This is a genomic window from Pseudomonas californiensis (assembly GCF_021147775.1).
In the GTDB taxonomy this organism is placed as follows: domain Bacteria; phylum Pseudomonadota; class Gammaproteobacteria; order Pseudomonadales; family Pseudomonadaceae; genus Aquipseudomonas; species Aquipseudomonas californiensis.
Genome location: NZ_JAGTPK010000001.1, coordinates 341,109 through 450,783, shown reverse-complemented (window position 1 = coordinate 450,783; position 109,675 = coordinate 341,109). Strand labels below are relative to the sequence as shown.

Annotated in this window: 100 protein-coding genes, 3 pseudogenes and 1 riboswitch (1 of these 104 running past the window's edge); of the genes and pseudogenes, 54 read left to right on the top strand and 49 right to left on the bottom strand. The window is 59.4% G+C overall.

What is annotated here, in order from left to right; all coding sequences use genetic code 11:
• Positions 1–614, bottom strand: a pseudogene (locus KDX37_RS02135) (transposase); the annotation flags it as partial.
• A gap of 251 nt (positions 615–865) precedes the next feature.
• On the opposite strand from KDX37_RS02135, the pseudogene KDX37_RS02130 reads away from it, so the two are divergent.
• Positions 866–2,128, top strand: a pseudogene (locus tag KDX37_RS02130) (glycosyl hydrolase family 18 protein); the annotation flags it as partial.
• A 776-nt stretch (positions 2,129–2,904) separates the two neighbouring features.
• Here KDX37_RS02130 and KDX37_RS02125 read toward each other — a convergent pair.
• The 7 genes and pseudogenes from KDX37_RS02125 to KDX37_RS02095 all read right to left on the bottom strand — a co-directional run.
• Positions 2,905–3,191: pseudogene (locus KDX37_RS02125) on the bottom strand (electron transfer flavoprotein subunit beta); the annotation flags it as partial.
• 743 nt (positions 3,192–3,934) lie between these two features.
• Complete coding sequence (gene etfB / locus KDX37_RS02120) at positions 3,935–4,741, bottom strand: electron transfer flavoprotein subunit beta (RefSeq protein ID WP_231650991.1); 807 nt, start codon at positions 4,739–4,741, stop codon at positions 3,935–3,937.
• Positions 4,731–5,951, bottom strand: a complete 1,221-nt coding sequence (gene etfA / locus KDX37_RS02115) for an electron transfer flavoprotein subunit alpha (protein WP_231650990.1) — start codon at positions 5,949–5,951, stop codon at positions 4,731–4,733. The genes etfB and etfA overlap by 11 nt, the downstream gene beginning before the upstream one ends.
• Complete coding sequence (gene dgcB / locus KDX37_RS02110) at positions 5,951–7,912, bottom strand: dimethylglycine demethylation protein DgcB (protein ID WP_231650989.1); 1,962 nt, start codon at positions 7,910–7,912, stop codon at positions 5,951–5,953. Before dgcB ends, etfA begins: the two co-directional genes overlap by 1 nt.
• A gap of 147 nt (positions 7,913–8,059) precedes the next feature.
• Positions 8,060–10,120 carry a dimethylglycine demethylation protein DgcA gene (gene dgcA / locus KDX37_RS02105; RefSeq protein WP_231650988.1) on the bottom strand — a complete coding sequence of 687 codons (2,061 nt, stop codon included), beginning with the start codon at positions 10,118–10,120 and terminating at the stop codon, positions 8,060–8,062.
• 15 nt (positions 10,121–10,135) lie between these two features.
• Complete coding sequence (locus tag KDX37_RS02100) at positions 10,136–10,666, bottom strand: DUF5943 domain-containing protein (RefSeq protein WP_231650987.1); 531 nt, start codon at positions 10,664–10,666, stop codon at positions 10,136–10,138.
• Positions 10,667–10,842: 176 nt separating this feature from the next.
• The gene (locus KDX37_RS02095; protein WP_074814220.1) at positions 10,843–11,820 is read right to left on the bottom strand and encodes a dipeptidase; all 978 of its coding nucleotides are present in this window, start codon (positions 11,818–11,820) and stop codon (positions 10,843–10,845) included.
• A 227-nt stretch (positions 11,821–12,047) separates the two neighbouring features.
• Here KDX37_RS02095 and KDX37_RS02090 point away from each other — a divergent pair, with 227 nt between their 5' ends.
• On the top strand, positions 12,048–12,458 hold the full coding sequence (locus KDX37_RS02090) for a lysozyme inhibitor LprI family protein (protein ID WP_231650986.1): 411 nt from the start codon (positions 12,048–12,050) through the stop codon (positions 12,456–12,458).
• Between the two features lie 54 nt (positions 12,459–12,512).
• Positions 12,513–12,932 (top strand): DUF3010 family protein, encoded by a 420-nt coding sequence (locus tag KDX37_RS02085; protein WP_231650984.1) that lies wholly within the window; start codon positions 12,513–12,515, stop codon positions 12,930–12,932.
• Between the two features lie 169 nt (positions 12,933–13,101).
• Here the strand turns inward: KDX37_RS02085 and fba are convergent, their stop codons facing one another.
• The 7 genes from fba to tkt form a co-directional block, all read right to left on the bottom strand.
• Positions 13,102–14,166: a class II fructose-bisphosphate aldolase gene (fba, locus tag KDX37_RS02080; protein ID WP_231650983.1), complete on the bottom strand. Its 1,065-nt coding sequence runs from the start codon at positions 14,164–14,166 to the stop codon at positions 13,102–13,104.
• Positions 14,167–14,278: 112 nt separating this feature from the next.
• Positions 14,279–14,605, bottom strand: coding sequence for an MliC family protein (locus tag KDX37_RS02075; RefSeq protein WP_231650982.1), 327 nt, complete (start codon positions 14,603–14,605; stop codon positions 14,279–14,281).
• Between the two features lie 54 nt (positions 14,606–14,659).
• Positions 14,660–14,857, bottom strand: a complete 198-nt coding sequence (locus KDX37_RS02070; RefSeq protein WP_231650981.1) for a hypothetical protein — start codon at positions 14,855–14,857, stop codon at positions 14,660–14,662.
• Positions 14,858–14,944: 87 nt separating this feature from the next.
• The gene (locus KDX37_RS02065; RefSeq protein WP_231650980.1) at positions 14,945–15,175 is read right to left on the bottom strand and encodes a hypothetical protein; all 231 of its coding nucleotides are present in this window, start codon (positions 15,173–15,175) and stop codon (positions 14,945–14,947) included.
• Positions 15,176–15,205: 30 nt separating this feature from the next.
• Positions 15,206–16,369 carry a phosphoglycerate kinase gene (locus tag KDX37_RS02060; RefSeq protein WP_231650979.1) on the bottom strand — a complete coding sequence of 388 codons (1,164 nt, stop codon included), beginning with the start codon at positions 16,367–16,369 and terminating at the stop codon, positions 15,206–15,208.
• Between the two features lie 16 nt (positions 16,370–16,385).
• Positions 16,386–17,435 (bottom strand): erythrose-4-phosphate dehydrogenase, encoded by a 1,050-nt coding sequence (gene epd, locus KDX37_RS02055; RefSeq protein WP_231650978.1) that lies wholly within the window; start codon positions 17,433–17,435, stop codon positions 16,386–16,388.
• Positions 17,436–17,593: 158 nt separating this feature from the next.
• Positions 17,594–19,591 carry a transketolase gene (tkt, locus tag KDX37_RS02050; protein WP_231650977.1) on the bottom strand — a complete coding sequence of 666 codons (1,998 nt, stop codon included), beginning with the start codon at positions 19,589–19,591 and terminating at the stop codon, positions 17,594–17,596.
• A 259-nt stretch (positions 19,592–19,850) separates the two neighbouring features.
• On the opposite strand from tkt, the gene KDX37_RS02045 reads away from it, so the two are divergent.
• From KDX37_RS02045 to KDX37_RS02030, 4 genes are all read left to right on the top strand, one after another.
• Complete coding sequence (locus KDX37_RS02045) at positions 19,851–20,846, top strand: ArsR/SmtB family transcription factor (protein ID WP_231650976.1); 996 nt, start codon at positions 19,851–19,853, stop codon at positions 20,844–20,846.
• Between the two features lie 20 nt (positions 20,847–20,866).
• Positions 20,867–22,057 (top strand): methionine adenosyltransferase, encoded by a 1,191-nt coding sequence (gene metK / locus KDX37_RS02040; protein ID WP_231650975.1) that lies wholly within the window; start codon positions 20,867–20,869, stop codon positions 22,055–22,057.
• Positions 22,058–22,210: 153 nt separating this feature from the next.
• Entirely contained in the window at positions 22,211–23,893 is a 1,683-nt protein-coding gene (gene ligB / locus KDX37_RS02035) for an NAD-dependent DNA ligase LigB (protein WP_231650974.1), read from the top strand.
• Positions 23,894–23,943: 50 nt separating this feature from the next.
• A complete protein-coding gene (locus tag KDX37_RS02030) occupies positions 23,944–24,354 on the top strand; it encodes a DUF1090 domain-containing protein (protein WP_231650973.1) in 411 nt (136 codons plus the stop codon).
• A 60-nt stretch (positions 24,355–24,414) separates the two neighbouring features.
• Here the strand turns inward: KDX37_RS02030 and KDX37_RS02025 are convergent, their stop codons facing one another.
• From KDX37_RS02025 to KDX37_RS02010, 4 genes are all read right to left on the bottom strand, one after another.
• Positions 24,415–24,816 (bottom strand): MAPEG family protein, encoded by a 402-nt coding sequence (locus tag KDX37_RS02025; protein WP_231650972.1) that lies wholly within the window; start codon positions 24,814–24,816, stop codon positions 24,415–24,417.
• Positions 24,817–24,826: 10 nt separating this feature from the next.
• Positions 24,827–25,666, bottom strand: a complete 840-nt coding sequence (locus KDX37_RS02020) for an EamA family transporter (RefSeq protein WP_231650971.1) — start codon at positions 25,664–25,666, stop codon at positions 24,827–24,829.
• Between the two features lie 117 nt (positions 25,667–25,783).
• Positions 25,784–27,175: a heavy metal sensor histidine kinase gene (locus KDX37_RS02015; RefSeq protein WP_231650970.1), complete on the bottom strand. Its 1,392-nt coding sequence runs from the start codon at positions 27,173–27,175 to the stop codon at positions 25,784–25,786.
• Positions 27,172–27,846 (bottom strand): heavy metal response regulator transcription factor, encoded by a 675-nt coding sequence (locus KDX37_RS02010; RefSeq protein ID WP_231650969.1) that lies wholly within the window; start codon positions 27,844–27,846, stop codon positions 27,172–27,174. The genes KDX37_RS02015 and KDX37_RS02010 overlap by 4 nt, the downstream gene beginning before the upstream one ends.
• A gap of 513 nt (positions 27,847–28,359) precedes the next feature.
• Here KDX37_RS02010 and KDX37_RS02005 point away from each other — a divergent pair.
• The 3 genes from KDX37_RS02005 to KDX37_RS01995 all read left to right on the top strand — a co-directional run bounded on the left by KDX37_RS02005 (position 28,360) and on the right by KDX37_RS01995 (position 34,098).
• Entirely contained in the window at positions 28,360–29,595 is a 1,236-nt protein-coding gene (locus KDX37_RS02005; protein WP_231651018.1) for a TolC family protein, read from the top strand.
• A 66-nt stretch (positions 29,596–29,661) separates the two neighbouring features.
• On the top strand, positions 29,662–30,930 hold the full coding sequence (locus KDX37_RS02000) for an efflux RND transporter periplasmic adaptor subunit (protein ID WP_231650968.1): 1,269 nt from the start codon (positions 29,662–29,664) through the stop codon (positions 30,928–30,930).
• 24 nt (positions 30,931–30,954) lie between these two features.
• On the top strand, positions 30,955–34,098 hold the full coding sequence (locus KDX37_RS01995; protein ID WP_231650967.1) for a CusA/CzcA family heavy metal efflux RND transporter: 3,144 nt from the start codon (positions 30,955–30,957) through the stop codon (positions 34,096–34,098).
• Between the two features lie 49 nt (positions 34,099–34,147).
• On the opposite strand, the gene KDX37_RS01990 is transcribed toward KDX37_RS01995, so the two are convergent.
• The gene (locus KDX37_RS01990) at positions 34,148–35,413 is read right to left on the bottom strand and encodes an OprD family porin (RefSeq protein ID WP_231651017.1); all 1,266 of its coding nucleotides are present in this window, start codon (positions 35,411–35,413) and stop codon (positions 34,148–34,150) included.
• A 349-nt stretch (positions 35,414–35,762) separates the two neighbouring features.
• On the opposite strand from KDX37_RS01990, the gene chrA reads away from it, so the two are divergent.
• Complete coding sequence (chrA, locus tag KDX37_RS01985) at positions 35,763–36,980, top strand: chromate efflux transporter (protein ID WP_231650966.1); 1,218 nt, start codon at positions 35,763–35,765, stop codon at positions 36,978–36,980.
• A gap of 34 nt (positions 36,981–37,014) precedes the next feature.
• Here the strand turns inward: chrA and KDX37_RS01980 are convergent, their stop codons facing one another.
• Entirely contained in the window at positions 37,015–37,989 is a 975-nt protein-coding gene (locus KDX37_RS01980; RefSeq protein WP_231650965.1) for a threonine dehydratase, read from the bottom strand.
• Between the two features lie 103 nt (positions 37,990–38,092).
• Between KDX37_RS01980 and KDX37_RS01975 the strand changes: the two genes are divergently transcribed.
• Positions 38,093–38,890, top strand: a complete 798-nt coding sequence (locus KDX37_RS01975) for a helix-turn-helix transcriptional regulator (protein ID WP_231650964.1) — start codon at positions 38,093–38,095, stop codon at positions 38,888–38,890.
• Positions 38,891–39,084: 194 nt separating this feature from the next.
• Here the strand turns inward: KDX37_RS01975 and KDX37_RS01970 are convergent, their stop codons facing one another.
• Positions 39,085–39,306, bottom strand: coding sequence for a hypothetical protein (locus tag KDX37_RS01970; RefSeq protein WP_231650963.1), 222 nt, complete (start codon positions 39,304–39,306; stop codon positions 39,085–39,087).
• Positions 39,307–39,552: 246 nt separating this feature from the next.
• Here KDX37_RS01970 and KDX37_RS01965 point away from each other — a divergent pair, with 246 nt between their 5' ends.
• The gene (locus KDX37_RS01965; RefSeq protein WP_231650962.1) at positions 39,553–39,882 is read left to right on the top strand and encodes a DUF2790 domain-containing protein; all 330 of its coding nucleotides are present in this window, start codon (positions 39,553–39,555) and stop codon (positions 39,880–39,882) included.
• 317 nt (positions 39,883–40,199) lie between these two features.
• Positions 40,200–41,456: a cation:proton antiporter gene (locus tag KDX37_RS01960; protein ID WP_231650961.1), complete on the top strand. Its 1,257-nt coding sequence runs from the start codon at positions 40,200–40,202 to the stop codon at positions 41,454–41,456.
• Between the two features lie 38 nt (positions 41,457–41,494).
• Here the strand turns inward: KDX37_RS01960 and KDX37_RS01955 are convergent, their stop codons facing one another.
• Positions 41,495–42,439 carry a helix-turn-helix domain-containing protein gene (locus KDX37_RS01955; RefSeq protein ID WP_231650960.1) on the bottom strand — a complete coding sequence of 315 codons (945 nt, stop codon included), beginning with the start codon at positions 42,437–42,439 and terminating at the stop codon, positions 41,495–41,497.
• 293 nt (positions 42,440–42,732) lie between these two features.
• Here KDX37_RS01955 and KDX37_RS01950 point away from each other — a divergent pair, with 293 nt between their 5' ends.
• The 3 genes from KDX37_RS01950 to KDX37_RS01940 all read left to right on the top strand — a co-directional run bounded on the left by KDX37_RS01950 (position 42,733) and on the right by KDX37_RS01940 (position 45,840).
• Entirely contained in the window at positions 42,733–44,040 is a 1,308-nt protein-coding gene (locus KDX37_RS01950; RefSeq protein WP_231650959.1) for an ABC transporter substrate-binding protein, read from the top strand.
• Between the two features lie 73 nt (positions 44,041–44,113).
• Entirely contained in the window at positions 44,114–44,887 is a 774-nt protein-coding gene (locus tag KDX37_RS01945) for an L-iditol 2-dehydrogenase (protein WP_231650958.1), read from the top strand.
• 131 nt (positions 44,888–45,018) lie between these two features.
• Complete coding sequence (locus tag KDX37_RS01940) at positions 45,019–45,840, top strand: DeoR/GlpR family DNA-binding transcription regulator (protein ID WP_231650957.1); 822 nt, start codon at positions 45,019–45,021, stop codon at positions 45,838–45,840.
• 189 nt (positions 45,841–46,029) lie between these two features.
• Here KDX37_RS01940 and KDX37_RS01935 read toward each other — a convergent pair whose 3' ends face one another.
• Complete coding sequence (locus KDX37_RS01935; protein ID WP_231650956.1) at positions 46,030–46,320, bottom strand: hypothetical protein; 291 nt, start codon at positions 46,318–46,320, stop codon at positions 46,030–46,032.
• 99 nt (positions 46,321–46,419) lie between these two features.
• Between KDX37_RS01935 and ltnD the strand changes: the two genes are divergently transcribed.
• The 5 genes from ltnD to otnI all read left to right on the top strand — a co-directional run bounded on the left by ltnD (position 46,420) and on the right by otnI (position 51,691).
• A complete protein-coding gene (ltnD, locus tag KDX37_RS01930) occupies positions 46,420–47,325 on the top strand; it encodes an L-threonate dehydrogenase (RefSeq protein WP_231650954.1) in 906 nt (301 codons plus the stop codon).
• Between the two features lie 10 nt (positions 47,326–47,335).
• Positions 47,336–48,625, top strand: a complete 1,290-nt coding sequence (otnK, locus tag KDX37_RS01925) for a 3-oxo-tetronate kinase (protein ID WP_231650952.1) — start codon at positions 47,336–47,338, stop codon at positions 48,623–48,625.
• Positions 48,625–49,263 (top strand): 3-oxo-tetronate 4-phosphate decarboxylase, encoded by a 639-nt coding sequence (gene otnC, locus KDX37_RS01920; protein WP_231650951.1) that lies wholly within the window; start codon positions 48,625–48,627, stop codon positions 49,261–49,263. Before otnK ends, otnC begins: the two co-directional genes overlap by 1 nt.
• Positions 49,264–49,425: 162 nt before the next feature.
• Positions 49,426–50,883 carry a GntT/GntP/DsdX family permease gene (locus KDX37_RS01915; protein WP_231650950.1) on the top strand — a complete coding sequence of 486 codons (1,458 nt, stop codon included), beginning with the start codon at positions 49,426–49,428 and terminating at the stop codon, positions 50,881–50,883.
• Positions 50,884–50,905: 22 nt separating this feature from the next.
• Entirely contained in the window at positions 50,906–51,691 is a 786-nt protein-coding gene (gene otnI / locus KDX37_RS01910) for a 2-oxo-tetronate isomerase (protein WP_231650949.1), read from the top strand.
• An 18-nt stretch (positions 51,692–51,709) separates the two neighbouring features.
• Here otnI and KDX37_RS01905 read toward each other — a convergent pair whose 3' ends face one another.
• Both KDX37_RS01905 and KDX37_RS01900 read right to left on the bottom strand, forming a co-directional pair.
• Entirely contained in the window at positions 51,710–52,105 is a 396-nt protein-coding gene (locus tag KDX37_RS01905; protein ID WP_319941631.1) for an acyl-CoA thioesterase, read from the bottom strand.
• 73 nt (positions 52,106–52,178) lie between these two features.
• Positions 52,179–54,068, bottom strand: a complete 1,890-nt coding sequence (locus KDX37_RS01900; RefSeq protein WP_231650947.1) for a patatin-like phospholipase family protein — start codon at positions 54,066–54,068, stop codon at positions 52,179–52,181.
• A 253-nt stretch (positions 54,069–54,321) separates the two neighbouring features.
• A riboswitch (S-adenosyl-L-homocysteine riboswitch) is annotated at positions 54,322–54,432 on the top strand.
• A 23-nt stretch (positions 54,433–54,455) separates the two neighbouring features.
• On the opposite strand from KDX37_RS01900, the gene ahcY reads away from it, so the two are divergent.
• The 3 genes from ahcY (at position 54,456) to KDX37_RS01885 (ending at position 59,086) form a co-directional block, all read left to right on the top strand.
• Entirely contained in the window at positions 54,456–55,865 is a 1,410-nt protein-coding gene (ahcY, locus tag KDX37_RS01895; protein WP_231650945.1) for an adenosylhomocysteinase, read from the top strand.
• Positions 55,866–56,012: 147 nt separating this feature from the next.
• Positions 56,013–56,858 (top strand): methylenetetrahydrofolate reductase [NAD(P)H], encoded by an 846-nt coding sequence (metF, locus tag KDX37_RS01890; protein WP_231650943.1) that lies wholly within the window; start codon positions 56,013–56,015, stop codon positions 56,856–56,858.
• Between the two features lie 311 nt (positions 56,859–57,169).
• On the top strand, positions 57,170–59,086 hold the full coding sequence (locus tag KDX37_RS01885; protein WP_231650941.1) for a DEAD/DEAH box helicase: 1,917 nt from the start codon (positions 57,170–57,172) through the stop codon (positions 59,084–59,086).
• A gap of 284 nt (positions 59,087–59,370) precedes the next feature.
• Here KDX37_RS01885 and KDX37_RS01880 read toward each other — a convergent pair whose 3' ends face one another.
• From KDX37_RS01880 to KDX37_RS01870, 3 genes are all read right to left on the bottom strand, one after another.
• Positions 59,371–59,949, bottom strand: coding sequence for a YceI family protein (locus tag KDX37_RS01880; protein WP_231650939.1), 579 nt, complete (start codon positions 59,947–59,949; stop codon positions 59,371–59,373).
• Positions 59,950–59,976: 27 nt separating this feature from the next.
• Positions 59,977–60,525, bottom strand: coding sequence for a cytochrome b (locus tag KDX37_RS01875; RefSeq protein ID WP_231650938.1), 549 nt, complete (start codon positions 60,523–60,525; stop codon positions 59,977–59,979).
• Between the two features lie 356 nt (positions 60,526–60,881).
• Complete coding sequence (locus KDX37_RS01870) at positions 60,882–62,786, bottom strand: flavin monoamine oxidase family protein (RefSeq protein ID WP_231650936.1); 1,905 nt, start codon at positions 62,784–62,786, stop codon at positions 60,882–60,884.
• A 211-nt stretch (positions 62,787–62,997) separates the two neighbouring features.
• Here KDX37_RS01870 and KDX37_RS01865 point away from each other — a divergent pair, with 211 nt between their 5' ends.
• Both KDX37_RS01865 and KDX37_RS01860 read left to right on the top strand, forming a co-directional pair.
• A complete protein-coding gene (locus KDX37_RS01865; protein ID WP_231650935.1) occupies positions 62,998–64,404 on the top strand; it encodes an adenosylmethionine--8-amino-7-oxononanoate transaminase in 1,407 nt (468 codons plus the stop codon).
• A 105-nt stretch (positions 64,405–64,509) separates the two neighbouring features.
• Positions 64,510–65,229 (top strand): 16S rRNA (uracil(1498)-N(3))-methyltransferase, encoded by a 720-nt coding sequence (locus tag KDX37_RS01860; RefSeq protein ID WP_231650934.1) that lies wholly within the window; start codon positions 64,510–64,512, stop codon positions 65,227–65,229.
• A 59-nt stretch (positions 65,230–65,288) separates the two neighbouring features.
• On the opposite strand, the gene KDX37_RS01855 is transcribed toward KDX37_RS01860, so the two are convergent.
• Positions 65,289–65,693 carry an NINE protein gene (locus KDX37_RS01855; protein WP_231650933.1) on the bottom strand — a complete coding sequence of 135 codons (405 nt, stop codon included), beginning with the start codon at positions 65,691–65,693 and terminating at the stop codon, positions 65,289–65,291.
• A 250-nt stretch (positions 65,694–65,943) separates the two neighbouring features.
• Here KDX37_RS01855 and KDX37_RS01850 point away from each other — a divergent pair, with 250 nt between their 5' ends.
• Positions 65,944–66,624: a C40 family peptidase gene (locus tag KDX37_RS01850; RefSeq protein WP_231650932.1), complete on the top strand. Its 681-nt coding sequence runs from the start codon at positions 65,944–65,946 to the stop codon at positions 66,622–66,624.
• A 66-nt stretch (positions 66,625–66,690) separates the two neighbouring features.
• Here the strand turns inward: KDX37_RS01850 and KDX37_RS01845 are convergent, their stop codons facing one another.
• On the bottom strand, positions 66,691–67,725 hold the full coding sequence (locus KDX37_RS01845; RefSeq protein WP_231650931.1) for a type IV pilus twitching motility protein PilT: 1,035 nt from the start codon (positions 67,723–67,725) through the stop codon (positions 66,691–66,693).
• 55 nt (positions 67,726–67,780) lie between these two features.
• Here KDX37_RS01845 and KDX37_RS01840 point away from each other — a divergent pair, with 55 nt between their 5' ends.
• From KDX37_RS01840 to KDX37_RS01800, 9 genes are all read left to right on the top strand, one after another.
• Complete coding sequence (locus KDX37_RS01840; protein WP_231650930.1) at positions 67,781–68,467, top strand: YggS family pyridoxal phosphate-dependent enzyme; 687 nt, start codon at positions 67,781–67,783, stop codon at positions 68,465–68,467.
• A 20-nt stretch (positions 68,468–68,487) separates the two neighbouring features.
• Positions 68,488–69,306, top strand: a complete 819-nt coding sequence (gene proC, locus KDX37_RS01835; protein ID WP_231650929.1) for a pyrroline-5-carboxylate reductase — start codon at positions 68,488–68,490, stop codon at positions 69,304–69,306.
• A 26-nt stretch (positions 69,307–69,332) separates the two neighbouring features.
• On the top strand, positions 69,333–69,923 hold the full coding sequence (locus tag KDX37_RS01830) for a YggT family protein (protein WP_231650928.1): 591 nt from the start codon (positions 69,333–69,335) through the stop codon (positions 69,921–69,923).
• Between the two features lie 477 nt (positions 69,924–70,400).
• Positions 70,401–71,540 carry a homoserine O-succinyltransferase MetX gene (metX, locus tag KDX37_RS01825; RefSeq protein WP_231650927.1) on the top strand — a complete coding sequence of 380 codons (1,140 nt, stop codon included), beginning with the start codon at positions 70,401–70,403 and terminating at the stop codon, positions 71,538–71,540.
• A gap of 7 nt (positions 71,541–71,547) precedes the next feature.
• On the top strand, positions 71,548–72,168 hold the full coding sequence (gene metW, locus KDX37_RS01820) for a methionine biosynthesis protein MetW (protein ID WP_231650926.1): 621 nt from the start codon (positions 71,548–71,550) through the stop codon (positions 72,166–72,168).
• A 24-nt stretch (positions 72,169–72,192) separates the two neighbouring features.
• On the top strand, positions 72,193–72,627 hold the full coding sequence (locus KDX37_RS01815; protein ID WP_231650925.1) for a DUF4426 domain-containing protein: 435 nt from the start codon (positions 72,193–72,195) through the stop codon (positions 72,625–72,627).
• Positions 72,624–73,220, top strand: coding sequence for an RdgB/HAM1 family non-canonical purine NTP pyrophosphatase (rdgB, locus tag KDX37_RS01810; protein WP_231650924.1), 597 nt, complete (start codon positions 72,624–72,626; stop codon positions 73,218–73,220). Before KDX37_RS01815 ends, rdgB begins: the two co-directional genes overlap by 4 nt.
• On the top strand, positions 73,217–74,431 hold the full coding sequence (hemW, locus tag KDX37_RS01805; RefSeq protein ID WP_231650923.1) for a radical SAM family heme chaperone HemW: 1,215 nt from the start codon (positions 73,217–73,219) through the stop codon (positions 74,429–74,431). Before rdgB ends, hemW begins: the two co-directional genes overlap by 4 nt.
• 9 nt (positions 74,432–74,440) lie before the next feature.
• Positions 74,441–74,764: a DUF3392 domain-containing protein gene (locus KDX37_RS01800; RefSeq protein WP_231650922.1), complete on the top strand. Its 324-nt coding sequence runs from the start codon at positions 74,441–74,443 to the stop codon at positions 74,762–74,764.
• Between the two features lie 67 nt (positions 74,765–74,831).
• Here KDX37_RS01800 and trmB read toward each other — a convergent pair whose 3' ends face one another.
• The 4 genes from trmB to KDX37_RS01780 all read right to left on the bottom strand — a co-directional run bounded on the left by trmB (position 74,832) and on the right by KDX37_RS01780 (position 77,085).
• Entirely contained in the window at positions 74,832–75,479 is a 648-nt protein-coding gene (gene trmB, locus KDX37_RS01795; protein ID WP_231651016.1) for a tRNA (guanosine(46)-N7)-methyltransferase TrmB, read from the bottom strand.
• A gap of 97 nt (positions 75,480–75,576) precedes the next feature.
• Complete coding sequence (locus KDX37_RS01790; RefSeq protein WP_231650920.1) at positions 75,577–76,371, bottom strand: thiazole synthase; 795 nt, start codon at positions 76,369–76,371, stop codon at positions 75,577–75,579.
• 51 nt (positions 76,372–76,422) lie between these two features.
• Positions 76,423–76,623: a sulfur carrier protein ThiS gene (gene thiS, locus KDX37_RS01785; RefSeq protein ID WP_231650919.1), complete on the bottom strand. Its 201-nt coding sequence runs from the start codon at positions 76,621–76,623 to the stop codon at positions 76,423–76,425.
• An 81-nt stretch (positions 76,624–76,704) separates the two neighbouring features.
• A complete protein-coding gene (locus KDX37_RS01780) occupies positions 76,705–77,085 on the bottom strand; it encodes a DUF423 domain-containing protein (RefSeq protein ID WP_231650918.1) in 381 nt (126 codons plus the stop codon).
• Positions 77,086–77,165: 80 nt separating this feature from the next.
• Between KDX37_RS01780 and mtgA the strand changes: the two genes are divergently transcribed.
• The gene (gene mtgA / locus KDX37_RS01775) at positions 77,166–77,876 is read left to right on the top strand and encodes a monofunctional biosynthetic peptidoglycan transglycosylase (RefSeq protein WP_231650917.1); all 711 of its coding nucleotides are present in this window, start codon (positions 77,166–77,168) and stop codon (positions 77,874–77,876) included.
• A gap of 116 nt (positions 77,877–77,992) precedes the next feature.
• On the opposite strand, the gene rpoH is transcribed toward mtgA, so the two are convergent.
• The 4 genes from rpoH to ftsY all read right to left on the bottom strand — a co-directional run bounded on the left by rpoH (position 77,993) and on the right by ftsY (position 82,212).
• Positions 77,993–78,847: an RNA polymerase sigma factor RpoH gene (gene rpoH, locus KDX37_RS01770; RefSeq protein WP_024689060.1), complete on the bottom strand. Its 855-nt coding sequence runs from the start codon at positions 78,845–78,847 to the stop codon at positions 77,993–77,995.
• A gap of 115 nt (positions 78,848–78,962) precedes the next feature.
• The gene (ftsX, locus tag KDX37_RS01765) at positions 78,963–79,997 is read right to left on the bottom strand and encodes a permease-like cell division protein FtsX (protein WP_231650916.1); all 1,035 of its coding nucleotides are present in this window, start codon (positions 79,995–79,997) and stop codon (positions 78,963–78,965) included.
• Positions 79,994–80,665, bottom strand: a complete 672-nt coding sequence (ftsE, locus tag KDX37_RS01760; RefSeq protein ID WP_003411930.1) for a cell division ATP-binding protein FtsE — start codon at positions 80,663–80,665, stop codon at positions 79,994–79,996. Before ftsE ends, ftsX begins: the two co-directional genes overlap by 4 nt.
• Positions 80,662–82,212 carry a signal recognition particle-docking protein FtsY gene (gene ftsY / locus KDX37_RS01755; protein WP_231650915.1) on the bottom strand — a complete coding sequence of 517 codons (1,551 nt, stop codon included), beginning with the start codon at positions 82,210–82,212 and terminating at the stop codon, positions 80,662–80,664. Before ftsY ends, ftsE begins: the two co-directional genes overlap by 4 nt.
• 255 nt (positions 82,213–82,467) lie before the next feature.
• On the opposite strand from ftsY, the gene KDX37_RS01750 reads away from it, so the two are divergent.
• The 4 genes from KDX37_RS01750 (at position 82,468) to KDX37_RS01735 (ending at position 87,059) form a co-directional block, all read left to right on the top strand.
• Complete coding sequence (locus KDX37_RS01750; RefSeq protein ID WP_231650914.1) at positions 82,468–83,820, top strand: M16 family metallopeptidase; 1,353 nt, start codon at positions 82,468–82,470, stop codon at positions 83,818–83,820.
• Complete coding sequence (locus KDX37_RS01745) at positions 83,817–85,310, top strand: M16 family metallopeptidase (RefSeq protein WP_231650913.1); 1,494 nt, start codon at positions 83,817–83,819, stop codon at positions 85,308–85,310. Before KDX37_RS01750 ends, KDX37_RS01745 begins: the two co-directional genes overlap by 4 nt.
• Positions 85,310–85,894, top strand: a complete 585-nt coding sequence (rsmD, locus tag KDX37_RS01740; RefSeq protein WP_231650912.1) for a 16S rRNA (guanine(966)-N(2))-methyltransferase RsmD — start codon at positions 85,310–85,312, stop codon at positions 85,892–85,894. The genes KDX37_RS01745 and rsmD overlap by 1 nt, the downstream gene beginning before the upstream one ends.
• 127 nt (positions 85,895–86,021) lie before the next feature.
• Complete coding sequence (locus tag KDX37_RS01735; RefSeq protein ID WP_231650911.1) at positions 86,022–87,059, top strand: hydrolase; 1,038 nt, start codon at positions 86,022–86,024, stop codon at positions 87,057–87,059.
• Between the two features lie 7 nt (positions 87,060–87,066).
• Here KDX37_RS01735 and KDX37_RS01730 read toward each other — a convergent pair whose 3' ends face one another.
• The gene (locus KDX37_RS01730) at positions 87,067–87,924 is read right to left on the bottom strand and encodes a sulfurtransferase (RefSeq protein WP_231650910.1); all 858 of its coding nucleotides are present in this window, start codon (positions 87,922–87,924) and stop codon (positions 87,067–87,069) included.
• Positions 87,925–87,978: 54 nt separating this feature from the next.
• Entirely contained in the window at positions 87,979–88,641 is a 663-nt protein-coding gene (locus KDX37_RS01725) for a TetR/AcrR family transcriptional regulator (protein WP_231650909.1), read from the bottom strand.
• 129 nt (positions 88,642–88,770) lie between these two features.
• On the opposite strand from KDX37_RS01725, the gene KDX37_RS01720 reads away from it, so the two are divergent.
• From KDX37_RS01720 to KDX37_RS01710, 3 genes are all read left to right on the top strand, one after another.
• Positions 88,771–90,198 carry a coniferyl aldehyde dehydrogenase gene (locus tag KDX37_RS01720; RefSeq protein ID WP_231650908.1) on the top strand — a complete coding sequence of 476 codons (1,428 nt, stop codon included), beginning with the start codon at positions 88,771–88,773 and terminating at the stop codon, positions 90,196–90,198.
• A 168-nt stretch (positions 90,199–90,366) separates the two neighbouring features.
• Positions 90,367–90,846, top strand: a complete 480-nt coding sequence (gene coaD, locus KDX37_RS01715; RefSeq protein WP_231650907.1) for a pantetheine-phosphate adenylyltransferase — start codon at positions 90,367–90,369, stop codon at positions 90,844–90,846.
• 101 nt (positions 90,847–90,947) lie between these two features.
• Positions 90,948–91,199 (top strand): YfhL family 4Fe-4S dicluster ferredoxin, encoded by a 252-nt coding sequence (locus KDX37_RS01710; RefSeq protein WP_231650906.1) that lies wholly within the window; start codon positions 90,948–90,950, stop codon positions 91,197–91,199.
• A gap of 56 nt (positions 91,200–91,255) precedes the next feature.
• On the opposite strand, the gene KDX37_RS01705 is transcribed toward KDX37_RS01710, so the two are convergent.
• The 3 genes from KDX37_RS01705 to KDX37_RS01695 all read right to left on the bottom strand — a co-directional run bounded on the left by KDX37_RS01705 (position 91,256) and on the right by KDX37_RS01695 (position 93,367).
• Positions 91,256–91,594, bottom strand: coding sequence for a multidrug transporter (locus KDX37_RS01705; RefSeq protein ID WP_231650905.1), 339 nt, complete (start codon positions 91,592–91,594; stop codon positions 91,256–91,258).
• Between the two features lie 102 nt (positions 91,595–91,696).
• The gene (gene mutM / locus KDX37_RS01700) at positions 91,697–92,509 is read right to left on the bottom strand and encodes a bifunctional DNA-formamidopyrimidine glycosylase/DNA-(apurinic or apyrimidinic site) lyase (RefSeq protein WP_231650904.1); all 813 of its coding nucleotides are present in this window, start codon (positions 92,507–92,509) and stop codon (positions 91,697–91,699) included.
• A 45-nt stretch (positions 92,510–92,554) separates the two neighbouring features.
• The gene (locus KDX37_RS01695; protein ID WP_231651014.1) at positions 92,555–93,367 is read right to left on the bottom strand and encodes an HDOD domain-containing protein; all 813 of its coding nucleotides are present in this window, start codon (positions 93,365–93,367) and stop codon (positions 92,555–92,557) included.
• A gap of 237 nt (positions 93,368–93,604) precedes the next feature.
• Between KDX37_RS01695 and KDX37_RS01690 the strand changes: the two genes are divergently transcribed.
• The 4 genes from KDX37_RS01690 to ilvD all read left to right on the top strand — a co-directional run bounded on the left by KDX37_RS01690 (position 93,605) and on the right by ilvD (position 98,366).
• On the top strand, positions 93,605–94,144 hold the full coding sequence (locus KDX37_RS01690) for a type 1 glutamine amidotransferase domain-containing protein (RefSeq protein ID WP_231650903.1): 540 nt from the start codon (positions 93,605–93,607) through the stop codon (positions 94,142–94,144).
• Between the two features lie 81 nt (positions 94,145–94,225).
• Positions 94,226–95,422 (top strand): class I SAM-dependent rRNA methyltransferase, encoded by a 1,197-nt coding sequence (locus tag KDX37_RS01685; RefSeq protein WP_231650902.1) that lies wholly within the window; start codon positions 94,226–94,228, stop codon positions 95,420–95,422.
• A gap of 240 nt (positions 95,423–95,662) precedes the next feature.
• Positions 95,663–96,178, top strand: a complete 516-nt coding sequence (locus KDX37_RS01680) for a hypothetical protein (protein ID WP_231650901.1) — start codon at positions 95,663–95,665, stop codon at positions 96,176–96,178.
• Between the two features lie 340 nt (positions 96,179–96,518).
• Complete coding sequence (gene ilvD, locus KDX37_RS01675) at positions 96,519–98,366, top strand: dihydroxy-acid dehydratase (protein WP_231650900.1); 1,848 nt, start codon at positions 96,519–96,521, stop codon at positions 98,364–98,366.
• Between the two features lie 101 nt (positions 98,367–98,467).
• Here the strand turns inward: ilvD and KDX37_RS01670 are convergent, their stop codons facing one another.
• Together KDX37_RS01670 and KDX37_RS01665 are read right to left on the bottom strand one after the other, a co-directional pair.
• The gene (locus tag KDX37_RS01670; protein ID WP_231650899.1) at positions 98,468–99,526 is read right to left on the bottom strand and encodes an HAD family hydrolase; all 1,059 of its coding nucleotides are present in this window, start codon (positions 99,524–99,526) and stop codon (positions 98,468–98,470) included.
• Between the two features lie 190 nt (positions 99,527–99,716).
• The gene (locus KDX37_RS01665) at positions 99,717–100,229 is read right to left on the bottom strand and encodes a dihydrofolate reductase (RefSeq protein WP_231650897.1); all 513 of its coding nucleotides are present in this window, start codon (positions 100,227–100,229) and stop codon (positions 99,717–99,719) included.
• 110 nt (positions 100,230–100,339) lie between these two features.
• On the opposite strand from KDX37_RS01665, the gene KDX37_RS01660 reads away from it, so the two are divergent.
• Positions 100,340–101,719 (top strand): DUF2868 domain-containing protein, encoded by a 1,380-nt coding sequence (locus tag KDX37_RS01660; protein ID WP_231650895.1) that lies wholly within the window; start codon positions 100,340–100,342, stop codon positions 101,717–101,719.
• Positions 101,712–103,100: a DUF3482 domain-containing protein gene (locus tag KDX37_RS01655; protein ID WP_231650894.1), complete on the top strand. Its 1,389-nt coding sequence runs from the start codon at positions 101,712–101,714 to the stop codon at positions 103,098–103,100. The genes KDX37_RS01660 and KDX37_RS01655 overlap by 8 nt, the downstream gene beginning before the upstream one ends.
• Positions 103,101–103,157: 57 nt before the next feature.
• On the opposite strand, the gene KDX37_RS01650 is transcribed toward KDX37_RS01655, so the two are convergent.
• From KDX37_RS01650 to rpmE, 3 genes are all read right to left on the bottom strand, one after another.
• On the bottom strand, positions 103,158–104,426 hold the full coding sequence (locus tag KDX37_RS01650) for a malic enzyme-like NAD(P)-binding protein (protein WP_231650893.1): 1,269 nt from the start codon (positions 104,424–104,426) through the stop codon (positions 103,158–103,160).
• 183 nt (positions 104,427–104,609) lie between these two features.
• The gene (locus KDX37_RS01645; protein WP_231650892.1) at positions 104,610–105,404 is read right to left on the bottom strand and encodes a thermonuclease family protein; all 795 of its coding nucleotides are present in this window, start codon (positions 105,402–105,404) and stop codon (positions 104,610–104,612) included.
• 13 nt (positions 105,405–105,417) lie between these two features.
• Positions 105,418–105,639 (bottom strand): 50S ribosomal protein L31, encoded by a 222-nt coding sequence (gene rpmE, locus KDX37_RS01640; RefSeq protein ID WP_122315860.1) that lies wholly within the window; start codon positions 105,637–105,639, stop codon positions 105,418–105,420.
• Between the two features lie 166 nt (positions 105,640–105,805).
• On the opposite strand from rpmE, the gene KDX37_RS01635 reads away from it, so the two are divergent.
• The 3 genes from KDX37_RS01635 to argS form a co-directional block, all read left to right on the top strand.
• Complete coding sequence (locus KDX37_RS01635) at positions 105,806–108,025, top strand: primosomal protein N' (protein ID WP_231650891.1); 2,220 nt, start codon at positions 105,806–105,808, stop codon at positions 108,023–108,025.
• Between the two features lie 90 nt (positions 108,026–108,115).
• Positions 108,116–108,289: a hypothetical protein gene (locus tag KDX37_RS01630; protein ID WP_231650890.1), complete on the top strand. Its 174-nt coding sequence runs from the start codon at positions 108,116–108,118 to the stop codon at positions 108,287–108,289.
• Positions 108,286–109,675 carry the 5' portion of an arginine--tRNA ligase gene (argS, locus tag KDX37_RS01625; RefSeq protein ID WP_231650889.1) on the top strand. The gene runs 347 nt beyond the window's last position, so only the first 1,390 of its 1,737 coding nucleotides appear in the window; it begins with the start codon at positions 108,286–108,288; its stop codon lies off the right edge, out of view. Before KDX37_RS01630 ends, argS begins: the two co-directional genes overlap by 4 nt.

Below are 109,675 nucleotides of genomic sequence, written 5' to 3'. Positions count from 1 at the left end.
CCGCTTCACATTGATCGGGGCCAGTAACTGGACTTCACGCTCGCGGCGCAGCAACCCCCAAACCCGGCGGTAGCCATAACTTGGCAACTCGCTGACTTGCTGCTTAATCTCGGCGACCAACTCCGTATCGTTCACGAGCCGACGTCGCCGTACTTTGGGCGATGCCGATTGCTTGATTCGAACCGTTAATTGCGAGCGCGACACACCGAGACAATCGCTGACCAGTTTCACTGGTCGTCCCCCGGCAACAAGGGTGAGTGCGCAATCCATTTTCGCGACCGGGCGATCTCCACGGCCTCTTTCAGGACTTCGGCTTCCATCGTCTTCTTGCCCAGCATCCGCTGCAATTCGCGGATCTGCTTGAGCGCGTCGTTCAGCTCCGACGCTGGTACCACCGCTTCGCCAGCACTCACCGCCGACAGGCTTCCGTCCTGGTACAGTTTGCGCCATAAGAACAGCTGGTTGGCATTGATGCCGTTGCGCCGGGCCACCACGGATACACTTTGTCCGGGTTCGAGGCTCTCGCGAACCATGGCCAGCTTCTGGTCGGTGCTCCAGCGGCGTCGGCGTTCCTGGCCGAGCAGCTCGCCACCCTTATCGTTGCTGTTAGTCATAAACATACCCGTTTGCCTATCCCTTATCTTAAGGGGGGAACGGTGTCCTGTCTTTCATGGGGCTCGTTCAGTTCGTTTCGTCGCACTCCCCCTTGCTCCCTCCACCTGTCGTAAAATCATCCAATTGCGGTGATGTGGCTGCCTATTCAGTGCGTACCCACTATAAAAAGCTACGCTTACTTTCAAAGTGGAACGGAATCCATACCGTGCACGGCTGCTGCGTGTACCTACCCTGAAAGGAAGCAATCACTATGTTCAGACCTCAAGCGATCAAACGTTATAAAAACCACATCACTGATGCGGCATCAGGAATGACGGATCTGTCCGGAAAAAATGTCCTCATGGGCTTCTGGCATAACTGGACACCGGGACCCGGGCAGGGTTATCAGCAAGGCATGTTTACAGAGATGGAGCTCACCGATATACCCGAAGCGTATAACGTTGTAGTGGTGGCCTTCATGAAAGGCAAGGGTGTGCCAACGTTCAAACCCTACAAACATACCGATGCCGAGTTTCGCGCCCAAGTGGGTGAGTTGAATGCACAGGGACGGGCGGTGCTGATTTCCCTGGGCGGGGCTGACGCTGAAATCCACCTCAACCCAGGCAGTGAAGAGGCATTGGCGTATGAAATCATCAGGCTCGTGGAAGTCTATGGTTTCGACGGGCTGGATATCGATCTTGAGCAAAGCGCTATTGATGCAGGCGCCAACCAGACGGTGCTGCCTGCGGCACTGAGAATGGTGCGCGAGCACTACGAACAGGAAGGCAAACACTTCATCATCAGTATGGCGCCAGAGTTTCCGTACTTGCGAGAAGACGGCAAGTATCTGGCCTATATCGAGGCACTGAGCGACCTGTATGACTTCATCGCACCTCAATATTACAATCAAGGAGGAGACGGCATATGGGTCGACGAAATCAGTGCATGGATCCCGCAAAACGATGATCTGTTCAAGGAAGAATTTCTTTACTACCTGACTGACAGCATCATTAACGGTACTCGTGGATTTTCAGCGCTTGCGGCCGACAGGTTTATCATTGGTTTACCTACCAACGATGATGCGGCGGCAACGGGTTACGTCATTGACCCCGACGACGTCAAAGGAGCGATGGCATTACTCAAGGAGGACGGCAATCCCATTCGCGGACTGATGACATGGTCGGTGAACTGGGATAACGGAAAAGACAAGAATGGCGTGCCCTATGGGTGGGAATTCGTCAAACGTTACGGCTATATCACCGAAGGTGAACCTCTTCCCGAATTGCCGTCGATACCCTCCGGGTTTGGCTCCAGAGAACAGACCTCAACGTCCGTGACATTGTTGTGGCAGCTGTCGCAAGGACCCCATCCGGTGCGCAGTTACGAACTTTTCCGGGACGGCGTATCGGTGGGTATCATCGACCATCCTCCGTTCACCGACACCAACCTGACGCCCCGCACTACGTACCGCTACCAGATCGAAGCTATCGATGATCAAGGCACCCGCTCGGGACTTTCGGCAGCGATCAACGTAACGACGCCGGCAGGTACCTCGGGCGGTGTTCCCGTACCTGTCTGCAAGGCAGGCATCAGAATCAAGGTGAAAAACCTTGTCATCAACCTGAATGGGGATCTGAATTACACCTGCCCTCAGGATCACCCCTGAAACAGTAGCTGGGCGTGAGTAACAGGATCCTCCCAGCACTGATCAGAAACGACTTACCCACAACATGATGGCTGTGCACAGGTGGGTAAGTCGTTTCGCCAGTGACAGGGATCTTGAGCAACCGCGACTTATTCACAAGCGTATGTCACACAGCAAGGTGTTTGTTTTTTGATCAAATCTCTGCAGGTCACGTTTTAAAGGGCCTACAGCGGATCGCGAACACGTTATCCACAGAAAGGCCAACAGACTTTTGGTACAACTTCCTTAAAGTCGGTGCAGACTGTGGAAAACCCGCTGAATGCCCTAGCGACTAAGGATATCGACAATCAAAAACGCCCAGGGTCAGAATTTGATCGTTTTTTAACCAGCCCTCGGAAAGCCTTGTACTCCGATGGCTGCAGCTGATCATGAACAAGTTGTCCACAGAGCCGCCAACAGAGATTGTGGGCAAAATAAATGGATTCATGCTCTATCGGGGTATTTATCCACATATGAAAAGCCTGTAGAAACCGTGACTTAGGCTGGCTGTTTTTTGATCATAGCTTCAGGACCCAAGGTTTACGCGGGTTGCAGCAACCCGCAAACACGTTATCCACAGGCAGACGCACAGGGAATGTGCGTAAGTAAATGATCAGGATACGATTTCAGCGAATCACACCCTCTTCCACCAGCAATTTCAATATCGCCGCTGCGCCCTCTTCCGGGCTCAAGCCTTTAAGCACTTGCCCACCGCCGCCACTGGCCTTGGCCGTTGCGGCCTTCATGCGGTCGGCGCCGCTCTTGGCCTTGATGACCTTCAAGCGTTTGGGACGCGGCTTGGCCGGTTGCAGAGACGCGCCTGTGAGTAACGTGTCCACAACTACCTCGACCTCCTCTACAGCCAGCGTGCCGGGCCGTAAGCACTCTGACGAGGTTTTGAGGCCGCGTTTTCCCAGATGAGGCGACAGTTGCCGCAGCATCGCAGATTTAATTACAAGAGTGACGGTGTAGGTGCAGACCAGCCCCCTCCTAGAGGAGATGATTTTGAGGGCAATTCGTCACATCAGACGACACAGAAATGCCTTACCCCCCTACATCTGTCGGGTTGCCCGAGTGCGTGACATACCCGACCCTACAGCAGGTAAACTGTATGGCAAGACTTGAATGACGAGTCCAATTTCACAGATTCCTTTATCCTTATGGAACAACATGCATTTCTTATGCAACGACGGCGCTATGATTTTCCTTATGGGGTGCTGCGCTTTAATAGCGACCTACTACCCTGCTATTTATAAACTACGCACACAGTCAAAAAGCGTTATAACCGAGCTTAAGAAGCTGATCTTTTTAGTAGCTTTTATGCTATGCACGATTTCTCTAAGTAGCGTTATAAAAAATTACTTTCTGCGTTGCTCGATTTACTAGCTTCAATACTGCCGTAGGTTAGCGGACCGAACGGCAGTCATACATTGTGACGTACGCACTAACCATTGGCACACTTTATACATATGCCAGCGCGCTACTGAGTCGCCGTACTTTCAGTCGTGACTTTGACAGCAAAAAGCACTTCCGGTGACTTGGGCCTCTCAGCAGCAGCCGCTACGTCTCTGTGTGTCTAAACCGCCAGAGTTTTGCACCTGCCTTCAGGTTTGCTGCCAGATACCTCTAACAAGCTCACCCTTATCACGCTAGGCCTTACCTAACCACACCCTCTTCCACCAACAATTTCAATATTGCCGCTGCGCCCTCTTCCGGGCTCAAACCTTTGAGCACTTGCCCACCGCCGCCACTGGCCTTGGCCGTTGCGGCTTTCATGCGGTCGGCGCCGCTCTTGGCCTTGATGACCTTCAAGCGTTTGGGACGCGGCTTGGCAGGCTGCAATGACTGGCCTGTGAGTAACTCATCCACAACCACCTCGACATCTTCTACGCCCAAAGTGCCACGCTGAGCCGGGCCGTAGGCGCTCTGACGCGGTTTTGCAGCGGCGTTATCCACAGTCGCAAGAAATGGCAGGCGCACTTTGAGACGACGGCGCTGGCCGCGAGGCAGGGCTTGCAGTACCAACGCCGTACCGTTATCCAGCGATTCGACTTCGGCAAGCCCGGTTACCAACGGCCAGCCAAGTTCTTCAGCCAGCAGGAACGGCAACATGCCAGAGCCTTCCCCGGTTTCCGCCTGGCTACCGGCTAACACCACTTGCGCAGCGGAGTGGCGAATATGATCGGTCAGCACAGCCACAGCGTCAGCACCGGGGGGCTGTTCCAGTACGTGCAGCTCGCTCAGGCCCATGCCGAGGTAGGCGCGGAGCGAGGCCTCCTCAGCATTGCCGGCATGCACCACCTGCAAGTTATCCCCAACCAGTTGCAGGCCGAGTTCTACAGCACGTGCATCCTGCTCGGCACGTCGTGGGCGCCCCGAGGTGGGGTGAGCGCCTACTGACACCAGGCTGATGACCTGCACGGCTGACTTGTCCACAGACGATTTATTCACTTCAGGCCGCATCACGTTTCTCCCGGTTGCGCCAGGCTTCGACGGCTGCGACAAGCGCCTTCAGGATGGCCGCGCTTTCGCCAATCACGGAAAGATCGGCACGTTTGACCATGTCACAACCGGCGTCCAGATTGACCGCCACGACCTTGTCGCAGGCGCCAATGCCTTGCAAATGCTGGATAGCCCCCGAAATGCCGACGGCCATGTAAACCCTTGCCGTGACCCAGGTACCGCTGGCGCCAACCTGCCGTTCGCGGCCCATAAAGCCGTCGTCGACCGCCACGCGAGAAGCGCCTTCAGTCGCGCCCAGCGCTGCTGCAGCGTCATGGAACAAGTTCCAGTCCTTGACACCGTTGCCGCCCGACAAAATGAATTCAGCTTCTGCCATCGGGATAACCGCCGGATCGACCGTCACGGCACCCAGATCCTCGATGCGCGACAAGCTGCGCGCCACGCTTGTGGATAACTCGACGGGAAGGACCTCGTGACGAGTGTCGCTAACAGGCTCGGCACACTCCACCGCCGCCAGAATCAGCCGTGCAAGCGGGCGGACCAAGTCTTCGCGTCCGGCACCTGCGCGACCAATGCATTGATCACCCTTGACCTGCCAGACTCGGGTAGCAGGACGCTCCCCCACACTGGCGGCAAAACGTCGTCCCAACTCGCCACCGCCGGTGCGGCTGTCGGGCAGCAGCCAGTGACGTGGGGTGAACTGGTTATCCACAGCTCGCAAACCCTGGACGCGTTGTTCTGGGGAATAGCCGCTGAACTCGCTACCGTCGAGCAGCAACAGGCGATCGACGCCAGCGGTGTCGAAACCGGTTTCCTTGTGCTCGCCGAAAACCACAGCCAGCACCGCACCATCCGAGCCTGCCAATTGCCGGGCAAGGCCGAACAGATCTCGGTCATGACTGCTCAGACGGCCACCGACCATGTCGGGAACCACACTGATGTAAAACGCGGGTTCCGGCACTTGATGCAACGGCAACTGCACGTCGGCGGTGGCGCTGCGTTTGACGGTGCCGCCTTGCTGCGCGCCACTGCGGTCGATGCGCTTGATCCCGTTCGGACCGATGAAACCGAGACCATGGACGTTCTTGCGCATCAGGCCGTTAGGCCCCATCCAACTGGTCTGCGCGGGTTGCATAGCCGCATGCAGCGGGTGCAGGCGGTTGCGGGCAATCCACTCGGCACGCGGGTCGCGGCGAATAATGTCGCTCATCACAGCACCTCCGCAGGTTCACGTCTGGTGGGCGCCGATGAGCTGGGGATAACTTCTTCCAGCAAGGCGTCAGCCACCAGTTCGGCAATGTCTTTGATCAACGGTCGGGGTTCAACCACGCCTTCGAGCATTGCGGTGCATTGTGGACAACCGACAGCGACCAGTTCGGCGCCCGTTTCGCGTATGTCTTCCATGCGCATATCGGGGATACGCTGCTTGCCGGGAATGTCGGTGATTGGTGCGCCGCCACCACCACCGCAGCAGCGAGAGCGGAAACCCGAGCGTTGCATTTCCTTGATCTCGATACCCAGCGCACGCAGCACCTCGCGCGGCGCCTCGTATTCGCCGTTGTAGCGGCCCAGGTAACACGGGTCGTGATAGGTCACGCTGGAGCCTTTATGCTGGCCAAGCTTGAGCGCACCGCTCTGAACCAGTTCAGCCATGAAGGTGCTGTGGTGCTGCACCTGATATTCGCAGCCAAACGCGCCGTACTCGTTTTTCAGCACATGGAAACTGTGCGGGTCGCAGGTGACGATCCGTTTGAAACTGTATCGGGAAAGGGTCTGGATATTACGTCCGGCCAGCATCTGAAAGGTCGCCTCGTCGCCCAGACGTCGGGCCACATCGCCACTGTCGCGCTCTTCCAGACCCAGCACGGCAAAATCGATACGCGCAGCTTTCAGAACTTTGACAAAGGCACGCAGGGTGCGCTGATTACGCATATCGAACGCGCCATCACCGACCCAGAACAGAACGTCTGTGGTCTTTTTCTCACTGAGCAGATTGAGGTTCAGGTCCGCAGCCCAGTTCATTCGACCGCCAGGTGCAAAGCCGCGGGGGTTGTCGGTCGCGATCAGGTTATCCAGCACTTCGGCGCCCTTGTTCGGGGTTGCGCCCCTTTCCAGCGTCAGATGACGACGCATGTCGACGATCGCATCGACGTGTTCGATCATCATCGGGCATTCCTCGACACAGGCGCGGCACGTGGTACAGGACCACAGCGTTTCAGCGTCCACCAGGCCGTTGACGATGGGCTGATGCGGGTTGCCGCGGTGCTCGCCGACAGGCTTGCCTTTGCCGTCAATGGACGGGTAAGGGCTGCCGGCAAATTTCGCATCGGTACCGCCCGCCAGACCCACGACCATGTCCTGAATCAGCTTCTTGGGGTTGAGCGGCTGGCCTGCAGCGAACGCAGGGCAAGCGGCCTCGCATTTGCCGCACTGCACGCAGGCATCAAAACCCAGCAACTGGTTCCAGGTGAAATCCTTGGGTTTTTCCACGCCCAGCGGTGCAGTCGGGTCGCTCAGGTTCAGCGGTTTCAGACCGGTCGAACGTCCGCCGCCGAAGCGTTCGGCGCGACGATGCCAGGCAAGGTGCAGGGCGCCGGCAAACGCATGCTTCATCGGCCCGCCCCAGGTCATGCCGAAAAACAGTTCACTGACGCCCCACAACACGCCCAGACCCAGAATGGCCACCAGCACCCAACCACCAAAGTGCTCGGGGAGAATGCCCGCTATTGGCAGTGTCACCACAAAAAAACTTGCAGAGAAAGCCATCAGGCTTTTCGGCAGGCGCATCCAGGGGCCTTTCGACAGACGCGCAGGTGGGTTGAGCCGACGCAGATACATGAACACCGCACCCACGAACATCACCGCCGTCATCAGCAGCAATGCATACCCCAGCAACCGGTTATGCAGGCCAAAGCCATGCACCAGAATCGCCAGTACGATGGAGGCGACGGCACCGCCTGCGGTAGCGACGTGCGTATTGGCAATGTATTTGTCGCGGGCGACCACATGGTGCAGATCGACCATGTAGCGCTTGGGCATGGCCAGCAACCCGCCGAGCAGATCGACTTTCGACGCCCGTCCTGCACGCCACAGGTTGGCACGACGCACCGCGCCAAGGACGGCAAGACCCAAGGCGGTAAACAGCAGAATGGGGAGAAGGGTGTTCAGCATAGGTGAAGCTCCCAAAGACCTCGGGTCTTGCAGGTCAGGATGTCTTGCTCGATGCCCGTGGGGAGCGAGCTTGCTCGCGAATGCATGTCCTCAGTCGACGTGGGTCAACTGACTCACCGCTATCGCAGGCAAACCCGGTCCACAGGATCAAAAGTCTTTACACAAGCGCAGACCGTCATAAATCGCAGCGTGGGTATTACGCTGCGCCACGCAGTCGCCGATCCTGAACAGCAGGTAACCATCACCCGGCTGACTCAGCGAAGGCTGCGGCTGAATGGCGAACAGCGCGTCGATATCGATCTGGCCCTTGTTGCGCGAACCTTCCTTGAGCGCGTAGTAGATCGCTTCGTCCGGACGCACACCGTTTTCAACCACCACCTGATCGACCACCCGCTCCTCTTTGGCACCGGTGTATTCGTTCTCCAGCACGGCCACCAGCTTGTCGCCCTCGCGATAGACCTTTTCCAGCATCATGTCGCCGGTCATGATCACTTCCTTGGGGTACATGCTGCGGTAGTAGGTCGGGAACGAGGTGCCACCAATCGCGACACCCGGCTTGATGTCGTCAGTGACGATCTCGACTTGGCTGCCCTTGTCGGCCAGGAAGTCAGCAACCGACATGCCGGTAAACTCGCAGATGGTGTCGTAGACCAGTACGTTCTTGCCCGGTGCAACCTTGCCATCCAGCACGTCCCAGCTACTGACAATCAGCCCTTCGGCTGCGCCCCAGTGTTCGTTCTGCTCGACGAATGGATGACCGCCCACCGCGAGCACCACAATATCGGGCCGCAGGTCGAGAATGGTCGCAGCATCGGCCGCTGTGCCCAGTCGCAAATCAACATTCAGACGGGCCAGTTCCAACTGGAACCAGCGCGTGATACCAGCGATTTGGTCACGCTGCGGCGCTTTCGACGCGGTCGTGATCTGCCCGCCAATAAATTCCTTTTTCTCGAACAGCGTCACGTCGTGGCCGCGCTCGGCAGACACACGCGCCGCCTCCATACCGGCAGGACCGGCACCGACGATCACCACCTTGCGTTTCGGTCCGGTGGACTTTTCGATAATGTGCGGCACGCCCATGTATTCGCGGGACGTTGCGGCGTTCTGGATGCACAACACATCCAGGCCCTGGTACTGGCGGTCAATGCAGTAGTTGGCACCGACGCACTGCTTGATCTGGTCGATCTGGCCCATCTTGATCTTGGCGATCAGGTGCGGATCGGCAATGTGCGCGCGGGTCATGCCGACCATGTCGACGTACCCACCTTCCAGAATGCGCGTCGCCTGATTGGGGTCCTTGATGTTCTGTGCATGCAGCACCGGCGCCTTGACCACTTCCTTGATACCGGCCGCCAGATGCAGGAACGGCTCCGGTGGATAACTCATGTTCGGAATGACGTTGGCCAGGGTGTTGTGCGTATCGCAACCCGAACCCACCACACCCAGGAAGTCGATCATGCCGGTGTCGTCGTAATACTTGGCGATCTGTTTCATGTCCTCATGACTGAGGCCATCGGGATGGAATTCATCGCCACAGATACGCAGCCCAACGCAGAAGTCAGGTCCGACTTCCTTGCGTACGGCCTTGAGCACTTCCAGACCGAAACGCATACGGTTTTCGAAGCTGCCACCCCACTCGTCAGTGCGTTTATTGACACGCGGGCTCCAGAACTGGTCGATCATGTGCTGGTGCACTGCCGACAGCTCGACGCCGTCCAGCCCACCGGCCTTGGCCCGTGCCGCTGCGCTGGCGTAATTGCCGATCACGCGCCAGATCTCTTCCGGCTCGATGGTCTTGCACGTCGCGCGGTGCACAGGCTCACGGATACCCGAGGGCGACAGCAGGGTCGGCCAGTGATCGCCATCCCAGCGCGAACGCCGTCCCATGTGGGTAATCTGAATCATGATCTTGGCGCCATGCTTGTGCATGGCGTCGGCCAGATTCTGAAAATGCGGAATAATCCGGTCGGTGGCCAGGTTGACCGATTTCCACCAGCCTTGCGGGCTGTCGATGGCCACGCTGGAAGAGCCGCCACAAATTGCCAGCCCGATGCCGCCCTTGGCTTTCTCTTCGTAATACTTCACGTAACGGTCGGTGGTCATGCCGCCATCGGTGGCATAGACCTCAGCGTGCGCAGTACTTAGCACGCGGTTGCGGATCGTGAGTTTGCCGATCTGGATCGGCTGGAACATCGCTTCGAAAGCCATAACGCGAACCTCGACTTACAGCGGTTTGACGATGAACAGCCCGTCGTCGTGACCTTCTTCAGAACCGCCGTAGACCTGTTCGGCCACGGTGCGAACGGCACTGCCCCGGGCAGCAAGGATCTGGTCCATGGCACCCGCGAACCAGCCGGTGAACATGTAATCGACCTTGCGTCCCACCTTGCCGTAGACGTACACGAAACAGGAATGCTCCAGTTTGACGCTGGCGGTACCGGCCTCCAGGTCGATGTCCTGGATCTTGAACAGGCCCCAGCCACGTTGCGACAGGCGCTTCATGTAGTGCTCGAACACCGCTACGCCTTCCAGACCATGGCATTCGGCTTCTTTCTCGCACCAGTGCCAGGCCGACTTGTAACCCGCCTTGTACAGAATTTCGGCGTAGGCATCGGCGCCCAGCACTTCTTCGATACCCATGTGGTTGTTGACGAAAAAGTGACGCGGGACGTAGAGCATCGGCAGCGCATCAGAGGTCCAGACACCGGTTTCGCTGTCGACTTCGATGGGCAGTTGCGGGGCGATTTTGGCCATGGGGACAAACTCCAGATATTCGTAGTGTCAAACAAAGCCTTTGCTTTGCTTTTGATTAAACAAGCCAAATGATGGGGGTCTGGAACTGCCGCCGACGGGGGAGCAATGGAGGCCTTACACGGAGCGCGTGAGGACCTTGAACAGCTATCGACGGGGGCAGCGGGCTCCAGAAGCGATCATTCGCCCCAGACGTCAGCCAGCACATTCACCCAATTTTCGCCCATGATCTTGCGCACCACGCGCTCGGGATGACCGCGTTTGAGCAGGGTTTCAGTGAGGTTCGGAAACTCGCCCACGGTACGAATACCCAGCGGGTTGATGATCTTGCCGAAGCTGGTCAGGCGACGTGCGTAGCCTTTGTCATGGGTCAGGTACTCGAAGAAGTCCTGGCCATGCCCCTGGGTGAAATCGGTGCCGATGCCGATGGCGTCTTCACCGACAATATTCATGACGTATTCGATGGCTTCGGCGTAATCGTCGATGGTCGACTCGATACCCTTGGCCAGAAAGGGCGCAAACATGGTCACACCGACAAAACCGCCATGGTCGGCAATGAACTTCAGTTCAGCGTCGGACTTGTTGCGCGGATGTTCCTTGAGACCGGACGGCAGGCAGTGGGAATAGCAGACCGGCTTCTTCGACTCGAGAATGACTTCTTCGGAGGTTTTCGAACCCACGTGGGACAGGTCGCACATCACGCCGACACGGTTCATCTCGGCGACGATTTCACGACCAAAGCCTGACAGGCCGCCGTCACGCTCGTAACAGCCGGTGCCGACCAGATTCTGGGTGTTGTAGCACATCTGTACGATGCCCACGCCCAGCTGCTTGAAGATCTCGACATAGCCGATCTGGTCTTCGTAGGCGTGCGCATTCTGAAAGCCGAAGAGGATGCCGGTCTTGCCCAGCTCCTTGGCCTTGCGGATGTCGGCAGTGGTGTGAACCGGCATCACAAGGTCACTGTTTTCACGCATCAGCTTCTGGCTGGTGCAGATGCTGTTGATGGTGGCCTGGAAACCTTCCCACACCGAAACGGTGCAGTTGGCCATGGTCAGACCGCCTTTGCGCATGTCCTCAAACAGCTCGCGGTTCCACTTGGCAATGATCAGCCCGTCGATAACGATGCTGTCGGCGTGCAGTTCGGCTGGGCTCATCAGGCTGTCCCCTTTTAGGTTTTCGCGCACCGAATCGGCTGTCGGCGCTATTGGGGTCAGCATATGCCGGAGGGTCGGGCGAGCCGGGTGCAAAAACGACAGAGGGCTTGCCGAAAGCGTCAAGAAGCGACAAAGGTCGACAGCGCACGACCAGGCTGTGTCGTAAACCTGTTCATTACTGCGCGCTTGAGACAGAATTCATGCAATCAATGGATCGGAGCGACTCAATGAAAACGATTTTCCTGACCCTGGCCCTTGCGGCGACGGTCGCGACAGGCGCACAAGCCGCTCAAAACCCTGACAGCACGCCGTGTGACGGCGTCGACAGCGACAACCAGACCCTCGAGTGCTCGACCTACAGCCGACACACCGCGGAGGAGCTGCTCAAAGAAAACTTCCAGAACCTGCTACAGCGCGTTCAGTCGCAGTTCGTCGCCAACAAGACACAGTTCAACGACTTCACCAGCAAACTCAAAACCGCCCAGCAAGCCTGGGAGAAGCTGCGTGACGCCGATTGCGCGGTGGAAGTCTTTCCATCTGCCGCAGGCAGCAAGGCGTTCACCATCAGTGAAAACGACTGCGTGGCACGCATGAGTGACGAGCGCTCGGAATATCTGGAGTCGATTGCACAGGAATAACGCCTACGATGAGATAACCTGTTTCTTTTATGAATCACTTTTTCAGGTTTTCTCATGATCATTTGCGGCGTAGAAATCAAAGGCAGCGAGGCCATCTTTGCTTTGGCCACCCGACAGAGCAGCGGTATCGCGCATCTGCCATTGGCGACAAAGAAGATTGCACTGGACGATGACGATGAGTCGGCAAACGTCAAAGCGTTCTCGACCCGGATCGCCAGCTTTGTGCGCGAGAACGGCATCAGTCATATCGCGATCAAGAAACGCAGCAAGAAAGGCGAATTCGCAGGCGGCCCGACCACGTTCAAGATCGAAACTATCTTCCAGTTGCTGTCCGACTGCAACGTGGTGCTGATCTCGCCACAGACCATCAACGCCCAGAACAAAAAACACGATTTCGCCCTGCCCGAGACACTGAACAAGTATCAGCACGAGGCATACAAAGCGGCGTGCGCAGGCCTGATGAAAAGCGCATAGCCATTTTCGGGCACGCTGGGAAGGGCGACGCACAGGCTGACGAAGAGGGCCTTGCATTCAATCAGGATTCAGCGCCTGTTCAGCAGCCTCTTGAGTACACGTGATCACACTGAACAAGCAGGCAAAAAAAACCCGCATCGCTGCGGGTTTTCTATCACTGGATCAACACTCAGTTGATCTTGGCATCCAGTTCGCCGCGCGCGTAGCGCTCGAACATGGCGTCAAGCGAGATAGGCTTGATCTTCGAAGCGTTGCCGGCAGTGCCGAAGGCTTCGTAGCGGGCGATGCAGACGTCACGCATGGCCACGACTGTCTTGGCCAGGTATTTGCGCGGGTCGAACTCGCTCGGGTGCTTGGCCATGAACTCGCGGATGGCACCCGTGGACGCCAGACGCAGGTCAGTGTCGATGTTGACCTTGCGCACGCCGTGCTTGATACCTTCAACGATTTCTTCGACCGGCACACCGTAGGTTTCTTTGATGTCGCCGCCGAACTCGTTGATGATCTTCAGCCATTCCTGTGGAACGGACGAAGAACCGTGCATGACCAGGTGCGTGTTGGGAATGCGCTTGTGGATTTCTTTGATACGCTCGATCGCCAGAATGTCGCCAGTCGGCGGCTTGGTGAACTTGTAAGCGCCGTGGCTAGTGCCGATGGCAATCGCCAACGCATCGACCTGGGTCTTTTTGACGAAGTCAGCGGCTTCTTCCGGGTCAGTCAGCATCTGGCTGTGATCCAGGATACCTTCTGCGCCAACGCCGTCTTCTTCACCGGCCATGCCGGTTTCCAGCGAACCCAGAACGCCCAGCTCGCCTTCCACGGACACGCCACAGGCGTGAGCGAACGCGACGACGCGACGGGTCACGTCAACGTTGTATTCGTAGCTGGCCGGGGTTTTGCCGTCTTCACCGAGCGAGCCGTCCATCATCACCGAGCTGAAGCCCAACTGGATCGAGCGCTGGCAAATGTCAGGGCTGGTGCCGTGATCCTGGTGCATCACGACCGGGATGTGCGGGAATTCTTCGATGGCTGCGAGGATCAGGTGACGCAGGAACGGGGCACCGGCGTATTTACGGGCGCCGGCCGAAGCCTGGACGATCACCGGGGAGTCGGTCTTGTCGGCCGCTTCCATAATGGCGCGCATTTGTTCCAGGTTGTTTACGTTGAAAGCTGGAACGCCATAGCCGAACTCGGCTGCGTGGTCCAACATCTGGCGCATGCTGATAAGTGCCATTGTCTGTTTCTCTCCCGGTAGGGTCGTTAATCGTGCAAGCCTGCCGTAGTGGCGGCTGCTGTTCAAGTTTTACGCAGGCCATGGACCTTGCGTGCAGTGCATCGGCTGCGACTTATCTGGCCTTGCAGCCGCGACCGATCAAATCGTTGGTAGCGTCCCAGTAAACCAGGCCTTCGCTACCTTTGTTGGCAAATGCCAGCACATTGTTGCTGTAAAGCGTACCGCTGGCAGCGCCCGGTTCGGCTTTGAGCCTGAACACTTGATCGCTCTGGTTCAAACGTACATCGACTTCTTTTTTGGCCGAGTCCACGTAACGCCAATTGACCTCGGCGTTACTGTCGCAGACCCAGCGGTTCCACGGATCGTTCTGCTGCGGTGTGCTCATGCTCGAACAACCGCCCAGCACCGCCAATGCCCCAAGGACAATCAAGCCTTTCATGACTTCTCCTGGCCTGCCCTGCGAAACCCGGCGCGTGCCTGCGGTTTCGGTGTGTCAGGGACAGTTCTGTTCCTGATTACGATCATCGGCCGGTTCACCCGTGACGCGCGCTTCGACCCGTTGCGTATTCTCGGTCGTTGGCACATCGACGGATGCCGGGCTGAATACTTTGCAGGCTTTGTCGTGAGAGCCTGTACCGGCACATCCAGCCAGTGCCATACAACTGACCAGTGCAAGCGTAGCGATCTTCATGGCGAAACTCCTTCTCAAGAAAAAATATCCACCACTTAATGACCGCTTGCGCTCGTGTATGTTGCCAGAAACAGGCTATCGCCAGGTTCAGGGGCAACCGACCTCACCCGCCTTGGGCATGAAATCGTAACGATCCCACACCTCCTGACCGCCGCGCTTGTAAATGACCGGCACAGTCTCAGCCTGCCAGCCTGCCTGATAACAACTCAAATGAAGCACATGAGTCAGGGAGGCGCTCTCCGCCTCCTCGGCTTCGGGTTTGCTCGCGCAACCGCCCAGCAAACCTGCAATGAGAACCAACGGTAACCCCCTGACCATTTGTTGCTGCTCCTTGCCCAAGCCTGGCATTCAGGCCTTGGCGCGTTGTTCAAGCACTTCAACCGCGGGCAGAACCTTGCCTTCCACGAACTCCAGGAAAGCGCCGCCACCGGTGGAAATGTAGGAAATCTGCTTGGCCACATCGTACTTGTCGATGGCGGCCAGTGTGTCACCACCGCCTGCGATGGAGAACGCCGGGCTTTCGGCAATGGCCTTGGCCAGGGTTTTGGTGCCTTCGCCGAACTGATCGAACTCGAACACGCCGACCGGGCCGTTCCACAGAATAGTCTTGGAAGATTTCAACAATTCGGCAAAGTGCGCAGCCGTCTGCGGCCCGATGTCGAGAATCATGTCGTCGTCGGCGACATCGGCAATCAGCTTGACGGTGGCCGTGGCGCTTTCCGAGAATTCCTTGGCAACCACCACGTCGGTTGGCAACGGGACGCTGACCTTGGCGGCGATTTCACGCGCAGTGTCCAGCAGGTCCGGCTCGTACAACGACTTGCCGACCTTGTGACCGGCCGCAGCCAGGAAGGTGTTGGCAATGCCGCCGCCGACGATCAACTGATTGCAGATCGAGCTCAGGCTGTTGAGCACGTCCAGCTTGGTGGACACCTTGGAACCGGCAACGATGGCGGCCATCGGTTGCGCAGGTGCGCCCAGCGCCTTGCCCAGTGCATCCAGCTCGGCGGCAAGCAACGGGCCGGCAGCAGCGACCTTGGCGAACTTGGCCACGCCATGGGTCGAGCCCTCGGCGCGGTGAGCAGTGCCGAAAGCATCCATCACGAAGATGTCGCACAGCGCGGCGTATTTTTGCGCCAGCTCATCAGCGTTCTTCTTCTCACCCTTGTTGAAGCGCACGTTCTCGAACAACACGACATCGCCCGGCTTGACGTCAACGCCGTCCAGGTAATCGGTGACCAGCGCAACCTCACGGCCCAGCGCCTTGCTCAGGTAGTCAGCGACAGGTTTGAGACTGTTCTCGGCAGAAAACTCGCCCTCGGTGGGACGGCCCAGGTGCGAACACACCATGACGGCAGCCCCTTTCTCCAGCGCCAGCCTGATGGTCGGCAGCGAAGCAAGAATACGTGCATCGCTGCTGACAACACCGTCCTTCACCGGGACGTTGAGGTCTTCGCGAATCAGTACACGTTTACCTTGCAGATCGAGGTCGGTCATCTTCAACACGGTCATGAGGCGTTCCTGTTTTTTACTGTTGTTGGTCAGCGACGCGCAGAAAGTGGTCCGCGACGTCGAGCATTCGATTGGCAAAACCCCATTCGTTATCGAACCACGCCAGCAGGTTGACCAGCCGGGGGCCTGACACGCGGGTTTGACTCGCATCGACAATCGCCGAATGAGGGTCATGATTGAAATCGCAGCTGGCGTGCGGCAACTCAGTGTAAGCCAGCAAACCCTTGAGCGGCCCGCTGGTGGCGGCCTCGCGCAGAATACGGTTGATGTCTACGGCATCGGTGTCGCGCGCCGTCTGCAATGTTATGTCCAGACAGGACACATTGACGGTCGGTACGCGAACTGCTTTGGCCTGAATTCGGCCGGCAAGTTCCGGAAGCAGTCGCTCGATTCCTCGGGCGAGCCCTGTGGAGACCGGAATGATCGACTGAAAAGCCGAGCGTGTGCGACGCAAATCTTCATGGTGATAAGCATCGATCACCGGCTGATCGTTCATCGCCGAATGGATGGTGGTGATGGTGATGTACTCAAGCCCCAGGGCCTGGTCCAGCAGCCGCAACAGAGGCACGCTGCAGTTGGTGGTGCAGGACGCGGCCGATACCAGCAGCTCCCTGCCGGTCAGTTGCTGTTGGTTGATACCGAACACAACCGTCGCGTCGACATCGCGCTCGCTGGCCATGGGTTGTGAGAACAGCACACGCGGCGCGCCGGCATTGAGAAAGCGCTGACCGTCTTCGCGTGTGTTGTAGACACCGGAGCACTCCAGCACCAGATCGACTTCCAGGCCCGCCCAGTCGATGCCTTCGGGCGTGGCACTGCGCAGCACCTTGATCCGGTGATCGTTGATGTGCAGGTATTGCCCTTCGACCCTGACCTCGCCGGGAAACCGGCCGTGGGTGGAGTCAAAGCGCGTGAGGTATTCGAGGCTGGCCATGTCGGCCAGATCGTTGATGGCGACCACTTCAAAACCCGCTTTCGCCCCTCGTTCGCACAGCGCACGCACGACGCAACGACCGATACGGCCATAGCCGTTCAGCGCAACTTTATAGGGACGGTGTTGAGGCATGAGTGCTCGCCAGCAGATGAATCAGCGGAAGATAAATCAAAATGTATAAACCTTGAGGGAGCGGGCCTGCTGGCGAAGGCCGCTTGCGGCGTGCATCACACACCGAAAGCCGACTTCACCCGCAAACCCGCTCCCATCAAGGCCGGTCACTGCATCAATCAGTCTTCGAGCAGCTCTTCAGCGGTGCTCAGAACATTTTCCAGCGTGAAACCAAACTCTTCGAACAGCGCAGGCGCAGGCGCCGACTCGCCGAAGGTGGTCATGCCGATAACGCGACCTTCCAGGCCCACGTACTTGTACCAGTAGTCGGCATGCGCAGCTTCAATGGCGATACGGGCACTGACCTGAAGCGGCAGAACATCCTGTTTGTACAGGGCATCCTGAGCTTCGAAGACGCTGGTGCATGGCATGGACACCACACGTACCTTGCGGCCCTGCTCAGTCAGCTTGTCGTACGCCTGAACGGCCAGACCGATTTCCGAACCGGTGGCGATCAGGATCAGCTCAGGCTCGCCAACGGAGTCGCGCAGCACGTAACCACCGCGGGCAATGTTGGCCAGCTGGGCTTCGTCACGCGCCTGGTGAGGCAGGTTCTGGCGCGAGAAGATCAACGCCGATGGACCGTCGTTGCGCTCGATGGCGTACTTCCAGGCCACCGCCGATTCAACCGCATCCGCCGGACGCCAGGTGTCCAGATTCGGCGTAGTACGCAGGCTGGTCAACTGCTCGATTGGCTGGTGAGTCGGGCCGTCTTCGCCGAGACCGATAGAGTCGTGGGTGAATACGTAAATGATGCGCTTCTTCATCAACGAGGACATGCGCACAGCGTTGCGAGCGTATTCCATGAAGATCAGGAAGGTCGCGCCGTACGGCACGAAGCCACCGTGCAGGGCGATACCATTCATCATCGCGCCCATGCCGAACTCACGCACACCGTAGTGCAGGTAGTTGCCGTTAGGGTCTTCGCCGGTGATGCTCTTGCAGCCTTTCCAGATGGTCAGGTTGGAACCGGCCAGGTCAGCCGAACCGCCAAGGATCTCAGGCAACAATGGGCCCAGTGCCGACAGTGCGTTCTGGCTGGCCTTGCGGCTGGCGATCGTTTCGCCCTTGGCGTTGACTTCAGCCACGTACGCGGCCGACTTCTCGGCGAAATCAGCGGGCAGCTCGCCGCTCATGCGACGGATGAACTCGTTGGCCAGCTCCGGGTGGGCAGCCGAGTAGGCAGCGAAACGCTGGTCCCATTCAGCTTCAGCAGCCAGGCCTTTCTCCTTTGCGTTCCATTCGGCGTAGATATCAGCCGGAATTTCGAAAGGACCGTGGTTCCATTTCAGCGCAGCACGGGTCAGGGCAATTTCGTCAGCGCCCAATGGAGCGCCGTGGGATTCTTCCTTGCCCTGCTTGTTAGGCGAACCAAAACCGATGGTGGTCTTGCAGCAGATCAGGGTCGGCTGATCGCTCTTGCGAGCGGTGTCGATGGCGGTCTTGATTTCGTCGGAGTCATGGCCGTCGACGTTGCGGATCACCTGCCAGCCGTACGCTTCGAAACGCTTCGGGGTGTCATCGGTGAACCAGCCTTCGACTTCGCCGTCGATGGAGATACCGTTGTCATCGTAGAACGCGATCAGCTTGCCCAATTGCAGCGTACCGGCCAGCGAAGCGACTTCGTGGGAGATACCTTCCATCATGCAGCCATCGCCCATGAACACATAGGTGTGGTGATCAACGATGGAGTGGCCTGGACGGTTGAACTGTGCGGCCAGTGTTTTCTCGGCGGCAGCGAAGCCGACAGCGTTGGCAAAACCCTGACCCAGCGGGCCAGTGGTGGTTTCCACACCTGGGGTGTAGCCGTATTCGGGGTGGCCCGGGGTGCGGCTGTGCAACTGGCGGAAGTTTTTCAGATCGTCGATCGACAGGTCATAACCGGTCAGGTGCAGCAACGAATAGATAAGCATGGAACCATGACCGTTGGACATGATGAAACGGTCACGGTCGGCAAACGCAGGGTTGGCCGGGTTGTGCTTCATATAATCGCGCCAAAGAACCTCGGCGATATCCGCCATGCCCATAGGGGCACCGGGATGGCCGCTGTTGGCTTTTTGCACGGCATCCATGCTGAGTGCACGAATAGCATTGGCACGCTCACGACGGCTTGGCATCGCTGATCTCCTGGGAATATAGGATTTGGGATCGGAAAAAAGACGGCCATTTTCCCTCAGGGACAGGCCGGGGGCAATCACAGATAGTGGACCATAGGCTTTTTTCCTGCATTACGGACATTATTTGTCCCGTAGAAACTGGATCATCATCTTGCAGGGCAAGTTCACGCGGATCGACAAACGCTGCGCAAGGGCAATATCAAAACTTTTTGATATTGCCCTTGCGGCATGCGGAATCGCTCACTAGACTGCGGACCCTATGAACTTGCGTGTACCTGCCATTCGCCACGATGCATGCGACGACCTCTCTGCATTGTGCAAGGCCGGCGGCGACCCTTTGCGACTGAATGTTCTGCGCGCGCTGACCAACGATTCGTTCGGTGTACTTGAGCTGGCGCAGATATTCGCCATCGGACAGTCTGGCATGAGTCACCACCTCAAGGTGCTGGCGCAGGCCGACCTGGTGGCTACCCGCCGCGAGGGCAATGCGATTTTCTACCGTCGCGCGCTGCCCCACACTGACTTGCCGGGTGGCCGGTTGCACGCCGCATTGCTCGATGAAGTGGACACGCTCGCACTGCCGGATGACGTGCAGGGCCGCATCGGTCTGGTGCATCGGCAACGCGCATTGGCCAGTCAGGATTTTTTTGCCCGCACCGCCGAAAAGTTTCGTGCCCAGCAGGACCTGATTGCAGGTCTGGCCCAGTACAGCGAAAGCTTGTTGTCGATGCTCGATAAACTAAGCTTCGGGGCTGACGCAACAGCGCTTGAAGTAGGCCCCGGCGACGGTGGCTTTCTTCCGGAACTCGCGCGACGTTTCAAGCAAGTGATCGCCGTGGACAACAGCCCGGCGATGCTGGACCTGGCCCGTGACGTCTGCGAACGCCGAGCCCTGACTAATGTCGAGCTCACACTGGCCGATGCCCTGACAGACAGTAAAGTCCGCGCCGACTGCGTCGTCCTGAACATGGTGCTTCATCATTTTGCCGCGCCGGCCGAAGCCCTGCGGCAACTGGCCGAATGTGTAAGACCCGGCGGTAGCTTGCTGGTAACAGAGTTATGTAGTCATGACCAGAGTTGGGCCAGGGAGGCCTGTGGCGATCTCTGGTTAGGTTTTGAGCAGGAAGACCTGGCCCGTTGGGCCATCGCTGCGGGGCTAGTTCCCGGGGAAAGCCTCTACGTAGGCTTACGTAATGGTTTCCAGATCCAGGTTCGCCATTTTCAGCGACCGGCTGGCAACACTCACCATCGGTAAAATGAAGGAAACCCGTAGAGATGAGCGAATACTCACTTTTCACCTCCGAATCCGTGTCCGAAGGGCATCCGGACAAGATCGCCGACCAGATTTCCGACGCGGTTCTGGATGCGATCATCGCTGAAGACAAATACGCCCGTGTGGCGTGCGAAACACTGGTCAAGACCGGTGTGGCGATCATCGCGGGCGAAGTGACGACTTCGGCCTGGGTCGACCTGGAAGACATCGTACGTAACGTCATCCTCGACATCGGCTACAACAGCTCCGACGTCGGCTTCGACGGCGCGACCTGCGGCGTGATGAACATCATCGGCAAGCAGTCAGTGGACATCGCCCAGGGCGTTGACCGCAGCAAGCCTGAAGATCAGGGCGCTGGCGACCAGGGCCTGATGTTCGGCTACGCGAGCAACGAAACCGACGTACTGATGCCGGCACCGATCACCTTCTCGCACCAGTTGGTCGAGCGTCAGGCACAAGCACGCAAATCCGGCCTGCTGCCTTGGCTGCGCCCGGATGCAAAATCCCAGGTCACCTGCCGCTACGAAAACGGCAAGGTGGTTGGCGTTGACGCTATCGTTCTGTCGACTCAGCACAACCCGGATGTCTCGTACGCCGACCTGCGCGAAGGCGTGATGGAGCTGATCGTCAAGCACGTGATCCCGGCGCATCTGCTGCACAAGGACACCCAGTTCCACATCAACCCGACCGGCAACTTCATCATCGGTGGCCCGGTTGGCGACTGCGGTCTGACAGGTCGCAAGATCATCGTCGACACCTACGGCGGCATGGCCCGTCACGGCGGTGGCGCATTCTCCGGCAAGGACCCATCGAAGGTTGACCGCTCGGCTGCCTACGCAGGTCGTTACGTGGCCAAGAACATCGTTGCTGCTGGTCTGGCAGAGCGTTGCGAGATCCAGGTGTCCTACGCCATCGGCGTTGCACAACCGACCTCTATCTCGCTGAACACCTTTGGCACCGGCAAGCTGTCCGACGACAAGATCATCAATCTGGTCCGCGAACACTTCGACCTGCGTCCGTATGCGATCACCACCATGCTCGACCTGCGGCACCCGATGTACAAGGCCACTGCGGCCTACGGCCACTTCGGCCGTATCCCGGTTGAAATGACCGTTGGCGATGACACCTTCACCGCCTTCACCTGGGAAAAAACAGACCGTGCCGACGCCCTGCGCATAGCTGCCGGCCTGTAAAGCCCCACCCAAAAAGCCCCGCACGGCCTGGTCGTGCGGGGCTTTTTTGCGTCTACTCAAACCAAGCCCGGTAAAATCCGGTAACCATGCAGACCGCCGATGGCGCCTGTCAGCGACTAGCCTCGTGAAGCCTACCCAAGCAAGGATGCTTCGATGTTGCCTGTTGCCCGCCTGATGATCTGCAGCCTGCTCACCGCCCTCCCCACCGTCAGCCACGCTGATGACTGTCCCGACTGGCCTTCCGCGAAAGCACAAAAGGAAGTGCAGGCCCTGCAACAGCAGATCACAGGTTGGGACGACAGTTATCATCGCAAAGGGGTTTCGCCGATTGCCGATGAGCTATACGACCAGTCACGCCACACACTGAGCGTCTGGCGCAGCTGTTTTGCGCTCGCGACTGTCGACGACAACCCACTGCAGACCTCCGGCGGTCCGTTGCCCCACCCTGTTCCGCACACCGGAGTCAGCAAGCTCGCAGACGAAAAAAGCGTGAAGACCTGGCTCAAGGATGGCACTGCCTTGTGGATCCAGCCCAAGGTGGACGGCGTGGCGGTCACGCTGGTGTATGAGCAGGGCAAGCTGACCCGAGCCATCAGCCGCGGCGATGGCCTCAGCGGCCAGGACTGGACGCAACAGGCACACCTCATCAACGCCATCCCCCAGCAATTGCCTGTGCCTGAAAATCTGGTACTGCAAGGCGAACTTTACTGGCGCCTGACCGATCATGTGCAAGCGACTTCCGGCAGCGTCAACGCACGCAGCAAGGTTGCAGGCCTGATGTCACGGCAGACCATCAGCCCGGAACAGGCCGACGCTATCGGTCTGTTCGTCTGGGACTGGCCCGCTGGCCCCGCCGACATGCACCAACGCATGAGCGGACTCAAAGCGCTGGGTTTCATTGACAGCGCAGCCTACACGCAACCGTTGGACAGCTTTGCCCAGGCCGCCACGTGGCGCGAATACTGGTATCGCGGCCCATTGCCTTTTGCGACCGACGGGGTGATTTTGCGCAAGGGCCAGCGCCCGCCCGCACAGCGCTGGCAAGCCAGGGCGCCGTATTGGATTGCTGCGTGGAAATACCCTTTCGCCCAAGCGCTCGCCGAGGTACGTCACGTCAATTTCACCATCGGGCGCAGCGGCCGAATCACGCCGGTGCTGGAGCTTGCGCCGTTTCAACTGGACGACCGCACCATCACCCGAATCAGCGTCGGTTCGCTGCAACGCTGGCAAGCACTGGACATTCGTCCCGGCGATCAAGTCGCGGTGAGTCTGGCTGGGCTCACGATTCCAAGGCTCGACGATGTAGTGTCACGCAGGCTTGAGCGAGCCGAGCTGAGCGTGCCACTGGCCAGCGATTACCATGAACTCAGTTGCTGGCAGCTGACGAAAGGCTGTGAGAGTCAGTTTCGGGCACGGCTCGTCTGGCTGAGTGGCAAGAAAGGTCTTGGTCTGCCGGGCGTCGGCCCGGGCACTTGGGACAGGCTGATCGAAAGCGGTCAAATCGCCGGATTGCTCGATTGGATGCCCCTGGAACAGGCTCAGCTTGCTAACATTCCCGGCTTCGCCGAGCGCAGCAGCGCTAAACTGTTTCACAGCCTGCAATCCGCCCGGCAACAGCCGTTCCAGACATGGCTCAAGGCTATCGGACTTCCTCCGTCAGGAAGCGCTGCGCTGGGAGATCAATGGGATGCGCTGGCGGCGCGAAGTGCAGAGCAATGGCAAGCCGAACCGGGTATAGGTTCGGGACGCGCCGCGAAACTCAGGGCGTTTTTTCAGGATCAGCAAGTGCAGGCACTGAGCCAGCAATTGCGATCTCAAGGTATTTCAGGTTTTTAGTGTCGGGCTTTCATTTTTCCGCCCGGATTTCATTTTCAAAAGGAGTTCATATGAAGTTTTTTTTGTCGCCGCTGATTGTCTTCGCCAGCTGCACATTGCTGGCCACACCCCTGCTGGCGGCTGAACAGGCGCCGCCGTCAGAGTGCCTGCTCAAGAGTCAGGAAATCAGCAGCAAGATTCAGGATGCCAAAACCGAAGGCAACAAGGCCGAACAGGCGGGCCTGGAGAAGGCCCTGAGCGAGGTCAATGCCAACTGTACGGAAACTTCGCTGCTCAAGCAGCGCGAGCAGAAGGTGCTGGACGCCAAGCGTGAAGTGAGCCGCCGCCAGACCGACCTGAACAAGGCCATGGACAAGGGCGATCCGGAGAAGATCAACAAGCGCAAGGACAAGCTGGCCGAGTCACGCAAAGAGCTGCAGGACGCGCAGACCGAACTCGAGAAAGTCCAGCCCGACGAGTGATCGCATCTTGAGCAACGCTGTCATGACTACAGCGTTGCAGACGGCTCTTCAGGCAGGTTGTCAGGACGCAGCCGGGAAAGCCGATACACCGAACAGCGCAATGATCAGACCCATACCGACCAGCCAGATCAGCGAGCGCAGTGCCGCGAGGTCGGCCAGATAGAAGATGATGTACAACAGGCGACTGGTGATGAACAGCACCGCCAGTACATCAATGGTCACCAACTGCGCATTGCCCGCGATGTGGGCAATGATCACCGCAGCCGCGAACGCCGGAATGGCCTCATAGCTGTTGAGTTGAGCCGCGTGCGCACGTCTCGGGAAGCCTTCAAGCTTGTCGAGAAATGCACGCGGGTCGTGATTGTTCCCCGAACCGAACTTGCCGCTGCCGAACTTGGCAATGCCCGCACACACAATCGGTAGAAGGATCGCGACCAATACGCACCAGAAAGCAACTGTCATACGTCCATCCTTATAGTTTCAGCTTCATCAGAAGCATGCCGAGCAAGACCAGCCCACAGGCTAAGAGCCGGGGACGGCCGAAAGGTTCTTTCAGATAATGCATGCCGAACAGGACCACAAGCACCACGCTGATCTCCCGAAGCGCTGCCGCTTCAGCCACCGACCCGATCTGCATTGCCCACAATACCAGCGCGTAGCTGAACAATACGCACAACCCGACTGCCAGCCCAAGCCGCCACTGCTCACGCCAGAACAGGGTGAATGCCGACCGTCTGTAACACATTGCCAATGCAGGAAAGGGCCAGGCGCTGACCAATGTCAGCCAGACCAGATAATCCAGGGGCAGTGCGCCCAGTTTGAGGGCCTGACCGTCGATCCAGGTGTAGCTGCCGATGCAGATGCCGATCAGCCCGACGACAGGAAGCATCGACCAAGGCAATCGCGCTCCGCCGCCGCCCTGCCATAACAGACAGATCATGCCGCTGGGGATGAGCAGGATACCCAGTATTTGCTGAGTGCTCAGGTGCTCGCCAGCAAAGGTCAACGTCAAACCCAGCACCACCAGTGGTGAAAGCCCACGCATGAGCGGATAGACCAGCCCCAGATCGCCGACTCGATAGGCTTGAATGAGCAACACGCGGTACAGCAGCTCGAAAAGCGCAGACGCCACCAGCCAGGGCCAGACGGCAGGGGCTGGTGGCGTGACGAATGCGACTGCGCAGACGGCAAACAGCAGTGCCACCGCATCCATGCTTGCGATGACAAGCACGCGCTCGCCGCTGAACTTGACGAGCGTGTTCCATGTGGCGTGCAGCACGGCTGCAATCAACACCAGAACCGTTGCCAGCACTGATCCACTCCTTGACGTTCAGGTTATGTAAACCGAGCGCCGAGCATACCGGATCAACGTCCGGCCAAGTCGGTTCAATGCCGTTCTGGACTCATGCGCGGCGTACCTGGTACCGGCTCAGGCCAGTCGGGGGAACAACAGACGGAAGGTGGTGAACGCTCCCGGCTGGCTTTCAACCGTGACCTGCCCTTCGTGCAGGCTCATGATCGAGCGCACGATGGCCAATCCCAGCCCTGTCCCGCCCTTCTGACGGGCGCGGCTGACATGCACCCGATAGAAGCGGTCGAACAGACGCGGCAAGTGCTCAGCCTCTATCCCGTCGCCCGCATTGCGTACCGCCAGCGACACTTCATTCGCGTTGTGGGCGAGTGTGACGGTGATGGCACTGCCCGCCGTTGCGTGCCGGATGGCGTTGGAGAGCAGGTTCGAAATGGCACGCTGGATCATCAGTCTGTCGCCCATGGCCACTGCATCGCCCCTGACTTCAATGTCGATGGCGCGCTCTTCGGCGGAAGACGAAAACAGCTCGATCACTTTTTCCGACTCTTCGCGAAGGTCCACGGCCTCGAAAGACAGCGGTGCCGCTGGCTGGCTCACGCTGGCCAGAAACAGCATCTGGGAAATCATCCGCGACATGCGTTCCAGCTCTTCGGTGCAAGACTCAAGCGCCTGCTTGTAATCTTCTGCTGGCCGCTCTCTCGACAATGTGACCTGAGCCTTGCCCATCAGGTTACTCATGGGCGAGCGCAGTTCATGGGCCAGATCGTCCGAGAACTGCGACAACTGCTGAACATCCCCATCCAGCCTGTGGAGCATGAAGTTCACCGCGTGGGCCAGGTCGCGCAATTCGTCCGGCAGGCCTTTGACTTTCATGCGGTGCGACAGGTCGCGGGCCGAAATCAATGAAGTGACTTTTCTGAACGCATCCAGCGGCCTCAGTCCACGACGCACTACCCACCAGGCACCGAGCCCGACCAGCAACAGAATCACTGGCAGCACCACGAACGTGGACATGACGTACGCATGCAGCAGCGTTGCATCGTTCTGTCGGTCCATCGTCAGCAGGACCAGAATATTCTCGTCGGTCTTGAGACGCAGGTATCGGTAGCCCATCAGGATGCGGTGACCTTCGACCGACTCCAGTTGCCGAAAACCCTGAGACTGACCGTCCGCGTCGGGGATCGGCAGATCCATGTCTTCATCCTTGCCCAGCGCCATCAGTCGTTTGCGAGGGGTGCCAGCATCGAGAATGATCAGCGACAGACTGTCGTGGCCGATGATCTGGTCACGCACGGTATGCGGGTAATAGGTGATGTCCGAGACCGACAGAAAGCCTTCGCTCATGGCGTGCTCGATCTGCGCAAACTTCTCGTTCACGTTGTCTTCGGCGCGCAGGTCCAGTTGGCGTGAAATAGCCGCGTAGGCAAACACCTCCATCACCAGCACCAGCAATGCCATCAAGGCGGTGACGGTGAGCCCCAGCCGCGTCGAAAGACGGGTCGGTCTCATTCGCGAACTTCCAGCACGTAGCCGACGCCGCGCAGGGTGTGGATCAGTTTGCTCTCGAAGGGGTCGTCGATCTTCGCGCGCAGACGCCGGATCGACACCTCCACCACGTTGGTGTCGCAGTCGAAGTTCATGTCCCAGACCAGAGAAATGATCTGAGTCCGGGACATGACCTCACCGCTATGGCGCATCAGCAAGTGCAGGAGCGCAAACTCCTTGGTGGTCAGGTCGATGCGCTGCTTGCCCCGGAACGCGCGATGCCGACCCTGATCCAGTTCAAGGTCGCCGACCTGCAGCACCTTAGGTGTGGTGAGTGGCTCGCAGCGACGCATCAGCGTACGAACCCTGGCCAAAAGCTCGGGAAACTCGAAGGGCTTGACCAGGTAATCGTCCGCGCCCATTTCCAGCCCCTTGACCCGTTCTTCAAGGCGGCCTCGTGCAGTGACCATCATGATGCGGGTGTTGACGGTTTTTCTGAGCCGGGCCAATACCTCCCAGCCGTCCATCTCGGGCAGGTTCACATCGAGAATCACGACATCGTAGGCTTGATGCTGAGCAAGATAGAGCCCGTCGAGCCCGGTATTGGCAATATCAACGACATAACCACTTTCGGTCAGACCCTGATGCATGTACTCGGCAGTTTTCGGCTCGTCCTCGACGACAAGGATGCGCATGGAGAGGTTTCCTGTTTGATTGACCGCTGATGCCGGGTGACTTCACACATGACGGGGGACGGTATTCGCCACCTCGTCAAAAGACCTTTCATCAACAGCCCGATTGAGTCACTGGACCCTGCAACCGATATCGGCTTCAGGGCCAAACGCTTGATCCCACAACATCATCTGTTCAGGTCTGAAAGCGACGTCATGTCATGCGACCCAAATCCTGGATAATCCCCGGAAAAACACCAGCGCGAAGCTTCTCGCACACTTGGTTTTCAGCCACGCGACGGGGGCCGCAGTGTAGTGGATATGAAAAGTGTATTGGAAAAGAAGCCGGGTCATTCTTTAATAACGATATTGTAATTTTGCGGCAATCCCTCTGATAACTCCCTTTGCATAAAGTCCTCGTATTCAAGTTCGGCAGCCCTCCAGGGGCGTCGATTTTTTTTATTGAATCGGGGTGTTTTATGCAAAGGGAGTGTCACGTACGTGCCTGGGTCTAAAGTGTTTTGCGCGACGTCCCGCATGAGCCAGGGCGTGTTCGTCCTGTTATTGCCATTGATCATGGCCAGCACGGCACAGGCCCAGAGCATGAGCCTGCCGCAGGCCCTGCAAGCGGCCTTTGCCCAAAACCCTGAGCTTGCCGCAGCACAATGGGAAATCGGCATTTCCGAGGGTGAGCGCCAGCAGGCGGGGCTGATTCCGAACCCGGTGCTTTCGTGGGAAACCGAAGACACGCGGCGTGAAACCAGCACCACCACGGTCATGCTCAGCCAGGCGCTGGAACTGGGTGGCAAACGAGGAGCGCGTATCGACGCCGCGAGCCGGGGCCGGGATGCTGCCGGGATCGAACTGGAGATGCGCGGCAACGAATTACGCGCCCAAGTAACTCAGGCGTTCTACGCAGCCGTGCGTGCCCAGGCAGGGCTGGATCTCGCGAAGCAATCGCAGACGCTCGCTGCACGTGGCCTGCAAGTGGCCGATGGACGGGTTCGCGCCGGCAAGACATCGCCCGTCGAGGCCACGCGTGCGCAGGTTCAGTTGGCTGAAACGGACCTGCTGGTACGCCGCGCTGAAACGCAGAAAGCCAACAGCTACCGCGAGCTCGCGCGGGCGACAGGCTCGCCAACGGCTACGTTCGAGCGACTTCATTACCAAAATCTGTCACCGGGTAAATCCCTTCCTGCGCCACGCCTGTTGAGCGCCGTCAATCAGACCGCCGAGCTGCGCCTCGCGCACGCGCGCATCGAACAGCGCGAAGCCTCGCTGGGCTCGGAGCGGGCCAAGCGTATCCCCGACCTGACCGTCAGCGTGGGCAGCCAGTACAGTCGCGAAGAGCGTGAGCGTGAGCGTGAGCGTATCAATGTGGTGGGGCTGTCGATGCCGATCCCACTGTTTGATCGTAATCAGGGCAACGTTCTCTCGGCATCACGCCGGGCAGATCAGGCCCGCGACCTGCGCAACGCCGCTGAACTCAAGCTGCGCACCGAAACCCAGTCGGCGCTTGATCAATGGGCGACCGCGGCGCAGGAAGTGGAGTCGTTCAATCAGGTCATCCTGCCCGCTGCGCAGCGAGCCGTGGACACCGCCACACGCGGTTTCGAGATGGGCAAGTTCGGTTTCCTCGAAGTTCTGGACGCACAGCGAACACTGATTTCGGCCCGAGGCCAATACCTCGAATCGCTGGCGACCGCCACCGAGGCCAGCGTGACTATCGAACGCATTTACGGCGATCTCGACCGGTTCAGCATCACCCCCTGATAGCCCCTTTCCGTACCAATCGAGCGTATTGCGATGTGCGCGTGAACGTGATCGCCGGGAGCACTCATGAATAAACAACGAAGCCTTGCCATTGCTTTGGCAGTGGTCGCACTCATTGGTCTGGGCAGCGTGACGGTGGGGGATCAGTTATCGCCATTCACCGCCAAGGCCCAGCCAGCCAGCAAAGAACACACAGACGAATCCCCTGACGACCATGCCCAGGAGCAGGGGCACGACGAGGACAGCCACGACAATGAAGCGAAACGTCCGGACACCGCCCCGTCCGAGGCAGCCCACGAGGAAGAAGAAGGTCATATCGAGCTGACAGAAGCACAGGTCAAGGCGGCCGGAATCGAACTGGTCACTGCTGCGCCTCGGCAAATGGGCAGCACCGTGACCTTTCCCGGTGAAATCCGCTTTGACGAAGACCGCACGGCGCACGTCGTGCCGCGCGTGGCCGGGGTCGTCGAATCGGTCAAGGTCGACCTCGGGCAGACGGTCAAGAAAGGCCAGGTGCTGGCCGTGATCGCCAGCCAGCAGATTTCTGATCAGCGCAGCGAGCTCGACGCGGCACAGCGACGGCAGGAACTGGCGCGGCTGACCTTGCAACGCGAGAAGAAGCTGTGGGAGGACCGGATCTCGGCCGAACAGGATTACCAGCAGGCTCGCCATGCGTTCCAGGAAGCCGACATCAGCCTGGCCAACGCCCGGCAAAAGCTCAGTGCCATTGGCGCAAGCCTTAAACCCTCGGCAGGCAACCGGTACGAACTGATTGCCCCGTTTGACGCCACGGTCGTGGAAAAGCACCTCGGCATCGGCGAAGTGGTCAACGAAGCCAGCAATGCCTTCACCCTGTCGGACTTGTCACGGGTCTGGGCGACCTTCGGCGTCGCGCCCAAAGACTTGGACAAAGTGGTGGTCGGCCGACCGGTGATGGTCAGTGCGCCCGACCTCAATGCCAGGGTGGAAGGACGGGTGGGCTATGTCGGCAGCTTGCTGGGCGAACAGACCCGCGCCGCGTCGGTCCGCGTGACGCTCGCCAACCCACAGGGCGCCTGGCGTCCCGGCCTGTTCGTGTCGATCGACGTGGCGGCCGAGCAGACCCTTGCGGCGGTCAGCCTGCCCGAGTCGGCAATCCAGACCGTCGAAGACAAACCGTCCGTTTTCGTTCGCAACGCCGAAGGCTTCCAGGTGCTGCCCGTGACGGTCGGGCGTCGCGATGGCGGCTACGTGGAAATCCTTCAAGGCCTGGCCGTCGGCACCCAAGTGGCCGCTGCGGGCAGCTTCATCCTCAAGTCAGAGCTGGGCAAAGGCTCCGCCGAGCACGCCCATTGATCTGCTTCACGAGGGAGCCTTTCCATGTTTGAACGGTTGATTCAATTCGCGATTGAACAACGCATCGTCGTCATGCTCTCGGTCCTGCTGATGGCAGGGCTGGGCATCGCCAGCTATCAAAAGCTGCCGATCGATGCAGTGCCTGACATCACCAACGTACAGGTCCAGATCAACACATCCGCGCCAGGCTTTTCACCGCTTGAAACCGAGCAGCGGATCACCTTTGCCATCGAAACCAACATGGCCGGGCTGCCCGGCCTGCAACAGACACGCTCGCTGTCCCGTTCTGGCCTGTCACAGGTCACGGTGATTTTTGAAGACGGCACTGATCTGTTCTTCGCCCGCCAGCTGGTCGGCGAGCGGCTGCAAATTGCCAAGGATCAGTTGCCCGAAGGCGTCGACGCGATCATGGGGCCGATCTCCACCGGGCTTGGCGAGATTTTCCTGTGGACGGTCGAGGCAAAGCCCGGCGCCCTGAAGGAAGACGGCACGCCCTACACCGCCACCGACCTGCGGGTGATTCAGGACTGGATCATCAAGCCGCAGTTGCGCAACGTGCCGGGCGTGGCCGAAATCAACACTATTGGCGGCTTTGCCAAGCAGTACCAGATCGCCCCGGACCCCAAGAAACTTGCGGCCTACAAGCTGACCCTCAATGACCTGGTCGCTGCACTGGAACGCAACAACGCCAACGTGGGCGCAGGCTATATCGAACGTGGCGGTGAACAACTGCTGATCCGCGCACCGGGTCAACTCGGCACCCTCGATGATATCGCCAACATCGTGATTGCCAATGTTCAGGGCACGCCTATCCGGATCAGCAGCGTGGCTGACGTCGGCATCGGCAAGGAAATGCGTTCTGGCGCTGCCACCGAAAATGGCCGTGAAGTGGTATTGGGCACAGTGTTCATGCTGATCGGCGAAAACAGCCGAACCGTGTCGCAGGCCGTTGCCGCCAAACTCGCCGACATCAACCGCACATTGCCCAAGGGCATCGAAGCGGTAACGGTCTATGACCGCACCAACCTCGTTGAAAAGGCCATCGCGACCGTCAAGAAGAACCTGGTCGAAGGTGCGATTCTGGTCATCGCGATTCTTTTTCTGTTTCTTGGCAACATCCGCGCGGCGCTGATCACCGCGATGGTGATACCGCTGGCGATGCTGTTCACCTTCACCGGGATGTTCACCAACAAAGTCAGCGCCAACCTGATGAGCCTCGGCGCATTGGACTTCGGCATTATTGTTGATGGCGCGGTGGTGATCGTCGAGAGCTCGATTCGGCGGCTCGCCCATGCGCAGCAAAAACACGGGCGCATGCTGACCCGTGCCGAGCGCTTTCACGAAGTGTTTGCTGCCGCAAAAGAAGCCCGTCGGCCGCTGATTTTCGGCCAGTTGATCATCATGGTCGTCTACCTGCCGATCTTTGCCCTCACCGGCGTGGAAGGCAAGATGTTCCACCCGATGGCCTTCACTGTGGTGATCGCTCTGCTCGGCGCGATGATCCTGTCGGTCACTTTCGTACCCGCCGCCATTGCCATGTTCGTCACCGGCAAGGTCAAGGAAGAAGAAGGCTTTGTGATGCGCACCGCACGCCAACGCTATGCGCCCGTATTGACCTGGGTGCTGGGGCATCGCTGGATCGTGTTCACCCTGGCCTTCGTGCTGATCGTACTGTCGGGCTTCACCGCAAGCCGCATGGGCAGCGAGTTCATCCCGAGCCTGAGCGAAGGTGACTTTGCCTTGCAGGCGCTGCGCGTGCCCGGCACCAGCCTGACCCAGTCGGTGGACATGCAGCAGCGGCTTGAAAAAGCCGTGCTCGAAAAAGTCCCGGAAGTGCAGCGCATGTTTGCGCGGACCGGCACCGCAGAAATTGCCGCCGACCCGATGCCGCCGAACATCTCCGACAGCTACGTGATGCTCAAACCGCAAAGCGAATGGCCAGACCCGGACAAATCCCGCGACACCCTGATCGCGGAGCTGCAACAGGCGGCCGCCAGCGTGCCCGGCAGTAATTACGAACTGTCCCAGCCGATCCAGTTGCGCTTCAACGAGCTGGTGTCGGGCGTGCGCAGCGATGTGGCCGTCAAGGTGTTCGGTGACGACATGAACGTGCTGAACCAGACCGCCGCCAAAATCGCCACTGCCTTGCAGAAAGTGCCGGGCGCCTCAGAGGTCAAGGTCGAGCAGACCACCGGCCTGCCAGTACTGACGATCAATATCGACCGCGACAAGGCGGCTCGCTATGGCCTGAACGTGGCCGATGTGCAGGACGCCATCGCCATCGCTCTGGGCGGTCGTCAGGCGGGCACGTTGTATGAAGGTGATCGTCGTTTCGACATGGTGGTGCGTCTGTCCGAATCACTGCGCACCGACGTGGCCGGGCTGTCGAGCCTGCTGATCCCGGTACCTGCCAGTGCGGGCGCCGCCAATCAGCAGATCAGCTTCATTTCACTGTCGCAGGTCGCCAGCCTGGACCTGGTGCTGGGCCCGAACCAGATCAGCCGCGAGAACGGCAAGCGCGTGGTCATCGTCAGCGCCAACGTACGGGGTCGCGACCTGGGTTCATTCGTCGAGGAAGCGGGCGAAACCATCAACAACGGCGTGCAGATCCCGGCGGGCTACTGGACCAACTGGGGCGGTCAGTTCGAACAACTGCAATCGGCAGCCAAGCGCCTGCAAGTGGTCGTGCCGGTGGCCCTGCTGCTGGTGCTGACGCTGCTCTTTCTGATGTTCAACAACCTCAAGGACGGGCTGCTGGTGTTCACCGGCATCCCGTTCGCGTTGACCGGCGGCGTCATGGCGCTGTGGCTGCGGGACATTCCCTTGTCCATCTCCGCAGGCGTCGGCTTCATCGCACTTTCGGGCGTGGCCGTGTTGAACGGGCTGGTGATGATCGCCTTCATTCGCAGCCTTCGCGAAGAAGGCCATTCGCTGTACGACGCGATCAACGAAGGCGCCCTCACCCGCCTGCGCCCGGTCCTGATGACCGCGCTGGTCGCCTCGTTGGGGTTTATCCCCATGGCGCTCGCCTCCGGCACCGGCGCCGAGGTGCAACGGCCACTGGCGACCGTGGTGATTGGGGGAATTCTCTCGTCCACAGCGCTGACTCTGTTGGTGTTGCCGGCGCTTTATCAGTGGGCACATCGGCGAGAGGAAGAGCTGACCTGAAACAGTTTTCCTGCCCCAGCAAAAAGCGCCCCTCGGGGCGCTTTTTTCATTACAGAACGTTTAGCGGATACTCGACGATGACCCTCACTTCATCCAGGTCAGACTCGAATGCAGTGGCTCGGGTCGTGGCCTGACGAATACGCAGTGACAGGTCTTTCAGGTTGCCGGTCTGGACGATGTATTTGGCCTCGATATCACGCTCCCAACGCTTCTGGTCGGTCAGCGGGTTGCCCTGTGCATCGCGGCGCATGTAGGTGCTGTTGGCGTTGGAGTAATCCGCATCGGTGCCTTTGCCGTAGCGGGTCATGAACGACAGACCGGGCACGCCGAAGGTGGACATGTCGAGGTTATAGGTGACCATCCACGAGCGCTCTTTTGGCGAGTTGAAATCGCTGTACTGAATGGAGTTGGCCAGATAGATCGAGTCGGATTGCCGCAGGTAATCGAAGTCATCGTCGCCTTCGTTGCGCTGGTGCGACAGCGACACGGTGTGCGCGCCGTATTGCAGGGCGACTTTGGCACTCCAGATGTCGTTGTCGAATTCGCCGAGGAGTTTTTTGCCCTCGTCGGTCGCGTTGTAATAGTTGAGGCTGCTGGTCAGCGAAAGCTCATCGGTGAGCGGCAGCACGTAGGAGCCTGAGGCGTATTTCTGGTCCCACGCATCTTTCAATCGGCTGGTGTAGAGCGCCAGGCTCAAGCGGTCGGTGGCCTGGTAATCGCCGCCGAAATACGCCACCCACGGCGAGTCGACCGCACCGGCGTAAAACGTGGCGAAGCCGTCACGCATGTTGCTGGAGACCGGCTGACTCATCGAGTGCAGACGGCCGCCTTGCAGGGTCAGGCCACTGATGCTGTTATTGACGGCGGTGACGCCTCGAAAGCTCTCCGGCAACAGACGAGCATCGCCGAACGCGACCACCGGTGTGGAAGGGAATACATCGCCCACATTGACTACGGTGTCGAAGGCCCTGGCCTTCAGCGAGCCACCCACTTTGCTGTATTCATCACGGGCGTTGCCCTCACCGTCGACCGGCATGACATCGAATGCACTGCGCCCGCCATTGCGGCCATCCCCGGTGTCGAGCTTGAGACCCACCATGGCGAATGCATCCACACCAACGCCAAAGGTGCCCTGGGTGAAACCCGACTGAAAGCGGCCGATGATGCCGTGTGCCCAGGCTTCGGAATAACCATTGCCGGTCGGGCTTGATTCACCGTTGCGGTGGTCGCGGTTCATGTAGAAATTGCGGTTGAGCACCGTAAGCGTGCTGCCCTCGATGAAGCCTTCCTTTTGCTCTTCAGCAAAAGCGGCCATGGGCGTGACGCCCGCCAGGGTTGAACACAAGGCGAAAGAGAATTTTCCAAAAGGATTCATGTGCGCTCCGTCCGATTCGGCAGATTGTTTTAAACGCGAAGAGCTGGCGTATTCTTTTTATAAATCCGAGCGCGGCCAGTCGTGCACAATCTTGAAGCGGCGCAGATAACGCCGAGGTGACGGGAAAATTACAAATATGAAAGAACGGCAGTTTCAAGTCCCTGCGCTGGAACCGATCACGTTCCGCATACTCGCCACCTGCTGCGCGGATGAGCCGTTGAGCCGTTGAGCGGGCTTGCAGAACAAAACAGCTGAACTGTCCGGGGCATCTTTTTCAAGGAGCACAGCATTGCCAGCAAAGTCTGATGCCAACACTGACAAGACCGACTCTGCATGGTCGGTGCTTTTGATATTCCTTCGCCTGGGCCTTACCTCATTTGGTGGCCCGATTGCGCACCTGGGTTACTTTCGCGAAGAGTTCGTGGCCCGTCGCCAATGGCTCAGCGAGCGCAGCTATGCCGATCTGGTTGCGCTGTGCCAGTTTCTTCCGGGCCCGGCCAGCAGTCAGGTCGGTATCGGGCTGGGTCTCTCGCGCGCTGGTTATTCTGGTGCGCTGGCGGCATGGGCCGGCTTCACGCTGCCGTCGGCGCTTGTGCTGGTTCTGTTTGCACTGGGCTTGTCGTCGTCGGGCAGCAGCTTTCCAGAGGGCGTATTGCATGGGCTGAAGATTGTCGCGGTAGCGGTTGTCGCTCAGGCGGTCTGGGGCATGGCGCGTAACCTGTGCACCGATGTGCCGCGCGTGATGATTGCGATTTTCGCTGCCTGCGCGACGCTGCTGTGGCCCAACGCAATGGGACAGATTGGCGTGATCATCGCTGCCGCCGTCATTGGCCTGCTGCTGTTCAAACCGGCCCACGTCACACCTGCGGAGTCGCTGCCGATTTCGATCAGCCGCAAGACCGGCATCGTATCGCTGGTGCTGTTTTTCGGTGTGCTGATCGGGCTGCCGCTGTTGATACAGGTCTGGCCAAGCCAGACACTGGCCATGATCAACGCTTTCTATCGGGCGGGCTCACTGGTATTTGGCGGCGGACACGTCGTACTGCCGCTGCTCCAGGCCGCCACGGTGCCCAGTGGCTGGGTCGACAACGACACCTTTCTGGCCGGTTATGGACTGGCACAAGCGGTGCCGGGGCCGCTGTCCACGTTCGCCGCCTTTCTCGGCGCGTCCATGGCCGAGCAACCTTCCGGCTGGCTGGGTGCTGCGGTCTGCCTCGTGGCTATATTCGCGCCCTCATTCCTGCTGGTCATCGGGGTGCTGCCCTTCTGGGAGCAACTCAGGCACAGCGTGCGTACCCGCTCGGCACTGGCCGGCATCAACGCTGGCGTGGTCGGGCTGCTGCTGGCGACGCTGTATAACCCGGTCTGGACGAGCGCGATCTTCACACCGCTGGATTTCGGGCTGGCGCTGCTGGCGCTCGTGGCGCTGATGTTCTGGAAGCTTGCGCCATGGCTGGTCGTACTGGGCAGCGGCCTGACGGGATGGGCGCTGAGCAGCTTCATGTGAGGCTGCTCAAAACGCCTCAAGAGGTGCGGTCAGGTCAGGCAGGCGACAACTGCCCCCTCATGATCTGGGCATAAATGTCACGATCGACGTTTCCGCCGGACAGGATAATGCCGACCTTTTTGCCTTTCATCTGCTCGCGTTCCAACATCAGGGCGGCCAGCGCGGCAGCCCCGGCGCCCTCGGCCAGGTTGTGAGTGTCGGTGTAATAGACGCGCATCGCTTCGGCAATCTGCGCATCGTTCACCGAGACGATTCGCGCCGCGCCTGCCGCATAGACGCTGAACGCTTCGGCAACAGGTTTTCGCACCGCCAGGCCGTCGGCAAAGGTATTGGCTGACACGGTTTCGCGCAAATCACCCGCTTCGAACGACAGCTTTGCCGCTTCGGCTTCGGTAGACACCACGCCGACCACTCGCGTGTTGAGCTGCAGCGCATCGCGGGCGGCGATCACGCAGCAAATACCGGACCCACAGCCAATCGGCACATAAACCACATCCAGGTCTGGTACTGCGCTGAAAAGCTCCCAGGCATAAGTCGCCACGCCCCTGACCAATTCCCGGTGATAGGGCGGCACCAGATAAAGCTCGTGCTGCTGCGCCAGCCGCGCGGCCTCTTCGCGGGCTTGATCGAAATCATTGCCGGACTCAACCACCTCGCCGCCAAAACCGCGCATGGCGTTGTTCTTCTCCAGCGAGTTGCCATGTGGCACGACGATCAGCGCTTTCATGCCCTGCGCACGGGCGGCAAGCGCCAGGCTCTGGCCGTGGTTGCCACGGGTGGCAGTCACGATGCCTTGCGTCTCGGGATGAGTGCGCTTGAGCCAGCGCATGAACGTAATGCCTCCACGCACCTTGAAGGCGCCGGTCGGCGTGTGGTTTTCATGTTTGACCCACACCGTGCAGCCCAGGCGCTGAGCCAGCAGCGGCCACGCATATTGGGGTGTGGCGGGCATGACTTGATAAACCTGATGCGCTGCGTCCTCGATATCGTCCCGGGTCAATCCGTGCATGGTTCTGGTCTCCGACGTTTTACGCAGGGTGATCAAAAATTGAGCGGCTGGCTTTCAAAAAACTGACCTGACCTTTGCCGGAACGGTGAGTAAGATGATGCCTATGAAATCTCCAGCCCTGGACACATCAGCGTTGCTCGTCGAGCCGGTCCGTCGTCTCGAGGCAGGGCCGTGGATGATCGAATTACTGGCGCCCTCGCCCTATGAGGCACGCTATGTGGCCAGCCAATCGGCGGTCGGCTTTGCCTTCGACAGCCAGCGTGGCACACACGCGATTGGCAGCGACCGGATCAGCCCCTTTCAGGCCATTGCCAATGGCCTGGCATTTGTACCCAAAGGCTGCGACGTGTTTTCCAGCTCGGCGCAGGGCGGCGAATACTTGCGAGTCATACGCACCGACGGCATGCAGCTGATCGGCACGCGCCCGTTCAACAACCTTGTTGATCCGCAAGCGATCCTCATCGCACAACGTATGCGCAAGGCGTTTTTGAATGCCGCTGTTGAAAACGACTGGGAAAACTGGGCGTGGGCTCTGGCTGAGCGGGCGAGCGGTATTGATGCAGTGGCAGAACCATCGCGTGGATCAATCACCGCAAGGCGGCTGCAACAGCTTGATGAGTTCATCGACGCAGGGCTTGAGAGCCCGCTGAGCGTACAGGCCATGGCCGCGCTGCTGGGCTTGTCCGAAGGCTATTTCATACGCGCCTTTCGTGAAGCAACGGGGCAAAGCCCGCACAGTTACCTGATTGATCGACGTCTGGCACGTGCCCGATACTTGTTGCGCTGCACAACGAAGCGTGTGGTGGATATTGCGCAAGCCTGCGGTTTTTCATCTCAGGCCCATATGACCACGGTATTTAAACAGCGCCTGGGAACAAGCCCGACAAAGTTACGGGGTTAGAGGCAGCTTATAAACACCTGACATGACGGTTATCATTTTAAAAATAAACAGAAGTGGCGATGCCTGTTAAAGACGCGCCGTCAACTTGCGACAAAAAAAAGCGTCCCGAAGGACGCTTAAAAGATTCGCCTCAACCAAAGGAGCCGCGGAGCTACTCAAGGCGAATGGGGTTGCTGTGCAGCGCATATCGGGCATCAGCTTTCGGACTTGGTCGACTGCTCCGGCTTGGCCTGCTCGTCGGCATTGACGAAGCGTTCGTTCTGGCTACGGCTCTGCTCCTGGAAGCGCAGTTCCTGCGCAAGGCGCATCTTGTCAGCAGCCGGGGTGGCGAAATCACTGCCGTCGTCGGCGAAAGCAGCAGTACTCGACAGAGCAATTACAGTCAGGGCCATCGATTTGATCAGTTTCATCATCATTACCTCTTTAGACTGAAAGGGACCTGCGAAACGCTCAGCGCTCGTCAGGGATGAGCCAATCTTACGCAGGGGCAGTTAACAGGAAGGTGAGCAGAGAATGACAATATTGTTAGAAAGAGAATGTGCCGCTAGAAGTAACGCGAGTGATGGACCGTGATGAACATTTCAATATTGTAATGTGGCTGTCACTTTGCGGTTAGCGCCCCACTGTTAACGTTTGATCACACCCAACGGAGACAGAAGAAAATGCGTACCGCCAAATCGTTGTTACTTGCCCTGGTCATGCTTTCCCCAGTGGCAGCATTTGCCGCCATTGATGACGATGCAAGAGCTGCAACTATCATTAAAGACCACCAGGCGAGCGTGCAAAAATACGCCACCACCCACAACAAACCGATGCCAGCCATCACCGAATACAAATACGGTGTGAAACTGGACGTGGCCAAGGTGATCCGCAAGTCTCCCGACACACAGTCCTGCCGGGTGATGCCAAAGCTGATGACGTATGAAGACTCCAAAGGCGAGCTCAAGACAGTTCAGTACCAGATCCTGAGCGGATGCAGAAACAGCCAGTGAGATAAGTCATGCACGGATGCCATTCAAACCCACTTCGTTGACCCGTTTGGCCATCTATCACGGCCCTGCGGGCTAACGTCGTTTGTATTCCCTGCCACACCTCTTCACACCTCTCCCCGCCTCATCCCTTCGATTTTCTGCCGTCCATTTCTCGCTTTTTTGCAACACCGTCGCCGTTGCATGGTCAACGCAAATCCTGTCGCGTCTTGTCGTGATGTGTCTGCACACCCGTCCAGCCCATCAAACTCAGGCTCGGCACGGGTCAACAATGCCCGCCGGGCAGGAATTGAACTGGACCACGGATTTTGGAATGACGGATGCTTGAACTTGCTGCTGCTTTGATTTGCCTCACCTCGCTGCTGACTTACGTAAACTTTCGTTTCGTAGGCCTGCCCCCCACCATTGGCGTGATGGTGACGGCGCTGATGTTCTCGCTGATTCTGCAGGGCCTGAGCTTTCTGGGCTTCCCCGGGCTTGAAGACCGTGTGCAACAGCTGATCAGCCAGATCGATTTCGGCGACCTGTTGATGAACTGGATGCTGTCGTTCCTGCTGTTCGCGGGCGCGCTGCACGTCAACCTTTCTGATCTCAGAAGCTATCGCTGGCCGATTGGCCTGCTGGCCACGTTTGGGGTCGTGATTGCGACCATGATGATCGGCGCACTGGCCTACTGGATTTTCGCCCTGTTCGGCTGGCACGTAAGCCCGCTGTACTGCCTGCTGTTTGGCGCGCTGATTTCACCGACCGACCCCATCGCGGTATTGGGTGTGCTGCGCACCGCCAATGCTTCCAAGCCACTCAAGACCACTATCGTTGGCGAATCGCTGTTCAACGACGGCACTGCCGTGGTGGTGTTCACCGTCTTGCTGGGTATCGCGCAACTGGGCGAAACCCCGACGGTGGGCGAAACCGCCTGGTTGTTCATTCATGAAGCGATCGGTGGCGTGTTATTCGGTGGGCTGATTGGCTACGCCGTCTACCTGATGATCAAAAGCATCGAGCAGTATCAGATCGAGGTGATGCTGACCCTGGCGCTGGTCATCGGTGGCTCGGCCATGGCGTCGGAGCTGCATGTGTCAGGCCCGATCGCCATGGTCGTGGCAGGACTGATCATCGGTAACATGGGACGCAACCTGGCGATGAACGACATGACGCGTCGTTACATGGACGGTTTCTGGGAGCTGCTCGATGACATGCTCAACGCATTGCTGTTTGCGCTGATCGGCATGGAGTTGCTGTTGCTGCCGTTCTCGTGGCAGCACCTGACGGCCGCCAGCCTGTTGGCGGTGGCGATTCTGTTGTCGCGCTTTGTCACCGTGGCGCCGGCCATTCTGCTGCTGCGCCGCTGGCGCCATGTGCCACACGGCACCATCCGCATTCTGACCTGGGGTGGCTTGCGTGGCGGCGTGTCGGTCGCACTGGCGCTGGCCCTGCCCAACGGGCCGGAACGCGACCTGCTGCTGAGCATCACCTACATCGTGGTGCTGCTGTCGATCCTGCTGCAGGGTCTGAGCATCGGCAAACTAGTGCACGCGGTCACGCGCAGTCCGCAGAGCAAAGAATCAACCCATTGAGAAGTCACTGGCCTGCTGCTCGCTCGGCAGGCCGGCTTTCAGGCCCGAGACCTTGAGTCAGCATGAGCCGCGCGCTGGTTGAACGCGGCCACCGCTGCGGCGCCTCTGTATTCGCTGGGCGTCTGGCCTGTTTCCACGCGAAAGTGCCGGTTGAAGTTGGACAGGTTGGCGTAGCCCACTTCAAAGCAGATATCCGAGATCGACATCCGGGTCTGCAATAACAGCCGACAGGCGCGCTGAACCCTCAGTTTGCGCATCAGATCAATGAAGCCATGCCCGGTGATCCGCTTGAAAAAGCGCGAAAAACCCGGGTCGGTCATGTCCAGCCGACGGGCGATCACCGACAACCTGATGTCGCTGGTCAGCTCACTGAGCAGGTAATCGAACGCCTTGTTGATCCGCTCGGAGCTGCGCGCATCCAGAGTCGGCGCATAACAGGTGCTGGCCAGCAGACGGGCCTCCTGTGCAGGCGCCTTCATCAGCGTATTGATCAACTGCAAAAACAGAATCAAACGTTCCAGACCCTGCGCGGTGCCGATCTTTTCCAGCAGCCGGGCGGCCTGCACCGCCGTTGCGCCGGTGAATTCCAGACCACGGCGCGCCTGCTCGAACAAATGCTGCAGATCCCCCAGCTCAGGCAACGTGTTGCGCAGGGCCAGCAATGCCGCGCCGTCGAACTGCAACACCACGTCACGCCCGGACAGATGCTCGCCGGGCGCCAGATCACCAATCCAGTCATGCGGCAGATCAGGCCCGATCAGGGCGACATGCCCCGCATCGAATGCTCCGATGTAATCGCCGGCTACCAGCTTGCCGCTGCCTCGACGGATGAGGTGGATCTCGAATTGCGGATGATGATTCCAGCGGGCCAGCGCATAGGGGTAGTCGTGCTCGTACCAGCGAAAGCAGTGGTCAGGCTCAGGAAGGATGACCTCGAGTTCGGCAGGACGCTGCTCGAATAAAGCGGATCGGCTGTCAGGCATTTCATGCGCCTTTTATCGTTATGGAGGCGTCGTGGACGCGCCAACATACGCCGTCACGACGAGCTCGGGCTAGAGCCGGTTTTACGCCGCACTGATACTTTTTTGATTTCGGACGACCGGCGGGCCGTCGGTTAAAAAAGTATCAGCCCGCCCTCCGTCATGCGTTTGTCCGGACCTTTTCGGACTGATGTAATCAGGTCGTCCGCCATGGCCGCTCAGGCGCAATGCCTGGCCGTGGTCCACAACAAAAATAATAGCTCCCGCCACACAGGCGCGGGGCGGAGAGCACTTCAATGAAGATAAACACAGCGCTGATCCTGTCCGCTGGCCTGTCCTTCGCCCTGGTCAGCCATGCCGCCGAAACCGTGACCATCGCCACCGTGAACAACGGCGACATGATCCGCATGCAACGACTGTCCAAAATCTTCGAACAACAGCATCCCGACGTGAAACTCAATTGGGTGGTGCTGGAAGAAAACGTTCTGCGCCAACGCCTGACCACTGACATCGCCACCCAGGGCGGACAGTTTGACGTGCTGACCATCGGCACCTACGAGACGCCGCTGTGGGGCGCCAAACAATGGCTCGAGCCCATCACCGGTCTGGCGCCGGAGTACGACCTGGAAGACATCTTCCCATCAGTACGCCAGGGGCTGTCCGTCAACAACACGTTGTACGCGCTGCCCTTCTACGGCGAGAGCACAATCACCTATTACCGCACCGACCTGTTCAAACAGGCGGGCCTTAGCATGCCCGAGCATCCCACCTGGACGCAGTTGGGCGAATTCGCAGCCAGGCTCAATCAGCCGGACAAGGGCCTGTACGGCATGTGCCTGCGCGGCAAGGCCGGCTGGGGTGAAAACATGGCGCTGCTCAGCACCATGGCCAACGCCTTTGGCGCGCGCTGGTTCGACGAACAATGGAAGCCGGAGCTGACCAGCCCGGAATGGACCAACGCAGCGAACTTTTACGTCGACACCCTGAAAAAATACGGGCCGCCCGGTGTTACCAGTAACGGCTTCAACGAAACCCTGGCGCTGTTCAACAGCGGCAAGTGCGCCTTGTGGGTAGACGCCAGCGTGGCGGGCTCATTCACCACTGACAAGGAGCAGAGCAACGTGGTCGACAGTGTCGGCTTTGCGCCGGCGCCGACCGAAGTCACCGACAAGGGCTCGTCGTGGCTGTACGCGTGGTCACTGGCGATACCGGCCACGTCCAGACACAAGGATGCTGCAAAAGCGTTCATCACCTGGGCGACCTCCAGGGAATACATCCAGTTGGTGACCGAGAAAGACGGCATCAGCAACGTGCCACCAGGAACCCGAACGTCGACCTACAGCGAGGCTTACCTGAAAGCCGCGCCGTTCGCCAAGGTCACGCTGCAAATGATGCAGCACGCCGACCCTGCGCATCCGTCCGCCAAACCAGTGCCTTATGTCGGCATCCAGTACGTGACGATCCCCGAGTTCCAGGCCATCGGCACCTCAGTGGGCAAGCTGTTTACCGCAGCGCTGACCGGGCAGACCACGGTCGAGCAGGCGCTGGCCTCGGCACAGTCGGTGACGGAACGGGAAATGAAGCGCGCTGGCTATCCGAAGTAAGCACCGCGAAGGGCTTGCGTCCAGAGCAAGCCCGCCGCCTGCACAGGTCATTTATTGAACGGACGATGAACCCATGAAACGACTCGAAGGTAAAAGCGCGCTGATCACCGGATCGGCACGCGGAATAGGGCGCGCCTTTGCGCAGGCGTACATTGACCAAGGCGCGACAGTCGCCATTGCCGACATCAACCTGGAGCGCGCCCAGGCCACGGCACTGGAACTGGGGCCGAGCGCCTATCCGGTCAGGATGGACGTGACCGATCAGGTGTCCATCGATGAGGCGATGGCCGCCGTGGTGACGCACACCGGCAAGCTGGACATCCTGATCAACAACGCCGCACTGTTTGATCTGGCACCGATTGTCGACATCACTCGCGACAGCTTCGAACGGCTGTTTTCGATCAACGTGTCCGGAACCCTGTTCACCCTGCAGGCGGCGGCGCGACAGATGATCAAGCAAGGCCATGGCGGCAGGATCATCAACATGGCCAGCCAGGCCGGGCGTCGCGGTGAAGCGCTGGTGGCGGTCTATTGCGCGACCAAGGCAGCGGTGATCAGCCTGACTCAGTCGGCCGGGCTGGACTTGATCAAGCACGGCATCAACGTCAACGCGATCGCCCCCGGCGTGGTGGACGGCGAACACTGGGACGGCGTCGATGCGATGTTTGCCAAATTCGAGAATCGGCCATTGGGTGAGAAGAAAAAACTGGTCGGCGAGCAGGTGCCTTTTGGACGGATGGGCACGGCACAGGATCTGACCGGCATGGCCGTGTTCCTGGCCTCAAGCGACGGCGAATACGTGGTGGCGCAGACCTACAATGTTGACGGCGGCAACTGGATGAGCTGACGGGCGAGTGCTCCAACGATGAGTCGCCTGGCGAACAAAAGGCCAGCCACCACTTCCATTGCCGAAGCGATTGGCTAAGATGCCCGGACCGCCAGCCCTCAACGGCGGCTCATCGATGCACAGGAGCAAGAATGTCCACTGAAGAGGAGATCGCCATTTCCGGCGGTACACCGATGATCCCCGATCAGCGCCGTGAGCTGATGCTGCGCCAGTTGCGCAAACATCAGGTGCTCAGCGTTCATCAGTTGATGGAGATGTTCGACTGCTCGCACATGACCATCCGCCGTGACATCGCCCTGCTGGAGCAGGAAGGCCGAGCCTACTCAGTGACCGGTGGCGTGCGCATTGCCAGTCAGGTGCACAGCGAGCCCAGTCATCAGTCCAAGGCCGTTGTGGAATTGCCGCAAAAGCAAGGCATGGCAAGACTGGCTGCAGGCCTGCTGCACCCGGACATGACGATCTATCTGGATGCAGGCACCAGCACTCTGGAAATCGTGCCGCACATCGTGGCGCTGTCGGGCATGACCGTGGTCACCAATGACTTCGGCGTGGTGCATGCGCTGGCTGATGCCGGGCATGTGGACGTGATTCACACCGGCGGGTTGCTTGACCACCCTAACCGCTCGAGCGTCGGCGGGCTGGCGGCCGCGACCCTGCGCCAACTGGCAACGGACGTGGCGTTCCTGTCCACCAGCTCGTGGGACTTGCAACGGGGTACCACCACGCCTTCGGCGCTGAAGGTCGAAGTCAAACAGGCTGCCATGCAATCTGCTTCACAGACCGTGCTGGTCGCAACCAGCTCCAAGTACGGCACATTCGGCATGTACAAGGTCGCGGGACTGGATCAGTTCGACACCATCATCACCGACGCCGCCCTCGCCGAAGCCGCCGCCGACGGCATCCGCAAACAACGCATCGAACTGCTGCTCGCCCCGGTGGCCGGCAAGCGCTGAGCCTGAGCCGCACCTCAGTAAGCCTTCGCGAACAAGCTCACTCCCACGAGGACACACTTCACCATCCGTAAGTGTGTGAAATCTGTGGGAGCAGCCGCGCGGCGTTCCGTTTACTGACGAAGAGGTCGGGATGCTCACTGAAAACTTCGGCTCGATATCAAAGCAAAACCACGACTAGAATCGAACAACTCAAACGCCGGCACGCCTAAAAACAAACAGCGCCTTTCCAACGCAATAGCCGCCACACCACTCAATGCGACGCAAGGTGCAGGCTGAGTGCTGGCGCTGATCGGGGGCAATCGGCAGGGATGCCGATTGAGCTGCACCGGGCCATGGATGGCCCCCCTCTAATACCCGCTCACCTTCAAAAACCTCAAAACATCCACACCCTGCATCCATGATGCCGACCCGGGTGCTTTCTCGCGCTTGATGAAAAAAGACTATCGATGTTAATTTTTGTGAAAAATAAAAATACTTCACATTTTTTATTCATTGATCCACTATCCGATTCACAGATCAGAACAATAACGCTCGATGGCCAGCCCCACAGGCATCGGCACTGACTTCAAGGATTACGGCATGAACACTAAAAATGTTGGCGTTATCGGTTTGGGTGCGATGGGTCTGGGCATTGCCCGCTCGCTGCTGCGCAGTGGTTTCAACGTGCACGCCTGTGATGTGCGCACCAGTGTCACCGAAGCGTTTGCACAAGAAGGTGGTGTTGCGTGTGAATCCCCCGCCAGCATGGCAGCTGCCTGCGACGTGATCATTACCGTCGTGGTCAATGCCGAGCAGACCGAAACCGTCCTGTTCGGTGAAAACGGCGCCATTGGCGCACTGCGCCCTGACAGCCTGGTGATTGGATGCGCGACGGTTGCACCCACCTTCGCCGTTGAACTGGGCGAGCGTCTGGCCGCACAGCACCTGCTGTACCTCGACGCCCCGATCTCTGGCGGTGCAGCCAAGGCCGCCGCTGGCCAGATGACCATGATGACCTCCGGCCCGGCTGATTCTTACGCCAAGGCCGAAGCCATCCTCAACGGCATGGCGGGCAAGGTCTACCGTCTGGGTGACGTCCACGGGCTGGGCTCGAAAGTCAAAATCATCAACCAGTTGCTGGCCGGCGTGCACATCGCTGCCAGTGCCGAAGCCATGGCGCTGGGCCTGCGTGAAGGTGTCGACGCCGACGCCCTGTACGAAGTGATCACCAACAGTGCCGGTAACTCGTGGATGTTCGAGAACCGCGTGCCGCATATTCTCAAGGCTGATTACACGCCGCTGTCGGCTGTGGATATCTTCGTCAAGGACCTGGGCCTGGTGCTGGATACCGCACGCAGCAGCAAATTCCCGCTGCCACTGTCGGCCACCGCACACCAGATGTTCATGCAGGCGTCGAGTGCCGGTTTCGGTCGTGAAGACGATTCGGCCGTGATCAAGATTTTCCCGGGCATCGAGTTGCCGAAAGCCAAGCCAGAACAGGCCTGAGGAGCGCACGATGACCCTGACTTCCTCTCGCCCGTTGCTGGGCTGCATCGCCGATGACTTCACTGGCGCAACCGACCTGGCCAACATGCTGGTACGCGGCGGCATGCGTACCGTGCAAAGCATCGGTATTCCCAGCGCCGAAACGGCAGCGGACCTGGACGCCGACGCCATCGTTATCGCCCTAAAGTCGCGCACCACGCCAGCAGCGGATGCCGTTGCCGAGTCGCTGGCGGCACTGGAGTGGCTGCGCGAGCGCGGTTGCGAACAGATTTTCTTCAAGTATTGCTCGACCTTCGACTCCACCGCGGCAGGCAACATCGGCCAGGTCAGCGACGCCCTGCTGGAGAAGCTGGGCAGCGACTTCACCGTGGCCTGCCCGGCCTTCCCGGAAAACGGCAGGACGATCTTTCGCGGCCATCTGTTCGTGCAAGACCAGTTGCTCAGCGAATCGGGCATGCAGAATCACCCGTTGACGCCAATGACCGACGCCAATCTGGTGCGCGTGCTGCAAGCCCAGACTTCCAGCAAAGTGGGCCTGCTGCGCTATGACAGCATTGCGCAAGGCGTCGAAAGCGTGCGCAACAAAATCGCTGACCTGCGTGCCGATGGCGTGCGCATGGCGATTGCCGACGCCGTATCGGATGCCGATCTGTACACCTTGGGCGAAGCCTGCGCCGACCTGCCTCTGTTGACCGGTGGCTCGGGCATGGCGCTGGGCCTGCCTGGCAATTTCCGCAAGGCGGGCAAGCTGCGCGACATCGACGCCGCGAAGCACGTTGCAGTCGGCGGCGGTGAAGTGGTGCTGGCCGGCAGTGCGTCAGTGGCCACCAACGGCCAGGTCGCAGCATGGCTGGAAAGCAATCGCCCTGCCCTGCGCATCAATCCGCTGGAGTTGGCCGCTGGCAAACCGGTGGTCGAACAAGCGCTGGCCTTCGCCAGAGATGCCGGGCAAACCGTGTTGATTTACGCAACCAGTACGCCGGATGAAGTCAAAGCCGTGCAGAAAGAACTGGGCGTCGAGCGCTCCGGTGCGATGGTGGAAGACGCGCTCGGCGAGATCGCCAAAGGCTTGCTGGACGCAGGCGTACGCCGCTTCGTTGTCGCCGGTGGCGAAACATCCGGTGCCGTGGTTCAGGCCCTGGGTGTGCAACTGCTGCAGATCGGCACGCAGATTGATCCCGGTGTACCGGCCACTTTCAGCGGCGGCGACGTCCCGCTGGCACTGGCGCTGAAATCCGGCAACTTCGGCGCGCGCGACTTCTTCGCCAAGGCCCTCAAGCAACTGGCGGGGGAAGCCTGATGATTGATGAACAGGCCCTGCGTCAGGAAATCTGTGATGTCGGTCGGCTGTTGTACGGTCGAGGTTACACCGTGGGCAGCGCGGGCAACATCAGTGCCCGCCTCGACGACGGCTGGCTGATCACGCCGACCGACGCTTGCCTGGGCCGCATGGACCCGGCCGATATCGCCAAGGTCAATCTGGCGGGCGAATGGGTGTCGGGCAGCAAGCCCTCCAAGACCCTGGCCCTGCACCGCGAAGTCTACGACCGCAACCCTGAGGTCGGCGGCGTTGTGCACACCCATTCGACGCATCTGGTGGCGCTGACGCTGGCGGGTGTGTGGCAGCAAGACGACATCCTGCCGCCTCTGACGCCGTATCAAGTCATGAAAGTTGGCCACATTCCCCTCATCCCCTATGAACGTCCGGGCTCGCCGAAAGTCGCCGAGCGCGTCGCGCAATTGGCCAACAGCGTGCGTGGCGTGATGCTCGAACGGCTGGGGCCGGTGGTCTGGGAAAGCTCGGTGGCCAAGGCCTGCTACGCCCTGGAAGAACTGGAAGAAACCGCCCGTCTGTGGCTGATGACCAACCCCAAACCCGAGCCGCTGGCAGCAGAGGCTCTGGAAGAACTGCGTCAGGTGTTCGGCGCCAAGTGGTAACTGAAACGTATTGATCGGGGGGCGTTGCACGCCTCCTGGCCAGACCCGGCCCTGCCGGAAAACAATAACAACAGGAATGAAGAGCATGAATTACCCCAACCCCGCTTTTGTCCGGATTTGCTCGCAATTACCCCTTGTCGCCCTTGATGGGAGCGCACAGGCATGACCCCTCTCATGTTGATGGTCGTGGCCGGTGCGGGCATCGCACTGCTGTTGTTCCTGGTCCTCAAGTACAAGTTTCAGCCCTTTGTCGCCCTGATGCTGGTCAGCATCATCGTGGCACTGGTCGCAGGTGTTAAGCCTGCCGATCTGGTAGCCACCATCGAAGGCGGTATGGGCAAAACGCTCGGTCACATCGCGATCATCATCGCCCTGGGCGCAATGATCGGGCGAATCATCGAACTGTCAGGCGGTGCCGAAGCGTTGGCCAAGACGCTGATCAACCGCTTCGGCAACAAGCGCACGCCGCTGGCGCTGACCGTCGCGGGTTTCATGGTCGGCATTCCGGTGTTCTTCGAAGTCGGCGTGATCATCCTGATGCCATTGGCTTATGGCGTGGCTCGTGCTGCTCGCAAACCTCTGCTGATCTTCGCGCTGCCGATGTGCGCCGCCTTGCTGGCCGTGCATGCGTTCCTGCCGCCGCACCCTGGCGCTGTCGCCGCTGCCAGCCAGTTGGGCGCTGATCTGGGCCGTGTGCTGATGCTGGGTATCCCGATTGTCGCCGTGCTGTGCATGATCGGTTATTTCGTCGCCGGCCGCATGACCCGCAAGACCTACCCGATGACCGATGACATTCGCGCCGAAGTCTACGGCCCGCACGTCACCAACGAAGACCTGGAAGCCTGGGCGCGCAACGACTACTCCAACGTCCGTGAAGCAACCGAAACCCGCGCACTGGGTGCAGAAGAAAGCGCCAGCAGCCTGGCGAGCAAACTGCCGCCAGCGCCTGCGCCGGGCTTTGGTCTGATCATCGCGCTGATCCTGCTGCCGATCGTGCTGATTCTCATGGGCACACTCGCCACCACTCTGCTGCCCGCGACGTCCACGCTGCGTGCAGTGCTGACTGTGCTGGGTGCACCGCTGGTTGCCTTGCTGATCGATACATTGCTGTGCGCCTGGCTGCTGGGTTCGCGTCGTGGCTGGAGCCGCACACAGGTGTCTGATGTGATCGGCTCGGCGTTGCCGGGCGTGGCCATGGTGATTCTGATTGCCGGCGCCGGGGGTGTTTTCGGCAAGGTGTTGGTCGATACCGGAATTGGTGCTGTGGTCTCTGAAGCGCTGCGCAATACCGGCCTGCCCGTCCTGGCGCTGGGCTTCTTGCTGACCCTGCTGCTGCGTGCGGTTCAGGGTTCGACCACCGTTGCACTGGTGACCACCGCAGGCATTCTCAGCCCGCTGATCGCCACGCTTGACCTGAGCGCCAACCATCTGGCCCTGCTGTGTCTGGCCATGGGCGGTGGCGGTCTGGCAATGTCGCACATCAACGATGCCGGTTACTGGATGTTCACCAAGCTGGCGGGCCTGAACGTCGCCGACGGCTTGCGCACCTGGACCGTACTGGTCACGCTGCTGGGCACACTGGGCTTCGTGATTACCCTGCTGCTTTGGCCATTCGTCTGACCCTTTGAAGACTGGAGTTAACATGCCTCGTTTTGCCGCCAACCTCAGCATGCTGTACCCGCAGCATGATTTTCTCGAGCGCTTCGCCGCAGCCGCAGCCGACGGTTTCGACGCGGTCGAGTACCTGTTCCCCTACGCGTACAGCCCGCAAGAACTCAAGCAGCGCTTGAGCGACAACGGGCTGGTGCAGGCGTTGTTCAACGCGCCGCCGGGTGACTGGGACGCATGCGAACGAGGCATTGCGACGCTACCGGGTCGTGAGGCGGAGTTTCGCAGCGGGATCGAACGGGCGCTGGAATACGCGCACGTGCTGGGTAATGACCGGGTTCACGTCATGGCGGGTTTGCTGCCAAACGAGGACCTGCGTCAGCGCCATCAGGCGGTCTATCTGGAGAACCTGGCGTTTGCTGCCAAACAGGCCAAAAGCGCCGGGGTCACGATTCTGATCGAGCCGATCAATACGCGCGACATGCCCGGGTTCTTCCTTAATCGTCAGGATCAGGCGCAGGAAGTCTGCAAGCTGGTAGGCGCCGATAACCTGAAAGTCCAGTTCGACTGCTACCACTGCCAGATCGTCGAGGGCGACCTGATCACCAAGTTGCGCCGCGACTTTGCAGGTATCGGCCATATTCAGATCGCCGGGGTGCCGGATCGCAACGAACCCGACCTGGGCGAGCTGAACTACGAGTACCTGTTCAAGGTGATCGACGAGCTGGGCTATCAGGGCTGGATCGGCTGCGAGTATCGCCCCAAGGGCGATACCAGCGAAGGCCTGGCCTGGTTACGCCAACTGCAATCGAAGGCGTGACCAGACGCTGCTCAAGGATCATTCAGGAAGATCGAACTGATCCTTGATGTAGCGGATTTCTGTACGGCCATGCGGCGCAGGCTGGCCGTCTTCCCCCAGATTGACGAACACAATCTTGTCGACCGTCAGGATGCTCTTGCGCGTGATCTTGTTGCGCACCTGGCACTTCAGAGTGATCGACGTGCGGCCGAATTCGGTTGCCGTGATGCCCAACTCGATGATGTCGCCCTGACGCGAGGCGCTGACGAAATTGATTTCCGAAATGTACTTGGTCACCACACGCTGATTGCCCAACTGGACGATGGCGTAGATCGCGGCCTCTTCATCGATCCAGCGCAACAGACTCCCACCGAACAACGTACCGTTGGGGTTGAGGTCTTCGGGCTTTACCCACTTGCGGGTGTGGAAATTCATATTCACTCCTGACCGTCCTGCCAATTGAGACACGCATGATGGCAGAGCCAGCGAGCCACGCCCATGCCTGTGCTCATTGTGACTCTTTATCGCCGCGATTGATCCGCCAGGACCGGGCCAGCTCCACCACGTGGGGTGTCCACCATTGACCTGCAACCGGCGCGCGCGAGCTGTAACCTTCAATGATCGTGTCCAGAGTGCGGTTGATCTCGTCGTCGGTGGTTGCTTTGAGCAACAGCTGATCGGCACGCAACAGCAGCCCGGTATTGGCAGCGGTCTGCATGAACAGATGAAGCGACGGAAAAATCACTGACTTTCTGATGTTGCCGGCGATGACACGAATCTCGCGCACGCGTTTTTCAATCAATGCAGCGTTGAGCACCGGCGATTCGACCGTTTCATTACGCATGGCTTCGAGCAATCGGACGCAGGCAGGCCTATCGAATCGATTGAGCTGCAATGCCAGCCATTGCACGTGCGCCGGGCTGACAGCCATCGTGTCCAGTTCGTCGAGCGCGCTACGGATGCCGTCAGTCATGTGCAATCGGCTGCCCGCATCGACAGCCCTTACCGCGTCCTCCAACGCTACCAAGGCATCGTCCGCCGCCGCACGCCAGGCCAGCACGCCGCTCACTGCGCTCTCCGGAGCCTTGACCCAGATGCTGCCCAGCATGTCGTCATCCATGCTCAGCAACGCCTCATCCACCGTAGCAAAAACGTAGCGCTCACGTTTTTCAGCACGCAAGACGAGGTGCTTCTCGACGGCTTGTTGCAGACGTTCCTGCAGGTGGTTCTTGATGTCTGCCGTCATGGTGAAATTAAGCGTGCCGCTCAGAGTGCTGGTGAAATCGCCCATTTCCGTACGCAACGGGACCACCACAGTCTGCTGCTCGAACGCCTTGAGGTTGAGGTTTTGCCGTTCAAGCTCCGCAGCGACCGGCGTGCCGGTCAGCCAATCGGTCAAAAGCGCCATGAAACCACCTCGGTTGCTGGCAGCCTGTTGTTGCTCGAACTGCAGGATCAGCATGTCCGAGCCAGACAGCAAGTCTGTGACCAGGCCGGGGTCCATCAACTGAGGCACCGGCGTATTGAGCAGAACGCCACCGTCCTGAAAGAAGGTCAGTTCGTCCAGTTCCTGAAACGCCAGCCCCTGCCCGGCGGGTCGTTTGAATACCACTGGCAGCGCAGCCGAAATATGAGCTGCCAGTGCGATGTCCATATCCGGCGTCAAAGCCGCACTGAACACCACCAGTTGCGGCTGCCCGCCAAACATCACCGTACCAGTGATATTCAGGCTCTTGATCTGCGGGATGTAACGACCGAGCAGCGCCAGATCGGCGAAGATCACGGCGCCGTCGGCCAACAGCCGCTCACGAACGACAAGTACTTCTGCTGGGTGTTCATCACGGATACGGCCCAGCAATGCCGCCCGCGCCGTGTCGCGAATGAGCGTCTGCAAGGGTTGTGCGTTGGACTGCACGCGCGGCAAGACGCTGAGCAGCAGGCGTGTAACGTTACCCACGGTGCCTGGCAACGCCTTGTCGGCCAAGGTCCCCGCGCTGGAAAACGCTTTCTGAATCCAGCCCGTGTTCTCGTCCGGGCTGTCGAGCAACGAGAGCAGATGAGTGTTGTCACTGAGCGCATCGAACTGGTCTGCGTCCATGCCAGAGGCAATCAACGCCGCCATGATCGCCCCCGCAGACGAGCCGTAAAGGGCATCGATGCCTTCCAGAGCGCCTTGGCGCTGCAAGGCCGTAATCGCTCCGGAATAGGCAACGCCTTTGGCGCCACCGCCACTGAGGATCAGTTTGGCGATGGGCGCAGGAGCCAGCTGGAGTTCGGTCACCCCGTTTTCATGCTCTACAAGGCTCAGCCTGCGCTGGCCAACCTGCTCGACAATGACAGTTGCCCGTCCTTCGGGCACAGGGACAGAGGATTCGAGTCCATTCGAGATATTGTTCATTACCGCTCCCTGGAAGGTCAGCCCACGCCGGGGCCATACCTGATGTGTCTGTTTTTCAAAGAAAACGACCGTTACGCCGTTCGGAACGTCGAGATTAAGCGGCGATTGGAACGATGGTGCGGTAAAAGAATATTCTTTAAAAAGGCGCTTCACAGGCGGGCAAACCGACAGAAAGCCTTGGGAAGACGCGCCAGCGCAGCTATACTGCCCTCCGATTCAAACGGCCATCCGCGCGTGATGCCGTTCCCGCCACCTGTCCGAGGGGCGCTGCAGCAGGTTTTCCCTGTCAGGCTCGGATGGGGCGTTGCTTGATCGGTTGATCCTCAACCGGCCAGCCTTAAACGCACAACGGCGCCCATTCGCATTTTTATGGAATGGAGACTCTCAATGAGTGCTGTAATCTCGCCCGCAGAATTTAACGACTACAAGGTTGCCGACATTTCCCTGGCTGCATGGGGCCGTCGCGAAACCATCATCGCCGAATCCGAAATGCCTGCCCTGATGGGCCTGCGCAGCAAGTACGCCGGTGAGCAGCCGCTCAAGGGCGCAAAAATCCTTGGCTGCATCCACATGACCATTCAGACCGCCGTGCTGATCGAAACCCTGGTTGCCCTGGGTGCCGAAGTTCGCTGGTCGTCGTGCAACATCTTCTCGACTCAGGATCAGGCCGCTGCCGCTATCGCTGCTGCCGGTATTCCTGTGTTCGCCTGGAAAGGCGAAACCGAAGAAGAGTACGAGTGGTGCATCGAGCAGACCATCCTCAAGGATGGCCAGCCCTGGGACGCCAACATGATTCTCGACGACGGCGGCGACCTGACCGAGATCATCCACAAGAAATACCCGGCGATGCTGGACAAGATCCACGGCGTCACCGAAGAAACCACCACCGGTGTTCACCGTCTGCTGGACATGCTGGCCAAGGGCGAGCTGAAAATCCCGGCCATCAACGTCAATGACTCGGTGACCAAGAGCAAGAACGACAACAAGTACGGCTGCCGTCACAGCCTGAACGACGCCATCAAGCGCGGCACCGACCATTTGCTGTCCGGTAAACAGGCATTGGTCATCGGTTACGGCGACGTGGGCAAGGGCTCGGCCCAGTCCCTGCGTCAGGAAGGCATGATCGTCAAAGTGACTGAAGTCGACCCGATCTGCGCCATGCAAGCGTGCATGGACGGTTTCGAAGTGGTTTCTCCGTTCATCGACGGCGAAAACGACGGCACCGAAGCCAGCATCGACAAGGCTCTGTTGGGCAAGATCGACCTGATCGTGACCACCACCGGTAACGTCAATGTTTGCGACGCCAACATGCTCAAAGCGCTGAAAAAACGCGCTGTGGTGTGCAACATCGGTCACTTCGACAACGAAATCGACACTGCTTTCATGCGCAAGAACTGGGCATGGGAAGAAGTGAAGCCGCAGGTTCACAAGATCCACCGTACCGGCGCTGGCGCATTTGACGCTCAGAACGACGACTACCTGATCCTGTTGGCCGAAGGCCGTCTGGTGAACCTGGGTAACGCAACCGGCCACCCAAGCCGCATCATGGACGGCTCGTTTGCCAACCAGGTACTGGCCCAGATCTTCCTGTTCGAGCAGAAGTACGCTGATCTGGCACCTGCCAGGAAAGCCGAGCGCCTGACCGTTGAAGTACTGCCGAAAAAACTCGACGAAGAAGTGGCCCTGGAAATGGTCCGCGGTTTCGGCGGCGTCGTGACCAAACTGACCAAGACTCAGGCCGACTACATCGGCGTGACCGTTGAAGGTCCGTTCAAGCCACACGCTTACCGTTACTGATTGCTTCGGACCAGCCCTGGTCCTGTGCGGAGGGCGCGGTGTTTCTGACACCGCACCCTTTCGCAACTGGCAGATGACCTGGGGGCGGACTTGTCCGCTTCCATGGCATGCGACCACCCCGTTCGCCTTCAGATGAGATCGGCCTCCATGAGCCAAGAACGTCGCTACAGCTTCGAGTTCTTTCCGACCAAGACCGACGCTGGACATGAAAAGCTGCTGACTGTTGCTCGTCAGTTGGCCACGTACAACCCGGATTTTTTCTCCTGCACCTATGGTGCCGGTGGTTCCACCCGCGACCGCACGCTCAACACCGTGTTGCAGCTGGAAAACGAAGTCAAAGTACCTGCTGCGCCGCACCTGTCGTGCGTTGGCGACAGCAAGGAAGATTTGCGCAGTCTGCTGGCCCACTATAAAGAAGCTGGCATCAAACGCATCGTAGCGCTGCGCGGCGACCTGCCTTCGGGCATGGGCATGGCCAGCGGTGAGCTGCGTCACGCCAATGACCTGGTGAAGTTCATCCGGGAAGAAACCGGCAGCCACTTCCATATAGAAGTCGCCGCTTACCCGGAAATGCACCCACAGGCCCGCAACTTCGAAGACGACCTCAAGCATTTCGTCAACAAGGCACAGGCCGGTGCCGACAGTGCGATCACCCAGTATTTCTTCAATGCCGACAGCTACTTCAACTTCGTCGAGCGCGTCGAGAAAATGGGCGTGAACATCCCGATCGTGCCGGGCATCATGCCGATCACCAACTACAGCAAGCTGGCGCGCTTCTCGGATGCCTGCGGTGCGGAAATCCCGCGCTGGATCCGCAAGCAGCTGGAAGCCTATGGCGATGACGTGCAAAGCATCCAGTCGTTTGGTGAAGAAGTGATCACGCAAATGTGCGAACGCCTTCTCCAGGGCGGCGCACCGGGTCTGCACTTTTACACATTGAATCAGGCTGAACCGAGCCTGGCGGTCTGGAACAACCTCAAACTGCCACGCTGAAGCCGCTGCAACCCTGCGATCTCTCGGGATTTTTCCGGGAGATCCAGGCGCAATACACCGTTGGGCAGCAGGAAAGCAGCGCGGCGCGCTCGCTCTGTTATACTCCAGCCTTCCCGCCAGGCTTACGCCCGGACGCTCGGTCTTGCAATCGTCACCTCGCTCACGTCAACAGCGCACTTTCCAACACGCGCAGACGTCACGAGATGCACTGAAGACCCCGCAGGACCGGACGGGATCGCGTTGTCGTTACACGCCATTCGCGCCAGGCAAGACATCCCTTGAGCTTAAGCTCCAACAGAACAGGATTACTCATGTCCTTTGCTTCCCTCGGTCTCTCCGAGGCTCTAGTTCGCGCCATCGAGGCAGCGGGCTATACCCAGCCTACTCCGGTGCAACAGCGGGCTATCCCCGCCGTGTTGCAAGGTCGTGACCTCATGGTTGCGGCACAGACAGGTACTGGTAAAACCGGCGGCTTCGCCCTCCCTATTCTGGAGCGGTTGTTTCCCAATGGTCACCCGGACAAATCCCAGCGTCACGGCCCGCGCCAACCGCGTGTACTGGTCCTGACCCCGACTCGCGAACTCGCCGCGCAAGTGCATGAAAGCTTCAAGATCTATGCCCGCGACCTGAAGTTCGTGAGTGCCTGCATCTTCGGCGGCGTCGGCATGAACCCACAGGTTCAGGCCATGTCCCGCGGTGTAGACGTACTGGTTGCCTGCCCAGGCCGCCTGCTCGACCTGTGCGGCCAAGGCAGCGTCGATCTGTCCCACGTTGAAATCCTGGTGCTCGATGAAGCAGACCGGATGCTCGACATGGGCTTCGTGCACGACGTCAAGAAAGTCCTGGCCCGCCTGCCTGCCAAGCGCCAGAACCTGCTGTTCTCGGCAACGTTCTCCAATGACATCACCGCATTGGCCGGCAAGCTGCTGCACAACCCCGAGCGCATCGAAGTCACGCCGCCGAACACCACGGTCGAGCGTATCGAGCAGCGGGTGTTCCGTCTGGCCGCCAACCACAAGCGTTCGTTGCTGGCTCACCTGATCACCGTCGGTGCCTGGGAACAGGTGCTGGTGTTCACGCGTACCAAGCACGGCGCCAACCGCCTGGCCGAGTACCTGGACAAGCATGGCCTGAGTGCCGTCGCGATCCACGGCAACAAGAGCCAGAACGCGCGTACCAAAGCACTGGCTGACTTCAAGGCTGGCGAAGTACGCATCATGGTTGCGACCGACATTGCCGCTCGCGGTCTGGATATCGACCAGTTGCCTCACGTGGTCAACTTCGAGCTGCCTAATGTCGATGAAGACTACGTGCACCGCATTGGCCGTACCGGTCGTGCCGGTCGCTCCGGCGAAGCCATTTCGCTGGTCGCGCCCGACGAAGAGAAGCTGCTCAAAAGCATCGAGCGCATGACCAAGCAGAAGATCCCGGACGGCGATCTCATGGGCTTCGACATTACGGCAGTCGAGGCTGAAAAGCCTGAAGTACGTGAGCGCCCTGATGTTCGTAACCCACGTGGCGCACGCCCGGCACGCGGTGATGGCGACAAGAACAACGGTGGTCGTCGCGACAAGGGCAAGGACAAAGGCAAGGAAAAACCGGCTGCAGCCGCCGCTGCCACTGGCGAGCGCCCTGCCCGTCAACCACGCGAAAAAAAACCTCGTGAAGGCACACCTCGCAGCGAGCAACGCTCTGCACAGGCCGCTGCACCGCGCCCTGCCTCGGATCGCGCCCCTGACGAGTTCCTGGATGACGAAGTGGATAACTTCGGTAACCGCGCCGATTACGTCAGCCCTTATCAGGGCAAAGGCCAGAACCGTGGTCGTCGCCCTGCAGCGGCACCTGGTGCAGCTTCTGGGTCGGCGCCTGCTGCTGGCGGCGCGGCACGTCCGGCCAATCCGGGTCGTACCGGTGGCGGCGCACGGACCGGTTCCGGCACTGGTGCACCCAAGCGTAATGGTGCAGGTGCAGGTGCAGGTGCAGGTTCGGCCCCTCGCTCACGCGACGGTCAGCCACGCAACCGCCGTCCGGCACGCGACGACCAGGCACCACGCGAAAGCAGCGAGGCACCCGTCGTGCGCAGCCAGCGCGATGGCCAGCCACAGCCGAAGATCGTTCACAAAGAGTCAAAGATCGACCGCTTCCCGTCGGCTGAACAACTCGACCAGTTGCCAGCCCGCCCACGCGGCGAAAAACCGGCCCTGCTGACCCGCAACCGCGACAGCTGACAGCCGCGCCACACACAAAACGCCCCGACTGGTTAGGGGCGTTTTTGTGTGCGTCAGAGATTCAGAGCTGGTGTTCTGTTTATCGCCGATTGCCGGCTGTCAGGCACTGGACTCTCGTTGTCTTCACTGACTTCTTCGTCAGCAAGCTGACTTCCATAGAGGCACGTCAGATGAAGGGCGCCCCAAAAGCTGCGCAGCTTACGATTCGCTATCGTAGCTTTCTTTTTCGCAAGACAAATAAAAACGCCGACCCAAAGGCCGGCGTTTCTTGATCAGAAGAACACTTACTTCTTCTGTACACCTTCGAAGGTGATGTCCAGATCCAGCGTCTGCGACGTTGGGCCTGGGCCTTTGATGCCGAAGTCGTTCAGGTTCAGCGTCGAAGTACCGTTGAAGCCGGCACGGTAGCCGCCCCACGGATCCTTGCCTTCGCCATTGAAGGTCGCTTTGATCACGATTGGCTTGGTCACGCCGTGCAGTGTCAGGTCACCGGTCACGTCAGCGGTTTTAGCACCGGTGGATTTAACAGCGGTCGATACGAACTTGGCCTCTGGGTATTTGGCAACGTCCAGGAAGTCCTTGCTCGAGATGTGCTTGTCGCGCTCAGCGTGGTTGGTGAACAGGCTGGCGGTTTTCAGCTCGACCGAGATCTTGCTGGCTTCAGGCTTGGCAGCGTCGAAGCTGAACTCGCCGTTCCAGTCCTTGAACGTACCGTGGATGAAGCTGTAGCCCAGGTGGCTGATCTTGAAGTCAACGAAAGCGTGCTGACCTTCTTTGTCGATAACATAATCAGCAGCCATGGCCTGGCCAGCAGACAACAGCGCGGTACCCAGAGCCAGTGCAGCAAGAGACTTCTTCAACATGCTTTTATTCCCGTTTTGGTTGAACAATCAATGACGACCCAACATACGTTTGAGGGTCACATCGCGATCGATAAAGTGATGTTTGAGTGCAGCGAGGCCATGAAGCACCGCGAAAACCACGATGAGCCACGCCAGGTAAAGGTGAATCCAGCCAGCATTTTCTGCCTGGGCAGGTAGCCCCGTAACCAATGCAGGTATTTCAAACAGGCCAAACACCGGTATACCCACACCATCAGCGGTGGAAATGAGGTAACCGGCAAACATCACGGCAAACAGCGCCACGTACAAAAACACATGGCCAAACGCTGCGCCGATGCGCGTCATCCTGCTGTAACTGGCCAGCGGTGGCGGCGCTGGGCTGAGCAGGCGCCACACCACGCGAAACAGCATCACCGCGAACAGCGTGATCCCGATGCTTTTATGCAGATCAGGACCTGCCTTGCGCCAGGTATCGTAGTAATCCAGCCCGACCATCCAGAGCCCCAGCGCGAATAAACCAAACACGACCAACGCCACGCTCCAGTGCAGTACAACGCTGACCAGACCGTATCGAGAGGATGAGTTACGTAGCTGCATTGCCGTTACCTTGTCAGAAGTGTTCCAAGACTAGCTTTTTATCTATCGAATGAAAGCGCAAAATTTCGCTTTGAAGCATCGAATAATCAGATCTATCAGAGATCGATTTCTGAGTGCTTATAGCTCTTCACGGTGCGGAACAGGCGCGTGCGCATCAGTTTTCTACAACCGGATACATCTTGCTGATGCAGCATCCCGATAAAATCAGTGCTGTAACACTTTGCCAGGACCGTCGGCCCTCGGATGCCGATGAACGGCACTCAGTTCGCCTCCCGTCTGTCAAAGAGCCGAGACAAGCCCCTAAAAAAGGGGGCTCGGTATGAACCGCCCCCCCTTTTCAGTCAGCTATTGGCCGGTCAGTTCTTGACGTCGGCCGGTGCTGCGTCGGTAGCATCCTTCGCCGGAGCCTTTTTGGCGGGCTCGGTTTTGGCCGGAGTCTTGGAGGCGGCAGCTTTCGCCGCAGCCTTTTCCTTGGCGGTCGGCTCTTTCTTCACCGGTTCCTTGGCGGTCGGCTCTTTCTTCACCGGTTCCTTGGCGTGCGGCTTTTTCGCAGGCTCTGCCTTGGTCACAGGCTTTTTCGCCGGTTCGGCCTTGACCGCTGGCTTGGCAGGCTCAACTGCCGGTGCAACCACTGGCGCAACGGGAACAGGCGCAGGCGCTGGAGCGGGCTCTGGCGCTTTCTCGGCTGGCGGCGGAGTCGGCGCAGGCGCCTCGGAACCACCAAACATCCGCGAGAAGAAGCCAGGCTTGTCGGCTTGCGGCTTGGCAGGCTCAACGGGCTTGTCGGAAGACCCGCCAAACAGGTTGCTGAAGAAATTGCCTCCGGATTTTTGCTCGACTGGCGCAGGCGCCTTGGGCGGTGCCACTTTGACAGGCTCGAAGGACTTGCCAGCCGCCAGATCCTGCACTTGGCTGGCTGCACGCTGACCACTGCGCAAGGCGCCTTCCAGCGTGCCAGGGTACAGCGTGTCAGTGTGCTCACCGGCGAAGGCTACGCGCTGAATCGGCCGTTCCCACAAGCGCCAGTACTTGCTGATCTGGCCTGGACCGAAGGCCAGGTAAGAGCCGCCGGTGGACGGATCGACGCTGTAACGACGGATTTCGTAACCGGTGTAGGCGCCACGCGCTTCAGGGTAGAACGCGTGCAGACGGATCAGCACCTGATCGACCATCTGCTTGTCGCCAAATGCCTGCATGATCCGCGCGTTGTCGCCGGACAGGTTGATCACCACGTTGGCGCCGCCTTTCAGTGCAGGCTCGACCCAGAGCATACCCAGGCCGGTGTTGCTGAACACTTCACCGGACATGCGCGCCTTGCTGTCCCAGACAGGGGTCTTGAACTTGAGCATGATCTGGTCGCGCCAGCCGTAGTTGGTGCTCTTGATCGCGCCCATGTGCTGCGCATCCAGCGCAGGGGTCATCTGGATCTTGCCCAGCGAACGCAACGGCACAGCAACGACCACATAGTCAGCTGTGTAGCTGGCTGCGCCCGCCTTTACCGTAACGTGGTCCTTGTCCTGAATGATTGTCGAGACCGGAGAGTTGGTCTTGACGGTTTTCAGTTGTTTGACGAAGGCTTGTGTCAGCACCGCGCTGCCACCAGGCAGACGCGCTGCACGCAAATCGCGCTCTTCTACCTTGCGATAGACACTGGACTGCTGAGCGAAATACAACAGCGACAGACGCGAAGGCTCGTCGTAGCGAGTACGGATCTGCTGATTGATCAACTGGCGAGCCGTTGCAGGCAAGGACAGACGATCCAGCCAGTTGGCGACGTTGATCTGGTCCAGCGCGAACAGCGTGCTGTTGGCAGCCGGGTTTTGCGGGTCATCAATGGAGCGCGCCAGATTGTCCAGCGTCTCGTTGTAACGCTTGATCGCTTCGGCCGTGGCGGGCTGTTTTGCAGCAAGGTCAGCCTGAGTGAAGTACACGCCATCAATCAGGTAGCTGGGCGTACGCACGAACTCAGGCGCAGGCACGCTGCCGATCTTGAAGGTTTCCAGATAACGGTTCAGCACCGGCTGCGCCTTGGCGTTGCCGATCCACTCGCTGCTCGCAAGACCGGAGCGCCCGCCCATGGCAGGCTTGGCCTCAAGAACTGTGACCTGCCAACCTTTGGTCTGCAGCTCGTAAGCCGCCGTCAGACCTGCCAGACCACCCCCGACCACGATCGCCGTTCGTTGTTTTTCATCGGCGAGCGTCGAAACGCTGACCAGCCCTGCCACTATCAGCGCACACGCGCGCAGCCACCCAGAAAGCATTCCGCGAACTCCGAAAAAAACATGGGGAAGGTTGGGCGAATCAGCCCGGAACATCGAATAGCGGAGCAGGATACGCCAGCCATCAAAAGGCCGCCAGCAATGTCCGTCGACCGTTAAAACTGCATCAAAGGTTGTTCCATGGCCGGGCATTGCATAGGCTTGCGCGATTGTTCGTCCTCGCACCACGCGAGTCGCTACCCGGAGATTGCAAATGGGCCTGAATGACCAGTGGATGCAACGTGACCTCAAGGTCCTGTGGCACCCCTGCACCCAGATGAAAGACCACGAAAACCTGCCATTGATACCGATCCGGCGCGGCGAAGGCGTCTGGCTGGAGGACTTCGAAGGCAAGCGGTATCTGGATGCCGTCAGCTCCTGGTGGGTGAATGTGTTCGGCCACGCCAATCCACGCATCAACCAACGGATCAAGGATCAGGTCGATCAACTGGAGCACGTCATCCTTGCAGGTTTCAGCCATCAGCCGGTGATCGAGCTGTCCGAGCGCCTGGTCAAGCTGACACCGGAAGGGCTGACGCGGTGTTTCTACGCCGATAATGGTTCGTCCTGCATCGAAGTTGCGCTGAAAATGAGCTTTCACTATTGGCTAAATCGCGGCCAGCCGGCCAAGAAACGCTTCGTCACGCTGACCAACAGCTACCACGGCGAGACCATGGCTGCGATGTCGGTGGGCGACGTTCCGCTGTTCACGGAAACTTACAAGGCGCTGTTGCTGGACACTATCAAGGTGCCAAGCCCTGACTGCTACCACCGCCCCGAAGGCATGAGCTGGGAAGAACACTCGCGCAACCTGTTCGCCGCCATGGAACAGACCCTTGCCGAACACCACTCAACAGTCGCCGCAGTGATCATCGAGCCGCTGATTCAGGGCGCGGGCGGCATGCGCATGTATCACCCCATTTATCTCAAGCTGCTGCGCGAAGCCTGCGACCGCTATGGCGTGCACCTGATCCACGATGAAATTGCCGTGGGCTTTGGTCGGACCGGCACCATGTTCGCCTGCGAGCAGGCTGGCATCCGCCCTGACTTCCTGTGTTTGTCGAAGGCGTTGACTGGCGGTTATCTGCCGTTGGCAGCCTGCCTGACCACTGATGACGTTTACGAAGCCTTTTACGACGATTACTCCACGCTGCGTGCGTTCCTGCACTCGCACAGCTATACGGGCAACCCGCTGGCCTGTGCCGCTGCGCTGGCCACGCTGGATATCTTCGAGCAGGACAACGTCATCGAGAACAACAAGGCGCTGGCACAACGCATGGCAACGGCCACCGCCCATCTGGCGGACCATCCGCATGTGGCCGAGGTGCGTCAGACCGGCATGGCCATCGCCATCGAGATGGTGCAGGACAAGGCGACCAAAACCGCTTACCCGTGGCAGGAACGCCGCGGCATGAAGGTTTTCCAGCATGCACTGGAGCGCGGTGCACTGCTGCGGCCACTGGGCAGCGTGGTGTACTTCCTGCCGCCGTATGTGATCACCCCGGAGCAGATCGACTTTTTGGCCGAAGTGGCCAGCGACGGCATTGATATCGCGACGCGCACCAGCATCAGCGTTGCGGTACGCGAGAACTTCCACACCGACTTCCGGGATCCGGGCTAGCCCTGACCCAACGACCGCCCGACCATCATCTTCGCAAGCATGCTCAACCCGGTGCTCGCGAAGTCGTCCTGAAGACCACATCACGTACAGCTACCGAGACACACCATGAGACTGTCCCGCTTTTTTACCGACACGCCGCTGAGTCTGGGCGAACACGAACTGCCTGAAGCCCAGGCGCATTACATCAGTCGCGTGCTGCGCATGTCCAAAGGCGATGCTCTGCAGCTGTTCGATGGCTCGGGCACGGAGTTTCGCGGCACACTGCTTGAAGTCGGCAAAAAGCGCGTGCGGGTGCAACTGGGCGAAAGCTTCGCCGGGCAGGTCGAGTCCGGCTTGCACATCCATCTTGGTCAGGGCTTGTCTCGAGGTGAGCGAATGGACTGGGCCATTCAAAAGGCCACGGAACTGGGCGTCAGCGAAATCACGCCCATCGTCAGCGAACGCTGTGAGGTGCGACTCAAGGACGAACGCGCCGAAAAGCGGCAGGCACATTGGCAACAGATCGCAATCAGCGCCTGCGAGCAATGCGGGCGCTCCGTGGTACCCGTCATACATCCGCCTATGCCATTGGCTGACTGGATCAAGCAAACCGAGGCTGATCTCAAACTGGTGCTGCACCCTGTGGCAGAACCGCTGACCAGCCACGCCAAACCCGCCAGCCTCGCGTTTCTGATTGGTCCGGAAGGTGGTTTGAATGACGCAGAGGTGGACCAGGCTCAGAGCGCAGGCTTTCACGCCGCCCGCCTTGGCCCGCGCGTACTGCGTACTGAAACCGCACCGGTGGTGGCGCTGAGCGTGGCTCAACAGTTGTGGGGCGATTTCTGACGCTGAAGTGATGCCCACCTTGCGCGGGCACCCACTCGCATCACTTGCCTGGCAGGGAGTTATCCGCGCTGTGCGTTCTTCATGGAGATCTGATCATTGAGGGTCCAGAAGTCGTACAGGATACCTACCAGAAACAGCCCGCCGGTCAGCAGGTAGATAACCCCTGTGATCCACTTGCCCTGGTACATGCGGTGCACGCCAAACAGGCCAAGAAAGGTCAACAATACCCACGCCACGCTGTAATCAGTTGATCCGGGCGTGAAGCGCAAATCGGCCTGGCGGTCCATCGAAGGAATCAGGAACAGGTCGATCAGCCAGCCGATACCGAACAGACCGAACGTGAAGAACCAGATCGTGCCAGTCACGGGCTTGCCGTAGTAAAAACGGTGCGCCCCGAGAAAACCCAGAATCCACAGCAGATAACCCATGACCTTGCTGTGTGTGTCAGAACGATAGGCGTTCATTTGGAGCCTCTTCAAGCTGATAGAAAAAAATAAGTAACACTTTTGTGACTTCTGTTGTCTCTTCCGACGTATGGCACACGACCCTTTATGGGGCACTCAAACCCTTGTCAGCAAAGGGATTAACGCGAAAAGAGAAAGAGTCTCTCGCACAAAACGTAATGCTGCCAGTGTGATCCACTCGACAAATGGGGTCAGGTTTTTCGAAAAAGCTGTTATAAAGTTGCGCGCTGACCACTATGAGCCCTGCCGAATGCGTCCTTTTTTCAAGACATGGCTAACCATTTGCCTATTTATGCCACTGGCCGCCCACGCCACCAATCGTGAGCAACAGCTTCCTGCGAGCTTCTCGGGCTACACCGCCAAGAGCCACCTTTCGCCGACCATCGCGACTCGCAATGCACCCCAGGAAGCAGCTTCAGTCCCTCTCAAGATTCACAACGGCCGCGCTGTTCAGACGCCGGCACCCCGAAAGAATTCCAAGGCTGCTGGCGCTCAAGCGTCCGTTGCCGGTAATGCCAAACAAGGCAACGCCGTTGTAAAACGTGCGCTGCAGGCCGTTGGCACCCCGTACCGCTGGGGCGGTACAACACCGGGTAAAGGTCTGGATTGCAGTGGGCTGGTCAAGTACGCCTTCAGTGACGTGCGTGAAGTCGATCTGCCCCGCACCTCCAACGCCATGGCGCAGGGTCACGGCCAGACAGTGGATCGCAAGGACCTGAAACCGGGTGATCTGCTGTTCTTCAACATCAAGAGCCGCAACATCAATCACGTTGCCATTTATCTGGGCAACTACCGCTTTGTACACGCGCCGCGTCTTGGCAAGGCTGTAACGGTCGATACCTTGAAGAAGCCGTACTGGAACAGCCATTACAAAGTCGCCAAGCGCGTTCTGCCAAAACAGCAGAATCAAATGCGCGTCGTGCAACGCTGATCCTGACAGGCCTGCCTTCTGCGCAGGCCTGCTCCCCTCTTCAACACCGATTCAAGCCAGTGCCGATCAGAAGTTGTCCGGCACCTTGGCCTTCTCTCGTGCGCTTTCGCGGGTAATCAGGCCTTTCTTCACCAGGTCAGCCAAACACATATCCAACGTCTGCATGCCCAGCGAACCACCGGTTTGAATCGCCGAGTACATCTGCGCCACCTTGTCCTCACGGATCAGGTTACGGATCGCAGGAGTGCCCATCATGATCTCGTGAGCTGCCACCCGCCCGCCGCCGACTTTCTTGAGCAGCGACTGCGACACCACGGCGTGCAACGACTCCGAGAGCATCGAGCGAATCATGGATTTTTCCTGAGCAGGGAATACGTCAACCACACGGTCGATGGTTTTGGCCGCCGATGTCGTGTGCAAGGTGCCAAACACCAGGTGACCCGTTTCCGCCGCCGTCAATGCCAGGCGAATGGTTTCCAGGTCACGCAGCTCGCCGACCAGAATCACGTCCGGGTCTTCACGCAGGGCCGAGCGCAATGCCTCCGAAAAACCGAGCGTATCGCGATGCACCTCACGCTGGTTGACCAGGCACTTTTTGGACTCATGCACAAATTCGATAGGATCTTCGATGGTCAGAATATGGTGATGCTTGTTGCAGTTCAGGTAGTCGATCATCGCCGCCAGAGTCGTCGACTTGCCTGAACCGGTCGGGCCGGTGACCAGAACAAGGCCCCGTGGCACATCGGTGATCTTTCGAAAAATACTGCCCATGCCCAGATCTTCCATGTTCAGGATTTTCGAAGGAATGGTTCGAAACACCGCGCCCGCGCCACGATTCTGGTTGAACGCATTGACGCGGAAACGCGCGACACCGGGTACTTCAAACGAAAAGTCTGTTTCCAGATATTCCTCGAAATCCTGACGCTGCTTGTCGTTCATGATGTCGTAGATCAGCGCTTTGACTTCTTTCGCATCAAGCGGTGGCAGGTTGATCCGCCGCACATCACCGTCGACCCGAATCATCGGCGGCAGGCCTGCAGAGAGGTGCAAATCCGACGCGCCTTGTTTGGCACTGAAGGCCAGCAGCTCGGTAATATCCATACAGCTCCTCAATCACATAGAATGCCGCAGACTTTAGCCTTGCTGGCGCAAATCAATGTCTACGATAGCAGCGAACATTTCAACGCTCGAACAGCGAATTCGTACGGCGGCCCTCGCGGCGCACCGTGATCCGGCTTCGGTTGGCCTGCTGGCGGTGAGTAAAACCAAGCCTGCGAGCGATCTGAGGGAAGCTCACGCCGCCGGGCTCCGCGATTTTGGCGAGAACTATTTGCAGGAAGCGCTGAGTAAACAGGTCGAATTGGCAGACCTGCCCTTGTGCTGGCACTTCATCGGCCCCATTCAATCGAACAAGACGCGCGCTATCGCCGAAAACTTCTCCTGGGTGCACTCCGTGGATCGCCTCAAGATCGCTCAACGCCTTTCCGAGCAACGCCCTGAAGGCCTCGAGCCGCTCAACCTGTGCATTCAGGTCAACGTCAGCGGCGAGGCCAGCAAGTCTGGCTGTACGCCGCAAGACCTGCCGCAGCTGGCGGCGGCCGTCATGGCGTTGCCGAGAGTGAAACTGCGCGGCCTGATGGCGATTCCCGAGCCCACAGAGGACCCGGCGGCGCAGGCTGCGGCCTTCGCGACCGTACGGACCTTGCAGGAAAGCCTGAACCTTGAGCTCGACACACTTTCCATGGGCATGAGCCACGACCTGGAAGCCGCCATTGCACAAGGCGCAACCTGGGTGCGGATAGGCACTGCCCTCTTTGGCGCCCGCGACTACGGTCAGCCATAACCCCTACAAGGAACCTATTCATGAGCAAGACCCGTATTGCCTTCATCGGCGCCGGTAACATGGCGGCCAGCCTGATCGGCGGCCTGCGCGCTCAAGGTATCGAGGCGTCGTCGCTCTGTGCCAGCGCGCCCGGCGCCGAGACCCGTGAACGCGTCACGACTGAACATGGCATTGAGGTATTCGCCGACAACGCACAGGCGGTCAAAGGCGCTGACGTCGTTGTCCTGGCAGTCAAGCCACAGATGATGAAAACCGTGGCTCAGGCACTCAAGCCAAGCCTTGAAACTCATCAATTGATCGTCTCGGTAGCCGCTGGCATCACCTGCGCCAGCCTGACAGATTGGCTGGGCGAACGGCCCGTGGTGCGCTGCATGCCAAACACGCCATCGTTGCTGCGCCAAGGCGCCAGTGGTTTGTACGCCACCGACAAAGTAACGGCTGCACAACGTGAGCAAGCCGAGCAACTGGCATCGGCAGTCGGCATCGCGGTCTGGGTCGAGCAGGAACAGCAGATGAATGCGGTCACTGCCGTGTCTGGCAGCGGGCCTGCGTACTTTTTCCTGATGATGGAAGCGATGACCGCAGCAGGCGTGAAACTGGGCCTGCCGGAAGACATCGCCAAAAAACTCACCCTGCAAACAGCGCTGGGCGCTGCATTGATCGCTACCGGAAGCGAGGTCGACGCTGCCGAGTTGCGCCGCCGCGTGTCCTCGCCCGGCGGAACCACTGAAGCCGCCATCAAGGCGTTTCAGGCGGGTCATTTTGAAGCGTTGGTTGAGACGGCGTTAAGCGCCGCGGACCACCGCTCGGCAGAGTTGGCCGAACAACTGGGCAAATAATTTTTCAGGTCTTTTGGAGCACATTAATGATCGGATTGAACACCGCTGCAGTTTACGTTCTGCAAACACTCGGCAGCCTGTACCTGCTGATCATCCTGCTGCGCTTCGTCCTGCAGCTGGTGCGTGCGAACTTCTATAACCCGCTGAGCCAGTTCATCGTGCGCGCCACTCAGCCGCTGCTCAAGCCACTGCGCCGTATCATCCCAAGCGTGTTCGGGCTGGACATGTCGTCGCTGGTGTTGGCGATCATCGTGCAAATGGTTCTGATCGCACTGACTCTGTTGCTGGTATTCGGCACCACGGGTGATCCGCTGCACTTGCTGCTCTGGTCCATCATCAGCGTGACCGCGCTGTTCCTGAAGATTTTCTTCTTTGCCCTGATTATCAGCGTGATCCTGTCGTGGGTCGCACCGGGCAGCCATAACCCTGGCGCGGAGCTGGTCAACCAGATCTGCGAGCCTGCACTGGCGCCGTTCCGCAAGATTGTTCCCAGCTTGGGCGGCCTGGACATCTCGCCGATCCTGGCGTTTTTGGTGCTCAAGCTGCTGGACATGCTGGTCATCAACAACCTGGCCGCCATGAGTGACATGCCAAACGTGCTGCGTTTGCTGATGTAATCAGTCAGCCCCGGTTACACGCCGACCTGCTCGCCAAGGCTGACGGGCGGTTGGCCCATCTGGCGCAATGGTTGGACTCTCTGAACTGTCTACCCAGTGACCTGTGTGATCGACTCAAGTCACTTTTTCGCCCTTACGGCGACCTGCTTTGATGGGGTCAAAGCAGGCAAACCCTCAGGCTCCGGTTGGGTCCGCCTGCGGCAGATTCCTTCTCCCTGACCCTGATCCGGCGGTCGCCGCAACGGGCCATCCATGGCCCGGTGCGGCTCAATCTCCTGAGCAAACGGAACGCCGCCCATCTCACTTTGTAGTCGGGAGACGGACTTTGGTGGGACAGCTTGCTGGACAATGCTGATGAACTGCCAGTACCGCTCGCGAGGATGAATCAAGCTCTCCGGACCGCCACAAACATTCACTTATTGCCGCTGCCCCCCACGGTCTTTAGACTTACGCCTCATTCAAGCGAGAGCAGGGTCGATGCCCACGGTCTTCCCACATGATTCTGTCGGTCTGATCACACCGCAACTGGCGCATTTCAGCGAGCCTCTGGCGTTGGCATGCGGCCGTTCGTTGCCTGCTTACGATCTGATTTACGAAACCTACGGCCAACTCAACGCCACGGCCAGCAACGCCGTGCTGATTTGCCACGCGCTGTCCGGGCACCATCATGCCGCAGGCTTTCATAGCCCTGACGACCGCAAGCCCGGCTGGTGGGACAGTTGTATTGGCCCAGGCAAGCCTATCGACACCAACAAGTTTTTCGTCGTCAGCCTCAACAATCTGGGTGGCTGCAACGGTTCGACCGGCCCAAGCAGCATCGACCCGGACACCGGCAAGCCGTTCGGCGCCAACTTCCCGGTGGTAACCGTGGAAGACTGGGTCAACAGTCAGGCCAGACTGGCCGACGTGCTGGGCATTGCACAGTGGGCAGCCGTCATCGGTGGCAGCCTGGGCGGCATGCAGGCGCTGCAATGGACCATCAGTTACCCGGATCGCGTGCGCCACTGCCTGGCAATTGCTTCGGCGCCCAAACTGTCGGCACAAAACATCGCCTTCAACGAAGTCGCACGTCAGGCCATCCTCACTGACCCCGAGTTTCACGGCGGTTCGTTCCAGGAGCGCGGCGTGATCCCCAAGCGCGGCCTGATGCTCGCGCGCATGGTCGGGCACATCACCTATCTGTCCGATGACTCCATGGGTGAAAAATTCGGGCGTGGTCTGAAGAGTGAAAAGCTCAATTACGACTTCCACAGCGTCGAGTTTCAGGTGGAAAGTTACCTGCGTTATCAGGGAGAAGAATTCTCCGGGCGCTTTGACGCCAACACCTACCTGCTGATGACCAAGGCGCTGGATTACTTCGACCCCGCCGCCAACTTCAATGACGATCTGGCCAAGACCTTCGCCAACGCGACGGCCAGGTTCTGCGTCATGTCGTTCACCACTGACTGGCGCTTCTCGCCTGCCCGTTCACGCGAACTGGTCGATGCGCTGATGGCTGCTCGCAAGGACGTCTGCTATCTGGAAATCGACGCGCCGCAAGGGCACGACGCCTTTCTGATACCGATCCCGCGCTACTTGCAGGCTTTCAGTAATTACATGAACCGGATTTCGTTGTGAGGATGTCATGAGAGCCGATCTGGAAATCATCCAGGAATGGATCCCCGCAGGCAGCCGAGTGCTCGACCTGGGCTGTGGTGACGGCGAACTGCTGACCTGGCTGCGCGATAACAAGCAAGTCACCGGTTACGGGCTGGAAAACGACGCCAATAACATTGCCGAGTGCGTCGCCAAAGGCATCAACGTCATCGAGCAGGACCTCGACAAGGGGCTGGGCAATTTCGCCAGCAACAGTTTCGATGTAGTGGTGATGACCCAGGCTCTGCAGGCTGTGCATTACCCGGACCGAATTCTCGACGAAATGCTGCGGGTCGGACGCCAGTGCATCATCACCTTTCCCAACTTCGGTCACTGGCGCTGCCGTTGGTATCTGGCGAGCAAGGGCCGCATGCCGGTGTCCGAGTTTCTGCCCTACACCTGGTACAACACGCCGAACATTCACTTCTGCACCTTTGAAGACTTCGAAGCCCTGTGCCGCGAACGCGATGCGCAGGTCCTCGACAGGCTGGCCGTCGACCAGCAGCACCGTCATGGGTGGGCGAGTAGGCTCTGGCCTAACCTGTTGGGTGAAATCGGCATTTACCGGGTCACCAGCCCAGGCCTGTCGGACCACAGGATTGCGGTGTAACGTAGCGTCTTCGAGGAGAACGGCATGCGGTGCCTCGCTGTTTCGCTGCTGATGACCAGCCTGATCGGTCCAGCCCTCGCGGCGGACGCGATCAAGGGCAATCGTCAGGAAACGTTTGGTGAGGTCACCGTTCACTACAACACGTTCAATTCGACAGCCCTGCAGCCAGACATAGCGCGCAACGTTGAAGTGCTGCGCAGCAAGCAGCAGGGCGTGATCAGCCTTTCGATCATTCGAAACGGCAAGCCGCAGGTGGCGCAGGTCAGCGGTACGATCAAAACCCTGACAACCGACCCAGTGGCACTGAGCTTCAAGCAGATCCACGAGTACGGCGCAGTCAGCTACATCGCGCAGTACCCTGTACCTCAACAGGAAATACGCATTTTCGAGATCATCGTCCAGACGGGCGGTGACACCCACCGTTTCAGCTTCAATCAGGAACTCTTTCCGGGCCAATGATGAACCTTACTCAACTTGTATTGGCCAGCCACAACGGCGGCAAACTCAAAGAACTGCAGGCCATGCTCGGCGGCAGCGTCACGCTGCGCTCGGTCGGCGAATTCAGCCAGGTAGAGCCAGAAGAGACCGGCCTGTCCTTTGTCGAGAACGCCATTCTCAAGGCACGTAACGCGGCGCGCCTGTCGGGCTTGCCCGCGTTGGCTGACGATTCCGGACTGGCAGTGGACTTTCTCGGCGGAGCGCCGGGCATTTACTCCGCTCGCTACGCCGACGGCCAGGGCGATGCCGCCAACAACGCCAAGCTGCTTGAGGCGCTGAAAGACGTGCCCGACGAGCAGCGTGGCGCTCAGTTCGTGTGCGTGCTGGCGCTGGTGCGGCACGCCGATGACCCGTTGCCGATCCTGTGCGAAGGCCTATGGCACGGGCGCATCCTGCATGCGGCCAGTGGCGGACATGGCTTCGGCTATGACCCGTTGTTCTGGGTGCCTGAGCGTGAATGCTCGAGTGCTGAATTGAGCCCTGTCGAGAAAAACCAGCTCAGCCATCGGGCACGTGCCATGGTGCTGTTGCGTCAGCGTCTGGGCCTGCAATGATCCACGATCCGTCTGCACAGCCGCTGTTTCTCGGCGAGGCCGGCTTCTCGTCCGAGCCCCCGCGGCCTGCATTGCCACACTTGCCGCCTCTGTCGTTGTACATCCACATCCCGTGGTGCGTGCGCAAATGCCCGTACTGCGATTTCAACTCTCACACTGCAAGCCCTGTGCTGCCGGAACAGGAATACGTCGACGCGCTGCTCGCCGATCTGGACCTGGACCTGCCGCATGTCTATGGCCGTGAACTGCAGTCGATATTCTTTGGCGGCGGCACACCCAGCCTGTTCAGCGCCGAGGCGCTGGGGCGCCTGCTCAAGGGTGTGGAACAGCGCATCCGCTTTGCCAGCGACATCGAGATCACGCTCGAAGCCAATCCTGGCACTTTCGAACAGGCCAAATTCAGCGCCTATCGCGCGCTGGGCATCAATCGGCTGTCGATCGGGATCCAGAGCTTTCAGGAGTCAAAGCTCAAGGCGCTGGGCCGCATCCACAATGGCGACGAAGCCATTCGCGCGGCGGACATGGCGCGTCAGGCCGGTTTCGACAACTTCAATCTGGACCTGATGCATGGCCTGCCGGATCAGTCGCAGGACGAAGCGCTGGGCGACTTGCAGCAAGCCATTGCCTTGGCACCCACCCATCTGTCCTGGTATCAGCTGACGCTGGAGCCCAATACGGTGTTCTGGAATCAACCGCCGGTGCTGCCAGAAGACGACATTCTTTGGGATATTCAGGAAACCGGTCAGCAACTTCTGGCCACTCATGGGTATGCGCAATACGAAGTTTCCGCATACGCCCAGCCGGGCAAGCCCGCACGGCACAACCTGAATTATTGGGCATTCGGGGATTTCATCGGTATCGGCGCTGGGGCACATGGCAAGTTGAGTCATCTGGACGGACGTATTTTCCGAACATGGAAGACCCGCTTGCCCAAGGATTACCTCAACCCGGACAAGCCCTTTCAGGCCGGCGCCAAGCTGTTGCCACTGGATGAATTGCCCTTTGAATTCCTGATGAACGCGTTACGACTGACAAATGGTGTAGAGGCTGCATTATTTCGTGAAAGAACCGGTCTAAGCGTCGACTCGCTGGCCAGTGCCCGCAAACAGGCCGAACAACGCGGTCTGTTGCTTGATGATCCGCAACGTCTGGTCGCGACGCCGCAAGGCCAGCTATTCCTCAATGACCTGCTGCAATACTTTCTGATCTAAGGACCCTGCATGGATTTCGTACTTGATCTGCTCGCCACCGTCTCGCGCTGGAGTCGCAGCAACCTTTCGGAAATCGCGCTCGCCCTGGTGGGCTGCCTGCTGGTGCTGTTCGGGTCGGACGTCAAAGGCTGGATCGAACAGCGTATTGGCAGCATGACCGGCGCATTGCGCATCCCGCTCATTGCCTTGCTGTGCACCGTCGGCAGTGGCCTGGCGCTGATCTACGCCACACCTTGGGTGATCCGTGGCCTGAGCCAGTTCAACAACTACAGCCTCGCACCGGTGCTGCTGGTCGTGCTGGTGTTGATCGGGGTGATTGCAGACAGGAAATGATGTCGATGTTGCGGACTGAAAGGCGCTGTTCCAGTCCGCAAACAGTAGATTGTTCAGATGCCAGGCATCAATCGACCTTTTCGAATTTCAAATCCCAGACGCCGTGCCCAAGACGCTCGCCACGGCGTTCGAACTTGGTGATCGGACGCTCGGTCGGACGCGGAACATACTGATTGTCCTCGGCCTGATTGCGATAGCCCGGCGCTACGCTCATGACTTCGAGCATGAACTCGGCGTAAGGGCCCCAATCCGTGGCCATGTGGAACACGCCGCCCACTTTCAGCTTGCTGCGCACCAATGCAGCAAACTCAGGCTGCACGATACGTCGCTTGTGGTGACGGCTCTTGTGCCACGGGTCCGGAAAAAACAGCATCAGTCGGTCGAGGCTGTTATCGGCGATGCAACGGTTCAGCACTTCGATAGCGTCGCAATCGTAGACACGGACGTTGGTCAGGCCCTGAGTCAGCACACCATTAAGCAGCGCGCCTACGCCCGGGTAATGCACCTCGACACCGATAAAGTCGTGTTCCGGCGCAGCGGCCGCCATTTCCAGCAACGATTGCCCCATGCCGAAACCGATTTCCAGCGTGCGTGGCGCGGAGCGGCCAAATACCTGGTCGAAATCGACCGGTGCGTCAGTCAACTCCAGGCCGAACTGCGGGCGCCCCTGGTCCAGACCGCGTTGCTGGCCTTCAGTCATCCGGCCAGCGCGCATCACGAAACTCTTGATGCGGCGGTGATGGCGCTCTTCGCCTTCTTCGGTAGCAGGCGACTCGGGGTGCGGAACGTGCGAATCAGTCATCAACGGGCTCTTACTTGATCAGGCCATCCAGCGGCGAAGATGCGCTGGCATAGAGTTTTCTGGGCATACGCCCGGCGAGGTACGCCAGACGACCGGCAATTACAGCGTGCTTCATGGCTTCAGCCATCATGATCGGCTGCTGGGCATGAGCGATGGCCGAGTTCATCAGTACGGCTTCACAGCCCAGCTCCATGGCGATGGTGGCGTCGGAGGCAGTACCGACACCGGCATCGACCAGCACCGGAACTTTGGTTTCTTCCAGAATGATCTGCAGGTTGTAGGGATTGCAGATCCCGAGGCCGCTGCCAATCAAACCAGCCAGCGGCATGATCGCGATGCAGCCGATTTCCGCCAGTTGACGGGCAATGATCGGATCATCACTGGTGTACACCATCACGTCGAAACCGTCTTTTACCAGCACTTCAGCGGCTTTCAGGGTTTCGATCACGTTAGGGAACAGGGTCTTCTGGTCGGCGAGCACTTCCAGCTTCACCAGATTGCGCCCGTCGAGCAGCTCGCGGGACAGGCGGCACGTGCGCACGGCCTCGACCGCGTCGAAGCAGCCAGCCGTGTTCGGCAGAATGGTGTAGCGGTCAGGCGGCAGTACATCCAGCAGGTTCGGCTCGCCAGGGTTCTGCCCCAGATTGGTACGACGCACGGCAACCGTTACAATCTCGGCCCCCGAGGCCTCAATGGCCAGGCGGGTCTGCTCCATGTCGATGTATTTGCCGGTGCCAACCAACAGGCGCGACTCAAAGGTCCGGCCGGCCAGAACGAATGGCTTGTCGCTGCGAACATTGCTCATCAGGGATCCTCTCAACTTGCAGAATGGGGCATTGCCATGCGGAGCTGCGAACTAGCCGCCGCCAATGGCATGGACCACTTCGACCTGGTCACCTTCGGACAGCACGGTGGTCGCATGCTGACTGCGCGGCACGATATCCAGGTTCAGCTCTACGGCCACCCGGCGTCCGGCAAGGTCCAGACGGGTCAACAATGCCGCGACGGTTTCGCCATCGGGCAATTCAAAGGATTCACCGTTCAACTGAATGTGCATGCGACAGCAGCCATCATTTTAGGGGGCCAGCATTCTAGCCCGATCAGCCGGTATGACCAAGGCAAAGCCACGCCATTCGTCTCAGGGCGCAGAACCGAGTCGCCATGCCGCCAGGCCCAACGTCGCCCAGCCAAACAAAAACGCCAGCCCGCCAAACGGCGTGATGATGCCCAGCTTGCTGATACCGGTCAGGGTCAGCGCATACAGGCTGCCCGAGAACAGCAGAATGCCGAGCGCGAAGGAAAACCCGGCCCAGGTGACCAGCCGCCCCGGAAGCTGAGCTGCCAGTACCGCGACCCCCAGCAATGCCAGAGCGTGCACCAATTGATAGAGCACGCCAGTCTGGAAGATCGCCAGGTATTCCGCAGTCAGACGGCCTTTAAGGCCGTGAGCGGCAAAGGCACCCAGCGCCACGCCCGTGAAGCCGAAGAAAGCGGCCAGCATCAAAAAGCTACGAAGCATCGATAACTCCAGTGAAAAATCGTCCTGAGACGCACGGTCTGTATAATGGCCCGCTCAACGGGTTCGGCCAAGCCATCTCTATGCTGCAGTCTCTCCTTCGTCGCATCGTCAAAGCCCTGCTGTGGTTCGCAGCGGGCAGTGTCATTCTGGTTTTGATCCTGCGCTGGGTTCCGCCACCGGGCACGGCGTTGATGGTCGAACGCAAGATCGAATCCTGGGTCGACGGCGAGCCGATTGACCTGCAGCGCGACTGGCAGCCGTGGGACAAGATTTCCGACAACCTGAAAATTGCGGTCATTGCCGGCGAAGATCAGAAATTCGCAGAGCATTGGGGTTTCGACGTCGATGCCATTCAGGCCGCCATCCTGCACAACGAACGCGGCGGTTCGATCCGTGGCGCCAGTACGCTGAGCCAGCAGGTGTCGAAGAACCTGTTCCTGTGGTCCGGCCGCAGCTACCTGCGCAAAGGGCTTGAAGCGTGGTTCACGATGCTCATCGAGCTGCTATGGTCCAAGGAGCGCATCCTTGAGGTCTACCTCAACAGTGTCGAATGGGACGAAGGCGTATTCGGCGCTCAGGCCGCCGCGCAACATCACTTCAGGGTCAACGCCAGCGCCCTGTCCACTCAGCAGGCCAGCTACCTGGCCGCCGTCCTGCCCAACCCGCGCCAGTGGAGTGCCAGCCACCCCAGCAGCTATGTCTCACGCCGCGCCGGCTGGATCCGCCAGCAGATGCGCCAACTGGGTGGCAGTGACTATCTGGCCAATCTGAACAACAGCCGCCGTTTCTGACGGCCTGCTCTATCTGATTGACCGCTTGCATCTGTTCAAACGCGCATGGGCACCTTTTACTCCCACACACAAAAACGCCCCGATCAGATCGGGGCGTTTTGCGTTGCCGGTTCGCTTCAGGCAGCGATCGACGTCTTGAGCTTGTTCATCGCGCTCTTTTCGAGCTGACGAATACGCTCTGCGGAGACGTTGTACTTCTGCGCCAGGTCGTGCAGCGTAGCTTTCTCTTCAGCCAGCCAGCGCTGATAAAGAATGTCACGGCTGCGCTCGTCCAGTACGTCCAACGCCTGATGCAGATTGGCAGTGGAGTTGTCGGTCCAGTCGGAATCTTCCAACTGACGTGCCGGATCGTAGCGATGGTCTTCCAGGTAATTGGCTGGCGACTGAAAGGCACTGTCATCGTCAGCTTCGGCTGCCGGGTCGAACGCCATGTCGTGGCCGGTCAAACGGCTTTCCATCTCGCGCACTTCACGCGGCTCGACACCCAGGCTTTCGGCGACGCGATGCACTTCGTCGTTGTTCAGCCAGGCCAGACGCTTTTTCTGACTGCGCAGGTTGAAGAACAGCTTGCGCTGCGCCTTGGTCGTGGCGACCTTGACGATCCGCCAGTTGCGGAGAATGAACTCGTGAATCTCTGCCTTGATCCAGTGAACGGCGAACGACACCAGACGCACGCCCATTTCTGGATTGAAACGTTTCACAGCCTTCATCAGGCCGACATTGCCTTCCTGGATCAGATCAGCCTGAGCCAGACCGTAACCCGAATAACTGCGAGCGATGTGCACGACAAAACGCAGGTGAGCGAGGACCATCTGACGAGCTGCGCCCAGATCCTGCTCATAGTAGAGACTCTCAGCCAGTTCACGCTCCTGCTCGGGCGTCAGCAATGGAATGCTGTTGACCGTGTGCACATAGGCCTCAAGGTTCGCACCCGGCACTAAGGCATAAGCAGGTTGCAAAGAAGTGGTCATACGAAAAAACCTCCAGCGCACATGAATGTGCAGTTCAGCATTGCCAAATTGACTTTGGAACCGCTAGACAAGTTCCTACATTTTCATAAGCCAATGGGTGAAACAAAATTTAGCTCTACCGTGGCGCCAGCTCACGCAAGTGGCGGGCGACCGCAATCCAAGCACCGATATACCCTAACAGGACCGCTCCGAGCAAGAGCGAAAGACCATCGCTCATCGGCACGCCCGCCAGCGCAAAATCACTCCCATAAAGACCCGCGAGCCCGACAACCGCGCCATTCAGCCAGTTCAGGCCATACGCAAGAACGCCCCAGGACAGTATCCCCGCGCCAAAGCCATACAGCGCGCCCATATAAAGGAAAGGCCTGCGAACGTAGCTGTCGGTACCGCCCACCAGCTTGATCACTTCGATCTCGGTGCGGCGGTTTTCGATGTGCAGACGTATTGTGTTACCAATTACCAACAGCAAAGCCGATACCAGCAAAACCGTCAAGCCAAAGACGAACCGATCACCCAGCTTGAGGATGGCCGCCAGTCGCTCGACCCATACCAGGTCAAGCTGCGCCTGTTGCACCTTGGGCAATTCGGCCAACCGGGTACGCAAGGCTTCAAGCGCGGGCTTGTCCACTTCATCCGGGGTCACCAGTACGACGCCCGGTAACGGGTTTTCCGGCAGCTCCTTGAGCGCCTCCCCCAGGCCGGACTGCTGCTGGAACTCACTCAAGGCCTGAATGCTGCTGATGTATTCCGCATCTGCGACGCCAGGCATGGCCTTGATCTCATCGCGCATCCGCGTGCCATCAGTGGTACTGGCATCCAGGTCAAGGTAAATCGAGATCTGCGCAGCACGCTGCCAGGAACCGCCCAGGCGCTCGACATTGCTCAACAGCAATGACAGGCCCATCGGCAGACTCAAGGCAATCGCCATCACCAGACAGGTAAAGAAGCTGCCGATGGGCTGTTTGCCCAGGCGGCGCAGGCTGTCCACCAGACTGGAGCGGTGACTCTCGATCCAGGCCGACAGCAATGCACTGAAGTCCGGGCCGTCGTCGTCATGGTCCTGACGCTGTTTTTTCTTTTTGGGCGGAACCGGGTCGGCAGGTTTCGGCGCTACGCGCTCCGACACTTTGGGGCTGCGTGTGGCACTCATACGCCAGCCTCCCCGTCACCGATCAGACGACCGCGTTGCAAAGTCAGCATGCGGTGACGCATACGGGCGATCAACGCCAGATCGTGACTGGCGATCAGCACGCTGGTGCCCAGTCGGTTGATGTCTTCAAACACACCCATGATTTCAGCCGCCAATCGTGGATCGAGGTTACCGGTCGGTTCGTCTGCCAGCAGCAAGGCGGGCCGGTGAACGATGGCGCGAGCAATACCAACGCGCTGTTGCTGCCCGGTGGACAGATCGCCCGGATACAGCTCGGCCTTGTCCGACAGCGCCACACGGTCCAGCGCCGAGTCGACGCGCTTGGCGATTTCAGGCTTGGACAAGCCAAGGATCTGCAGCGGCAGCGCGATGTTGTTGAACACCGTACGGTCGAACAGTAACTGGTGATTCTGAAACACCACGCCAATCTGACGGCGCAGGAACGGAATCTGCGCGTTGCTGATCTGCCCCAGATCCTGACCGGCCAGCATCAGTTTGCCGGTTGTAGGGCGTTCCATGGCCAACAACAGGCGCAGCAGTGTGCTCTTGCCAGCACCGGAGTGACCGGTGACAAACAGAAATTCACCGCGACGTACTCGAAAGCTCAGCTCGTGCAACCCGACATGTCCATTCGGGTAGCGCTTGCCGACCTGCTCGAAACGAATCATGGACGCTCCCGCTCCGCAAACAACGCTTGAACAAAGGGTTCTGCTTCGAAAGTGCGCAAATCGTCGATGCCTTCACCCACGCCGATGTAACGGATAGGCAGCCCGAATTGCTTGGCCAGGGCGAAGATCACGCCGCCTTTGGCCGTACCATCCAGTTTAGTCAGCGCCAGACCGGTCAGCGTGACCGTCTGGTTGAACTGTTTGGCCTGATTGATGGCGTTCTGGCCAGTGCCTGCATCAAGCACCAGCAGGACTTCATGCGGGGCGTCAGCGTCCAGCTTGCCGATCACGCGGCGAACCTTCTTCAACTCCTCCATCAGGTTGTCCTTGGTGTGCAGACGGCCCGCGGTGTCGGCAATCAGTACATCCACGCCGCGCGCCTTGGCAGCCTGCACGGCATCAAAGATGACCGAAGCGGAATCGGCACCCGTATGCTGGGCAATGACCGGAATCTGATTACGCTCACCCCAGACTTGTAACTGCTCGACGGCAGCGGCGCGGAACGTGTCACCCGCCGCCAGCATGACTTTCTTGCCTTCCAGTTGCAGCTTTTTGGCCAGCTTGCCAATTGTGGTGGTCTTGCCTGCGCCATTGACGCCTACGACCAGAATCACGAAGGGCTTGTTCTCGGATTTGATCACCAATGGCTGCTCGACCGGCTTGAGCATCGCGGCCAGCTCACCCTGCAGCGAGGTGTACAGCGCCTGAGCGTCGGTCAGCTGTTTGCGAGCCACTTTCTGGGTCAGGCTCTGGATGATGACCGAGGTCGCCTCGACACCGACGTCTGCGGTAAGCAGTCGGGTTTCGATTTCTTCAAGCAGGTCGTCATCAATTGCTTTCTTGCCCAGAAACAGGCTCGCCATGCCTTCGCCGATGCTGGCACTGGTTTTCGACAAGCCTTGCTTGAGGCGGGCGAAAAAGCCGACCTTTCCGGCTTCAGGTTCTTGAACCGTGGCGGGAGCAGCAGCCAGCTCCTGAGCAGGCTCTATCGGCAACGGAACTGGCTGGGCGGCGACGGGCTCGGGAACTGGCTCTGGCTCTGGCTCTGGCTCTGGCTCTGGCTCGACTTCAGGCTCCAGCAGTATCGGCTCGGGCACGCTGACAGGCACGATATCGTCGACAGGTTCCAGCTCAGGCTCTGCCGGCGCGCGCTCAACCGGCTCGGGTGCAGCCTGAATGTGGCCGTACTGAGGAATCGAAGGCGTTACATGCGGCTCACGCTCATCGCTGAAAGACACAGGCTCTTCGGCAACAGGCAGCGTCAGCCAGGGTTGCGGCGACGGCTCACCCGGCTCGATAGACGGCTGCGGCTCAGCCGGCATGGCGGCGGCAACGTCCACCGGCTGGGGCAGAGGTTCAGGTACGGGCACAGAGGCAGACGCTGGCTCGACCGGCGGCGTCGCTTCAAGCACCGGATCGGGCTGCACCGGCACGGATTCCTGAGTGGCGGGTTCGGCTTCCTGCGGTTTTTTACGCAGCCATCCGAACAGGCCTTTCTTTTCTCCAGCCGCGGCTGGGGTCTTCTTGTCGTCGTTGGAACCAAACATGGAGGACGGCTATCTCAAGGTTGCGGGACGCCCATGGGCGCCTCGGGAAATTCTGGCATGCAAAACAGACTGCGTTCAGGGCCGCTTGTTCACTGGCAGCCCCCTGTACGGGTATCGTTTACCCGCGTTTTCAACAGGTTTCACTCGCATTTGACCAGTGAAGGCTGTTTCTGATGCAAACGGACCAGTATCCTAACACCCCCGCGCCCGCTGACGCTAAGTTCAAGCAGGCCGTCCTACAGGTTCAAACTACGAATGAATGCTTTAGCCCGCCGCGCCGCAGGCCTGCTGCTCAGCACAATTTGTCTGCCTCTGACAGCAATGGCTGCCGACCCGCAACCGACCCATGAATTCACGCTCGACAATGGCCTCAAGGTCGTCGTCCGCGAAGACCATCGCGCTCCCGTGGTGGTCTCCCAGATCTGGTACAAGGTCGGCTCCAGCTATGAGACGCCCGGCCAGACCGGTCTGTCCCATGCGCTTGAACACATGATGTTCAAAGGCAGCAGCAAGACCGGACCGGGGGAGTCCTCACTGATCCTGCGCGACCTTGGTGCTGAAGAGAACGCGTTCACCAGTGACGATTACACCGCCTACTATCAAGTGTTGGCCCGCGACCGTCTGAGCGTGGCCCTGGAACTTGAAGCCGACCGTATGGCAACTCTCAAGCTTCCACCTGATGAGTTCAGCCGCGAAATCGAAGTCATCAAGGAAGAGCGCCGCCTGCGCACCGATGACAAGCCGACTGGCAAGGCTATCGAACGCTTCAACGCAATGGCCTACCCTGCCAGCGGCTACCACACGCCAACCATCGGCTGGATGGCCGATCTTGAGCGTATGAAAGTCGAAGAGCTGCGTCACTGGTACGAATCCTGGTACGCACCGAACAACGCGACTCTTGTGGTAGTGGGCGATGTGAAGCCGGATGAAGTCAAAGCTCTGGCTGAGCGCTTCTTCGGTGCCATACCGCGCCGCGACGTCCCACCGTCGAAAAAGCCGCTCGAACTGGCAGAGCCTGGCGAACGCAAGATCACCCTGCATGTGAAAACCCAACTGCCGAGCCTGATCTACGGTTTCAACGTGCCCAGCGTGGCCACCGCTGACGATCAGCGTTCGATCAATGCACTGCGCCTGATCGCCGCGCTGTTGGACGGCGGTTACAGCGCACGCATCCCGAGCCGCCTTGAGCGCGGCGAAGAACTGGTGTCTGGCGCCTCGTCGCGTTACGACGCGTTCACCCGCGGTGACAGCCTGTTCATGATCAGTGCCACGCCCAATACGCAAAAGAAGAAGACCCTGGCTGACGTTGAAGCCGGTATCTGGCGCCTGCTCGATGACTTGAAAACCAAGGCTCCTTCAGCTGAAGAGCTGGAGCGTGTGCGGGCGCAGGTCATTGCAGGCGTGGTGTACGAGCGTGACTCGATTACCAGCCAGGCCACCATGATCGGCGAACTCGAAACAGTTGGCCTGTCGTGGCGGCTGATGGACGAAGAGCTGGAGGCCCTGCAGAGCGTGACCCCGCAAGACATTCAGAAGGCCGCCAACACTTATTTCACCCGTGAGCGCCTCAGCGTTGCGCACGTTCTGCCTGAGGAGAAAGCCAAATGATCAAGCGCACTGCTCCACGTCATGCGCTGCTTGGCCTGATACTAGCGGCCTCGCTCGGCGCTTTTGCTGCCCACCCGGTGTTGGCAGACGACGCCGCAGCGACCGACCCAGCCCAGGCTGCGCCCGCGCTGGGTAGCCAACTGGAGTCGCTCAAGGAACTGGACGGCAAGGCTCCGGCCCGCCGCGCGTTGAACATTCAGACCTGGAACACCGCAGAGGGCGCCAAGGTTCTGTTCGTCGAATCCCGCGAGCTGCCTATGTTTGACATGCGCCTTATTTTTGCCGCAGGCAGCAGCCAGGACCAGAAAAGCCCAGGTATCGCCCTGCTGACCAACGCCATGCTGAACGAAGGGATCAAAGGCAAGGACGTCAACGCTATTGCCCAGGGTTTCGAAGGCCTTGGTGCTGACTTCGGCAACGGCTCTTACCGGGACATGGCGGTGGCTTCGCTACGCAGCCTGAGTGCTGCCGACAAGCGCGAACCGGCGTTGAAGCTGTTCAGCGAAGTCGTCGGCAAACCTGTATTCCCGGCTGAAGCGCTGACCCGCATCAAAAACCAATTGATCGCCAGCTTCGAATACCAGAAGCAGAACCCTGGCGCGATTGGCAGCAAAGAGCTGTTCAAGCATTTGTATGGCGATCATCCGTATGCTCATCCGAGCGACGGCGATGCCAAGAGCATCAATGCGATAACGCTCGCACAGCTCAAGGCTTTCCACGCCAGGGGCTACGCGGCGGGCAACACCGTCATTGCACTGGTAGGCGACCTGTCACGTGACGAAGCGCAAGCCATTGCGGCACAGGTTTCGGCATCGTTACCAAAAGGCCCGGCGCTGGAAAAGGTTGCCGAGCCTGTTGAACCCAAGGCAGGCACTACACACATCGAGTTCGCGTCCAACCAGACCCACCTGATGCTTGCGCAACTGGGCATCACCCGCAATGATCCGGACTACGCTGCACTCACCGTCGGCAACTCGGTACTCGGCGGCGGTGGCTTCGGCAGTCGCCTGATGACAGAAGTACGGGAAAAGCGCGGCCTGACCTACGGCGTGTCCTCAGGCTTCACCGCGATGCAGGTTCCGGGGCCTTTCATGATCGGCTTGCAGACCCGCGCCGAGATGAGCGAAAACACCTTGAAACTGGTTCAGGAAATCGTGCGTGACTTCCTGGCCAACGGCCCGACCCAGAAAGAACTGGACGACGTGAAGCGCGAACTGACCGGCAGCTTCCCGCTGACGGCGGCCAGCAACTCTGCAATCGTCGGGCAGTTGGGTGCCATTGGCTTCTATGACCTGCCGCTGACCTATCTGGAAGACTACATGGCCGCCGCGCAAAGCGTGACGACCGAACAGGTCAAGACCGCGATGCGCAAGCACCTGGACCCGGACAAGATGGTCATCGTCACCGTCGGCCCGACCGTAGAGCAAAAACCACTGCCTGCGCCCACCGACAAGCCCACCCGCCAACCTGTAGGGGTCCCGGAACACTGATGGCCAATCCACGTCCGAAGGGCCATAACGGCCTGGGTCAGCTTCGTATCATCGGCGGCGAATGGGGCAGCCGTCGCCTGACCTTCCCTGATGCACCCGGTCTGCGCCCGACCCCTGATCGTGTGCGCGAAACACTGTTCAACTGGCTGGCGCCTTACATTGCAGGCGCCAAAGTGCTGGATGTGTTCACCGGCAGTGGCGCGCTGTACTTCGAAGCGCTGTCACGCGGCGCCAGCATGGGCCTTGCGCTAGATAGCAACGCTGCGGCCATTGCCAGCCTGCGCCAGAACCTCACCGCCTTGAATTGCACCACCGGTCAGGTCTCCCAGACAGACGCGTTGCGTCATCTGGAAACCGCCGTTGCGTCGCCCTTCGACGTTGTGTTCCTTGATCCGCCCTTCCATCAGGGGCTGCTGGCCTCGGCCTGTACCCTGCTGGAAACTCGTGGCTGGCTGGCGGAGAACGCCTGGGTGTACACCGAAAGCGAAACTGCCCCGTCTACTACAGGCCTCCCCGCCAGTTGGCGACTGCACCGCGAGAAAAAAGCCGGACAGGTGTATTACGCGCTTTGGCAGCGAGGGTAGTTCGGTCGTTTTCTGTATTCGCCCTGCCTGGATGTTGCGCTGTCTATCTACACCCCCTCTTACATCGCGTGCCACTTAGTGGCACCGTAGGACATGTCAGCCCCTGAACCCGTTACCGAGCAAGGCCGTGCCTACACACCCGTCATCTCTTCCATCTTGCGCCCCTTTCGTCGCTGCATCGGGCTTGGGCAACCCGCATCTGCAAACCCTGTGGGGCCCGCTGTGGCGCAAGAGCACGTTGCTGGAGCGCACGCGTGAGCGCATGTGGCTGGAAGACGGGGATTTTCTCGATCTGGACTGGCATGGACCTCATCAGGTCGATGCGCCGCTGGTGCTGGTGCTGCACGGCCTGACGGGCTCGTCGAACTCGCCCTACGTTGCCGGCTTGCAGAAGGCAATGGCCGCACAGGGTTGGGCCAGCGCGGCGTTGAACTGGCGGGGATGCTCCGGCGAACCAAACCTGCTGTCGCGCAGTTACCACTCGGGGGCGAGCGAGGATCTGGCGGAGGTCGTCACTCATCTGCGCTCACTGCGTCCCCTGGCGCCTTTATACGCTGTGGGGTACTCGCTGGGTGGCAACGTGCTGCTCAAGTACTTGGGCGAGTCCGGCGCGCAGAGCGGCCTGCTCGGCGCGGCTGCGGTGTCGGTGCCGTTTCGCCTGGACGAGTGCGCCGACCGCATCGGGCAAGGGTTCTCGAGGGTTTACCAGCGGCATTTCATGCGCGAGATGCTGACTTACATTCGCGTCAAACAGCATCGTTTCCAGCACGAAGGCCTCAGCGAGGGGCTGGCTGAGCTGGCTGCACTGGGCTCGCTGGAGAACATGCGTACCTTCTGGGACTTTGATGGTCGTGTGACCGCACCCTTGCACGGATTCACAGACGCCCAGGATTACTACCGCAGGGCGTCCAGCCGTTATTACCTCGGGCAGATCCAGACACCAACGTTGATCATCCAGTCCAGTGACGACCCGTTTGTCTTTCCGCACAGCCTGCCGGAGCCCAGCGAACTCTCGTCCTGCACAGAATTCGAACTGCACGCCAAAGGCGGGCATGTGGGCTTCGTCGAGGGTTCGCTGCGTAACCCGAGTTACTACCTTGAACGTCGTATCCCGCTGTGGCTGACCACGGCTCTTGAGCGGGATAAAGGCCTGGGACAAAACTGACGCCGGATCAGCTGGCGCCGGTTGCTACCTCACGTGTCGGATCGGTGATCCACTCACTCCACGACCCTGCATACAAAGTTCCCAACGGATACCCGGCGAGGCACAGGGCAAACAGGTTATGGCAGGCCGTGACACCGGACCCGCAATACGACACCAGGCTTTCGGGCGGCCGATCCTGCAGCTTCTCGGCAAAGCGTGTCTTGAGCGCATCGGCAGGCAGAAAGCGACCGTCCGGGCCCAGGTTTTCGTTGAAAGCTGCGCATTGAGCGCCGGGGATGTGACCTGCGACAGGATCGATCGGCTCGACTTCACCGCGAAATCGCGCTTCGGCACGGGCGTCGATCAAGGTCAGCTCAGGACGGCCAAGGCGGCCGTGCAACCGACTGGCGCCGAGCACCAACGACATATCAGGTTCGCCCGTGAAATCGCCTGGCGCATTGCCTGCGCCATCAAGGCTTAGCGGCAAGCCCGCTGCGTGCCAGGCTTTCAGGCCGCCATCCAGCAGATAGACGCCCTCACGCCTGCCCATCCAGACCAGCAACCACCAGGCACGTGCCGCATACATGCCGGGGCCGTCGTCATACAGCACGACATCGCTGTCGACGTTGATGCCCCACGCCTGAAAACGCTGCAACAAGGTGGCAGGTTCTGGCAAAGGGTGACGTCCGGTCTTGCCTTTGCTGACCGGCCCGCTGAGGTCGCGTTCAAGGTCAGCAAAGGAAGCGCCTTCGATATGCCCCTGGGCGTAACTGCGCTGTCCGTAATCAGGGTCTTCCAGAGCAAAACGACAATCGAGAATCACCAACCCTGGCGTTTTCTGGCGTGCCGCCAGGTGCTCGGGACTGATCAGTTGCGCGATAGACATGACACACTCCTGTGGCAGAAAACTGAATGAACCGGCCCCTTGCCCGCTGTGAACTCATCCCAGGACCTTGTGGATCGGAGCATGGAACGCCTCGCACAATGCCTCGAACTCTTCACGGGACTGAGGAGCAATGAAACCTGATTCGAGCATAAGCGCCTGGTAGACACCTCGTCGAATGGCATCTTGATCGAGCTGTGTGGATTGCTCGCGTGTGGTGCACAGAAACCGCACCCAGGAGGTCAGAACGATCCAGGTATTGAGGCTCATCCATTCGATCTGCGCCTCATTCATTTGCAGAATGCCTGCGTCGATAAACGCCTGATAGATCGCCTTGGCCCGCAACAGACAGTTCTGGCAAAAAAGCCGGTAGCGCGCAGCCAGTTGCGGGTCCGCACTCAGCAGGTGCTCAAGGTCACGGTGCAGAAAGCGATAGCGCCACATGGCATCCAGCACGGCAAGAAAGTAGTCACGTTTACCTGCGATGGTCGGCAGGCGATCCACCGGTAAAACCATGAAGCTGGTCACCAGCGCTTCGTACTCGCCGAACAGCTGGGCGATGATCGCCTGCTTGTGCGGGAAGTGGTAATACAGATTGCCCGGCGAGATTTCCATGTGCGCGGCAATGTGATTAGTGCTCACACTGCGCTCGCCCTGCTCATTGAACAGTTCCAGACTGACCTGCACGATACGTTCACGGGTTTTGGTACGCGGTGCCATGCTGGGCTCTTGTCCTGGTGAGATGCGGGCGATAGTAGCGTAAGCGCTGCTGTAACGGACGAACGGCGGTTGATTGACTTTCTAGAGCACTGACTCTAAAACATTCGAAATACCCCACGGGTTTCGTCGATGCCTGCCCACCTTCCGGTTCAATACTCTCCTATGCCGCCTGATGAAATGGAAGCGGCCTTTGCCGCGCAGCGCGCAGCTTTTGCCGCCAACCCCATGCCCTCCGCGGCGCAACGTTTGCAGTGGCTCGAGCAGTTGGGCGAATTGCTGAGCACTCATCGCCAAGCCCTTATCGAAGCCATCAGCCAGGACTTCAGTCATCGCAGCGCTGACGAAACCCGGTTGGCAGAACTGTTGCCCAGCCTGCTCGGCATCAGAGACGCCCGTAAACAGCTCAAGCGCTGGATGAAACCTTCGCGACGGCATGTTGGACTGGTCTTTCAGCCTGCGTCAGCCAGGGTGGTGTACCAGCCGCTCGGTGTTATCGGGGTGATCGTGCCGTGGAACTACCCGTTGTTTCTGGCGATAGGGCCATTGATCGGGGCTTTGGCGGCAGGCAACCGGGTCATGCTCAAGCTCAGCGAGTCCACGCCTGCGACCGGAGCGCTGCTTCAACAGCTGTTCGCCAAAGCCTTTGCGCAAGACCTGGTCACCATCGTACTGGGCGAGGCCGACGTCGGCATGGCCTTTTCGCGCCTTCCGTTCGACCATTTACTGTTCACGGGAGCGACCAGCATCGGCAAACACGTGATGCGGGCAGCAGCCGAAAACCTGACACCTGTGACTCTGGAACTGGGCGGCAAATCACCGGCCATCGTGTCTCACGATGTGCCGCTGGCAGATGCCGCCGAACGTATCGCATTTGGCAAAACCCTGAATGCCGGACAAACCTGTATCGCACCGGATTACGTGCTGGTCCCTGAAGACCGCATTGAAGACTTCGTCAAGGTCTACAGCCAGACCGTGAAGCGGTTTTACCCTCAGCTGACTGATAACCCTGACTACACAGCGATCATCAATGAGCGTCAGTTGGCGCGGCTGACGCATTATCTCGACGACGCAGCGCTCAAGGGTGCGACTGTCATCAACCTTTATGAGCAGGGACAGGCCAGACGCATGCCGTTCAGTGTGTTGCTGAACGTCAGCGATGACATGCTTGTCATGCAGGATGAGATTTTCGGCCCGCTGCTGCCAATCGTGCCTTACGACACGATCAATGATGCGCTGGCCTATATCAACCGTCGTCCTCGCCCGCTGGCGCTCTACTATTTTGGCTACAACAGAGCGCAACAACAGCATGTGCTGGAACACACCCACTCTGGAGGCGTGTCGATCAACGACACCCTGATGCACGCAGCGCAAGACGATCTGCCCTTCGGCGGCATTGGTCCTTCAGGCATGGGGCGTTACCACGGGCGAGAGGGCTTCCTCACATTCAGTCAGGCCAAGGCGGTGTTCATCAAACAGCGTTTCAATGCGGCGCGCCTGATCTATCCACCTTACGGAAAGGCTCTACAACGCCTGGTGTATAAAATATTTTTGCGCTGAGCCTGTTGACCGCGCCAAGTGTCGATCGCCCCAAAATAGGCGTTGTGGCGCCGATTTTGGCCGATAATCGGCGCAATACGACTTTTTATCACTGTGCCCAGACTTGGCCCGTCGGGAAGGCTGCGATACCATCCGAGTCCCACAACGGACTCCGACCAGGACGACGCGATGAACCGAGTGTTGTACCCAGGCACCTTCGACCCTATTACCAAGGGCCATGGAGATCTGGTCGAACGCGCCTCGCGCCTGTTCGACCAAGTGGTCATTGCCGTTGCCGCCAGCCCCAAGAAAAACCCTCTGTTCCCGCTGGAACAGCGCGTCGAGCTGGCCCGCGAGGTCACCAAACACTTGCCAAACGTTGAAGTCGTGGGGTTTTCCACACTGCTTGCGCAGTTTGCCAAGGAACAGAACGCCAACGTCTTTTTACGCGGCCTTCGTGCGGTGTCGGACTTCGAATATGAATTTCAGCTCGCGAACATGAACCGTCAACTGGCACCGGACGTCGAAAGCCTGTTCCTGACGCCGTCTGAACGTTACTCGTTCATTTCCTCGACGTTGGTGCGTGAGATCGCGGCGTTGGGCGGTGATATCACCAAGTTCGTGCATCCTGCTGTCGCTCAGGCACTGACTGAACGCTTCAAGCAGTAACATCACGCACGATCCTGCAGGTGCACACAGAAGCCTAATGCGGCACAATTCGCCGCATTGGTTTTCATATGCCCCGGCGTCGGCCGCGGCAGGAGCATTTCATGTCCCTTATCATCACCGACGATTGCATTAACTGCGACGTCTGCGAACCCGAGTGCCCGAACGAGGCGATTTCACAAGGCGAGGAGATCTACGTGATCAATCCGAACCTGTGTACCGAATGCGTGGGTCACTACGACGAGCCGCAATGCCAGCAGGTCTGCCCTGTTGACTGCATCCCGCTGGATGAAAATCACGTCGAAAGCAAAGACCAACTGATGGACAAGTACCGGATCATCACCAGCAAGGCTTGATTCCCCAGGCAAGAGCGCGTGCAGCGCTCACTGCGTAACGCCCTGCTCTGAATGCCTTATTCCTGCTTGCCGTAACCATCGCCGGTGCAACCCAGGCAGCGTACGAATGCCGCTTTGCCCGGATCGACCACCAGTGCCTTGCCCGTCGCCCCAAGATTGCCGCCCGCTGCTGCAAACGGCGCGGCGATCACAAACAGGCCGGTGCCAATAATCGTGGCAGCAATCAACAATGGTCGAGCGATGACCAGATCGCCAATCATGGCGTACGCGGGTGGGTTCTGGATGGTGTAGACAGGGTTGCCACTGCCCGCGGGAATACTTGCCGCAAAGGCAGGTAAAGCCTCTAAGCCAACAAAAAGCGCCAGAGTGGCAGCAAGGGTACGAAACGGGCTCATGGCGTGGTCCTTCAGGCGTGGCAGAGAGTTTTGCCCATCACTATAAACAGCGATCAAGCTTAAGCAAGGCCCGGAGCATTTCAAGAACCTGCCAGCAAGCGTCTAACGCTGGCACTTGGGGCAATACACGCTTGCCCGCTGCCCAAGCTTGACCTCCCGCAGCGTGCTGCCGCAGACCTTGCAGGGTTGATCACCCCGGCCATAGACAAACAGCTCCTGCTGGAAGTAACCAGGCTTGCCGTCACCGCCGATGAAATCACGCAGGGTCGTGCCGCCTCGTTCAATGGCATAGGCCAGAATACGTTTGATTTCCAAAGCCAGCTTCAAATAGCGCGCCCGTGAAATGCTTTTCGCTTCTCGGCGCGGATCGATGCCCGCAGCGAACAGCGCTTCGGTTGCATAGATATTGCCCACCCCAACGACCACGGCGTTGTCCATGATGAACGGCTTGACGGCAATCGACTTGCCGCGAGACCGCTCATACAACCGTTCGCCGTCGAACAGATCGGTTAATGGCTCCGGCCCCAGGCGAATCAGCAATTCATGTCCCAGCGGATCAAGGCTCCAGAGCATCGCGCCAAACCGACGAGGGTCGGTGTAACGCAAGGCCAGCCCCGACTCAAGCTCGATGTCCACATGTTCATGCTTGAGCGCAGGCAGACCTGCTTCGACCAGACGCAGATTGCCCGACATGCCCAGATGACTGATGAGCGTACCCACTTCAGCCTTGATCAACAGGTACTTGGCACGCCGACTCACTTCGACGATGCGCTGCCCAGAGAGGCGCACATCAAGATCTTCAGGGATTGGCCAACGCAAACGGCTGTCGCGGACGATCACCCGACTGACACGCTGCCCTTCAAGATGGGGCGCAATGCCGCGTCGGGTGGTTTCGACTTCTGGTAATTCAGGCATGGAAAACTCGGTCGTACGGAAAGAAAAGACCAGCGTCGCGCAGAATCAGCGCGCGCCCAGTTCGCGAATGCTTTCCCTCAGGTATTCAAAGTCATATTCGGACAACCCCACGTAATCCAGCACCAACGCGCCAATGCTGTCCCATTCATGGTCTTCGCCCTGGTTGCCCAGTACACGGTAAGACTGGCAGATGTGCTCGGCCATCTTGAGGGGCGCCAGCAAGTTCTTCAGCGGTGCATTACGGCTGGTGTCGTCCTGAAAAATTGCCAGCGCGTTGTGGTGATTGGCTATCGCCTCGGTCACATGCTCGGGCAGGCGCCATGATTTGGCAGTGTAATAGCCGACCACTGAGTGATTGGTGTCGAAACGGGCATTCTCGGTATCCACGACACGGCATTCAGGCCCCGCGTTGGCGTAAGCCTCTTCGAGCACCGACATGTAGTCCGGGAAGCGCTTGAGCATCAACGGAATGCCGCAATCATGAAACAACCCCAGCGCGTAGGATTCGTCCACTGTTTGTGAGCCGATACGCTTGGCCAGCGTCAGGCTGGTCATCGCAACGTCCTGAGCGGTGTCCCAGAATCGATTGAGCGTAACGATGGTTTCGTCGGTCATCTCGCCTTTGATCGACTGGGCGTTGATCAGGTTGATCACCGTACGACTGCCCAGCAGATTCACCGCTTTCTGAATCGAGGCAATCTTGTTGGAGAGACCGTAATGAGGCGAATTGACGATTTTCAGCAGCGCCCCGGACAGACCAGGATCCTGCGCGATCAGACGGGCAATAGCCCCCAGATCAGGATCAGGCATGTACTGCTCCATCTGTAGATCCACCATGATCTGGGGCTGCGGCGGCACACTGATGCCCTGCAAGGCCTGCTGAATCTGCTCTGAAGTTAGCTCTGGGGACATAGGTATTCACTCGCGGTCAGAGCTCGATTCTGCCCCCTCGGCAGGCAACGGTCCATCATCATTACATGACATTTTCCGGGAACTTCGCCTGAAACAGAGCTTCGGACTCTGTGTAACCAGCGCGTCTGGCGCCCTCACGAAGGCGCGCCACGCGACCCCTGAAGCCCGACAATGGAGGATCCCATGTCCCTTGCACTCACTGGCAAACACGTCGCAATTCTTGTAACCGATGGTTTCGAGCAGGTCGAACTGACCGGTCCCAAAAAAGCGCTGGAGGACGCAGGCGCTACTGTAAAAATCCTGTCCAGCCAGGAAGGCCAGGTCAAAGGCTGGAATCACGACAAGCCTGCCGACGACTTCAAGGTCGATGGCACGTTCAAAGCCGCTAATATCGATGACTACGACGCTGTCGTGCTACCGGGCGGCGTGCAGAACTCCGACACCATTCGTCTGGACAGTGACGCGCAGAATATCGTCAAACGCATCGACGCCTCGGGCAAGCCGCTGGCGGTAATCTGCCACGGCGGCTGGCTGCTGATCTCGGCCAATCTGGTCAGCGGCAAGACCATGACCAGCTACAAGACGCTGAAAGACGATCTGGTCAATGCCGGCGCAAAATGGGTCGACGAGAAAGTTGTGACTGACGGCATGCTGATCAGCAGCCGCCAGCCTGACGATGTGCCAGCCTTCAGCAGCAAGCTGATTGAAGCGCTGTCGCAATAATCGGCTGTGTTAATTCGCGTCATCCCGGCGCACAGCCGGGATGACGCGCTATAATCCCGCTCTTTTTTCAGGAGCGACGTCATGTCCCTGCCTAGCTTGCGCCTCAAAGCCAACGCCGACCGCCGCCTGCGCGCCGGTCACCTGTGGGTCTACAGCAATGAAATCGATGTAGCTGCCACCCCTCTGAACGGCTTTGCGGCAGGCGATCAAGCGCTGCTCGAAGCAGCTGGCGGCAAGCCGCTGGGCATCGTCGCCATGAGCCCCAACAACCTGATCTGCGCACGCCTGCTGTCACGCGACATCAAGCTGCCGCTCGACAAGTCGCTGTTTGTGCATCGCCTGAACGTGGCGCTGTCGTTGCGTGAACGCCTGTTCGACAAGCCGTTCTATCGCCTGGTTTACGGTGACTCCGACCTGTTGCCAGGCCTGGTGGTGGACCGTTTCGGTGACATCCTCGTCGTCCAGCTGGCCTCGGCCACCATGGAAAACCACAAGGAAGACATCGTCGCTGCGCTGGTTCAGGTAATCAAACCCAGTGGCATCCTGTTCAAGAACGACTCGGCCGCACGCGATGCCGAAGGCCTTACCCGTTACGTCGAAACCGTCTTTGGTCTGGTACCGGAATGGGTCGCACTGGAAGAAAACGGCGTCAAGTTCGAAGCTCCGGTCATGGCTGGACAGAAAACCGGCTGGTTCTACGATCACCGCATGAACCGTGCGCGCATCGCTCCGTATGTCAAAGGCAAGCGCGTGCTTGACCTGTACAGCTACATTGGCGGCTGGGGTATTCAAGCAGCGGCCTTCGGTGCCAGCGATGTAACCTGTGTCGACGCGTCGTCCTTCGCCCTGGATGGCGTGGAGCGCAACGCAGCACTGAATGGCTTTGCAGAAAAGCTGACCTGCATCGAAGGTGACGTGTTTGAAGCGTTGAAAGAACTGAAAGCCAGCGAGGAGCGTTTCGACGTGATCGTCGCCGACCCGCCTGCGTTCATCAAACGCAAAAAAGACATGAAGAACGGCGAAGGCGCCTACCGTCGCCTGAACGAGCAAGCCATGCGCCTGCTCACCAAGGACGGCATCCTCGTCAGCGCCTCCTGCTCGATGCATCTGCCGGAAGACGACCTGCAGAACATTCTGCTCACCAGCGCCCGCCATCTGGATCGTAATATCCAGCTACTGGAACGCGGCGGTCAGGGTCCGGACCATCCGGTGCACCCGGCAATTGCCGAAACGCGCTATATCAAGAGCATCACCTGCCGGTTGCTGCCTAACAGCTGATCGGGTGTTCGGGCCGGCAGGGAGCTGGCCCGACAAACGTTTCTGCCCAACATGTCCCGGCGGCTCACTCCGCACTGTATCGAAACACTCCGATACACCCCTTCCCAGACGCGATATATAGATAACGCCGTGCGCTTTTCTCTGCTGATAAATTATCAGCGTCCTGTCAGTAAACACCCACGGGAATACAACCAGGACTTACCCAAAATGGACTTTTTTTGATTTAAATGGATTTGAATCATGACCGACTTTACCTCTATCGAATACGTACACGAATATCTGAACAACGCCTCCGCCGATCAGCTGTCCAAGGGACTGCTTTCTCAAGAAGGCGCGGATCTGATCCAGCACGTCATCTCCGCTCCAGTCGCCTCGGAGGAGGACGGCATTACCATCGGACGGTTCGTCATGCCATTGCATGGCGGTACCACACTGATGCGCCTGTTCGTCATTCGTGGCCCGGCCGGCCAACACATTCTTTACGTACCCGAGCAGCCTGCTTCTCCGGGTGATCGAATTTTCCACGAGAACCACGACTGGACACGCACCTGCTATGTACTGGGTGAGTTTCTGGGCAAGCCGGGGGGTCTGGAGTACATGCTTGACCTGGTCACTGAAGACCAAAAACACCATGTTGCCGATTACTTTGAAGAACTCACTCGCTTGCCGTCCTCCTGGAGCGAAAACGCCTTTGTACTTCTGCCAGCCAGTGGCGAGACTTACCTGCACCAGATCCAGGCCATTGTGAATCGTTGATGGCTCCAGGCAGTCCTGGACACGCCAGCCGCCGACAGCTTCCTGTCGGCGGTCTGCTTTTGCGTCTTCTGTCGGCACGGCTTCAATCACACTCCCACCCGCCCGGCAGTCAGTCGCGTGCAAGAACATCGCTTCACTCAAGCCAACGTTGCCTGACCGGTGTAGAATCGACGCTATTCATCGCCATCATCCCCCGGCGGGTTTATGAGCTCGGGCCGAGTACACGGTGATCCCGTGGTTTTTCGGTTTCTTCGCCGCTTGCGGTCACTGCTGTTTGCGTGCGACGTCAACAGAAGCTCACTCCCTTCCCTGATTAGCCTTATTTTGCCGGAGTGCTCCAATGCCTGATTACCGTTCGAAAACGTCCACCCACGGCCGCAACATGGCCGGCGCCCGTGCCCTGTGGCGCGCAACGGGCATGAAGGATGAAGACTTCAAGAAACCGATCATTGCCATTGCCAACTCGTTTACGCAGTTCGTACCGGGCCACGTGCACCTGAAAGACATGGGGCAACTGGTCGCCCGCGAAGTCGAACGCGCCGGTGGCGTGGCCAAGGAATTCAACACCATCGCAGTCGATGACGGCATCGCCATGGGCCATGACGGCATGCTGTATTCGCTGCCAAGCCGCGAAATCATTGCTGACTCCGTGGAATACATGGTCAACGCGCACTGTGCTGACGCCATCGTCTGCATTTCCAACTGCGACAAGATCACCCCAGGCATGCTGATGGCGTCTCTGCGCCTCAATATCCCGGTAGTCTTCGTGTCCGGCGGCCCGATGGAAGCAGGCAAGACCAAGCTGGCCAGCCATGGCCTGGATCTGGTCGACGCAATGGTCATTGCTGCCGACTCTACCGCCAGCGACGAGAAAGTCGCCGAATACGAGCGTAGCGCCTGCCCGACCTGCGGTTCGTGCTCCGGCATGTTCACTGCAAACTCCATGAACTGCCTGACCGAGGCTCTCGGTCTTGCGCTGCCGGGCAACGGTTCGGCACTGGCGACCCACAGCGACCGCGAGCAACTGTTCCTGCAGGCTGGCCGTACCATCGTTGACTTGTGCAGACAGTATTACAAGGAAAACGACGATTCGGTTCTGCCGCGCAACATCGCCAACTTCAAGGCGTTCGAGAATGCCATGACGCTGGACATCGCCATGGGCGGCTCGACCAACACCATCCTGCACTTGCTGGCCGCGGCTCAGGAAGCTGAAATCGACTTCGACCTGCACCACATCGATCGCCTGTCACGCAAGGTTCCACAGCTGTGCAAAGTAGCGCCGAACATCCAGAAGTACCACATGGAAGACGTGCACCGTGCTGGCGGGATCTTCAGTATCCTCGGCGAACTGGCGCGCGGCGGCTTGCTGCATACCGACCTGCCGACCGTGCACAGCAAGACGCTGGCTGAAGGCATTGCCAAGTGGGACATCACCCAGACTGACGACGAAGCCGTGCACACCTTCTTCAAGGCAGGCCCGGCCGGCATTCCGACCCAGACCGCGTTCAGCCAGTCGACCCGCTGGGAAAGCCTGGATGACGACCGTGAAAACGGCTGCATTCGCAGTGTCGAGCATGCCTATTCGCAGGAAGGTGGCCTGGCCGTGCTGTACGGCAACATCGCGCTGGACGGTTGCGTGGTAAAAACTGCCGGTGTCGATGAGTCGATCCATGTGTTCGAAGGCAACGCCAAGATCTTCGAAAGCCAGGACAGCGCCGTGCGCGGGATCCTTGCCGACGAAGTGAAAGCGGGCGATATCGTGATCATTCGTTACGAAGGCCCGAAAGGCGGCCCGGGCATGCAGGAAATGCTGTACCCGACCTCGTATCTGAAATCCAAGGGTCTGGGCAAGGACTGTGCACTGCTGACTGACGGCCGCTTCTCCGGCGGTACGTCTGGTCTGTCCATCGGTCACGCCTCGCCGGAAGCGGCTGCGGGCGGTGCCATCGGCCTGGTACGCGACGGCGACAAGGTGCTGATCGACATCCCGAATCGCTCGATCAATCTGTTGATCGACGATGCAGAAATGGCAGAGCGCCGCGCCGAGCAGGACAAGAAAGGCTGGAAACCGGTCGAATCGCGTCCACGCAAGGTCACCACCGCCCTCAAGGCCTACGCCTTGCTGGCAACCAGTGCCGACAAGGGCGCGGTACGTGACAAGGCGCTGCTGGACAAACTGGTGCCATAAACCGCATCAGCCACAATGAAAAGCCCGGCAGAGATGCCGGGCTTTTTGCTGTGCGGCTGATTCAGCCTTCGCCAGCAAGCTGGCTACAAAGGAAGTAGCTGTTACTGAATATCGTCCGGCTTGACGATCACCCAGTTCTTGTCGGCAGTGACGGGCAGGTTTTCCTTGGCCTGGGCTTCGGCGTTCGCTTTCATCATGCCGTTGAGCTGGGTCATGTATTTGTCTTTGCGGTTGATCCACAGGTGCACGCCGCCTTTGCTGACATCGACGCCGTGGAACAGCATGTAACCGTCACTGGTCGGGGTATCGCCACCGACCAGCACTGGTTTTTTCCACTGATCGATATAGGTCAGAATCGCAGCCTGTTTGCCGGCCATCCAGGTGGCAGGCGTCCAGAGGTACGGCGTCAGCTCCATCCCCATATTGCTTTTTGCGTCGTATTTACCCGCAGTGATTTGTTTACGTGCTGTGGTCAACGCACCGGTCTTCGGGTCTTTGAGCAGCAGGCTGACGCCGATCACATTCTCGGGTTTGACGTTGTAGCCGTATTTGGGGTCGGAAGCGACCATGCGCACCAGTTCTTCGGAGGCGGCGGTCATCACGTAGACTTCGATGCCGTTCTCCATCAGCTTTTTGTACAGCTCGGTCTGCCCGGTGAATACGCGTGGCGGCTCGACGTTGAGCTGTTTGACGGTATCGCCGTCGTAGTAGGTCGCAGGCACCGGCTTGCCAAGCGCCATCAACTCATCAACGTAGCCTTTGAGTTCCTGAAGGGTAAAACCGGAGAACACCTGCGCGACCCACGGGTAGCACACCATGTCGTCCACTTCGCACAGACGGTAGTAGTAGCTGAACAGGCTTTCCTTGTGATCGGCGGTGTCCTTGAACGGCATCAGCTTCAGTGAAGGGTCGAGCTTTTCGCGCGTGATCAGGCCTTTGTTTTCCATGTACGGCAACAGCGACTCTTCAAGGTCGAAGCGATAGCTGGTGTTGTCCATGTCAAACACCGCGTAATTACCTTTGTTGGCATTCGCAGCGATCATGGCATCGAGCGCCTTGGCGGCCGGCTCGGGCCAGTGCTTCAACTCAGTGGCGGCGAAGGTCTGGCTGGCCAGACCGGCAAAGAGTGCGGCAACCAGCATTTTTGGCGCGAGTTTCATTGGCGTTTTCCCCTTCTCAAAATACCGAAGGGTCAGACCGTAACAAAATATTGTGAAGACAAAAGTGCGTCAGCGACCCGCGCAGGGCCAGAAGACGCCATTTTGTCCACTGTTTACGACAGCAAAACCAAAAACGACATTTTTATGTCATTTTCTTTGCAGCGTTCCACGCCCGGCACTCCAGTGTCTTTCAAGTGCGCTCCCAGACTTCGAAGCTGTAAGCCGGCTTATCGTCGACCGCCGGGTTCTCGACTGTGGATGCCAACGCCCATTGCGCCGGATCAAACTCTGGAAACCACGCATCGCCAGCAGGGCTCAAGGCTACGCGAGTCAGGTACAGCCGATCGGCCTGAGCAAGACCCTGCGCATACAGTTGTGCGCCGCCAATCAGCATGACTTCGTCGGCGCCTTGCTGATCGGCCCACTGCTCGGCGCGCTCTACAGCTGCTTCGAGTGACGCGAAGACTTCCGCGCCTTCAAGTTGCAGATCTGTCTGGCGGCTGACCACCAGATTCAGGCGACCCGGCAACGGGCGACCCAGTGAGTCCCAGGTCTTGCGCCCCATGATGATCGGCTTGCCGAGCGTCGTGGCCTTGAAGTATTTGAAATCCCCCGGCAGGTGCCAGGGCATGGAATTGTCGACACCGATCACTCGGTTTTCACCAAGGGCGGCAATCAGGCTGAGCGGGAGATGAGTTTTCATGGCGGCGAGAATATCAGAGCCCGCTCGGCAAGCCACTGAACTGTTACATGCCGTGCTCAGTCCGATGACAGCGGTTATGCTCACCGCTGAACTCATTGAAGAGACGCCGTGTGACTTCGCTGACCCCACTCGACACCCTCTGGCTGACTGAAGCTGTGCGCCTGCGCGAGCGCCAGGCAGGCACGCTTGATGATCAGGAAGCCAATCGACGCGCCCGCGCCGCCCAAGGCGACCTGACCGCCCGCATTCAGCATCGCGCCTTGTGGCTGGCCGAGCGCGACGGCATGGTTGCGGCGCTGCATCACTGGAAGCAAGGTGCGCGCCTGGCACTGATCGCGCTGGCGATCTTCGCTGTCATCAGCGGCGCGGGCCTGGCGTTCGCAGCGATGGGCGACGGGCAGTCGCCGGTCAACGTGTTCTGGGCGCTTGGCAGCCTGCTGGGCTTGAACCTGGTATTGCTGATCAGTTGGGCGCTGGGCTTTGTGTTTGCCGGGCGCAGCAACAGCGGGCTGGGCCGCCTCTGGCTATGGCTGAGCGAAAAGCTGGCGCGTGACGCCCAGGCCGCTCAACTGGCACCTGCGTTGATCCTGCTGCTGCAGCGCAAACGCCTCAACCGCTGGGTGCTGGGTCTGCTGGTTCACGGGCTCTGGTTGCTGGCCCTGCTCAGCGCGTTGGTGCTGTTGTTGATGCTGATGGCAACCCGGCGCTACGGTTTTGTCTGGGAAACCACCATCCTGAGCAGCGATACCTTTGTCAGCCTGACCCAGGCGCTGAGCACGATTCCGGGGTGGCTGGGGTTCAGCGTGCCGGACGAAACCATGATCCGCGCCAGCGGCAGTGGTGCACTGAGCCTTGAAAGCGCCCGACAAGCCTGGGCAGCCTGGCTGGTGGGCGTGCTGCTGTTCTACGGCATCGTGCCGCGCCTGATGCTGGCGGCGTTCTGCCTGTGGCGCTGGAAGCGCGGACGCGCCGCGCTGCGTCTCGACCTGGAATTGCCTGATTATCTGGAATTACGCGAACGGCTGATGCCCAGCAGTGAACGACTGGGCGTGAACGACGCCGAACCCGCTTTGCTGCATCAGGTTCATCCAAACCCGGGCGCAACCGTGAGTGACGGCGCATTGCTGGTGGCCATCGAACTGGATGGCCAGCATCCCTGGCCGCCCGAGCTTGCGTCAGGTGTCGCGAACGCAGGCATTCTCGACAGCCGTGAATCCCGCAACCGACTGCTTGAGCAACTGAGCCTCTATCCGCCCGCAAGGCTGGTGATTGCCTGCGACCCGCGTCGATCGCCGGACCGTGGCAGCGTCGCGCTGATTGCCGAGCTGGCCCGCGGTGCCGGGGCAACGCGTATCTGGCTGCTGCCAGCGCCCGCAGGGCAAACCCTGGACGCTGAACGGCTCGATGACTGGCATAGCGCGCTGGAGCAATTGCAACTGCCTTGGTCAGACAGTGCGCCACTGAACTGGTTGGAGACGGGCCATGAGTGAAGTGAACACGGTTCACGCCATCAAGCTTGCCGTCGTCGGGCACACCAACGTGGGCAAGACCTCGCTGCTGCGCACCCTGACCGGCGATATCACCTTTGGCGTGGTGTCTCATCGGCCAAGTACCACTCGCCATGTCGAGGGCGCCCGCCTGTCAGTGGACGGCGAAGCGGTGGTCGAGCTGTACGACACACCCGGCCTTGAAGACGCCATAGCACTTCTTGACTACCTGGAACGCCTTGATCGTCCTGGCGAGCGGCTGGACGGGCCTGCGCGACTGGGACGCTTTCTGGAAGGCAGCGAAGCACGGCAGCGCTTCGAGCAGGAGGCCAAGGTGCTGCGCCAATTGCTGGACTCGGATGCGGGCCTGTACGTGATTGATGCTCGCGAACCCGTCCTGTCCAAGTACCGTGACGAGCTGGCGGTTCTGGCCAGTTGCGGCAAACCCTTGTTGCCGGTACTCAATTTTGTAAGTGCACGTGAGCATCGTGAGTCGGAATGGCGCGAAGCCCTCTCGCGCCTGGGCTTGCATGCGCTGGTGCGCTTCGACAGCGTGGCTCCGCCGGAAGACGGCGGACGGCGTCTTTATGAAAGCCTGGCGCTGCTGCTGGAAAGCGCGCGGCCCAGGCTCGAACGTCTGATTCTGGATCAGGAAAAACAGCGACAAGCCAAACGACACAGCGCAGCGCGCTTGATCGCTGAAACGCTGATCGACTGCGCGGCATGTCGTCGCAGCGTCGAGACCACCGCTGATGAAGAACAGCAGGCCATCGAGGCACTGCGTCAGGCAGTCCGTCAGCGCGAGCAGCAGTGTGTTGAATCGCTCCTCAAGCTGCATAACTTTCGAAAGGACGACGTGACTACCAGCGACCTGCCGCTGATGGACGGCCGTTGGGGCGATGATCTGTTCAACCCGGAAACCCTCAAGTTGATGGGGGTGCGTGTGGGAGGCGGCGTGGCAGCTGGCGCAGCGGCCGGCGCCGGGGTCGACCTGATGGTTGGCGGCATCACCCTGGGCGCTGCGACGCTGGTGGGGGCGATTGCCGGCGGTGCCCTGCTGACGGCGCGCAGTTACGGCGCCCGGTTGCTGGGCAAGTTGAAAGGCAACAGAGAGCTGACCGTTGATGACGCCGTGCTGCGTCTGCTGGCCTTGCGCCAGGGTCATCTGCTACTGGCGCTGGGCGTCAGAGGGCATGCGGCAATTCACAGCATTGAGTTGACCACGCCGCAAGACAAGAACTGGCGCAAGGGCAAGTTGCCGGATTCGCTGTCCCGAGCCCGCGCTCATCCGCAGTGGTCAACGCTCAACCCGCGCGCCAGGCCCAACCAGGCCGAACGGCAGGACGCTATCGATGAACTGGCCGAGATCGTTCTTGAGGGCTGACAATCCGCCTCCATAAAAAAACCCGCATTTCTGCGGGTTTTTTATGCCTCAAGGAGATCAGCCCTTGAACACATCGTCCACGCTGGTCAGCGGGTAGTGCTTCGGATACGGCAGGGTTGCAACGCCGCTCTCGATGGCTGCCTTGGCTACTGCATCGGCGATCAGGCCCAGCAGGCGGGTGTCCATTGGCTTCGGAATGATGTATTCACGGCCGAATTCCAGCTTGATACCACCGTAGGCGTCGCAGACTTCCTGAGGAACAGGCAGCTTGGCCAGTTCGCGCAGGGCATTGGCGGCTGCGATTTTCATTTCTTCGTTGATGCGCTTGGCGCGAACGTCCAGAGCACCGCGGAAGATGAACGGGAAGCCCAGTACGTTATTGACCTGGTTCGGGTAGTCCGAACGGCCGGTCGCCATGATCACGTCGCTGCGAGTGGCATGAGCCAGTTCAGGGGAGATTTCCGGATCAGGGTTCGAGCACGCGAACACGATCGGATCCTTCGCCATCAGGTTCAGGTTTTCAGCGCTCAGCAGGTTAGGACCCGACAGACCGACGAATACGTCAGCGCCATCCAGTGCATCGGTCAGGGTGCGCTTTTCGGTCGCATGAGCGAAAACGGCCTTGTACTGGTTCAGGTCGGTACGGCCGGAGTGGATCACGCCAGTACGGTCAACCATGAAGATGTTTTCGATCTTCGCGCCCATGCTTACCAGCAGCTTCATGCACGAGATGGCAGCAGCGCCAGCGCCCAAGCAGACGATCTTGGCGGAGTCGAGGCTTTTGCCGACGATTTCCAGCGCGTTGATCATGCCGGCAGCGGTCACGATAGCCGTGCCGTGCTGGTCATCGTGGAAAACCGGGATGTCGCACTGTTCGATCAGTGCTTTCTCGATCTCGAAGCACTCAGGTGCCTTGATATCTTCCAGGTTGATGCCGCCGAACGTGATGGAGATACGCTTGACGGTGTCGATGAAGGCTTGCGGGCTTTCGGAATCGACTTCGATGTCGAACACGTCGATACCGGCGAAACGCTTGAACAGAACCCCTTTACCTTCCATGACCGGTTTGGAGGCCAATGGGCCCAGATCGCCGAGGCCCAGAATCGCGGTGCCATCGGAAATAACTGCTACCAGGTTGCCTTTGCCGGTGTACTTGTAGGCCAGCTCAGGGTCACGGGCGATTTCACGCACGGGTTCTGCAACGCCAGGGCTGTAGGCCAGAGCCAGGTCACGAGCGGTTGCGGTCGGCTTGGTGAGTTCGACGCTCAGCTTCCCCGGACGAGGATTGGCATGGTATTCGAGCGCGGCAGTTTTCAAATCTGACATTGTAGTGGATTCCGCTTTTTTTACTGTGGGACAGACGGACCGCCGAGGATACGCAAGATGCATAGTCCTAACAAGACTGACCAGTCACTGCTGTCAAGGGGCGTGTTCTTAGACTTTCCGCTTAGGCGCATGAAATAAAGCAGCCCTGACCGCTCATCGAAACATGTACATTTTCGCGAGGTTTCAGGGGTTGAGCATGGCCGGGTGGGTCAGCGGCATCAGCCAGCGCGCCTGTCCTGACTGTAGACCACCGCGCCGGGAACGGTCCACCACCCAGCCGCGCGCCTCGATTTGTTTGCCTTTCAAACGTTTCAGCGCTGCCACGTCGAATGCCGGGACCAGGTCGGGCGCCACCCGCAACACCATCGAGCCTTGCAACTCTATCCACAGGCCACCGCGATTGCTTTGCACGTCCGTGACGCGTCCGGAGACCACCGCAAAACCGCCCTGGTTGATCTGGTTGACGGCTTGCACCGGCGAGGTACGCCAGACACCAAGCCGGGCCAGACGCGCCTGACGCTCAGCGCTCTGCTGGCAATCGACCAGAGCAGTATTCGGCGCGACCGCAACCAGATAACCCAGGCCTTCGCTGAGCAACTGCGCTTCGAGATTGGCACCGTCGCGCCCATAAACGTTGGCCAGCGTTCGACCATAACGGTCCTTGTCCTGCTGACCGACGCGTACACGGACCTGGCCGTCGCTTTCTTTCACCAGTGCTTGCAGGCGATGCTTGGCCGCCTCGGCAAAAGGCTCGGCAGACTGGCCTTTCTTGCCGGTTTCCGGGGTATTGAGGCCGATCATCCGAACGCTACGACCGTCGCTGAGGCGCAACGTATCGCCATCCACCACACGCTCTACCTGCGCAGTCGGCAGCGAGGCCGGTGCAGGACAGAACGCCTGAGCGCTGGACAACCAAATCGCGGACATAAAAAAGACGCCCACAAGGGGCGCCTTTTCAAGCAGTCTGGAAATGCCCATGGGGCAGCCAGTCTTACTTCGCTTTGGTTGCGCCGAACGCACCGAAACGGGATTTGAACTTGTCGACACGGCCGCCAACGTCAAGCGTCTTCTGCTTGCCGGTGTAGAACGGGTGGCACTCGTTGCACACGTCAAGGCTCAAAGGCTTGGCCAGAGTGGAACGGGTCTTGATGACATTGCCGCAGCTGCAGGTCGCGTCAATGGCTTCGTAAACTGGATGGATATCAGCTTTCATCGGTACTTCCTCAGTCTAACGTGCCGCCACCCAACACTATTGTTGAATACCGCACGGAAATAGGCTGCGGATAGTACCAGACAATCAAGGCGACGCAAGCGAACCTTTGCACCGGCCGTCTGCTAAGATCGCCCCTCCGCCCACTGCCGCCACAGGTAAACACTGCGTGCCCGACGCCATCCTGCGCCTTGCCCTGCCCTCGCCGCTTCGCCGCCTGTTCGACTACCGTGCCCCTGCGGGTGTGTCGCGCAGCGAATTGCAGCCCGGCATGCGTTTGCGGGTGCCATTCGGGCGCCGAGAAATGATCGGCATTCTGGTGGACGTCGTGGACCACAGCGAGGTTCCCGCTGACAAGCTAAGGCCCGCCATAGCCCTGCTCGACAGCCAGGCGCCTTTGCCGCCGTCGCTGTTCAAGCTGTGCCTGTGGACTTCGCAGTATTACCAGCACAGCCTGGGCGACACCCTGAGCTGGGCCTTGCCGGTGCTGTTGCGCCAGGGCGAGCTGGCCGAAACCCGGCAGGAACGCTTCTGGCATGTAGCCTCCGGTGCCAGCGTCGACGATCCGCGCATCGCTCGCGCACCCAAGCAGCGCGAAGCGTTGACTACCCTCGCCCAACACCCGCACGGCGTCGCGCATCAGTTGCTCAGTAAATTGATGCTCAACAAGGACAGCCTCAACCTGCTGCTGGCCAAGGAACTGGTGTACGTCGAGGTACGCAGCCACGCTCCCAGCGCCCGGCACGAACACTGGCTGGCTCAGCCGGAGCTGCCGCTCAACACTGAACAGCGCGCAGCCTATGAAGCTATCCGCGCCGGGTTCGACAGCTTTCATGCGTTTCTGCTGGCGGGCGTCACGGGCAGCGGCAAGACCGAAGTCTACCTGCAACTGATCCGCGAAACGCTGGAAGCCGGCAAGCAGGCGCTGGTGCTGATCCCGGAAATCAACCTCGGCCCGCAGACCCTGGCGCGCTTCGAGCAGCGCTTCAATGCGCGCATTGCGCTGGTACATTCGGCGGTCAATGACCGCGAGCGGCTGGACGCCTGGCTGGCAGCACGGGACGGCGAAGCCGACATTATTATTGGCACGCGCTCGGCACTGTTCACGCCCATGAAGAACCCGGGCCTGATCATCATCGACGAAGAACACGATGGCTCCTATAAACAGCAGGAAGGCCTGCGTTACCACGCGCGGGATCTGGCGCTGGTCAGGGCCCGCCAGGAAAACATCCCGATCGTGCTGGGCTCGGCCACGCCTTCTCTGGAGAGCCTGCACAACGCCTATACCGGCCGTTACGGCCTGTTGCGCCTGAATCAACGAGCTGGCGGCGCTCAGCAACCGCGCTTTCTGCGGCTGGACGTCAAGAGCAGACCGCTCGACAGCGGGATCTCCGGGCCGATGCAACAGGCCATCGGCCAGACTCTCGCAGCGGGCCAGCAAGTGCTGGTGTTCCTCAATCGCCGTGGCTTTGCGCCCACTCTGCTGTGCCATGACTGTGGCTGGATGTCGGGCTGCCAACGCTGTGACGCCCGCATGACCGTTCACCAACGCTCTGGCGAGCTGCGCTGCCACCATTGCGGATACGTCGAGCGGGTGCCGCGCCAATGTCCGTCATGCGGCAAGGTGGACCTGCGCCCGGTCGGTGCAGGCACCGAGCGGGCTGAAGAGCGGCTGGCGATACTGTTTCCTGATTACCCCGTGCTGCGCGTCGACCGTGACAGCACCTCGCGCAAGGATGCGATGAATCAACTGTTCGCAACCATCCAGAAAGGTCAGCCGTGCATTCTGGTCGGCACGCAAATGCTCGCCAAGGGGCATCACTTTCCGCGGGTCACGCTGGTGTCGATTCTGGACGCCGACGGCGGGTTGTTTTCCGGCGATTTCCGCGCCAGCGAGCGCATGGCGCAGCTGATCGTGCAGGTGGCCGGGCGCGCCGGGCGGGCTGAAGAGCCGGGCAAAGTGATCATCCAGACTCACCTGGCCGATCACCCGTTGCTGATCCAGCTCACCGAGCAAGGCTATTTCGCGTTCGCCGAGCAAGCCCTGAGCGAACGCCGCTCAGCAGGGCTGCCGCCGTTCTCGCATCTGGCGCTGCTGCGTGCCGAGGCGCACAAACCCGGCCAGGCCGAAGAGTTTCTGGACCACGCGTGCAGCGAAGCCGAGCAACTGGTGGCACAGATGAGCCTGGGCGGTATCGAACTGCTCGGTCCTGTGCCAGCGCCCATGGAACGCCGTGCCGGGCGGTATCGCGCACAATTACTGCTGCAGTCCAGTGCACGCGCGCCCCTGCACAAACTGCTCAGCGCCTGGCTATTGATGCTGGAGCAAATGCCCAGCGGGCGACAGGTCCGCTGGTCACTCGACGTAGACCCTGTCGACCTTTACTGACACCTGGATCATGGCCCGATCGTAACCGACTGAATAAAATCAGGTTTTCCGATTTTAAAGGCGCCTCGACAGACCTCGTCAGGCGACACCATGATCGCCGCACACAACCTGATAGCCGTCAATCGTGCCCGGACAGTCAGGCGCCTGCGTGATCCACAAGCCGCCAACACAGTTGGCAAGCTGGCTTCGGCAACGGATAATGCGGAGTTTTTCCACCCGCGCATCGAAGCGCCACCGCGCTTGCGGTCGAAGAGAGCCTCATGAAAGACACTATTCGCCAGCTGATCCAACAAGCCCTGACCCGCCTCGTCACCGAGGGCGTCTTGCCAGAAGGGCTGACGCCGGCGATCCAGGTGGAAAACGCACGCGACAAGACCCACGGCGACTTCGCCAGCAATATTGCGATGATGCTGGCCAAGCCTGCCGGGATGAAACCGCGTGATCTGGCTGAAAAGCTGATCGCTGCGCTGCCTGCCGACGAACAAGTGAGCAAGGTCGAGATCGCGGGCCCCGGTTTTCTGAATTTCTTCCAGAACACCCAGGCACTGGCTTCGCGTCTGGACGCAGCCCTGGCCGACCCTCAACTGTCGGTCCGCAAGGCAGGCTCGGCCCAGCGTGTGGTCGTCGACCTGTCGGCACCCAACCTGGCGAAGGAAATGCACGTCGGCCACTTGCGCTCGACGATCATCGGCGATGGCGTTGCCAATGTGCTGTCGTTTCTCGGCGACACCGTCATCCGCCAGAACCACGTAGGCGACTGGGGCACCCAGTTCGGCATGCTGCTGGCTTATCTGCAGGAAAAACCGGCGACCAGCGATGAGCTGTCTGACCTGGAGAACTTCTACCGCGCCGCCAAGCAACGCTTCGACGAATCCGAGGAGTTCGCCGAGCGCGCTCGCGGTCTGGTGGTCAAGTTGCAGGCTGGCGATGCCGAATGCCTGACGCTGTGGAAGCGCTTCAACGAGATTTCGCTGTCGCATTGCCAGAAGACCTACGAACGCCTCAACGTCAATCTGACGCCCGCCGACGTGATGGGCGAAAGCGCCTATAACGATGACCTGGCCAATGTCGTCAATGACCTGAAGGCCACCGGGCTGCTGGTTGAAAGCAACGGTGCGCAATGTGTCTTCCTCGAAGAATTCCGCACTGCCGAAGACACCCCGCTGCCGGTTATCGTGCAAAAGGCTGGTGGCGGTTATCTGTACGCCACGACCGATCTGGCCGCTATCCGCTACCGCAGCAAAGTGCTCAAGGCTGATCGCGTGCTGTATTTCGTCGACCAGCGTCAGGCCCTGCACTTCCAGCAGGTGTTTGAAGTGGCACGCCGCGCCGGTTTCGTCCATGACGGCATGCAACTCGAACACATGGGCTTCGGCACCATGAACGGTGCCGACGGTCGTCCGTTCAAGACCCGCGATGGCGGCACCGTCAAGCTGATCGACCTGCTCGACGAAGCCGAAGAGCGCGCCTATACGCTGGTCAAGGAAAAGAACCCGGACACCGCTGAAGCCGAACTGCGAGCCATCGCCAAGGCTGTGGGTATCAGTGCCGTGAAATATGCGGACCTGTCCAAGCATCGCACCAGTGACTACAGCTTCAACTTCGATCAGATGCTGAGTTTCGAAGGCAACACCGCGCCGTACCTGCTGT

What these genes read in the sequence shown, in the direction of transcription:
- etfB (WP_231650991.1), bottom strand. Translation starts at nt 4,741, where the DNA reads ATGCGGCCTGAAGTGAATAAATCGTCTGTGGACAAGTCAGCCGTGCAG.
- etfA (WP_231650990.1), bottom strand. Translation starts at nt 5,951, where the DNA reads ATGAGCGACATTATTCGCCGCGACCCGCGTGCCGAGTGGATTGCCCGC.
- dgcB (WP_231650989.1), bottom strand. Translation starts at nt 7,912, where the DNA reads ATGCTGAACACCCTTCTCCCCATTCTGCTGTTTACCGCCTTGGGTCTT.
- dgcA (WP_231650988.1), bottom strand. Translation starts at nt 10,120, where the DNA reads ATGGCTTTCGAAGCGATGTTCCAGCCGATCCAGATCGGCAAACTCACG.
- KDX37_RS02100 (WP_231650987.1), bottom strand. Translation starts at nt 10,666, where the DNA reads ATGGCCAAAATCGCCCCGCAACTGCCCATCGAAGTCGACAGCGAAACC.
- KDX37_RS02095 (WP_074814220.1), bottom strand. Translation starts at nt 11,820, where the DNA reads ATGAGCCCAGCCGAACTGCACGCCGACAGCATCGTTATCGACGGGCTG.
- KDX37_RS02090 (WP_231650986.1), top strand. Translation starts at nt 12,048, where the DNA reads ATGAAAACGATTTTCCTGACCCTGGCCCTTGCGGCGACGGTCGCGACA.
- KDX37_RS02085 (WP_231650984.1), top strand. Translation starts at nt 12,513, where the DNA reads ATGATCATTTGCGGCGTAGAAATCAAAGGCAGCGAGGCCATCTTTGCT.
- fba (WP_231650983.1), bottom strand. Translation starts at nt 14,166, where the DNA reads ATGGCACTTATCAGCATGCGCCAGATGTTGGACCACGCAGCCGAGTTC.
- KDX37_RS02075 (WP_231650982.1), bottom strand. Translation starts at nt 14,605, where the DNA reads ATGAAAGGCTTGATTGTCCTTGGGGCATTGGCGGTGCTGGGCGGTTGT.
- KDX37_RS02070 (WP_231650981.1), bottom strand. Translation starts at nt 14,857, where the DNA reads ATGAAGATCGCTACGCTTGCACTGGTCAGTTGTATGGCACTGGCTGGA.
- KDX37_RS02065 (WP_231650980.1), bottom strand. Translation starts at nt 15,175, where the DNA reads ATGGTCAGGGGGTTACCGTTGGTTCTCATTGCAGGTTTGCTGGGCGGT.
- KDX37_RS02060 (WP_231650979.1), bottom strand. Translation starts at nt 16,369, where the DNA reads ATGACCGTGTTGAAGATGACCGACCTCGATCTGCAAGGTAAACGTGTA.
- epd (WP_231650978.1), bottom strand. Translation starts at nt 17,435, where the DNA reads ATGCCTCAACACCGTCCCTATAAAGTTGCGCTGAACGGCTATGGCCGT.
- tkt (WP_231650977.1), bottom strand. Translation starts at nt 19,591, where the DNA reads ATGCCAAGCCGTCGTGAGCGTGCCAATGCTATTCGTGCACTCAGCATG.
- KDX37_RS02045 (WP_231650976.1), top strand. Translation starts at nt 19,851, where the DNA reads ATGAACTTGCGTGTACCTGCCATTCGCCACGATGCATGCGACGACCTC.
- metK (WP_231650975.1), top strand. Translation starts at nt 20,867, where the DNA reads ATGAGCGAATACTCACTTTTCACCTCCGAATCCGTGTCCGAAGGGCAT.
- ligB (WP_231650974.1), top strand. Translation starts at nt 22,211, where the DNA reads ATGTTGCCTGTTGCCCGCCTGATGATCTGCAGCCTGCTCACCGCCCTC.
- KDX37_RS02030 (WP_231650973.1), top strand. Translation starts at nt 23,944, where the DNA reads ATGAAGTTTTTTTTGTCGCCGCTGATTGTCTTCGCCAGCTGCACATTG.
- KDX37_RS02025 (WP_231650972.1), bottom strand. Translation starts at nt 24,816, where the DNA reads ATGACAGTTGCTTTCTGGTGCGTATTGGTCGCGATCCTTCTACCGATT.
- KDX37_RS02015 (WP_231650970.1), bottom strand. Translation starts at nt 27,175, where the DNA reads ATGAGACCGACCCGTCTTTCGACGCGGCTGGGGCTCACCGTCACCGCC.
- KDX37_RS02010 (WP_231650969.1), bottom strand. Translation starts at nt 27,846, where the DNA reads ATGCGCATCCTTGTCGTCGAGGACGAGCCGAAAACTGCCGAGTACATG.
- KDX37_RS02005 (WP_231651018.1), top strand. Translation starts at nt 28,360, where the DNA reads ATGAGCCAGGGCGTGTTCGTCCTGTTATTGCCATTGATCATGGCCAGC.
- KDX37_RS02000 (WP_231650968.1), top strand. Translation starts at nt 29,662, where the DNA reads ATGAATAAACAACGAAGCCTTGCCATTGCTTTGGCAGTGGTCGCACTC.
- KDX37_RS01995 (WP_231650967.1), top strand. Translation starts at nt 30,955, where the DNA reads ATGTTTGAACGGTTGATTCAATTCGCGATTGAACAACGCATCGTCGTC.
- KDX37_RS01990 (WP_231651017.1), bottom strand. Translation starts at nt 35,413, where the DNA reads ATGGCCGCTTTTGCTGAAGAGCAAAAGGAAGGCTTCATCGAGGGCAGC.
- KDX37_RS01980 (WP_231650965.1), bottom strand. Translation starts at nt 37,989, where the DNA reads ATGCACGGATTGACCCGGGACGATATCGAGGACGCAGCGCATCAGGTT.
- KDX37_RS01975 (WP_231650964.1), top strand. Translation starts at nt 38,093, where the DNA reads ATGAAATCTCCAGCCCTGGACACATCAGCGTTGCTCGTCGAGCCGGTC.
- KDX37_RS01970 (WP_231650963.1), bottom strand. Translation starts at nt 39,306, where the DNA reads ATGATGATGAAACTGATCAAATCGATGGCCCTGACTGTAATTGCTCTG.
- KDX37_RS01965 (WP_231650962.1), top strand. Translation starts at nt 39,553, where the DNA reads ATGCGTACCGCCAAATCGTTGTTACTTGCCCTGGTCATGCTTTCCCCA.
- KDX37_RS01960 (WP_231650961.1), top strand. Translation starts at nt 40,200, where the DNA reads ATGCTTGAACTTGCTGCTGCTTTGATTTGCCTCACCTCGCTGCTGACT.
- KDX37_RS01955 (WP_231650960.1), bottom strand. Translation starts at nt 42,439, where the DNA reads ATGCCTGACAGCCGATCCGCTTTATTCGAGCAGCGTCCTGCCGAACTC.
- KDX37_RS01950 (WP_231650959.1), top strand. Translation starts at nt 42,733, where the DNA reads ATGAAGATAAACACAGCGCTGATCCTGTCCGCTGGCCTGTCCTTCGCC.
- KDX37_RS01945 (WP_231650958.1), top strand. Translation starts at nt 44,114, where the DNA reads ATGAAACGACTCGAAGGTAAAAGCGCGCTGATCACCGGATCGGCACGC.
- KDX37_RS01940 (WP_231650957.1), top strand. Translation starts at nt 45,019, where the DNA reads ATGTCCACTGAAGAGGAGATCGCCATTTCCGGCGGTACACCGATGATC.
- ltnD (WP_231650954.1), top strand. Translation starts at nt 46,420, where the DNA reads ATGAACACTAAAAATGTTGGCGTTATCGGTTTGGGTGCGATGGGTCTG.
- otnK (WP_231650952.1), top strand. Translation starts at nt 47,336, where the DNA reads ATGACCCTGACTTCCTCTCGCCCGTTGCTGGGCTGCATCGCCGATGAC.
- otnC (WP_231650951.1), top strand. Translation starts at nt 48,625, where the DNA reads ATGATTGATGAACAGGCCCTGCGTCAGGAAATCTGTGATGTCGGTCGG.
- KDX37_RS01915 (WP_231650950.1), top strand. Translation starts at nt 49,426, where the DNA reads ATGACCCCTCTCATGTTGATGGTCGTGGCCGGTGCGGGCATCGCACTG.
- otnI (WP_231650949.1), top strand. Translation starts at nt 50,906, where the DNA reads ATGCCTCGTTTTGCCGCCAACCTCAGCATGCTGTACCCGCAGCATGAT.
- KDX37_RS01905 (WP_319941631.1), bottom strand. Translation starts at nt 52,105, where the DNA reads ATGAATTTCCACACCCGCAAGTGGGTAAAGCCCGAAGACCTCAACCCC.
- KDX37_RS01900 (WP_231650947.1), bottom strand. Translation starts at nt 54,068, where the DNA reads ATGAACAATATCTCGAATGGACTCGAATCCTCTGTCCCTGTGCCCGAA.
- ahcY (WP_231650945.1), top strand. Translation starts at nt 54,456, where the DNA reads ATGAGTGCTGTAATCTCGCCCGCAGAATTTAACGACTACAAGGTTGCC.
- metF (WP_231650943.1), top strand. Translation starts at nt 56,013, where the DNA reads ATGAGCCAAGAACGTCGCTACAGCTTCGAGTTCTTTCCGACCAAGACC.
- KDX37_RS01885 (WP_231650941.1), top strand. Translation starts at nt 57,170, where the DNA reads ATGTCCTTTGCTTCCCTCGGTCTCTCCGAGGCTCTAGTTCGCGCCATC.
- KDX37_RS01880 (WP_231650939.1), bottom strand. Translation starts at nt 59,949, where the DNA reads ATGTTGAAGAAGTCTCTTGCTGCACTGGCTCTGGGTACCGCGCTGTTG.
- KDX37_RS01875 (WP_231650938.1), bottom strand. Translation starts at nt 60,525, where the DNA reads ATGCAGCTACGTAACTCATCCTCTCGATACGGTCTGGTCAGCGTTGTA.
- KDX37_RS01870 (WP_231650936.1), bottom strand. Translation starts at nt 62,786, where the DNA reads ATGCTTTCTGGGTGGCTGCGCGCGTGTGCGCTGATAGTGGCAGGGCTG.
- KDX37_RS01865 (WP_231650935.1), top strand. Translation starts at nt 62,998, where the DNA reads ATGGGCCTGAATGACCAGTGGATGCAACGTGACCTCAAGGTCCTGTGG.
- KDX37_RS01860 (WP_231650934.1), top strand. Translation starts at nt 64,510, where the DNA reads ATGAGACTGTCCCGCTTTTTTACCGACACGCCGCTGAGTCTGGGCGAA.
- KDX37_RS01855 (WP_231650933.1), bottom strand. Translation starts at nt 65,693, where the DNA reads ATGAACGCCTATCGTTCTGACACACACAGCAAGGTCATGGGTTATCTG.
- KDX37_RS01850 (WP_231650932.1), top strand. Translation starts at nt 65,944, where the DNA reads ATGCGTCCTTTTTTCAAGACATGGCTAACCATTTGCCTATTTATGCCA.
- KDX37_RS01845 (WP_231650931.1), bottom strand. Translation starts at nt 67,725, where the DNA reads ATGGATATTACCGAGCTGCTGGCCTTCAGTGCCAAACAAGGCGCGTCG.
- KDX37_RS01840 (WP_231650930.1), top strand. Translation starts at nt 67,781, where the DNA reads ATGTCTACGATAGCAGCGAACATTTCAACGCTCGAACAGCGAATTCGT.
- proC (WP_231650929.1), top strand. Translation starts at nt 68,488, where the DNA reads ATGAGCAAGACCCGTATTGCCTTCATCGGCGCCGGTAACATGGCGGCC.
- KDX37_RS01830 (WP_231650928.1), top strand. Translation starts at nt 69,333, where the DNA reads ATGATCGGATTGAACACCGCTGCAGTTTACGTTCTGCAAACACTCGGC.
- metX (WP_231650927.1), top strand. Translation starts at nt 70,401, where the DNA reads ATGCCCACGGTCTTCCCACATGATTCTGTCGGTCTGATCACACCGCAA.
- metW (WP_231650926.1), top strand. Translation starts at nt 71,548, where the DNA reads ATGAGAGCCGATCTGGAAATCATCCAGGAATGGATCCCCGCAGGCAGC.
- KDX37_RS01815 (WP_231650925.1), top strand. Translation starts at nt 72,193, where the DNA reads ATGCGGTGCCTCGCTGTTTCGCTGCTGATGACCAGCCTGATCGGTCCA.
- rdgB (WP_231650924.1), top strand. Translation starts at nt 72,624, where the DNA reads ATGATGAACCTTACTCAACTTGTATTGGCCAGCCACAACGGCGGCAAA.
- hemW (WP_231650923.1), top strand. Translation starts at nt 73,217, where the DNA reads ATGATCCACGATCCGTCTGCACAGCCGCTGTTTCTCGGCGAGGCCGGC.
- KDX37_RS01800 (WP_231650922.1), top strand. Translation starts at nt 74,441, where the DNA reads ATGGATTTCGTACTTGATCTGCTCGCCACCGTCTCGCGCTGGAGTCGC.
- trmB (WP_231651016.1), bottom strand. Translation starts at nt 75,479, where the DNA reads ATGCGCGCTGGCCGGATGACTGAAGGCCAGCAACGCGGTCTGGACCAG.
- KDX37_RS01790 (WP_231650920.1), bottom strand. Translation starts at nt 76,371, where the DNA reads ATGAGCAATGTTCGCAGCGACAAGCCATTCGTTCTGGCCGGCCGGACC.
- thiS (WP_231650919.1), bottom strand. Translation starts at nt 76,623, where the DNA reads ATGCACATTCAGTTGAACGGTGAATCCTTTGAATTGCCCGATGGCGAA.
- KDX37_RS01780 (WP_231650918.1), bottom strand. Translation starts at nt 77,085, where the DNA reads ATGCTTCGTAGCTTTTTGATGCTGGCCGCTTTCTTCGGCTTCACGGGC.
- mtgA (WP_231650917.1), top strand. Translation starts at nt 77,166, where the DNA reads ATGCTGCAGTCTCTCCTTCGTCGCATCGTCAAAGCCCTGCTGTGGTTC.
- rpoH (WP_024689060.1), bottom strand. Translation starts at nt 78,847, where the DNA reads ATGACCACTTCTTTGCAACCTGCTTATGCCTTAGTGCCGGGTGCGAAC.
- ftsX (WP_231650916.1), bottom strand. Translation starts at nt 79,997, where the DNA reads ATGAGTGCCACACGCAGCCCCAAAGTGTCGGAGCGCGTAGCGCCGAAA.
- ftsE (WP_003411930.1), bottom strand. Translation starts at nt 80,665, where the DNA reads ATGATTCGTTTCGAGCAGGTCGGCAAGCGCTACCCGAATGGACATGTC.
- ftsY (WP_231650915.1), bottom strand. Translation starts at nt 82,212, where the DNA reads ATGTTTGGTTCCAACGACGACAAGAAGACCCCAGCCGCGGCTGGAGAA.
- KDX37_RS01750 (WP_231650914.1), top strand. Translation starts at nt 82,468, where the DNA reads ATGAATGCTTTAGCCCGCCGCGCCGCAGGCCTGCTGCTCAGCACAATT.
- KDX37_RS01745 (WP_231650913.1), top strand. Translation starts at nt 83,817, where the DNA reads ATGATCAAGCGCACTGCTCCACGTCATGCGCTGCTTGGCCTGATACTA.
- rsmD (WP_231650912.1), top strand. Translation starts at nt 85,310, where the DNA reads ATGGCCAATCCACGTCCGAAGGGCCATAACGGCCTGGGTCAGCTTCGT.
- KDX37_RS01730 (WP_231650910.1), bottom strand. Translation starts at nt 87,924, where the DNA reads ATGTCTATCGCGCAACTGATCAGTCCCGAGCACCTGGCGGCACGCCAG.
- KDX37_RS01725 (WP_231650909.1), bottom strand. Translation starts at nt 88,641, where the DNA reads ATGGCACCGCGTACCAAAACCCGTGAACGTATCGTGCAGGTCAGTCTG.
- KDX37_RS01720 (WP_231650908.1), top strand. Translation starts at nt 88,771, where the DNA reads ATGCCTGCCCACCTTCCGGTTCAATACTCTCCTATGCCGCCTGATGAA.
- coaD (WP_231650907.1), top strand. Translation starts at nt 90,367, where the DNA reads ATGAACCGAGTGTTGTACCCAGGCACCTTCGACCCTATTACCAAGGGC.
- KDX37_RS01710 (WP_231650906.1), top strand. Translation starts at nt 90,948, where the DNA reads ATGTCCCTTATCATCACCGACGATTGCATTAACTGCGACGTCTGCGAA.
- KDX37_RS01705 (WP_231650905.1), bottom strand. Translation starts at nt 91,594, where the DNA reads ATGAGCCCGTTTCGTACCCTTGCTGCCACTCTGGCGCTTTTTGTTGGC.
- mutM (WP_231650904.1), bottom strand. Translation starts at nt 92,509, where the DNA reads ATGCCTGAATTACCAGAAGTCGAAACCACCCGACGCGGCATTGCGCCC.
- KDX37_RS01690 (WP_231650903.1), top strand. Translation starts at nt 93,605, where the DNA reads ATGTCCCTTGCACTCACTGGCAAACACGTCGCAATTCTTGTAACCGAT.
- KDX37_RS01685 (WP_231650902.1), top strand. Translation starts at nt 94,226, where the DNA reads ATGTCCCTGCCTAGCTTGCGCCTCAAAGCCAACGCCGACCGCCGCCTG.
- KDX37_RS01680 (WP_231650901.1), top strand. Translation starts at nt 95,663, where the DNA reads ATGACCGACTTTACCTCTATCGAATACGTACACGAATATCTGAACAAC.
- ilvD (WP_231650900.1), top strand. Translation starts at nt 96,519, where the DNA reads ATGCCTGATTACCGTTCGAAAACGTCCACCCACGGCCGCAACATGGCC.
- KDX37_RS01670 (WP_231650899.1), bottom strand. Translation starts at nt 99,526, where the DNA reads ATGAAACTCGCGCCAAAAATGCTGGTTGCCGCACTCTTTGCCGGTCTG.
- KDX37_RS01665 (WP_231650897.1), bottom strand. Translation starts at nt 100,229, where the DNA reads ATGAAAACTCATCTCCCGCTCAGCCTGATTGCCGCCCTTGGTGAAAAC.
- KDX37_RS01655 (WP_231650894.1), top strand. Translation starts at nt 101,712, where the DNA reads ATGAGTGAAGTGAACACGGTTCACGCCATCAAGCTTGCCGTCGTCGGG.
- KDX37_RS01650 (WP_231650893.1), bottom strand. Translation starts at nt 104,426, where the DNA reads ATGTCAGATTTGAAAACTGCCGCGCTCGAATACCATGCCAATCCTCGT.
- KDX37_RS01645 (WP_231650892.1), bottom strand. Translation starts at nt 105,404, where the DNA reads ATGGGCATTTCCAGACTGCTTGAAAAGGCGCCCCTTGTGGGCGTCTTT.
- rpmE (WP_122315860.1), bottom strand. Translation starts at nt 105,639, where the DNA reads ATGAAAGCTGATATCCATCCAGTTTACGAAGCCATTGACGCGACCTGC.
- KDX37_RS01630 (WP_231650890.1), top strand. Translation starts at nt 108,116, where the DNA reads ATGATCGCCGCACACAACCTGATAGCCGTCAATCGTGCCCGGACAGTC.